115 protein-coding genes and 1 riboswitch (1 of these 116 only partly in view) are annotated in these 115,343 nt (G+C 47.3%); of the genes, 59 read left to right on the top strand and 56 right to left on the bottom strand.

What is annotated here, in order from left to right; all coding sequences use genetic code 11:
* Positions 1-40: 40 nt before the first annotated feature.
* From dtd to TOL_RS14225, 6 genes are all read left to right on the top strand, one after another.
* Positions 41-475 carry a D-aminoacyl-tRNA deacylase gene (gene dtd / locus TOL_RS14250; protein WP_015488060.1) on the top strand — a complete coding sequence of 145 codons (435 nt, stop codon included), beginning with the start codon at positions 41-43 and terminating at the stop codon, positions 473-475.
* An 89-nt stretch (positions 476-564) separates the two neighbouring features.
* Positions 565-939: a SirB2 family protein gene (locus tag TOL_RS14245; RefSeq protein ID WP_025264761.1), complete on the top strand. Its 375-nt coding sequence runs from the start codon at positions 565-567 to the stop codon at positions 937-939.
* Between the two features lie 62 nt (positions 940-1,001).
* A complete protein-coding gene (locus TOL_RS14240) occupies positions 1,002-1,397 on the top strand; it encodes a hypothetical protein (protein WP_015488058.1) in 396 nt (131 codons plus the stop codon).
* Positions 1,398-1,611: 214 nt separating this feature from the next.
* Complete coding sequence (locus TOL_RS14235) at positions 1,612-2,832, top strand: TolC family protein (RefSeq protein WP_158505928.1); 1,221 nt, start codon at positions 1,612-1,614, stop codon at positions 2,830-2,832.
* A complete protein-coding gene (locus TOL_RS14230) occupies positions 2,825-4,165 on the top strand; it encodes a heavy metal-binding domain-containing protein (RefSeq protein WP_015488056.1) in 1,341 nt (446 codons plus the stop codon). The genes TOL_RS14235 and TOL_RS14230 overlap by 8 nt, the downstream gene beginning before the upstream one ends.
* Positions 4,158-7,274, top strand: a complete 3,117-nt coding sequence (locus tag TOL_RS14225; protein WP_015488055.1) for an efflux RND transporter permease subunit — start codon at positions 4,158-4,160, stop codon at positions 7,272-7,274. Before TOL_RS14230 ends, TOL_RS14225 begins: the two co-directional genes overlap by 8 nt.
* A 3-nt stretch (positions 7,275-7,277) precedes the next feature.
* Here TOL_RS14225 and TOL_RS14220 read toward each other — a convergent pair whose 3' ends face one another.
* From TOL_RS14220 to TOL_RS14210, 3 genes are all read right to left on the bottom strand, one after another.
* Entirely contained in the window at positions 7,278-8,906 is a 1,629-nt protein-coding gene (locus TOL_RS14220) for a methyl-accepting chemotaxis protein (protein ID WP_015488054.1), read from the bottom strand.
* A gap of 102 nt (positions 8,907-9,008) precedes the next feature.
* Positions 9,009-9,662 carry a 2OG-Fe(II) oxygenase gene (locus TOL_RS14215; RefSeq protein ID WP_015488053.1) on the bottom strand — a complete coding sequence of 218 codons (654 nt, stop codon included), beginning with the start codon at positions 9,660-9,662 and terminating at the stop codon, positions 9,009-9,011.
* Between the two features lie 124 nt (positions 9,663-9,786).
* The gene (locus tag TOL_RS14210) at positions 9,787-10,395 is read right to left on the bottom strand and encodes a TMEM165/GDT1 family protein (protein WP_015488052.1); all 609 of its coding nucleotides are present in this window, start codon (positions 10,393-10,395) and stop codon (positions 9,787-9,789) included.
* A gap of 3 nt (positions 10,396-10,398) precedes the next feature.
* Positions 10,399-10,578: riboswitch (yybP-ykoY riboswitch) on the bottom strand.
* A gap of 146 nt (positions 10,579-10,724) precedes the next feature.
* Between TOL_RS14210 and TOL_RS14205 the strand changes: the two genes are divergently transcribed.
* The 4 genes from TOL_RS14205 (at position 10,725) to TOL_RS14190 (ending at position 13,750) form a co-directional block, all read left to right on the top strand.
* On the top strand, positions 10,725-10,904 hold the full coding sequence (locus tag TOL_RS14205) for a hypothetical protein (RefSeq protein WP_025264769.1): 180 nt from the start codon (positions 10,725-10,727) through the stop codon (positions 10,902-10,904).
* Positions 10,905-10,936: 32 nt separating this feature from the next.
* Entirely contained in the window at positions 10,937-12,004 is a 1,068-nt protein-coding gene (locus TOL_RS14200) for a hypothetical protein (RefSeq protein WP_015488051.1), read from the top strand.
* 72 nt (positions 12,005-12,076) lie between these two features.
* Positions 12,077-12,472 carry a hypothetical protein gene (locus TOL_RS14195; protein WP_015488050.1) on the top strand — a complete coding sequence of 132 codons (396 nt, stop codon included), beginning with the start codon at positions 12,077-12,079 and terminating at the stop codon, positions 12,470-12,472.
* 135 nt (positions 12,473-12,607) lie between these two features.
* Positions 12,608-13,750, top strand: a complete 1,143-nt coding sequence (locus TOL_RS14190; protein ID WP_015488049.1) for an ABC transporter substrate-binding protein — start codon at positions 12,608-12,610, stop codon at positions 13,748-13,750.
* 26 nt (positions 13,751-13,776) lie between these two features.
* Here the strand turns inward: TOL_RS14190 and TOL_RS14185 are convergent, their stop codons facing one another.
* The 6 genes from TOL_RS14185 to TOL_RS14160 form a co-directional block, all read right to left on the bottom strand.
* Positions 13,777-14,106, bottom strand: coding sequence for a peptidylprolyl isomerase (locus tag TOL_RS14185; RefSeq protein ID WP_015488048.1), 330 nt, complete (start codon positions 14,104-14,106; stop codon positions 13,777-13,779).
* A gap of 77 nt (positions 14,107-14,183) precedes the next feature.
* Entirely contained in the window at positions 14,184-14,708 is a 525-nt protein-coding gene (locus TOL_RS14180; protein ID WP_015488047.1) for a paraquat-inducible protein A, read from the bottom strand.
* Positions 14,705-14,965 (bottom strand): cell division topological specificity factor MinE, encoded by a 261-nt coding sequence (minE, locus tag TOL_RS14175; RefSeq protein ID WP_015488046.1) that lies wholly within the window; start codon positions 14,963-14,965, stop codon positions 14,705-14,707. Before minE ends, TOL_RS14180 begins: the two co-directional genes overlap by 4 nt.
* Position 14,966: 1 nt before the next feature.
* Positions 14,967-15,773: a septum site-determining protein MinD gene (gene minD, locus TOL_RS14170; protein WP_015488045.1), complete on the bottom strand. Its 807-nt coding sequence runs from the start codon at positions 15,771-15,773 to the stop codon at positions 14,967-14,969.
* 38 nt (positions 15,774-15,811) lie between these two features.
* Positions 15,812-16,594 carry a septum site-determining protein MinC gene (gene minC / locus TOL_RS14165; RefSeq protein ID WP_015488044.1) on the bottom strand — a complete coding sequence of 261 codons (783 nt, stop codon included), beginning with the start codon at positions 16,592-16,594 and terminating at the stop codon, positions 15,812-15,814.
* Positions 16,591-16,944, bottom strand: coding sequence for a HopJ type III effector protein (locus tag TOL_RS14160; protein ID WP_015488043.1), 354 nt, complete (start codon positions 16,942-16,944; stop codon positions 16,591-16,593). The genes minC and TOL_RS14160 overlap by 4 nt, the downstream gene beginning before the upstream one ends.
* 192 nt (positions 16,945-17,136) lie before the next feature.
* Here TOL_RS14160 and dinB point away from each other — a divergent pair, with 192 nt between their 5' ends.
* A complete protein-coding gene (dinB, locus tag TOL_RS14155; protein ID WP_015488042.1) occupies positions 17,137-18,216 on the top strand; it encodes a DNA polymerase IV in 1,080 nt (359 codons plus the stop codon).
* Positions 18,217-18,261: 45 nt separating this feature from the next.
* Here dinB and TOL_RS14150 read toward each other — a convergent pair whose 3' ends face one another.
* The 4 genes from TOL_RS14150 to TOL_RS14135 form a co-directional block, all read right to left on the bottom strand.
* On the bottom strand, positions 18,262-18,843 hold the full coding sequence (locus tag TOL_RS14150) for a phosphatase PAP2 family protein (RefSeq protein ID WP_015488041.1): 582 nt from the start codon (positions 18,841-18,843) through the stop codon (positions 18,262-18,264).
* Positions 18,794-19,996, bottom strand: a complete 1,203-nt coding sequence (locus TOL_RS14145; protein WP_015488040.1) for a glycosyltransferase family 4 protein — start codon at positions 19,994-19,996, stop codon at positions 18,794-18,796. Before TOL_RS14145 ends, TOL_RS14150 begins: the two co-directional genes overlap by 50 nt.
* A gap of 159 nt (positions 19,997-20,155) precedes the next feature.
* Complete coding sequence (locus tag TOL_RS14140) at positions 20,156-21,181, bottom strand: AraC family transcriptional regulator (RefSeq protein WP_015488039.1); 1,026 nt, start codon at positions 21,179-21,181, stop codon at positions 20,156-20,158.
* A gap of 157 nt (positions 21,182-21,338) precedes the next feature.
* Positions 21,339-22,205, bottom strand: a complete 867-nt coding sequence (locus TOL_RS14135; protein ID WP_015488038.1) for a hypothetical protein — start codon at positions 22,203-22,205, stop codon at positions 21,339-21,341.
* A 93-nt stretch (positions 22,206-22,298) separates the two neighbouring features.
* Here TOL_RS14135 and TOL_RS14130 point away from each other — a divergent pair, with 93 nt between their 5' ends.
* Complete coding sequence (locus TOL_RS14130; RefSeq protein ID WP_015488037.1) at positions 22,299-22,643, top strand: hypothetical protein; 345 nt, start codon at positions 22,299-22,301, stop codon at positions 22,641-22,643.
* A gap of 49 nt (positions 22,644-22,692) precedes the next feature.
* A complete protein-coding gene (locus tag TOL_RS14125; RefSeq protein ID WP_015488036.1) occupies positions 22,693-23,148 on the top strand; it encodes a flavodoxin domain-containing protein in 456 nt (151 codons plus the stop codon).
* A 25-nt stretch (positions 23,149-23,173) separates the two neighbouring features.
* On the opposite strand, the gene TOL_RS14120 is transcribed toward TOL_RS14125, so the two are convergent.
* Both TOL_RS14120 and TOL_RS14115 read right to left on the bottom strand, forming a co-directional pair.
* Positions 23,174-23,917 carry a DUF481 domain-containing protein gene (locus TOL_RS14120; RefSeq protein WP_015488035.1) on the bottom strand — a complete coding sequence of 248 codons (744 nt, stop codon included), beginning with the start codon at positions 23,915-23,917 and terminating at the stop codon, positions 23,174-23,176.
* A 28-nt stretch (positions 23,918-23,945) separates the two neighbouring features.
* Positions 23,946-24,464: a hypothetical protein gene (locus TOL_RS14115; RefSeq protein ID WP_041588517.1), complete on the bottom strand. Its 519-nt coding sequence runs from the start codon at positions 24,462-24,464 to the stop codon at positions 23,946-23,948.
* Positions 24,465-24,642: 178 nt separating this feature from the next.
* Here TOL_RS14115 and TOL_RS14110 point away from each other — a divergent pair, with 178 nt between their 5' ends.
* On the top strand, positions 24,643-25,353 hold the full coding sequence (locus TOL_RS14110; protein WP_015488033.1) for a TetR/AcrR family transcriptional regulator: 711 nt from the start codon (positions 24,643-24,645) through the stop codon (positions 25,351-25,353).
* 67 nt (positions 25,354-25,420) lie between these two features.
* Here the strand turns inward: TOL_RS14110 and TOL_RS14105 are convergent, their stop codons facing one another.
* The 3 genes from TOL_RS14105 to TOL_RS14095 form a co-directional block, all read right to left on the bottom strand.
* Complete coding sequence (locus TOL_RS14105; RefSeq protein WP_015488032.1) at positions 25,421-25,666, bottom strand: GAF domain-containing protein; 246 nt, start codon at positions 25,664-25,666, stop codon at positions 25,421-25,423.
* Between the two features lie 262 nt (positions 25,667-25,928).
* Positions 25,929-27,056, bottom strand: a complete 1,128-nt coding sequence (locus TOL_RS14100) for an NAD(P)/FAD-dependent oxidoreductase (RefSeq protein WP_015488031.1) — start codon at positions 27,054-27,056, stop codon at positions 25,929-25,931.
* Positions 27,057-27,202: 146 nt separating this feature from the next.
* Complete coding sequence (locus TOL_RS14095) at positions 27,203-28,204, bottom strand: putative solute-binding protein (RefSeq protein WP_015488030.1); 1,002 nt, start codon at positions 28,202-28,204, stop codon at positions 27,203-27,205.
* Positions 28,205-28,420: 216 nt separating this feature from the next.
* Here TOL_RS14095 and TOL_RS14090 point away from each other — a divergent pair, with 216 nt between their 5' ends.
* From TOL_RS14090 to ccoM, 8 genes are all read left to right on the top strand, one after another.
* Positions 28,421-28,621 (top strand): DUF2788 domain-containing protein, encoded by a 201-nt coding sequence (locus TOL_RS14090; protein WP_015488029.1) that lies wholly within the window; start codon positions 28,421-28,423, stop codon positions 28,619-28,621.
* Positions 28,622-28,787: 166 nt separating this feature from the next.
* Positions 28,788-29,303 carry a hypothetical protein gene (locus tag TOL_RS14085; protein WP_015488027.1) on the top strand — a complete coding sequence of 172 codons (516 nt, stop codon included), beginning with the start codon at positions 28,788-28,790 and terminating at the stop codon, positions 29,301-29,303.
* 93 nt (positions 29,304-29,396) lie between these two features.
* Positions 29,397-29,648, top strand: a complete 252-nt coding sequence (locus tag TOL_RS14080) for a DUF4404 family protein (protein ID WP_015488026.1) — start codon at positions 29,397-29,399, stop codon at positions 29,646-29,648.
* A gap of 34 nt (positions 29,649-29,682) precedes the next feature.
* Positions 29,683-30,117: a CBS domain-containing protein gene (locus tag TOL_RS14075; RefSeq protein ID WP_015488025.1), complete on the top strand. Its 435-nt coding sequence runs from the start codon at positions 29,683-29,685 to the stop codon at positions 30,115-30,117.
* A gap of 303 nt (positions 30,118-30,420) precedes the next feature.
* A complete protein-coding gene (locus tag TOL_RS14070) occupies positions 30,421-31,119 on the top strand; it encodes a GAF domain-containing protein (RefSeq protein ID WP_015488024.1) in 699 nt (232 codons plus the stop codon).
* Positions 31,120-31,189: 70 nt separating this feature from the next.
* Positions 31,190-32,350 (top strand): glycosyltransferase family 4 protein, encoded by a 1,161-nt coding sequence (locus TOL_RS14065; RefSeq protein WP_015488023.1) that lies wholly within the window; start codon positions 31,190-31,192, stop codon positions 32,348-32,350.
* 43 nt (positions 32,351-32,393) lie between these two features.
* Positions 32,394-32,693, top strand: coding sequence for a hypothetical protein (locus TOL_RS14060; protein ID WP_015488022.1), 300 nt, complete (start codon positions 32,394-32,396; stop codon positions 32,691-32,693).
* A gap of 193 nt (positions 32,694-32,886) precedes the next feature.
* Entirely contained in the window at positions 32,887-33,057 is a 171-nt protein-coding gene (gene ccoM / locus TOL_RS19055) for a cytochrome c oxidase subunit CcoM (protein ID WP_015488021.1), read from the top strand.
* Between the two features lie 94 nt (positions 33,058-33,151).
* On the opposite strand, the gene TOL_RS14055 is transcribed toward ccoM, so the two are convergent.
* Genes TOL_RS14055 through TOL_RS14020 form a run of 8 tightly spaced genes read right to left on the bottom strand, consistent with a single transcriptional unit; the run spans position 33,152 to position 40,614 of the window.
* The gene (locus TOL_RS14055) at positions 33,152-33,892 is read right to left on the bottom strand and encodes a septal ring lytic transglycosylase RlpA family protein (RefSeq protein WP_051052424.1); all 741 of its coding nucleotides are present in this window, start codon (positions 33,890-33,892) and stop codon (positions 33,152-33,154) included.
* A gap of 26 nt (positions 33,893-33,918) precedes the next feature.
* A complete protein-coding gene (mltB, locus tag TOL_RS14050) occupies positions 33,919-34,881 on the bottom strand; it encodes a lytic murein transglycosylase B (RefSeq protein WP_015488019.1) in 963 nt (320 codons plus the stop codon).
* Positions 34,882-34,894: 13 nt separating this feature from the next.
* A complete protein-coding gene (rodA, locus tag TOL_RS14045; RefSeq protein WP_015488018.1) occupies positions 34,895-36,040 on the bottom strand; it encodes a rod shape-determining protein RodA in 1,146 nt (381 codons plus the stop codon).
* Entirely contained in the window at positions 36,040-37,893 is a 1,854-nt protein-coding gene (gene mrdA, locus TOL_RS14040; RefSeq protein WP_015488017.1) for a penicillin-binding protein 2, read from the bottom strand. Before mrdA ends, rodA begins: the two co-directional genes overlap by 1 nt.
* Before the next feature lie 9 nt (positions 37,894-37,902).
* The gene (gene rlmH, locus TOL_RS14035) at positions 37,903-38,370 is read right to left on the bottom strand and encodes a 23S rRNA (pseudouridine(1915)-N(3))-methyltransferase RlmH (protein WP_015488016.1); all 468 of its coding nucleotides are present in this window, start codon (positions 38,368-38,370) and stop codon (positions 37,903-37,905) included.
* Positions 38,367-38,723 carry a ribosome silencing factor gene (gene rsfS, locus TOL_RS14030; protein ID WP_015488015.1) on the bottom strand — a complete coding sequence of 119 codons (357 nt, stop codon included), beginning with the start codon at positions 38,721-38,723 and terminating at the stop codon, positions 38,367-38,369. The genes rlmH and rsfS overlap by 4 nt, the downstream gene beginning before the upstream one ends.
* A gap of 6 nt (positions 38,724-38,729) precedes the next feature.
* Positions 38,730-39,374, bottom strand: coding sequence for a nicotinate-nucleotide adenylyltransferase (gene nadD, locus TOL_RS14025; RefSeq protein ID WP_015488014.1), 645 nt, complete (start codon positions 39,372-39,374; stop codon positions 38,730-38,732).
* The gene (locus TOL_RS14020; protein ID WP_015488013.1) at positions 39,358-40,614 is read right to left on the bottom strand and encodes a glutamate-5-semialdehyde dehydrogenase; all 1,257 of its coding nucleotides are present in this window, start codon (positions 40,612-40,614) and stop codon (positions 39,358-39,360) included. Before TOL_RS14020 ends, nadD begins: the two co-directional genes overlap by 17 nt.
* A gap of 117 nt (positions 40,615-40,731) precedes the next feature.
* On the opposite strand from TOL_RS14020, the gene TOL_RS14015 reads away from it, so the two are divergent.
* Entirely contained in the window at positions 40,732-41,670 is a 939-nt protein-coding gene (locus TOL_RS14015; protein ID WP_015488012.1) for a GGDEF domain-containing protein, read from the top strand.
* Positions 41,660-42,646, top strand: a complete 987-nt coding sequence (locus TOL_RS14010) for a diguanylate cyclase domain-containing protein (protein ID WP_015488011.1) — start codon at positions 41,660-41,662, stop codon at positions 42,644-42,646. Before TOL_RS14015 ends, TOL_RS14010 begins: the two co-directional genes overlap by 11 nt.
* Before the next feature lie 51 nt (positions 42,647-42,697).
* Here TOL_RS14010 and TOL_RS14005 read toward each other — a convergent pair whose 3' ends face one another.
* On the bottom strand, positions 42,698-43,567 hold the full coding sequence (locus TOL_RS14005; protein ID WP_015488010.1) for a class I SAM-dependent methyltransferase: 870 nt from the start codon (positions 43,565-43,567) through the stop codon (positions 42,698-42,700).
* Between the two features lie 57 nt (positions 43,568-43,624).
* On the opposite strand from TOL_RS14005, the gene TOL_RS14000 reads away from it, so the two are divergent.
* Positions 43,625-44,251, top strand: a complete 627-nt coding sequence (locus TOL_RS14000) for a DedA family protein (protein WP_015488009.1) — start codon at positions 43,625-43,627, stop codon at positions 44,249-44,251.
* Here the strand turns inward: TOL_RS14000 and TOL_RS13995 are convergent.
* Both TOL_RS13995 and TOL_RS13990 read right to left on the bottom strand, forming a co-directional pair.
* Positions 44,232-44,486, bottom strand: a complete 255-nt coding sequence (locus TOL_RS13995) for a hypothetical protein (protein WP_015488008.1) — start codon at positions 44,484-44,486, stop codon at positions 44,232-44,234. The two genes, TOL_RS14000 and TOL_RS13995, sit on opposite strands and share 20 nt — an antisense overlap.
* Positions 44,477-44,818, bottom strand: coding sequence for a YqcC family protein (locus TOL_RS13990; protein ID WP_015488007.1), 342 nt, complete (start codon positions 44,816-44,818; stop codon positions 44,477-44,479). The genes TOL_RS13995 and TOL_RS13990 overlap by 10 nt, the downstream gene beginning before the upstream one ends.
* Before the next feature lie 119 nt (positions 44,819-44,937).
* On the opposite strand from TOL_RS13990, the gene TOL_RS13985 reads away from it, so the two are divergent.
* Together TOL_RS13985 and TOL_RS13980 are read left to right on the top strand one after the other, a co-directional pair.
* Positions 44,938-45,948, top strand: coding sequence for a DUF3549 family protein (locus TOL_RS13985; RefSeq protein ID WP_015488006.1), 1,011 nt, complete (start codon positions 44,938-44,940; stop codon positions 45,946-45,948).
* A complete protein-coding gene (locus TOL_RS13980; RefSeq protein ID WP_015488005.1) occupies positions 45,945-46,400 on the top strand; it encodes a YchJ family protein in 456 nt (151 codons plus the stop codon). Before TOL_RS13985 ends, TOL_RS13980 begins: the two co-directional genes overlap by 4 nt.
* 10 nt (positions 46,401-46,410) lie before the next feature.
* Here TOL_RS13980 and TOL_RS13975 read toward each other — a convergent pair whose 3' ends face one another.
* Positions 46,411-46,617 (bottom strand): hypothetical protein, encoded by a 207-nt coding sequence (locus tag TOL_RS13975; protein ID WP_051052423.1) that lies wholly within the window; start codon positions 46,615-46,617, stop codon positions 46,411-46,413.
* A 120-nt stretch (positions 46,618-46,737) separates the two neighbouring features.
* Between TOL_RS13975 and TOL_RS13970 the strand changes: the two genes are divergently transcribed.
* The 5 genes from TOL_RS13970 to lipA all read left to right on the top strand — a co-directional run bounded on the left by TOL_RS13970 (position 46,738) and on the right by lipA (position 51,331).
* The gene (locus tag TOL_RS13970) at positions 46,738-47,934 is read left to right on the top strand and encodes a hypothetical protein (RefSeq protein WP_041588514.1); all 1,197 of its coding nucleotides are present in this window, start codon (positions 46,738-46,740) and stop codon (positions 47,932-47,934) included.
* Between the two features lie 206 nt (positions 47,935-48,140).
* Positions 48,141-49,280, top strand: a complete 1,140-nt coding sequence (locus tag TOL_RS13965) for a D-alanyl-D-alanine carboxypeptidase family protein (RefSeq protein WP_015488002.1) — start codon at positions 48,141-48,143, stop codon at positions 49,278-49,280.
* A gap of 145 nt (positions 49,281-49,425) precedes the next feature.
* Positions 49,426-49,698, top strand: a complete 273-nt coding sequence (locus TOL_RS13960; RefSeq protein WP_015488001.1) for a YbeD family protein — start codon at positions 49,426-49,428, stop codon at positions 49,696-49,698.
* A complete protein-coding gene (gene lipB / locus TOL_RS13955) occupies positions 49,699-50,376 on the top strand; it encodes a lipoyl(octanoyl) transferase LipB (RefSeq protein WP_015488000.1) in 678 nt (225 codons plus the stop codon).
* The gene (gene lipA / locus TOL_RS13950; RefSeq protein ID WP_015487999.1) at positions 50,366-51,331 is read left to right on the top strand and encodes a lipoyl synthase; all 966 of its coding nucleotides are present in this window, start codon (positions 50,366-50,368) and stop codon (positions 51,329-51,331) included. The genes lipB and lipA overlap by 11 nt, the downstream gene beginning before the upstream one ends.
* A 68-nt stretch (positions 51,332-51,399) precedes the next feature.
* Here the strand turns inward: lipA and TOL_RS13945 are convergent, their stop codons facing one another.
* On the bottom strand, positions 51,400-51,642 hold the full coding sequence (locus TOL_RS13945) for an HP1242/YdcH family protein (RefSeq protein WP_015487998.1): 243 nt from the start codon (positions 51,640-51,642) through the stop codon (positions 51,400-51,402).
* Positions 51,643-51,885: 243 nt separating this feature from the next.
* Here TOL_RS13945 and TOL_RS13940 point away from each other — a divergent pair, with 243 nt between their 5' ends.
* Positions 51,886-53,010 (top strand): response regulator, encoded by a 1,125-nt coding sequence (locus TOL_RS13940; protein ID WP_041588513.1) that lies wholly within the window; start codon positions 51,886-51,888, stop codon positions 53,008-53,010.
* Here the strand turns inward: TOL_RS13940 and trxC are convergent.
* From trxC to TOL_RS13925, 3 genes are all read right to left on the bottom strand, one after another.
* Positions 53,007-53,450: a thioredoxin TrxC gene (gene trxC, locus TOL_RS13935; protein ID WP_015487996.1), complete on the bottom strand. Its 444-nt coding sequence runs from the start codon at positions 53,448-53,450 to the stop codon at positions 53,007-53,009. The two genes, TOL_RS13940 and trxC, sit on opposite strands and share 4 nt — an antisense overlap.
* A 95-nt stretch (positions 53,451-53,545) precedes the next feature.
* Positions 53,546-55,372 (bottom strand): protein-disulfide reductase DsbD, encoded by a 1,827-nt coding sequence (dsbD, locus tag TOL_RS13930; protein ID WP_015487995.1) that lies wholly within the window; start codon positions 55,370-55,372, stop codon positions 53,546-53,548.
* 43 nt (positions 55,373-55,415) lie between these two features.
* A complete protein-coding gene (locus TOL_RS13925; protein WP_015487994.1) occupies positions 55,416-56,384 on the bottom strand; it encodes a polyprenyl synthetase family protein in 969 nt (322 codons plus the stop codon).
* A 210-nt stretch (positions 56,385-56,594) separates the two neighbouring features.
* On the opposite strand from TOL_RS13925, the gene rplU reads away from it, so the two are divergent.
* The 12 genes from rplU (at position 56,595) to ispH (ending at position 68,677) form a co-directional block, all read left to right on the top strand.
* Positions 56,595-56,906, top strand: a complete 312-nt coding sequence (rplU, locus tag TOL_RS13920; protein ID WP_015487993.1) for a 50S ribosomal protein L21 — start codon at positions 56,595-56,597, stop codon at positions 56,904-56,906.
* A gap of 90 nt (positions 56,907-56,996) precedes the next feature.
* Complete coding sequence (gene rpmA, locus TOL_RS13915; protein WP_015487992.1) at positions 56,997-57,257, top strand: 50S ribosomal protein L27; 261 nt, start codon at positions 56,997-56,999, stop codon at positions 57,255-57,257.
* A 77-nt stretch (positions 57,258-57,334) separates the two neighbouring features.
* Positions 57,335-58,537 carry an Obg family GTPase CgtA gene (gene cgtA / locus TOL_RS13910; RefSeq protein WP_015487991.1) on the top strand — a complete coding sequence of 401 codons (1,203 nt, stop codon included), beginning with the start codon at positions 57,335-57,337 and terminating at the stop codon, positions 58,535-58,537.
* A 64-nt stretch (positions 58,538-58,601) separates the two neighbouring features.
* Entirely contained in the window at positions 58,602-59,741 is a 1,140-nt protein-coding gene (gene proB / locus TOL_RS13905) for a glutamate 5-kinase (RefSeq protein ID WP_015487990.1), read from the top strand.
* A 57-nt stretch (positions 59,742-59,798) separates the two neighbouring features.
* Positions 59,799-60,638 (top strand): 3-deoxy-8-phosphooctulonate synthase, encoded by an 840-nt coding sequence (gene kdsA, locus TOL_RS13900; RefSeq protein WP_015487989.1) that lies wholly within the window; start codon positions 59,799-59,801, stop codon positions 60,636-60,638.
* A gap of 122 nt (positions 60,639-60,760) precedes the next feature.
* Positions 60,761-61,027, top strand: a complete 267-nt coding sequence (gene rpsT / locus TOL_RS13895) for a 30S ribosomal protein S20 (RefSeq protein ID WP_015487988.1) — start codon at positions 60,761-60,763, stop codon at positions 61,025-61,027.
* A gap of 92 nt (positions 61,028-61,119) precedes the next feature.
* Positions 61,120-62,694 carry a murein biosynthesis integral membrane protein MurJ gene (gene murJ, locus TOL_RS13890; protein ID WP_015487987.1) on the top strand — a complete coding sequence of 525 codons (1,575 nt, stop codon included), beginning with the start codon at positions 61,120-61,122 and terminating at the stop codon, positions 62,692-62,694.
* 166 nt (positions 62,695-62,860) lie between these two features.
* Complete coding sequence (gene ribF / locus TOL_RS13885; protein WP_015487986.1) at positions 62,861-63,814, top strand: bifunctional riboflavin kinase/FAD synthetase; 954 nt, start codon at positions 62,861-62,863, stop codon at positions 63,812-63,814.
* A gap of 23 nt (positions 63,815-63,837) precedes the next feature.
* Positions 63,838-66,732: an isoleucine--tRNA ligase gene (gene ileS, locus TOL_RS13880; protein WP_015487985.1), complete on the top strand. Its 2,895-nt coding sequence runs from the start codon at positions 63,838-63,840 to the stop codon at positions 66,730-66,732.
* On the top strand, positions 66,732-67,244 hold the full coding sequence (gene lspA, locus TOL_RS13875) for a signal peptidase II (RefSeq protein WP_015487984.1): 513 nt from the start codon (positions 66,732-66,734) through the stop codon (positions 67,242-67,244). The genes ileS and lspA overlap by 1 nt, the downstream gene beginning before the upstream one ends.
* Before the next feature lie 52 nt (positions 67,245-67,296).
* The gene (locus TOL_RS13870; RefSeq protein WP_015487983.1) at positions 67,297-67,740 is read left to right on the top strand and encodes an FKBP-type peptidyl-prolyl cis-trans isomerase; all 444 of its coding nucleotides are present in this window, start codon (positions 67,297-67,299) and stop codon (positions 67,738-67,740) included.
* Entirely contained in the window at positions 67,730-68,677 is a 948-nt protein-coding gene (gene ispH, locus TOL_RS13865) for a 4-hydroxy-3-methylbut-2-enyl diphosphate reductase (RefSeq protein WP_015487982.1), read from the top strand. Before TOL_RS13870 ends, ispH begins: the two co-directional genes overlap by 11 nt.
* A gap of 110 nt (positions 68,678-68,787) precedes the next feature.
* Here the strand turns inward: ispH and TOL_RS13860 are convergent, their stop codons facing one another.
* The 9 genes from TOL_RS13860 to TOL_RS13820 all read right to left on the bottom strand — a co-directional run bounded on the left by TOL_RS13860 (position 68,788) and on the right by TOL_RS13820 (position 78,917).
* Entirely contained in the window at positions 68,788-69,228 is a 441-nt protein-coding gene (locus TOL_RS13860) for a type IV pilin protein (protein ID WP_015487981.1), read from the bottom strand.
* A 27-nt stretch (positions 69,229-69,255) separates the two neighbouring features.
* Positions 69,256-70,113, bottom strand: a complete 858-nt coding sequence (locus tag TOL_RS13855) for a PilW family protein (protein WP_041588512.1) — start codon at positions 70,111-70,113, stop codon at positions 69,256-69,258.
* Complete coding sequence (pilV, locus tag TOL_RS18500) at positions 70,110-70,685, bottom strand: type IV pilus modification protein PilV (RefSeq protein ID WP_051052422.1); 576 nt, start codon at positions 70,683-70,685, stop codon at positions 70,110-70,112. Before pilV ends, TOL_RS13855 begins: the two co-directional genes overlap by 4 nt.
* The gene (locus TOL_RS13845) at positions 70,673-71,161 is read right to left on the bottom strand and encodes a GspH/FimT family pseudopilin (RefSeq protein WP_041588511.1); all 489 of its coding nucleotides are present in this window, start codon (positions 71,159-71,161) and stop codon (positions 70,673-70,675) included. Before TOL_RS13845 ends, pilV begins: the two co-directional genes overlap by 13 nt.
* Positions 71,162-71,177: 16 nt before the next feature.
* Positions 71,178-74,588, bottom strand: coding sequence for a PilC/PilY family type IV pilus protein (locus tag TOL_RS13840; protein WP_015487977.1), 3,411 nt, complete (start codon positions 74,586-74,588; stop codon positions 71,178-71,180).
* On the bottom strand, positions 74,585-75,106 hold the full coding sequence (locus TOL_RS13835; RefSeq protein ID WP_041588510.1) for a pilus assembly PilX family protein: 522 nt from the start codon (positions 75,104-75,106) through the stop codon (positions 74,585-74,587). Before TOL_RS13835 ends, TOL_RS13840 begins: the two co-directional genes overlap by 4 nt.
* Positions 75,107-75,218: 112 nt before the next feature.
* Positions 75,219-75,776, bottom strand: coding sequence for a GspH/FimT family pseudopilin (locus tag TOL_RS13830; RefSeq protein WP_015487975.1), 558 nt, complete (start codon positions 75,774-75,776; stop codon positions 75,219-75,221).
* 103 nt (positions 75,777-75,879) lie between these two features.
* Complete coding sequence (locus TOL_RS13825) at positions 75,880-77,241, bottom strand: sigma-54-dependent transcriptional regulator (protein ID WP_015487974.1); 1,362 nt, start codon at positions 77,239-77,241, stop codon at positions 75,880-75,882.
* 158 nt (positions 77,242-77,399) lie between these two features.
* Positions 77,400-78,917, bottom strand: a complete 1,518-nt coding sequence (locus TOL_RS13820; protein ID WP_051052421.1) for a sensor histidine kinase — start codon at positions 78,915-78,917, stop codon at positions 77,400-77,402.
* 85 nt (positions 78,918-79,002) lie between these two features.
* On the opposite strand from TOL_RS13820, the gene TOL_RS13815 reads away from it, so the two are divergent.
* Entirely contained in the window at positions 79,003-80,625 is a 1,623-nt protein-coding gene (locus TOL_RS13815; protein WP_015487972.1) for an NAD+ synthase, read from the top strand.
* Between the two features lie 267 nt (positions 80,626-80,892).
* On the opposite strand, the gene TOL_RS13810 is transcribed toward TOL_RS13815, so the two are convergent.
* Complete coding sequence (locus TOL_RS13810) at positions 80,893-81,714, bottom strand: outer membrane protein assembly factor BamD (RefSeq protein ID WP_015487970.1); 822 nt, start codon at positions 81,712-81,714, stop codon at positions 80,893-80,895.
* Between the two features lie 134 nt (positions 81,715-81,848).
* Here TOL_RS13810 and rluD point away from each other — a divergent pair, with 134 nt between their 5' ends.
* The 4 genes from rluD (at position 81,849) to ilvN (ending at position 86,099) form a co-directional block, all read left to right on the top strand.
* Positions 81,849-82,811: a 23S rRNA pseudouridine(1911/1915/1917) synthase RluD gene (gene rluD / locus TOL_RS13805; protein ID WP_015487969.1), complete on the top strand. Its 963-nt coding sequence runs from the start codon at positions 81,849-81,851 to the stop codon at positions 82,809-82,811.
* Positions 82,811-83,542 (top strand): peptidoglycan editing factor PgeF, encoded by a 732-nt coding sequence (gene pgeF, locus TOL_RS13800; protein ID WP_015487968.1) that lies wholly within the window; start codon positions 82,811-82,813, stop codon positions 83,540-83,542. The genes rluD and pgeF overlap by 1 nt, the downstream gene beginning before the upstream one ends.
* A 338-nt stretch (positions 83,543-83,880) precedes the next feature.
* Positions 83,881-85,605, top strand: a complete 1,725-nt coding sequence (locus TOL_RS13795) for an acetolactate synthase 3 large subunit (protein ID WP_015487967.1) — start codon at positions 83,881-83,883, stop codon at positions 85,603-85,605.
* Positions 85,606-85,607: 2 nt separating this feature from the next.
* Entirely contained in the window at positions 85,608-86,099 is a 492-nt protein-coding gene (gene ilvN / locus TOL_RS13790) for an acetolactate synthase small subunit (RefSeq protein ID WP_015487966.1), read from the top strand.
* A 322-nt stretch (positions 86,100-86,421) separates the two neighbouring features.
* On the opposite strand, the gene coq7 is transcribed toward ilvN, so the two are convergent.
* Positions 86,422-87,072, bottom strand: a complete 651-nt coding sequence (gene coq7 / locus TOL_RS13785; protein ID WP_015487965.1) for a 2-polyprenyl-3-methyl-6-methoxy-1,4-benzoquinone monooxygenase — start codon at positions 87,070-87,072, stop codon at positions 86,422-86,424.
* Between the two features lie 123 nt (positions 87,073-87,195).
* Here coq7 and TOL_RS13780 point away from each other — a divergent pair, with 123 nt between their 5' ends.
* Positions 87,196-88,689 carry an AAA family ATPase gene (locus tag TOL_RS13780; RefSeq protein WP_015487964.1) on the top strand — a complete coding sequence of 498 codons (1,494 nt, stop codon included), beginning with the start codon at positions 87,196-87,198 and terminating at the stop codon, positions 88,687-88,689.
* 1 nt (position 88,690) lies between these two features.
* Here TOL_RS13780 and TOL_RS13775 read toward each other — a convergent pair whose 3' ends face one another.
* The 8 genes from TOL_RS13775 to aroQ all read right to left on the bottom strand — a co-directional run bounded on the left by TOL_RS13775 (position 88,691) and on the right by aroQ (position 99,245).
* A complete protein-coding gene (locus TOL_RS13775; protein WP_015487963.1) occupies positions 88,691-91,075 on the bottom strand; it encodes a 7TM-DISM domain-containing protein in 2,385 nt (794 codons plus the stop codon).
* Between the two features lie 29 nt (positions 91,076-91,104).
* Complete coding sequence (gene purD / locus TOL_RS13770; RefSeq protein ID WP_015487962.1) at positions 91,105-92,394, bottom strand: phosphoribosylamine--glycine ligase; 1,290 nt, start codon at positions 92,392-92,394, stop codon at positions 91,105-91,107.
* A 24-nt stretch (positions 92,395-92,418) separates the two neighbouring features.
* Positions 92,419-94,020: a bifunctional phosphoribosylaminoimidazolecarboxamide formyltransferase/IMP cyclohydrolase gene (gene purH, locus TOL_RS13765; RefSeq protein ID WP_015487961.1), complete on the bottom strand. Its 1,602-nt coding sequence runs from the start codon at positions 94,018-94,020 to the stop codon at positions 92,419-92,421.
* A gap of 70 nt (positions 94,021-94,090) precedes the next feature.
* Complete coding sequence (fis, locus tag TOL_RS13760; protein ID WP_015487960.1) at positions 94,091-94,408, bottom strand: DNA-binding transcriptional regulator Fis; 318 nt, start codon at positions 94,406-94,408, stop codon at positions 94,091-94,093.
* Positions 94,405-95,370, bottom strand: a complete 966-nt coding sequence (gene dusB, locus TOL_RS13755; protein ID WP_462476491.1) for a tRNA dihydrouridine synthase DusB — start codon at positions 95,368-95,370, stop codon at positions 94,405-94,407. Before dusB ends, fis begins: the two co-directional genes overlap by 4 nt.
* A 173-nt stretch (positions 95,371-95,543) precedes the next feature.
* Positions 95,544-97,886, bottom strand: coding sequence for a DUF3426 domain-containing protein (locus tag TOL_RS19050; protein ID WP_051052420.1), 2,343 nt, complete (start codon positions 97,884-97,886; stop codon positions 95,544-95,546).
* 8 nt (positions 97,887-97,894) lie between these two features.
* Entirely contained in the window at positions 97,895-98,785 is an 891-nt protein-coding gene (prmA, locus tag TOL_RS13745; RefSeq protein WP_015487957.1) for a 50S ribosomal protein L11 methyltransferase, read from the bottom strand.
* A gap of 4 nt (positions 98,786-98,789) precedes the next feature.
* Positions 98,790-99,245 carry a type II 3-dehydroquinate dehydratase gene (gene aroQ / locus TOL_RS13740; RefSeq protein WP_015487956.1) on the bottom strand — a complete coding sequence of 152 codons (456 nt, stop codon included), beginning with the start codon at positions 99,243-99,245 and terminating at the stop codon, positions 98,790-98,792.
* Between the two features lie 204 nt (positions 99,246-99,449).
* Here aroQ and TOL_RS13735 point away from each other — a divergent pair, with 204 nt between their 5' ends.
* The 5 genes from TOL_RS13735 (at position 99,450) to TOL_RS13715 (ending at position 107,257) form a co-directional block, all read left to right on the top strand.
* Complete coding sequence (locus tag TOL_RS13735) at positions 99,450-100,130, top strand: transglutaminase-like cysteine peptidase (RefSeq protein ID WP_025264823.1); 681 nt, start codon at positions 99,450-99,452, stop codon at positions 100,128-100,130.
* Positions 100,131-100,142: 12 nt separating this feature from the next.
* Positions 100,143-102,125 carry a bifunctional diguanylate cyclase/phosphodiesterase gene (locus TOL_RS13730; protein WP_015487954.1) on the top strand — a complete coding sequence of 661 codons (1,983 nt, stop codon included), beginning with the start codon at positions 100,143-100,145 and terminating at the stop codon, positions 102,123-102,125.
* 108 nt (positions 102,126-102,233) lie between these two features.
* The gene (locus TOL_RS13725) at positions 102,234-102,674 is read left to right on the top strand and encodes a copper chaperone PCu(A)C (RefSeq protein ID WP_015487953.1); all 441 of its coding nucleotides are present in this window, start codon (positions 102,234-102,236) and stop codon (positions 102,672-102,674) included.
* A gap of 171 nt (positions 102,675-102,845) precedes the next feature.
* On the top strand, positions 102,846-103,511 hold the full coding sequence (locus tag TOL_RS13720) for a c-type cytochrome (RefSeq protein ID WP_015487952.1): 666 nt from the start codon (positions 102,846-102,848) through the stop codon (positions 103,509-103,511).
* Positions 103,512-103,624: 113 nt separating this feature from the next.
* Positions 103,625-107,257 (top strand): hydantoinase B/oxoprolinase family protein, encoded by a 3,633-nt coding sequence (locus TOL_RS13715; RefSeq protein ID WP_015487951.1) that lies wholly within the window; start codon positions 103,625-103,627, stop codon positions 107,255-107,257.
* Positions 107,258-107,286: 29 nt separating this feature from the next.
* Here TOL_RS13715 and TOL_RS13710 read toward each other — a convergent pair whose 3' ends face one another.
* Positions 107,287-108,147, bottom strand: a complete 861-nt coding sequence (locus tag TOL_RS13710; RefSeq protein ID WP_015487950.1) for an SHOCT domain-containing protein — start codon at positions 108,145-108,147, stop codon at positions 107,287-107,289.
* A 428-nt stretch (positions 108,148-108,575) separates the two neighbouring features.
* Between TOL_RS13710 and TOL_RS13705 the strand changes: the two genes are divergently transcribed.
* Positions 108,576-110,162, top strand: coding sequence for an ABC-F family ATPase (locus TOL_RS13705; protein WP_075272927.1), 1,587 nt, complete (start codon positions 108,576-108,578; stop codon positions 110,160-110,162).
* Between the two features lie 298 nt (positions 110,163-110,460).
* A complete protein-coding gene (locus TOL_RS13700) occupies positions 110,461-112,221 on the top strand; it encodes a GGDEF domain-containing protein (protein WP_041588509.1) in 1,761 nt (586 codons plus the stop codon).
* 20 nt (positions 112,222-112,241) lie between these two features.
* On the opposite strand, the gene TOL_RS13695 is transcribed toward TOL_RS13700, so the two are convergent.
* Positions 112,242-113,513, bottom strand: a complete 1,272-nt coding sequence (locus tag TOL_RS13695; RefSeq protein ID WP_041589034.1) for an NADH:flavin oxidoreductase/NADH oxidase family protein — start codon at positions 113,511-113,513, stop codon at positions 112,242-112,244.
* A 118-nt stretch (positions 113,514-113,631) separates the two neighbouring features.
* Here TOL_RS13695 and TOL_RS13690 point away from each other — a divergent pair, with 118 nt between their 5' ends.
* On the top strand, positions 113,632-113,976 hold the full coding sequence (locus TOL_RS13690; RefSeq protein WP_015487945.1) for an ArsR/SmtB family transcription factor: 345 nt from the start codon (positions 113,632-113,634) through the stop codon (positions 113,974-113,976).
* 47 nt (positions 113,977-114,023) lie between these two features.
* On the opposite strand, the gene TOL_RS13685 is transcribed toward TOL_RS13690, so the two are convergent.
* Positions 114,024-115,343, bottom strand: the 3' portion of a protein-coding gene (locus tag TOL_RS13685) for a DUF6359 domain-containing protein (protein ID WP_015487944.1). It continues 582 nt past the right edge of the window; 1,320 of the gene's 1,902 nt are visible here — the last part of the coding sequence; its start codon lies beyond the right edge, outside the window; it ends in the stop codon at positions 114,024-114,026.

The raw sequence follows: 115,343 nt of genomic DNA, 5'->3' as shown, positions 1-115,343 counted from the left end.
TCCGTCGGCAAATAGTCAGATACCTCAAGATAGCAGAATAATGATCGGATTAGTGCAACGTGTTCGCCACGCTCGTGTCGATGTGGATGATAAAACCATTGGTGAAATTGGTGCTGGTATTGTCTTATTGTTGGGCGTTCAAAAGCATGATGACGAAGTTACCCTACAGCGTTTGCTGCAGAAATTACTGAATTATCGTATTTTTGCCGATGATCAAGGGCGAATGAATTTAAGTCTTTTAGACGTTCAAGGGCAGCTGTTGGTGGTTTCGCAATTTACCTTGGCGGCCGATACCCAAAAAGGTACGCGCCCAGGCTTCTCTCGTGCTGCTGCGCCCGAGCATGCGCGTGAGTTATATGAATTATTTTGTCAGAAGGCTGGCGAGCAGGTCATGGTGCAAACCGGTGAGTTTGGTGCCGATATGCAGGTGAGCTTGCAAAATGATGGTCCGGTGACATTTTGGTTAGAAGTCTAGGACGACAACTCGCGTTACTTGGTATGCTTGCACATGGTTAATTAACATCGAGCTAAGCTCGGTCTCTATTTATTGATTAAGGAAGTTTTGTGGATTACTCAGCATTGAAACACTCCCATGTGGGATTGGCTTACCTTTCGATCCTATTTTTCATTGTTCGATTTGCTATGTTCCGAATGAGCCCAGCATTGAAAGCAAATAAGTTATTTAAGATTCTTCCCCATGTGATTGATACCTTATTACTCGTATTTGCCATTTTATTGTGTATTGAAATTTCTCAATATCCACTAACAGATCATTGGTTAACGGCGAAAGTAGCCGGTTTGATTGCTTATATCGGCTTCGGTACGGTGGCAATTAAACGCGGTAATACTACGGCCTTTATATTGGCGCTGGTCAGTTTTGGATATATCTTTGGCGCGGCGAAGGCTCACAGTGTGATGTCTTGGTTGGCGTTAATGTAAGCACTCTGATAGGGTTCTTCTATTCTATAGTTAGCCCTACGGTTTTGTTTACCGAGTTTCTTATGAGTAAGCGCACACTATCATCGTTACTACTGCTACTTTTGGTGTTCACCACCTTGAGTGCTAGTGTGCGTGCGGCTCAACCATGTGCTGCCATGATGGTGGTGACGCAAGCAGGTTCACATACCATGATGGTCGATATGGATAGCGAACATCCATGCCATCACCAAGAAATGTCCCGTCACCACATGACAGACAACTCTACCGATACTTCTGATGACATCTCAGGCGATTGCGCGGCAAACTGTTTGTGCTGTGCTTCGGCCATTGGAGCGTCTCTGCTACCGCCAGTTTTGCCTTTTGTGCAGGCTGATCGGCAGCGCTCTTCTTACCTCTCTTGGGTTGCCACTCCAATTTTGCGCTATTCGGCGCCGCTGCAACGTCCTCTTATCGCCTAATTAATTCTGCTTCTTTGGCTACAGCTGCGAATACGCTATGTCGTTTCGCATAGGTGGCGAATGTACGATTATTTAGGACGATCTTATGAAAACGTTAGTGATATATCAGCACTCATATATGTGTGCTGTGCGAATAGCTATTCGCATTTTTCTATCTGCGACGCTCTGTATTGCATGCTTGCCCAGCGCGAGCGCGCAACCCGCGGAGTTAACTGTGGCGCCACAGGCATCTTTATCGCTTGCTCAAGTGCAAGGCTTGGTACTGGATAATGACCAGCAACTTTCTAGCTATCAGTTACGTCAGCAAGGTTTACGCGCGCAGCAGCAAAGCCAAGGGTATTGGTCGGCACCGCGCTTAGGTGTCGGCATGTTGAATGTGCCTTTGGATAGTTTCTCGTTATCCCAAGAACCGATGACGCAAATGCAGGTGACACTTTCGCAAGCTTTACCGCGCGGCAATAGCGTCCATTTACAACAACAAAAAAGTGCTCAGCAAGCCAGTGCACAAGGAGAATCGCTGGCGTTACGTCGCGCCGAATTGCGTCGCGATAGTGCTTTGTTGTGGCTCGATATTGCACGTGCGACCGAAGCTGAGACATTAGTACAGCGCCATGAAGCGCATTTTCGTCAACTGCGCAGTGTGGTCTTGAGTCGCTACGGTAATGCCACCAATACCCGCGCGCAGGATTTATTACGCTTAGATTTGGAGTTAGAGCGTTTGAGTGAGCGGTTACTAACGCTAAAGCAGACGCGCCTTGAAGCCCGCGCTCGCCTCAATGAATGGTTGCCTGTCGATGTGCAACAACTGCCTCTGCAATTAGCGGATGCACCTGAGGTATTTAGCCTCAATCCACAAGATTTTACTGCCCACATCGAACAGCATCCCGCCATTTTGTTACGTCAAACACTGGAGCAGGCGGCAGATACTGCAGTAGCGTTAGCGCGAGAAGACGAAGCACCGCAATGGCAATTAAATGCGGCTTATGGATATCGCGGCGACGATATGAATGGCGATGATCGAGCGGATTTTGTATCGCTTGGTGTCAGTGTTGATTTGCCATGGGCGATTCAAGGCGGTACTCGCCATGCAACTAAAGCAAAAATATTAGAGCGTGAAGCCCTTGCCGCAGAGCGCGAACAGATATTACGCCATCTATTAAGTCAGGCCGACAGTATCTCGCAGCGTTCACAGTTACAGCGCCAACGGTTGGACTTTTACGATCAACGTTTACTGCCGCAATTAGAACAGCAACGACAAGCGGTACAAACCAGCTATGCCAATGATGATAGCGATTTCACTGAAGTCATACGCGCAGAAATGGATGAATTAAACGGCAATATAGAACGCTTAAATGTGCTGCGCGATTGGCATCAAAGCCAAGTTTGGTTGGGCTTTTATTTAGCGGCAGACTTAAAGGAAATTTCTCATGAATAAATTAATGTTAGTGGTTGCCGCAACGTTCGGCATTATCGGCGTTGTCGTGGGAACGCAATTAGAGAGTTCGCAAAGCGAAATTAATTTAGCCAGCAGTTCAGCAACACACGAGCAGAGTAAAGAGCCCTTATATTGGGTTGCGCCGATGGATCCTAATTACCGGCGTAGTGAACCGGGTTTATCACCTATGGGTATGGATTTAGTACCTGTGTATGACGAAGCCCCCGAAGATCAGGCGGCAGGCACGGTAACGTTAAATGCGGGATTACAAAATCAACTTAGCGTTACTACGGCACAAGCCCAAGTGCGTGTTTGGCAAGATCAACTTATATTACCCGCTATCGTCCGCTTTAACCCTGAGCAGTCACAGGTTGTGCAAGTGCGTGCTGAAGGTTGGGTGCGTCAACAGTTTGTATTTTCTGTTGGCGAACAAGTGACGCGCGGACAGCCATTATTTACTTGGTATAGCCCGCGTTTAATTAGCGCCCAAGAAGAGTTTTTAAGCGCGCTGCGCAGCGGCCAAAAAGGATTAATTGCAGCAGCGGAATCTCGTTTGTTGGCTTTAGATATGTCCTCTGAATGGCTACAGACATTGCGCCGTGAGCGTAAATTACAGGAGGAAATTACCGTGTTAGCGCCACAAAATGGCGTGATCCAAGAGCTGACCTTGCGCCCTGGTGCGCAAATTATGCCGACACAAAAATTACTGACCTTAGTGAATTCGAATGCCTTGTGGGTTGAAATACACATTCCGCCCGGTTTAGAACAGCGCATTGAGATTAAGGACGTGGTTATTTTAACAGATACCCAAGGACACAGCGTGACTGCTGAGATCGCGGTTTTATATCCATTACAAGAAGGAAAACTACGCAGCCAAGTAGCACGCGTTGAGATGACGAATGATCAGCTTAACTGGCTGGATGGGCAATATGTTCGGGCCGATATTCGTGGTGCCGAGGATGAGTCATTACAGATTCCAGCCTCTGCATTAATTGATGATGGGCATCAACAGCGAGTTGTACTAGCCGATGGTCAAGGTCATTTCCGTTCTATTGCGGTGACCACACGTAAGCGTAATGCTCAGTGGGTAGAAATTTGTTCAGGGTTAGAAGTTGGTGATCTCGTTGTTACCAATGCGCAGTTTTTAATTGATTCAGAATCGTCAGTGGCGAGTGATCTACAGCGCTACGAAAAGGCGACGGCCGTGGATGAAATGAATAGTGAAGAAGTGGATCATTTTCAGATGAATCATGAGGGGATGAACCACGAAGAGATGAACCACGAAGAAATGGATCACTCGCAGATGAATCATGAGGGGATGAATCATGATTAGTCACATTATCGCTTGGTCAGTTAGAAACCGCATTATGGTATTAATTTTAACCGCCATGCTGATAGCGATTGGGCAGTATTCATTACAGCGCACGCCGGTAGATGCCATTCCTGATTTATCCGATGTACAGGTCATAATTAAAACGCGCTTTCCTGGGCAAGCACCGGAAGTCGTGCAGGAACAGGTCACCTATCCTTTAACTTCCGCGCTTATGTCGGTACCGGGCGCACATGCCGTGCGCGGTTTTTCGTTTTACGGCGATTCATACGTTTATGTTTTATTCGATGACTCTACCGATTTGTATTGGGCGCGCAGCCGCGTCTTAGAATATTTAAGTCAGTTGAGTGGTGTTCTACCAGCGGGTGTACAGCCACAGTTAGGCCCAGACGCAACGGGTGTCGGTTGGGTTTATATTTATGCGTTAACGGATCCTACAGGCCAGCATTCGTCAGCCGATTTACGCAGTTTACAAGACAATTTTCTGCGCTATGAATTGCAAGCAGTGCAGGGTGTGTCCGAAGTTGCGTCGTTGGGTGGCATGGTGCGGCAATACCAAGTGTTCGTCGATCCTATTGCGCTAGCCGCAGAGCAAATACCAATCAGTCATTTAGTGACTGCGATTCAGCGTTCTAATCGTGAAATTGGTGCATCAGTCATTGAGCAGGCCGAAGCCGAATACATGATTCGCGCAACCGGATTGATTCGCTCAGAAGCTGATCTACTGGAGGTGCCTTTAGGTGTACGAGTGGATGGTTCACCACGATTCCTTAAAGATGTCGCTCGTGTACAGCAAGGGCCAGCGCCTCGCCGTGGCATTGCCGAGCTGGATGGTCTTGGTGAGGTCGCTGCCGGAATTGTCGTTATGCGTTTTGGTGAAAATGCGCAGGCCACTATTGAAGCGATCAAACAACGATTAACCGCAATTAAACCCTCGTTACCTGCTGGCGTTGAAATTGTACCGGTTTACGATCGTACGCGGCTAATTGGCAAAGCGGTGGATAATTTATGGCAAAAACTAGGAGAGGAATTTGTCGTCGTTGCCTTGGTCTGCGCTTTATTTTTATTTCATTTGCGTTCTGTCATGGTGGTTGTGCTGAGTTTGCCTGTGGCTATTTTGGCGGCATTTATCGTCATGAAATGGCAGGGAATCAATGCCAATATTATGTCTCTAGGGGGTATTGCGATTGCCATTGGTGCTATGGTCGATGGTGCTATTGTGATGATCGAAAACCTACATAAACATTTAGAGAAAAGTGATGATAAGGCGGATCGCTGGCAGATTGTTGTGCAGTCGGCGCAAGAAGTAGGACCGCCGTTATTCTTTAGCTTATTAATTATCACTCTGAGTTTTATACCGGTTTTTGCTTTAGAAGCCCAAGAAGGGCGCATGTTCGCTCCATTGGCGTTTACTAAAACATACGCCATGGGTGCTGCCGCAATTCTTGCGATTACGCTAGTGCCAGTGTTGCTGGGGTATTTTGTTCGTGGCCATATTCGCTCAGAACAAGAAAATCCAATAAATCGAGGGTTAGTCGCAATTTATCAACCGTTACTACGCTGGGTTTTACGTTTTCCTCGCCGTATCGTTTTCGGTTGTGTGTTGCTAGCAGCAACGGCATGGTGGCCATTAACTCAGTTAGGTACAGAATTTATACCGCCCTTGGATGAAGGCGATCTTATGTATATGCCAACCACCTATCCGGGGATTTCGGTAGGTGAGGCGCGGGAAATATTGCAAAAAACCGATCAATTGATTCGTACCTTGCCGGAAGTCGAAACGGTATTGGGAAAGATAGGTCGCGCGGAAACGGCTACTGATCCAGCACCCTTGACTATGGTTGAAAGTTTTATTCAATTAAAACCACGGGATCAATGGCGAGAGGGAATGACGCCTGAATCATTGCGCCGCGAATTAGAGCAATTAATTCAATTTCCGGGTTTAAGTAATGCTTGGGTACAGCCGATTCGTACGCGTATTGATATGCTCGCAACGGGGATTAAAACCCCAGTGGGTGTGCGTATATCGGGGCCGAGCCTCAATGAGATTCAAAAAATAGGGGCGCAGCTTGAAGAGGTACTCGGTGGCGTTGAAGGAACGGCATCGGTCTATGCTGAGCGTCCTTCATCGGGGCGTTACTTAACCGTGGATATTCGTCGCGGTGATGCGGCACGTTATGGAATGACAGTCGCCGATGTGCAAGATGTTATTGCGACAACCGTTGGTGGGCGCTCCATTAGTGAAACCATTATGGGTGTTGAACGTTATAGTATTAATGTGCGTTTCCCGCAGGCATTTCGTGATTCGCCACAGGCGCTACGCGACTTGTATTTTGTCGCTCCGACGGGTCAGTTAGTCACATTAGGGGCATTGGCTGATATCGAAATTGATGCAGGACCGGCGGTGATTAAAAGCGAGAATGCTCAGGTGATTGGTTGGGTGTTTATTGATCTCGACGGCGTCGATGTCGGTAGCTACGTTGCTAGTGCGCAAACACGAGTGCGACAAGCGCTTGCTGATGGTGGCGTGATATTACCCGCGGGCTATTCGTTAAAATGGGCAGGACAGTATGAATATATGCAGCGTGCGCAAGAAAAACTCAGCTATGTTGTGCCATTGACCATTTCGATTATCGCCATCTTATTATTTATGGCATTTGGTAGCTTAACCGAAGTTGCGCTTATTTTATTAACTTTGCCGTTGGCATTAACCGGTAGCCTTTGGTTGCTGTGGGCATTGGATTTTAATTTGTCGGTAGCGGTGGGGGTTGGCTTTATCGCCTTAGCTGGGGTAGCGGTGGAGATCGGCGTTATTATGCTGATGTATTTAAATCAAGCATGGGATGCACTAAAGACCAATGACGAACCAATAACAGAAACGCAATTGCGACAGGCGGTACTGACCGGGGCAGGGCAGCGTCTACGACCGGTGGCGATGACTGTACTGACAATTGCGATTGGTTTATTACCCGTGATGTTGGGTAGCGGAACAGGATCAGAAGTGATGAGCCGAATCGCCGCTCCTATGGTTGGAGGAACGGCGAGTGCTTTGATTTTAACTTTGGTATTGCTGCCCGCACTGTATTTCTTGTGGCGACGTCGGCAAATTTAATCGTTAAAAGGTGTAGTTACTAATTTGCGAGTTGATATCTTCAGCTCGTTTATTAAGTATGCCAACTGACACGGTAATTTTTTCAGCACTGGCTTGGCCTGTTTTACTCAGATCGCGAGCGTTGGATAAATTACCGTTAATCTCGTTGATGACGGAGGTTTGTTCTTCGATAGCAGAAGCCACACGCAGAATACGATCAGTGATGCGAATCAATGAGGCTGATATTTGCTTCACTTGCTCTTCCGATTCGCGTGCGCTGGTTACTGTACCTTCTGCTTTTTCTTCGCCACCTTTCATTGAGTTCACCGCGCGATCAACCCCAGACTGCAATTTATCAATCATGGTATTAATATCACCGGTGGATTTTTGCGTTTTCCCAGCGAGTGTGCGCACTTCATCGGCAACCACCGCAAATCCGCGGCCTTGTTCACCGGCGCGAGCGGCCTCAATGGCCGCATTCAGTGCTAGCAAGTTGGTTTGTTCGGCAATACCTTTAATTACATCTAATACTGATGCAATATTTACGGTTTCTTTTTCTAAATCTTTGATGACGATCGATGCGTCGTTTACGCTTCCAGCAAGCGCCATGATATCGGTTACTGCACTGCGAAATTGATTCGCTACGGCTTTGGCGGTTGTATCGGAATCTTTAGCTTCTTCGGAAACTTCTACTGTGGTGCGAGCAACCTCTTCAATGGCTTCGGCCATTTCGCGGTTAGCATTGGCAACCATATCCATCGATTCTGCATATTGCTTGCTCAGCGCCTGACTTTCATCTGCACCTGATTTTAACTCAGCACTGGATGCCCGCACGTCTTCGACGATAAGCTGGATATTACGTACAAGCGTCTGCATACGATCTAAAAAGCGATTAAAGCTTTTTGCCATACGGCCAACTTCATCATCACCAGTAGTAGGAAGTCGGGCAGTCAAGTCGCCACGACCGTCGGCAAGGCTCTCTAATACTCGGGTAAGATTATTGATTGGGCGGATGATTAATTTAGGTACGACGACGGCAATAAATAAGGTTACACCTATAGCAATTACGACCAAGGTTAAAATAACGGATAAACTGCTGTCTTTCACCGCCATATTATCTGCATGCAAAGATTCAGCGGCAGCGGCAATCATTTCGCCGAGGGCATCCAGCTGATCACGCATGCTTTCAAATTCTTTATCTAAAGCATTAGTGCTCATTTCAGTTGCATCACTCTGGCTAAGTTGGCCATTCGTTGTTTGCGCTACTAGCTTTTCTGATTTTGGTCGCCACGCACTGTAAGCCGCTAAAAATTTGTCCGCTTGTTGTTGGATCTCTACTGGGATATCCAAACCTCGTACTTTATTAATGCGATCTTGGACTTGATTGAGGTTGGCGCTGTGCATATCTATGAAATTTTTTGTGTGAATGCCTAGTGCGATAGAGCGTTCGGCAATCTGCGCCTGATATAAATCGCGGTCGGCATTCAGAGTGAGGTTGATCGCTGGAATGTAGGTGTTTTCGATGTGATCAGAATCAGTACTGATAGTGTTCAGAGCCGATATTTGTACGATCGAAAGCGCTAATAAAATAAAACCTACTAGGGCGATTGGTAGGCGCAGTTTGTGCGCCAAGCTTAAGTTCGACCAATTCATTGTGAGACTCCGGTATTTCAGATGTCTCTTTAGCATAGACGACATTTCAATAGCGACAAGCAGGCCAGTCTCTTGCTACTTGGAGCTATGGTCTGCTTTCGTTTAGCGTGGAGGATCGACTTTATCGTTGTTGCTGGTGTTGACCCTGAACCATCCCGCAATACTGTAGCGATCGCGTTGGGCAGGTTTTACTTCATGGGGAAATTCTTCACTCAAAAACACCACTAAACGCCCATAAGCGGGAATGACGGTTTCGATAAGTTGATTGTCTTCGTTGTATATCAGCAATTCCCCACCATCGCTGGCTTGCCAGTGATTGTTGAGGTACAGAACTGTACTCAATACGCGATTTGCTTGGCCACGAAAAGCATCTAAGTGTTTCTTGTAGAAGGCGCCAGGTCGGTAGTGAGCGAAATGGCTTTCATAAGAAAATAGTCCGAGAAATAGTCGACGATTGAGATAAGCTCGCAATTCACTCATGTAATCGAGCCACGCCTTCTCAGCTTCGTCTGCCTGCTCTAACCAGCGGATTTTATCTTGGCGTACAAAACGGTTCTGGGCGTGTTGATCCCCTCTTCCTATGCCAGCTGCTTGCAGACTGTCGTCGTCTTGACGAATCAGTTGCAGTAAGCGTTGCGCCAGCTGCAAGGTCATATTGTCGGGGAGCGCGCAGTCAATAACAGCATAGCCACGATGCGACAGATCTTCCGCGATCCGTTCAAATGGCGGCTCGAAAAATGAATCAAATGAATGCACGGGTACTCCTGAAATCAAACTGAAAATCGCCCTTCCGATTTTGCGGAAGGGAGCGGACTTTCAGGGAAACCCCGTGCTAGGTACAGCAAAAAAAATTGATGGTTATCAGTGCACTTATTTATGGTCAGATAGCAGAAAGAAGACTCCAAAGTGCCAGTGCTAGGAATACGGCACTGGTAATGTAGCGAGCGGCATTAAGAGGCATTCGCTGCATCAAGTGATTTCCCCATATGACGACGGGTACGTTGGCAATCAACATGCCCAATGTTGTTCCTGCGGTTACCCACCACATAGATTGAAATTCTGCCGCGAGCAGTACGGTAGCAATTTGTGTTTTATCACCAATTTCAGCGATAAAAAATAACACTGTGGTTGCGGCAAATGCGCCCCAGCGTGATAGGTCGTCTTCATCGTCGTCGGCTTTATCAGGGATCAGCACCCAGATAGCCATTAGTAGAAAGCTGATGCCAAGAATGAGTTCGCCAGTGCCATTGCTAAGCCAATCATTAATTCGGCTACCGAGCCAGTCTCCGCCCCAAGCCGATAGGCCATGATTGATCACTGTGGCGAGTAAGATACCAGCGATAATAGCCCAACGGTTGCGAAAGCGGGTAATCAGTAATAATGAGAGGAGTTGTGTTTTGTCACCTATTTCAGCGACAGCAACGGCCAGTGTAGAGGTTAAAAACGGCGAAGCAGAGTGCTCGGCTAGGGTGTTGATTAGATCTGACATTGGGATACCTCGGGCGACTTTAAACCAAAGACAAACAGCTCGATGTCGCCCTGAAATCGAGTATTTGTCTTAGGTCTCATCAATTCTTTTACAGAACGTCTACACCATGAGCATGAGGCTCAATTATGTTGATGCAAACACCGCGAATAAGGTAGCGGCAGATTACTCCCCCAAGAGAGGACGCCATTGTACTCAAGTTTGATGTGGATGCGAGTATGTAGATACAATTTTTTTGATCTACAAGATAAGATTTTTTCGATTTACCGCAGAAATCAGCAATGAAACTATGCGCGCGTTTCAATTAGTGGGAAAGCCCGTGGGGGTGTACGATGACTCTGCCTGTAGAACATGATGAATACGAAGATGAAGCGCCTTCGCGTAAACCTTCAGGTAAAAGTGCTGATTACGATAAAAAGCGTCGTCGCGCTGAACGCATACTTGAGCAAGCCCGCATTCGCGAGTTTTTAGGTATGGATATAGATTATTTCGATGAGCCGGAGGCACGCTAAATCTCCGCTCTTTTTGGTAGTAGGAGATTGTAGTGCTAGGTAACGCTTTCCAAGACATTCTTAAAAGCTTAGTGCGTAGCCCGTCGGTGGTTGGCGCAGAGCATTCTTTTTTCCGCGTATTGCAGCGTGAGCTGGAAGAACGTGGAGCTAATGTTACCTGGTACGAAGGGGTACTCGTTGCTCAAGGCAACGACCCTTTTTCAATGATGTTTTCAGCGCACATCGACCGTCATGGGTTGGTCTGTACCGGCCCTAATGAATTTCAGTACGCAGCGTTTGTTTCAGGTGGTCGTTCTGACTTGCTCGGAAATTCGGTATCAGAAGAACTGATTAAGATGATTGTTGACCGCTTCGGCGATGTTGACGTCTTCGCCTATGAGCCTTGGTCTGGTGCTTATCGCGGTAGCGGCAAAATTTCAGGTACTTACGTTTGTCCATATCGTAATAACTTGATCTTCGAACTTACAGGCATGAGTCACTTAGTGGCGGGAACACCGGTTGCCTTTCGCGATCAATTGCGCAACGACGGCGATAGCTTAACGGGGCAGCTCGATAACGTCTTAACTGCTGCTATGTTGGTTTATTTATTTGAGTTGGGCTTTCAGGGCACTGCTTTCTTCACCGCCCAAGAAGAGGCCGGTCGTAGCTGGCGTTACTTGTTGGAGTGGTTCCGTCGTTTTGGTGGTTCTACTAACCAGCTGGTGGTGGTGGATACTAGCCCATTCCCGGATACAATCGCGGCACGGGCACAAACGCTGGTGCTTCGTCATCAAGATGCTAACGCTAAGTTCAGTGAGTCGATGACCAGCCAGTTAGCAGCAACCTGTGATCTATTGGGTGTTAGTTATCAATACAAAGACGAGTACATCATTAATCAAAATCAGCAGCTCAGCCAGCAAGGCTTAGCACCTAAGTCACTGGGCAGTACCGAAATGGGGCGTATTATTGCCGCCTCTGGTGGGCTGGTGGATGGCACTACCTTACAAATTCCAACGACGGGGTATCACACCATGAATGAGAGTGCTTCGTTGTTCGCTTGTGAGGCGTTCTTAGCCGTTCTTTGTCGTCTAGGTGGCGTCACTATGCCGAGCCGCTTATAGTCGGGCTTATTTATTTTTCCGATACGTGCGACCTAGTCTAGTAGATTAGACCGCACTTCTAACGAGATCGTTATGCTCAAGCTTTTATCTGACTTTCCCGTTGTCGATGATTCGCCGCACGCCAGTAGTTGTATTCTGTTTGGCCATGGGGATAGCGTGTCTCCGCATTACTTTGTGTATGAAGTTGCGCGCGACTTCTTATCCGCTCCTCGAACCTTCGTTGTTGTCGAAATATTAAGTGATCTCAGTCCTTGGATGTCGCAACGCGAAGAGGTCGATGATGTGGGCGTTTTCTTGGTTTCTGACTCCGATATTGAGTTGGATGCTGATGAAGAACACCTACTTTTTTGTACCAAGTTGCATCAAGTAGAAATTATTAGTCGAAAGGCGACAATTGTTGACCGAGTTTACGGATTTAGTGAGGCCACAAAGGCCTTAATTCAGGTATTGTCCAAGGACAACCGATAAACCATTAAATTGATATGCTCATCAATTATCATTATTCTATCGGGTTATAAATAAATCGATTTCTTAGAACTTTGGTCTTTGTCGCCAATTCTGTGTATCTCATACCTATAACTACTATTTTTAAAGGAAATCAAAGTGTTACAACAATTTAGGATGCTTTTTCAGTGTCTGTGCTTAGGCTGTGTGCTATTGGCGTCATTCGCTAACGCTGAGCCGGATTTCATTTCACGAACCCCTTTGGTTGACCGCATCGACACGCCGGTTATGCCGGTTAAAACTACGGGTCCGATTAAAGTCCCTATGATCACTTGGGGCGGCGATATGATTACGCTGTTGGCTAATGGTTTATCGACGCGTACCCAAGCCAAAAGTATATTTGCTAAGCAAGGTTTAGATGTTGAACTGGTGCTGCAGGATAACTTTGATCGCCAGATTGAAGATTATTTAGCCGGAGAGTCACCGTATTTGCGCTGTACCGTCGGCATGTGCAATCAAGCGATTGATTTATTGAATAAAGATGAGCGCACGAAACCGATCGTTATCTATCAACTGACTTGGTCTCGCGGTGGTGACACGCTGGTCAGTAAAGACGGCATTATGACGGTTGGTCAGTTAAAGGGTAAAACCATCGCCATTCAAGCTTATGGCCCGCACGTTGATTTTATGACGACCCTGCTCGGGCAGGCTGGGTTGTCGATGAAGGATGTGAATGTACGTTGGCTTCCTGATTTAACGGCCAGTGAGAACTCGCCCGTTGCGGCGTTATCGCTGCCTGATGTTGATGCCTCGTTTATGATTATTTCGGATGCTTACGGTATTACGTCAGGACGTCGTGTTGGCACTGGTGATCGAGGTTCCGTGGAAGGAGCGCGTATGATCATCTCTACTATGTTTGCACGTCGAGTGATTGCCGATGTGTATGTTGTCCGTTCGGATTACTACGCTAGTCATAAAGCTGATGTTGAGCGTTTTGTTAATGCAATGGCTTCTGCCAATGATGAACTACAAGTTTTGATGAAAGATCTACAAAACCCGCGCAAACTGAGCTTGTTGGAAGTAGCAGCAGATGTATTGCTTGGTGATAAAGCGGCAACGCCTGATATTGAAAACCTGTATTACGACGCGCAATTTACTGGTCGTGATGATAACCATCGTTTTTTACAGGATGATTTGTATCCGCATCGTTTAAGTGTTCTTAATGAGCGCGATCAAGATGCCTTTTTGGAATTAGGGCTAATTCATGCTCGCGGTGAAATGAAAGCCGCTAGCTGGGATTAAACGTAATACCTATCTTTGCACCGCTGCTATTCGGCAGCGGTTGCGTCTGGATCATCTACGCGAGTGCGGCCACTTAACGGCGGTACTGGCGCTTTTACAATGTGATAGCCATAGCGTGTAGCGATAGGGCCAAGGTAGGTTTGGCTGCCATCTGCTGCGGTTAACGCTTGATATAAGGCTTCGGGTAATTGATCGACTTCGTGTTGCCCAGCAAACCCTTTACGATTTTTTGAAGGACATGCCGAGTGATTGCTGGCGAGGTCTTCAAAAGACGCGCCAATGGCCAATTCGTTAATAATGTCTTGGGCCAGTAACGGGCTTTTAAGCAAAATATGATGCAGTGCGACGGTCGTCATAGCGGCTTCCAGAAAAGTCTAAGCTGATTAAGCATAGACCAATGCTGGATAACCTGCGTATGACAGGATCGAGAAGACTAGCGCGAACTAACGCTTTGCAGTTTACTCAATGCCAGTAGTTGGCCAGAAACAATCGATAGTAAGCAAAAACCTGCAAACCAATAAAAGCCGTGCAGCAGCTCGGCTGTTACTTGCGCCGTAGATTGCGCAGTGAAAAAGGCGACTAAAATCGCAACCACAAAAACATCCGCCATCGACCACTTGCTAATCGCCGCAACAAAACGCCAGCGACGTTCAGTTGGATACATCCAAGTGAACAAAATGGTTAGTCCTTTGGTGACAGGAATGACAATACTAAAACTAACGATTAATACTGCAACACCGGTATAGCCGAGTTTATGTAAGGTCTCGACGGTTTCCCAAATGGAGCGAGTTTCATGGAACAGCTGCGCCTTCATGCCGAACAAGCTGGCGGTCGCGGTAATCGTCATGATGGGTTCGGTAACACCTGGATACAAAATACCGTAGCTAATAACTGCGAGTAATAATCCGAGGCGCTGAGGCCAGCTAGACTGGCCCCAACTACTAAGCAAACGACTCATTTGCTGTCGGGTAGGGTGATGTTCAATTCGAGCACTGAGGTCGTTCCTTGTTGCTCTAATTGCACATTAACGTCGTCTTCACCAATGGCAGCGTATTTACGAATCACTGCTAAAATTTCTTGCTGCAATTGCGGCAAGTAATCTGGGCCATTACCACGAGCGCGGTCGTGGGCAACCAAAATTTGCAAACGCTCTTTGGCGACGCTAGCGGTGGTGTCTTTCTTTTTTTCCTTGCGGAAATAATCCATTAAATTCATATCATCCTCCGAAAACGCGTTTCAAGAAGCCTTTCTTTTGCTTCTCTAAGAAACGGTGAGGACGGTCTTCGCCCAAGTAACGTGATACAGCGTCATCGTATGCCTGACCTGCATCACTCTCGATATCGTGAATCACTGGTACACCTTGGTTAGAGGCTTTTAATACGGCTTCTGATTCTGGAATAACGCCTAGCAATGGAATCGCTAAGATTTCTTCTACATCTTGCACGGAGAGCATTTCGCCGCGGGCAACACGCTCAGGATTGTAGCGAGTGAGCAATAGGTGCTCTTTTACGCTCTTACCTTGTTCGGCTAAGCGCGATTTGCTTTGCAAAATACCAATGATACGGTCTGAGTCGCGTACAGACGAGACTTCTGGATTGGTAACAATAATGGCTTCTTCGGCGAAGTAGAGCGCCATATGCGCGCCGTGTTCGATACCTGCCGGTGAATCACAGACTATGTATTCAAAGTCTTTGCTTAGCTCGTTTAAAACCGCTTCGACACCTTCGATGGTGAGGGCATCTTTGTCGCGCGTTTGCGAAGCTGGTAGTACATAAAGATTTTCGAGCTTTTTGTCTTTAATCAAGGCTTGGCGCAGAGTCGCTTCTTTTTGTACGACGTTAACGAAGTCATACACGACGCGACGCTCACAGCCCATGATGAGATCAAGGTTACGCAGGCCCACATCAAAGTCGATGACCACAGTTTTGTGTCCTTTCATCGCCAAAGCAGTAGAAAACGCTGCGCTGGAGGTGGTTTTTCCGACACCGCCTTTTCCGGAGGTGACAACAATGATTTTCGCCAAGGCCGTAATTCCTTTAAAAATAATGGTTCGAGTATTTCTTAAACACTGGTGATGTTCAAGTTATCGTCTTTTAACTGCACCGCGACGGCTTGGCCGCGGTGCGGATGATCGTCTTCAAACAAGCGATATTGCCCAGCGACAGCGACTAACTCAGCATCAAATTGCTGACAGGCGATTACTGCTGTTAGGTCGCCTTTAACTCCAGCTAAAGCACGACCGCGCAGTGCACCGTAAATGTGTACATCACCAGTGGCTAGAACTTCTGCTCCGGCACTGACCATGCCCAGCACCACGAGATCGCCATCGGTATATACTTGCTGCCCTGAACGTACGTTGCCGGAATGAACTTTAACGCTGCGTTGTGGCAGCTCTTGTTCGGATACTTTGGGTTCTGATGATACAGGCTCCGACGTCGATTCCGCTTGCGGCTGAGTTTGAGCACTTTCTGTTGCGGGTGTATTCGTATCGACGCTGGCGGCTGCTTCAACGGTGGCCGTACCGCGATTACTCTTGCTACTGCCTTTGCCAAAATCGGCGAGGGATATCTTATTAACTTGATCAGCCCAGTCAGAAGAAACGTTGCGCACCCCAACCGGCAGTAGGCCATGTTCGCGGCATAGGCCGACCAAGCTTTCAAGGGTCAGCATTGCGGCTTCAAGACCGGTAAGGTCGAGCACGCATGGCATGTTTCGAAAGAGTGCAGGAGCTTCGGCTTGACGCTGGCTCAGTACTGAGCGAATGGCGTCTATATCGCTGCTATCAAACGTGAGGGTGGTTAATGGCACCATCCCCGCTTTCATGGTGATGACGCCTTGGCTCATGCCTTAACAACCAAAGGAAAACTGGCGAAGGTAATATTGCCCGTTCCTTCCGCCAAAACGCGACGTAGGTTGTGATGATTATCGACGTCTGGCGTTGCCAATACATCGCGATAATGCTCGCCAAAACACTGCAGCGTTTGTTCTTTCGTGAGCTCTAACAGTTGCGACAGTGCGAACACTTTGCAGCTGCCCTGATTTTGATCGACCGCATTGGCTACAGAGCCATTTTGAAAGGCGCTAGGGGTGAAATCGTACCATTGCTCGATAAAGGCCAAGGTGTTGGCGAAAACGTGGTCGTCTTGTTCTAGCTGCTGTAGAAACTCAGTTTGAGCTTGTTGAAAATCAGTCACGCGTTGTTCCTTTTTCTGTGTGTGCTAAGGCTAACATTATGGCCGCCTGAACACTACGATTGTGCAGGCTTTCGTGAGTTGCAATTGATAAGAAAAAATTGCTTAGGCGTTGACCTTTGCTGTTGTGCAGAGTAACTTTTAACTGTTTATTTATACAGTTATTTGCTGGTGCTATGGCACTAGGAGAAAACCATGACGGAAAGCGCCAGCGCGATACTCGACCAACGCCAAGATTCTGGGGTGCGCAAGGTCTTGCATATTGATTGCGATTGTTTTTTTGCCGCAGTAGAAATGCGTGAGCGTCCGGAGTTGCGAGAGCGACCTATTGCGATTGGTGGCAGCTCGGATCGTCGTGGGGTTATTGCTACCTGTAATTATCCTGCCCGTAAGTTTGGCGTGCGTTCGGCGATGGCAACGGCAACGGCCCTGAGATTATGCCCAGACTTGGTTTTAGTGCCGGGTAATATGGCTTTGTACCGCGAAGTCTCGCAGCAATTAATGGCGATTTTGAGTGAGTATTCCACTCAGTTAGAACAAGTTTCGGTGGATGAAGCGTTTTTAGAATTAGGCAGCGACGAACACGCAGCGGCGGTAGCTGAAAGTATTCGTCAACGGGTGCGTACCGAGCTTGGCATCACGGTTTCTATTGGCGTGGCGACGAATAAATTTTTAGCCAAGGTGGCCAGCGATTGGAATAAGCCCGATGGTCAATTTGTTGTTCGTCCCAACGAAATTGCAGATTTTATGACAACGCTGCCTGTAGGGCGCATTCCGGGAGTCGGTCCAGCGTTGCAAAAACGTTTAGAATTAGCCGGAATTGTTACCTGTGGTGATGCACAAGCTTGGTCGCTAACGGAGCTAGTTAGACGCTTTGGTCGCTCAGGAGCCTCACTCTATCAACGAGCGCGTGGTCATGATTCACGTCCAATTCATACCGAGAGGGTGCGTAAGTCATTAAGTATCGAGCATACATTCGCCCACGATTTACCTGATCCCAATGCTTGTTTAGCGCAAGTGAGTGAATTATATGAGCGTTGGTTAACTCGGGTTGGTCGTACCCCCTGGAAAGCGGAATCGCTAGCCCCCTTCGTTAAAGTGAAGTTTGCTGATTTCACCCAAACAACCGTTGCTGATATTGGCGAGAGTGCGTCGGAAGAGGGATTTAAGAGATTATTACAACAAGCGTTAACGCGTGCGGATAAACCGGTGCGTTTGTTGGGAATCGGCGGTAAGTTTCCACAAATTAGTGAACAGCAACTGAGCCTCTTTTAGAGAGTGAATGTCTAGCTCAGCGCTGTTCTGTTTATTTCTGCGTATTTATATCAGTCCGGCAAACATACCCATTGGGAATATGGTCAACGAGGTGTAGGCAATGATGACCCCAAGTGCTGCACCAACGATAACGTCGGTTGGGTAATGCATGCCTAAAATCACACGAGATAGCGCAACCAATACGGCAAAGGGTACTACCAACCAAGCCAATGGTGGGTAAAACAGAGTAAATAGCACCGCAAAATTTACTGCATTCATGGTATGCCCAGATGGAAAGCTGTACTTATCCAGTGGAGCGGTATGCGCCTGAATATCAGGAAACGATATAAAAGGGCGCTGACGTACTAAGCGATTTTTTAACTGACTGTATAGCGCTAAGCAGACTAATCCTGTCACGGCGATATGACCGGTTGCCGCGAGCCCTTCTATGCCGTCCAGTAGTGGTAAGGCTAAAGCCAGTGTGTACCAAAACACACCGTCACCTAAGCGACTAATACCTTTAAAAAACAACCGAATCCGGCGCGAGTAGCCCATGCGATTGAGACGCTGACACAGGCTAATTTCGAAGTGGTCGGCCTTATGAAACAGTAATGCGGCTTTTGGCTGTATTCGTTTCGCGAGTTCCATTAGCTATCTCCTCTGGTCGAGCTGCAGCTAAATGCTGCAAAAATTCATCAACAATGGTGTGCCAAGAAATACGTTCGGCGGTATGACGTGCGGCATAGCGTATGTTGCGCAAGCGGTTGGGACTATCGAGCAGTAATCCGGCGCGCTGCACGAAAATAGCTTCGTCGCCAAAGGGTGCGAGCATGGCGTTGACGCCATCTTGGGTATGCTCGTGAGCGGCTGCGTAGTCAAAACTAACTAGGGCTAAACCACTGGCTAAAGCTTCGGTGACAACGTTGCCAAAGGTATCGGTCAGACTGGGGAATAAAAACACATCGCCACTGGCGAAGTGCTGAGCTAATGCCTCACCTCGCTGTGTACCACAACAAATAATATCGGGGTAACGCTCGCGTAAGTGTGCGAGCTCTGGGCCGTCGCCAACCAGCACTAAGCGCACGCGGTCGTCTGCGGCTTTGAGCTGTTGGTAGGTCGTGATGGCCAGTTTAATGTTTTTCTCGGCGGCGATACGGCCGACATAAAGCAATACGAGGTCGTTGTCGTTAACGCCCCATTTTCGCCGTAATTCGGTACTGCGCTTTGCGGGATGAAACATCTGGCTATCGACACCACGAGACATAACACTGACGTTATGAAACCCGTGTGTTTCCAACTCGTCACGCTGAGTCTGTGTTGGAACCAGAGTACCGGCAGTTAAATTATGGAAGTAACGCAAATAGCGGTAGCCAAGATTTTCTAATAATCCGAGGTGGTAATGCTTACCGTACTGATGAAAGTTAGTGTGAAAACCGCTCATGACTGGAATTTTGCAGGCGCTTGCGGCTTTGACGCTAGCCCAACCCATAGGGCCTTCGGTGGCAATGTATAAGGCTTGCGGTTTAAAACGCTGTAAGGCGCTGAGAATTCTACTTTTGAGTGGTAAGCCGAACTTCAGTTCTTTATATCCCGGTAGGGGAAGGCCTGGCAAAGTGACGGTTTCTTCTTCGACTTCAATACTGTCGACGTCGTGTCGGTTTTGACGCGGACGAATAATTTGTACGGCAATACCACGCAAGCGCATTCCCTTAACGAGGTGCGCTAAAGTATTCGCCACACCATTAACTTCTGGTGTGTAGGTTTCGGTAACGATAGAAACTCGAGTTAACTGAACAGTCATGACCACGCGCTGTTTATTGGGCTATGCCAGTTACTTTGCGTTTGAAATATGACAAATATGTTGCGGAGTGGTGAAGGTCTGGTGACCTAGGTGTGTATCGGTATGAAAGTCAGCGGCGTTTTGTGCCACTGGGCCAGTTTGGCCCAGTGGCAGGAGCCATTATCGTTCTTCGCGATAATACGAAGGCGCGTTTTGCGTCCAACGTCGAAAGGCTTTGCGGAAATTAGATGGGTCACTGTAGCCGACCAGAGCCGCAATTTCTTCGATAGGAAGGTTTGAATTGCGCAGGTATTCAATGGCCATCTCTTTACGAACTTCGTCAAGAATGCGCTGATAGGAGGTTCCCACATCCTGCAAGCTTCGACTTAAAGTACGGGTTGATGTGGCTAAATGACTTGCAACCACATCGACTGGAGGGAAATGCCCTGGGTTGCTCAGCAATATGCGGCGAACCTTGGCGATGATGCCTTCCTTTGGTCCCATACGGGTAAGGATTTCTTCACATTGGTTTTCAGCCATCGCAGCCGTTGCTTGATCTGCCATTACCAAGGGCAAGCTGAGAACTTCGTGGGAAATGATGAATTCTGTCCGCGGCTGGTCGAACAAGATAGGGCAGTCGAAAAATTCTTTGTAGCGTGCGGAATACGGCGGCTCAGGATGATTTAGATGGACTTCAACTGGTTGAGCTTCGTATTGACCAGTTAAAAAGCGCGCCAGCGTAGAAAAGGTAGCCACAAACACGTCGCAAATCATGCGATAAATATGGTCAAAAGGAATATGGCTGGTCAGTCGTACCGCAGAATATTCACCGGTGTCGATCACTTCAAAGGTAAACGCAGGATCAACTAGGGTGTGATATTTCATGCCCAAATCAAGGGCGCTACGGAGGTTGGCACAACTGAGTACGGCGTAGCCAAGCATACCAAATTGATTGATATTGATGGCAGCGCCCAAATCTAGACCAGCGCTTTCATCTGAATAGTTGCGGATAAGGTTTTCTGCCAGCAATAGCAGTTGCTGGTAGGTCAATCGTGCAGAGGGGTCGGCAAGTAACTGTGGATCAATCCCTGTATTTTTTAACAGGACTGAGCGGTCGATGCCGTTTTCTTCGCCGACACGCAACATCGTTGCCGGAATATTAACCGGTACGAGTGGTTCAGTCAGACTCCAAGTGCCTCGGATCATGATATTACCGTTATTGTTATGCTGATCGTTAGAATGACAGGCTTTTTGCGTAAATCAAGCGTCCTAGTGACGCCTACCGTGTGCGATTAAGCCATTGGCGCACCTTACTACAAATATGGCAAAAAGCGCCAGAGTCCTAGACGCCTGTATATTAAATTTATTGATTTCGGAATGCATAGTGGTGCCTGCTCAAGAAGCGTCCAAACTCGACAACTTCTTGTGACGACCTATTTTGTATCAAGGTCAGAAGTATGCGATTGAGGCGCGGGTTGTGTTTAGGCGCTATCAAAAATGCTAGATCATCGCGCCGCGACTCAAAACTGGTTACGGCCACAGGTAGGTGGGCTGCATTCAGCAAAGCATGGATAGCGTCGGCTTGTTCTCGAGCCAGTAATAACCACCAAAATTGTTGACGAATACGTTCTAGCGTCGCCTCGTGCACACTCTCTACGTGGATCTCGGCCTTTACTCGCGCTTCTCGCTGTTTCTCAGTAGCGAACTTAGCGACAGCCGCCACGACGACTGGCTCTTCGCGGTTAATCCAATAGTAACGACCGTCCCATTCTCGATAGATTACCTTAATTGGTGTACTACCTTTGCCGAAATGTTGATTGAGTAAGGTATCAAATTCATCGGCAGTTGAGCATGGTGGTAAGTTAGGTTGAGCAATGGCCCAATGCGCCAAAGAAGCATAGTCTTTGTCATCCTGACTGCTGATCTCCACACCGGTTATGGTTGTAAGATTGAGTAGGCGATCGAATTTTTTACTAACGAGTAATTTTTGCAGCAGCGGGTGTAGTGGGGCAAAAATTGGGTGTTTTTCTGGCAGCCCTTGCTCGCAGGCACTAATGATGGAAGCAAGGCTCATCCAACGATGGGCGAGATAGCTGGATGGATTGAGAGTGCCCATGTTGCTCAATGCTATTTGTCGTACGGCTTGATTTGCATACCAAGCAGGCGCGAGCCTCTGCACCCACCGATTTAGGAAAGCTTCTAGGTCGAATAGTTCGTTACTTACTTTCATTCGTCCTACCGTAAAAGGGCCGCATTTCTGTTAGGCCGGTCTATGCTGAAAATAGTTCTCTTAATAAGTAAAGCACGTAGAAGGTGATTGCGTATGCAAACTGACACTCCGATGCCTTCGCCACTGCAAATCATGGCGCAGGTTGATAACGCGTTAAGGCTTTCCGGTTTGGCGACACACTATGTCGAAAGAAATCCATTGCCGCTATTTCGCCAGCTGCTAAACGAATGGGCAGCGTTTCACGATGTGCCTGTGGAAATTGAATTGCAGGAGCAGCTGCTGCAACTGCGTCAGCGCTTGAGTGAGCGCACCGTATCTGGAGCGTTGCGGCGAGTATATGAAGAAACGACGCAGCTGTGTCGGGCTCATGGCAGTTTGACGGTGGTGCGCCAGCGCGAATTGGACGCATGTTACCGAGCATTGTTGCAAATGCGTTAGGACACCTTCAGCCCAGATCGATATAATTGGCCTTTTTTGGGAGGGCATAATGGCCAATATTTATCTTCCTGTAGGGTCTGTAACGGGCACTGCAACAGCCGTTGCAAATGTGTTGGCGGAGACATTGAATGCCGCCGGACATAACGCATTAGTGGATGCTAATGCGTCGGTTGCTGCCTTGAATGCTCAATCTTGGGACGCTGTGCTTGTCGTCACCTCGACGACAGGTCAGGGCGATATACCTGCAAATTTACGGCCGTTTTATGTTCAGCTAGACGAACAGTTTCCATTACAAAATGGACGCCCATTTGGTGTGGTTAGTTTGGGGGATAGCTCTTATGATCGTACTTTTTGCAATGCCGGTGCTTTACTAGAAGAACGCTTCTTTGAGCTACAAGGTAAGGCTCCGATCCCGCGCGTCACGATTGATGCAACCGAGACATCCACACCTGATGATGATGCTCTTTTTTGGTTAAAAGAATGGATGGAGGTTGCGCTGGCCTAAGCCAGCGCGGTATCTCGGTTATCCATTAAAAGCGCACAGATAATTTTAACTGTGTCTGATGGTTGTGATATTCCGATCCTTCCGGTGGCATAGTGTCCCAGCGACTTTGCCACTGCCACTTGAAGTCGACTTGTTGGCTAACTGGCATGGTCAAGGTAGCGCGCACTAAAGAACGAACATCATCGACATCGTCTACTGACGGTTGCACGTACACGGTCGTCTGAAAGTGGCTATGGCTAAATGCCCATTCAAAATGCGTGTATAGATTGACGCGGGTGAGTTCATGGGTAGCCGTGCCGTCAGTGCCGGTTTCTTCCACTTGCTCGTGAAATAACCCTAGCCCCTGATTGATCAATCCCTTGTCATTAAACTTATGCTGAAAACGTACACCGCCACCGGCTAAATAGCGGTGTTGGAGGGATGCAAACGGGTCACGTTCGTACTGTAGAAAGGCTTCTTGTGCCCAGCGCTCGCGAAAGTTGCGAACCATACGAGCGTGCGCGAAGGTGTTGTCATCGGTGCGGTCGCCATTAAATGATTCATAGTCGCGGCTGGCCCAGCTGAAAAACCGGTACTCTTGACCCTGCCAACTGCTGTTCAATGCGACACTGCCTGCGCGTTTTTCGTTATTGCCAGATTCCATATCGAATCCCGCTTCGATCTTGTTTTGCCAGCCCTGGCTTTCTCCATTACGACGTTTTTCTTCGATATCTGTTATAGCGTGTGCGGTAGGGATCGCAAGGATCAAGGCCGCTAGGGCATAGCGCATGCAAGTTCTCCAAAAAATTATGAAGATGCTAGCTTACCATTTTTGCGACGGGACGTGCGGATGCGAGGTTGCTAAATAGAGTGTGGAGTTGACTAACTTGCTTACGTTGCGAATAGCTCGCGCCCAGTTCATCAAATTTAGTTTTTGCTTGGTCAATGATGCCGAGTGCATCAATTGTGTCATCTTCAGCAAGGCCTTCGCGGGCAGTATTTACCAGCGCGAGGGCGTTGAGTGCCTGATCACTGAGTAATCCATATTGCTGCAAGCGCGCTTGAAACCCACCGACTTCGTTTACCGGTAGCGCTTGAATATTAAATTCACTGGCTACTGCACTCACAAGTACAGCGCGATTAGATGGAACATAGGCGGCCGGTGAGGCGTTGTCTTCCGTTGCTTTAGTATCGGTGCTAGCGACGGCATCGACTTTTACTGCATCGGTGTCAGCGTTTGCGGCAGTACTGGCATGTTGGTGTTGTAAATAGTTACTTAAGGCACTGAGTAGCATGGCGGCCTCCTGCTGTTGATTACTGGCTACTGCAGAAGCCATGCCAGACTTCTAACGCCCGTAATTTCTAGCTTTCTGCCTTTTCTTTGGTTACTAGCGGCGATGAATTGCCGGTTTTATCGGCAAGCGGATAAAGATTTCACTGTTTTGGCACGCAAGTACATACATTAAAGAATCAACTCGCTCCACAATGGTATTCCACTAAGGCTAGGAGACTGCCATGGAACCTGTGCGTGAGGTCACGGTTAACGAATTACAATATCAAGGAAGAAAAGCCAGTCGTGCGAAGAGTGAGCAACGTCGCCGTTTGATTCTCGAAGCAACTATGCGAATCATCGTTCGTGATGGTGTTCGCGGTGTCCGTCATCGTGCCATAGCTTCCGAAGCCAGCGTCCCATTAGCCGCAACGACCTATTACTTTAAAGATATTCGAGAGCTGATAGCTGACGCCTTTACGCTCTATACCGAATGGGCACTGGCCTACGTCAGTCGGTTTACTGAAGAATTTGAGTCGATATTGCCGCAACTACATCAAATGGATTTAAGTGTTGCCGGTGAGCAAGAGCGCGCTGTGCAGTTTTTGGCCGATGAACTTAGTCGCTATTGCGAAGGTAAGCTGGCAACCGATCTTACTATGCTTATTAGTGAGCAAGCTTTCCGCTATGAAGCTTGCATTGACGAAAGAGTAAAGCAGCTTGCGCAAATGCACCGCGAAGCGCTGTTTGATATTGTTTCTCAATTTTTAACCGCTTTAGGTTCAGATGCGGCTGCGGAAGATACCGATATCGTTATGGCGTTATTGCAATCACTTGAGTATCAGATGCTATTGGATGGCGATAATGCAGAAGGGGTGGTGAGAATCCAACGCGTATTGGTGCGTTTCGTGCGGCTGTTGATGCCGCGATTGAAGCCTTCGAATACTGTGTTGTGAAAATTGCGACGGGACTTGTTGGGGCTAATAACGATTAGCCCCTCGTATAGTCGGTATCGGTGAGTGACTAGCCGGCGAAATGAAAACCAATTTGAGCTAATACGGCCCGCAAGGTCTGCTGCTCTATCGCTGAAAAAGGGCGAACATCGTAACAATGTTCACACATAATAGTACCGCCTTCTTTCAGCGTTTGAATGCTGATATCCGTTTCTTTATTGCAACGGTCGCAGCTGATTGGAATCAAAACTCTGGCGGATAAGATGGTACTTACATCCGTTTCTGATTCTTCGCTTACTCGCAGTGCTTGAGTCATAATTTACCCTTATTGGTCAATCTGCTTCACTTCGTATGCTTTTAGCGTAGCAGCTGATCGTCTGGTACTTGTGTCTTAAATAAGTCTTATAGTGAACAATTGTAAATCGTTGTTCTGAATCACTTGCTACATTGGGTTACAGTGTAGTTCCTTTGTAACCTATCTGCATCATTACGGCTTAGAACAATGCGTTATGACGATGCGTGCTAAATAAGGTTCCCTGATGAATTGGCTGATTTTCCAATAACTTGGCCCGAAAGGCTCAGTTTTTAGGCAGTAACAATTCAGTTACATACTGACCAATTGCTAGTGAAGAAGTGAGCCCAGGGCTTTCAATTCCGACTAAATGCAGCAATGGCGGCGTGTTTTTACGATCGTGGCGCGCGATATGAAAGTCAGCTGCTATTTCACTGGCTAGGTGCAATTTGGGACGAATTCCGGCGTAAGCTGGATTGAGTTGCTCAACTTGTAACTTGGGAAAATAGCCTTGAATGGCCTTGGCAAAGTGAAGTTTTAAGTGCGATGGGATTTCGTAGCTAAGGTGCGCTGGATTGGTTGTACTCAAATACTCCGTGTCCGGTCCAAAGCGAACTTGGCCGCCGAGGTCGATGGTGGCATGTATTCCCAACCCTGTGAGATTCGCTTCAGGTAGTGGATAAATAAGATGATTAAATGGGTTTGTGCCTTGGTAGCTAAAGTAGCGGCCGCGACAAAAACTCAATAATGGTAGATCATTCAAGGAAGTCCCGCAGCGAAGGGCAACGTCATGCGCATGCAGCCCAGCAGCATTAATGAGCGTCGTGCAGTTCAGCGAATAGGGACCATCGCTGGTCGTTAGCTCAACCTGCCAGCCCGAGTCGTTAACACTGGCCTTATCGAATTTGGTGTATTTCGTTAATGTAGCGCCTAAGCGTTCTGCTTCTTGGGCGAGGCGGAGCATATAAATATGACTATCTATGATACCTGAGCGCGGCGAGAACAGGGCTTCGCAGGCGCTGACATTGGGTTCATGTTCGTGCAAAGCGTGTTGGTCTAACCGTTCTATTGGAATGTCTAGCATCAGTGCTTTTTGGAAGAGAGCTTCTAGTCTTGGACTGTCTTGGTCGGGTGCGACGATTAACTTGCCAATCATTTGATGCGGAACATCATGCTGTTGGCAAAAGGTATAAAGGGCTTCTCGGCCTGCCAAGCAGAGTGACTCTTTCAACGAGTTTGGTGTGTAATACAACCCGGCATGAATAACTTCACTGTTACGACTACTGGTTTCAGTACCGAAAGCGTCGTGCTGCTCAACCAGCAGTACGCTGCTGCTTTTTGCTAAATTTGCGGCTATGGCCAAACCGATTACGCCACCGCCAATCACGCAAATATCAAAGTCTACGGATGACATGCTGGCACCAGTTTCTCTCGTTGCCTGAATTGCTAGACGATAGCGTAAAGGCGGAGTGTAGTCACAAGTATATAGCGCTAGATAGTGCGGGGGGAGATTAGCCAAGCGCTTGCTTGGCTAATCTATTTTCTATTGCATCGAGCTAATTACAGCAGTAAATCCGTGGCGCATTCGTGATGCGCTGGATTGGAGCGGCAACGTAATTTCTGCATCAATTTCATCATGCGTTGATCGTAAACGCCTTCTTCCGCCAACTCTTGACGAATGCTGGAGAACATTTCCATATATTCAATTTCTTGTTCGTCAGGAAGGTCAATCCAGTAATCTTCTGAAATAGTATCTTCTGCTGCGCGCACATGAGCCATCGCCTTATCAAAATTTTGATAAGCAAATTCACGGCTGTTCTGTCCGAACTTAGGAGGAAAACGATCGCGATGTAAAATCATTTGAAAATTCATTTGTGCTAGCGAGAAGCGATAGATACCGCCTTTAGTGCCTAAACCTTTGTACATTTCGAACGGTTCATAAGCAACGGCAGGAGCATAAGCGATATCAACATCACCGTTATTGAAACGTTGGGCGAAGGTTGCAACCGTTGCAGGCACCATAGTGGCGCCAATGTGTTGTACTACTTTTACCGACGCTAAATCATAATCTAGCGTAGCAACGCGACGTCCGGCAGCGGCTTCTACCGAGTTGATCGCACGATCACGAACGAATACATAAACAGAACCGCCTGGCATGATGGCGCCGATTTCATAATTGCCGTCCACCATGTATTTGGCCGCCTGTGGTCGTGCCAGCATGCCAATGAGTTCACGCACTTGTTCGTAGCTAACCAAGCCACCCAGAGCCTCAATACTTCCGGCGAACAAATTGTATGGACGTACTCGAGTGCCCGTTACGTTGACCGCATCGCAAGAGCCAGCTTGAAAATCAGCTAGCGCAACGGCTTCGTTGGTGTAGGCTTTTAATTCTAATGCAACCCCCCACTTTAATGCGGCCGTTTCATAATCACGCATAGCGCTGAAAATAGGGCCATTTGCACCGATAGGGTCAAAGATACATAAGATACGTTTTGGGGCTTCCATAGCGTTGGCGGAGAACGCAATACTGATCAGTGTCAGCGCGATTGCAATCATGCGCATCGGTAAATCCTCGATTTTATTATTGTCTGAGAGCGATTGTGCTACGGCGCATCATAGCTTTAAACGGCAGAAGATAAAAATCGGCCATGAGCAAAGAGTTCAATATATTTTAAATGCTGTATCGTTTTTGTCCTCTACGGAGAATAAAACGAAGGTTGTCGGCAACTAGTCCGATTGAGTACCATAGCGCACCTTATCAATAAGCAGAGATCTTCGATGAATGCAGCCGCCGTAGAACAAATCACTATGATTGTCGGAATTACCGGTTTGATAGGTCTTATGTTTTTCATTATTTACGATCTTGGAAAGCGTGCTAAGGCAGGAAAATTTGGGCTTTTTATTCTATTTTTAGGCCTAGGCGTTGGCGTTCTTGGTTACGTTATTAAGGTTGTATTGACGGCCGTATTAGATATCTAGCTCGACTATACGCTCAGGCTAAAAACGACATATTTTCAGGTGGTAATAAGTATTGTTAATGCTTTTTCCTGAAAGTTGCTTCTATTGCGCCATGGATTCTGGCAAATGGTCTTTACGTTGACTATACCTTCAACAGTGTGTCAGCCGACGTGAGCAAGGAGCATGGATGAGTACAATTGCTGTTAAAGAAGTGCAGACTCCTCGTAGAGGGGGAGGCCATAGAATTCCTTCCTCATTAACGGAACGCCCAGATTCACGCGTCTACTTAGCGAATTTACCGAATCATTCTGCTACTGCAGGGCTAGTTGGGTATACCCCTCAATTGCAAGAACTGATCAGTGATGCGCTGCCGATCACTTGGCATCTTATTGATAAGCAAGGATTGGGGAGTGACCGTGTGGTGCATTTGTTTTATGCCAATCCCAAAGAGTCGTTGCAGGTAAATAGTGAGCGCTTGCTCGAATTGCTTGAGGGACTTTCTATGACAGATCATATTTGGGTGCCGGTTTCTACCAGTCACAGCATGATCTTGCATGCATTTCGTAATATTCTGCCAGAGCTTAAATATCTACATTTAGCGTCAGTGCCAATGCTGTATGTGGGTGACAATGCCAATCGTCGTTCCCTAAAGGCGATGGCCGATATGTGTAAAATGCCTTTCTACTTTCATGCCCTCTACTAATTAAATCCTCCTGTTGCTTGATTCAGATTATGGTAATCCTATTGGCTAGGGTTAGACTCATAGTCGGTATTTGTAAAAAATTAGGAGAGTGCCATGACCGATAACCCGCTAAAGCAGCAGTTACAACAACTTCACCAGCAACTTCAGCAGTCGCCAGCACTGGATCCAGACACATTAGGCCTGCTGGAGCAGATTGCTGTGGATATTGAATCTCTCGGTGACAAAGACAGCGCTGATCTTAGCGACCGCATTCAGCAGCAAGCAGTGGAATTTGAACAAGAACATCCGACGTTATCGGGTATTTTGCATGAAATCGTTAATGTTCTTGGTCGTATCGGTGTTTAACTTTAAGTAATTTGCAACACTGGGAGATATTTGTATGCGTCATATGCCTACAGTGACTGAAATGATGACTGCTTTTCCTGTTCATGTAGAAGAGGCAATTAGCTTGGATGACGCATTGCATTTGATGAAAGAGCATCGATGCCACCATCTCCCAGTATTGAATCACCACGATGTGGTCGGGTTGTTGACTCTTGCCGATATCGAACTGGCGCGCCAACCCGGGCATTCTGCACGAGATATCAAGGAGCTAACGGTTGGCGACATGTGTCAGCGATCCGTGCCGCAAGTGGATTTGCATATTCGTTTAGATGTTGTATTGGATATGATGGCTGATGAAGGATTAGACGCTGTGCTGATCATGCGACATGATCGCTTAGCAGGCATTTTGACTGCTCAGGATGCTTGTCGTGGATTTGCACACTGGTTGAAAAAAGAATACCTGCCTGACAATGATCCGAGTGTTGCATAAAAGTTTTCTTACAAAGTGCACCATCTCGGTTCTACTAAAATTCCCGCTGCTTTCTTATGGCGCACATTTCTTTCGATCCAGCGTCAGTCTTGACTCTGACGCTGGTTAGATATTCCGATTGCAATTGTCACAAATCTGAAAAAATTACTTAATTATCTGTGGGTTAGTCTGATTGCTAAGCAATTTATTGGTTCGTTTTGAGCATTTTTAGGACGATTCGGATCAATTTTGGCACTTGATAACAAGCCTTAAAAAGCTGGTACGGGTTTTGCCATATATAAATTAGATCAGGAGGAGCTGCTTATGTTAAAAATTGCCGATATCCAAGACTACCGTCACAACCTAGTGCCCGTGACCCATTCTTTCGATTGGTTAACGAGTTTGACTCACATCCTTGAAAGTCGTTATCACGACGAGGAAAGTATTCAGCAGTTGCTATCGTTAGCAACTGAATTAACGGGGCTGAATAATATTTCTATCGCATTACCCGATTCACCAAGTCGATTTAAAGCCCAATACTGCTCAACCGGTGTAACGAACGGCATCTATAGTTTTGCTGTTCAGCATGCGCTGTGTCGTCAGTTTGAATCGCGTGAATGGTTGGTGATCTATGAAAATAGTGAACGCCCTGAACGCTTTGATCCGGTCTTAGATACCTTGTCAGGCTCGGTGCGTTGTTTGTTAGTGCCTTTAATGTTGCGTCAATCTGTACTGGCAGTCATGGTAATGGATTTGCGCGGTAATCATCCTGAGTTACTGGATTTAAGTATCACGAGCTTCCTTGGAGCTCAGATTGCTAACATCCTAGCAACCCAAGTTGTTCCTAATTTTAAGACACTTTATGCTCGTCCATATCAACGCGTTCATGATGATGAACTCGGAGATATTAACGCGGCGATTGATAAGTGTAATGGCAATAAAACTATGGCTGCAAAAGTCTTAGGTTTAACCCCTCGCCAATTACGCTACCGGTTGTCGAAGCTGACTGAAGTTGAAGCCTAAGTGGTATTCATAAAATTGTCATAGGTGTACTGGCACACTGATACCTTTATATCAGAGTGCCGGCATCATCATGGCTCAGATCCGTATTAGTGTTGTGACTGAAACGTATGTTCCCGATGTAAATGGTGTTGCGATTTCTTTGCAGCATCTTATTTCTTCATTGGATCCTGAACGTTTTTTGGTACAGATCGTTAGGACTCGTCCACGGTCAGAATATACATCAGTTCATGAGGAGGTAGGGTGCCGCGGTATTACTATCCCGATGTACCCCGATTTGCAGCTAGGCTTGCCAGCGCCACGTACGTTGAGAAAAGCGTGGAATGCATTTCAACCAGACTTGGTTTATATCGCAACCGAAGGGCCACTCGGCAATTCGGCATTAAGTCTCGCCAGAAAATGGGATCTTCCCGTACTCAGTGCCTTTCATACCAATTTTCACCGATACAGCAGTTATTATGGTTTAAGTTGGATTCGCAATGCGACCTTGGCTTGGCTGCGACGCTTTCACAATCGTACGTTAATGACTTTAGTTCCTACTACAGAAGTGCAGACAATGTTAAAACAGCAGTATTTTAATAACGTCGAATTACTCCCACATGGAGTTGATTGCCAACATTTCCATCCGGAGTATCGCAATCCAGCATTGCGCCATTCTTGGGGGGTAACGGCAGGTGAACGCGTGCTTTTGTATGTCGGTCGCATCGCTGCGGAAAAAAATATTCCGCTCGCAATAAAAGCATGGCAGCAGGCGCGTCAGCAGTTTCCCGATATTCGCTTAGTCATGGTCGGTGATGGTCCTATGCGTCAGGAGATGCAACTTAAACATCCTGAAGTCATTTTTGCAGGTGTAAAAACGGGAACAGAGCTAGCGGAATATTACGCGTCTGCTGATCTCTTTGTATTTCCAAGCATGACCGAAACCTTTGGCTTAGTGACTCTAGAAGCGATGGCTAGTGCATTACCGGTTGTTGCTTATAATATGGCGGCAGCGGCTACCCATGTTCGCCAAGGAATTGATGGATTTTTAGCCGAAGAAAATGACGAGGCTGGATTTATTCAAGCGTTGGGTGATGCTTTGGCTATGGATTTAACCTTAGCGGGAATTGATGCTCGGGCCCAGGCCGAAGATGCAAGCTGGCAGGCTGTTGCTGAACGTTTTTCCGGACTTGCGGAAGTGGTCATTCGGGGTAAATCTGAATATCCTCAGGTAGAACTTCAGTCTGTGGTATGAGGCTTGCACAGCCACCAATAGAATTTCTTTTTGGAGGCTGCTTGTGGAATTTAATCGCCATAGTATTGCGTTGTTACGGCAAATTAAGCGCCTTGCCAAAGATGAGCAAGGTTGCGACATTCACTTCGATTCCGTCTCTCTTGAGCATGATTTACGCGAATTAGTGCGAAGTGGCGTCAGTATTGAGCTTTTACGCTTAGTTGAGGACTTTTTACCGACCCAAGAGCCGCCGGAACATATACCATCGGTGCGTGTTTATCGAGGTAGTCAGCGTTTGCTTGATGATGTTGAGCGCACGCAGAAATCTCAGCGTATTTATCGCGGTCAGGTCGTCAGTGCCTGACCTGCCTACATACTTGGCATCTGATGCTGTCGATGTCCTGTATTGGCGCATAGTCTTCACTATTTACTAACTACGAGCTTAGGTTTGTATTGTTGTAAAAATTGATTTGCATCAATTGAGCTACCTGTCGTCCTTCTTCGTTCAGGCGGCCTTTGATATAGATCAATAGAAGCATAGTCGGACTTGCTAAAGTATGAACATAAAGACGACCAACGTCGTTGAAGTTCAGAGTGAGGTGATGACTATGTTTATGGATGAAGTCGTATTTGCTGGGTTGGCAATTGTTGGTTTAACGTGTCTATTTTTTGTTGGCTTTTACATGGCCATCAAGAAAGATATTTCGAAGCATGGTACCGGCGAGTAATCGTCTGTAACTAAAGCTAAGAGCAGTATCTTTAAAGATCTTATATTTGGGCCAGTCGTTCTGACGTTGGCCCTTTTTCATTTGCACTCTGTCTTTAAAGTTGATGGCGAGCCAACAGCAGTGGGCTTCGGATATTCGCCGTCTTTAACGCATCCAATACCTTGTTTAAATCTTCACCTTCAGTAACTGGACCAATACGTACGCGATGCACCAAACGATTACCGCTTTCTCTTGAGGTAACGGTCACGGGCCAGCGTTTATCGACTAGATTCTCTAATTCTTGACGTTGCTTTTCAGCCGCCTTGGCATCGCTTAACGCGCTAACTTGTATCCAGCGCACGCTGCCATTGAGTGGCGCTTGCACGACTTCAATACGCACCTTTGCCGTGCCTTGTTTGTGCATACCGAGTTTAACGGCGGCGGCATAAGATAAGTCGATAATACGATCCTCATGAAAAGGACCACGGTCGTTCACGCGCACAACAACTGATTTACCATTATCTTCGCGGGTTACTTTTACATAACAGGGAAGCGGTAAAGTTTTATGGGCGGCAGAAAACTTATAGACATCGAAAATCTCGCCATTTGAGGTTCGATGTCCATGGAATTTCATGCCATACCACGAAGCGATACCGCTATGCTGGTAATTGGTGGCATCCGCCATCACGCTGTATTCTTTACCACGCACTTTGTATTTGGCTGGGTTACCCATAGTACTGCGTGGCTCGGCAACCGGTATTGGTTCTGGTAGTGCTTCAATATCAGTAATCGGTTGAGGGGTAAAATCATCCTTATGCTGATAGCGCGAAGTCGCACAACCGCTTAAGTAACTCACCGCACACAAGAGTATGAGCAGTCGTATCACTTAAAGTTCTCACTTAATTGATAAACGGCCATGGCGTACATGCGGCTGTGGTTGTAACGCGTAATAACGTAAAAGTTGAATTCACCAAGCCAGTATTCTGGACCTTCTTTTCCAAGTAGATGTACTAAAGTTGCTGGTTTGTCATCAGCGATTTTAATCGACGGGGTGACGCCTAATGCCCTGATATCGCCGACGGTCATTTCTGGTTTGCGCGTAGCATTCACAATGGGTTCGTAAGCCGCACCGGTAACGGTCACTCGTTGTGTTACGGGTTCGCCACTGATCCAACCATGACGACTAAAATAGTTAGCTACGCTGAATATAGCGTCGGCAGGGTTTGCCCATAAGTCGCGCTTACCGTCATTGTCGCCATCGACGGCATATTCTAAATAGCTAGTGGGAATGAACTGCCCGTAACCCATGGCGCCAGCGTAGGATCCTTTGATTGCCTCAGGATCGAGCTTTTCTTTTTCCGACAGTGCAAAGAAGGCTTTAAGTTCGCGCCAAAAAAGAGGGCGGTCAGGATAGTCGAAGGCAAGTGTCGATAGCGAATCGAGTACTCGATAAGTACCTTGTCTTGTACCGTAAAATGTTTCAACACCGATAATTGCAGTGATGATTTCTTTCGGAACGCCGTATTCTTTTTCTGCTTTTTCTAACAATGCTTTATGGGTTTCCATAAATACCTTGCCAGATTCAATACGTTTTTTGGTTAAGAAAATATCTTGATATTTATCCCACTCTAAAACTTTTTCTGCTGGACGCTGAATGGCATCCAGAACCGACTGCATTTTTTCTGCATTTTTTAGCCAAGCACGTGTTTCTGCTTCAGGAATTTTATATTCAGCTTGCAGCTCGGCTGCAAATTCGGCGAAACGAGGATGAGTGTCATAGCCAGCGGTTGCAGCGCTAGCCAAACCTAATAGCGACAATGTAAGGGCAATTCGGTGAATCCGCATAAAATACATCCTATTAATCTTGGCGATGGGTATACATCGACATAATGAGACCAAACGCGAGCAATAAGCTTACTACCGAGGTGCCACCATAACTAACTAACGGCAGAGGTACACCCACGATCGGTAAAATACCGCTCACCATGCCGATATTTACAAAAACGTAAATGAAAAATGTCACGGCAATACTACCAGACAGCAAACGCCCGAAAAGGGTTTCACACTGGGTGGATAAATATAAGCAACGCATAATGATTAGGAAGTAGAGCGTGAGCAAGAGCATGACGCCAACAAGGCCTAATTCTTCTGCGAGTACGGCAATAATAAAGTCGGTATGGCTTTCGGGTAAAAACTCTAATTGTGACTGAGTTCCGAGTAAATAGCCTTTGCCGTGTATACCACCAGAGCCAATGGCTGTTTTCGATTGAATAATATTCCAACCGGTGCCAAGAGGATCGCTTTCTGGATTAAGGAAGGTGAGTACGCGTTGTTTTTGGTAATCATGCATAACGAAAAACCACATCGCCGGTGCGCTGGCTGCTACCAAGGTGATCATGCTAATAATTAATTTCCACGACATGCCGGCAAAAAACAGCACCAGCAGGCCTGAGGCGCTGATTAAAATCGAAGTACCTAAGTCGGGCTGTCGTAAAATCAGAATCGTTGGCACCATGACGATGATCAAGGCAGAAAATAAATCGATAAATCGTGGTGGTACAGGGCGTTTCGCCATAAACCAAGCAACCGTGAGGGGCAGTGCCAGCTTGACCAGTTCGGATGGTTGAAAGCGCGGCAGTCCCGGCAGCTCCAACCAACGTTGTGCACCCTTTGCACCAACCCCCATAACCAGTACCCCGATTAATGCGAATACACCGGCAGCGTAGGCCCAGGGTGCTAACAATTGGTAGACTCGTGGAGGTATCTGCGCGGTAAATAGCATTAAACCGATGCCAATACTGAAGTGCAGTGCTTGGCGTTTCACCATCCCCATATCCTGACCACTGCCACTGTACAGTATCAGCAAACCGACGCCACATAGCGCGATGATAAGTAAGAATAGAATCAAATCTATGTGTAGGCGTTTATAAAAAACACCACTGCTATCGAAGGTATGGTGATGCGCAGGGGTGGATACCGTGCGGCTAAAATCAACACTTGGCATTAGCCTTCCGCGCCTCCGAGATACTCGTTAATAATACTTTGCGCAATTGGCCCCGCCGTTTTACCAGCGGATTCGCCGTTTTCGACAATAACGGCAATGGCGATCTGCGGATTATCTACCGGAGCAAAGGCAATAAACAGCGCATGATCGCGTAAACGTTCACGTAACGCTTCGGAATCGTACTCTTCGTCTTGCTTAATCCCCACCACTTGGGCCGTCCCTGTTTTAGCGGCCATCGGGAATTGCATATTGCTGAGCAAGCGTCGCGCAGTGCCATGCTGTCCAGAGATAACGTTGGCCATCGCATTAAACATGCGATTCCAGTTATCTGGGTTACGTAATTGAATATCGGGGATATCACCGTGCTCGATCACGTCTTCGACTTCATTGTGCGCATAAATTAGCCGTGGTATTTGCCATTTTCCGCGGTTTGCCAGTACCGCAGTGGCAGTCGCTAGTTGCAACGGTGTTGTTAACATGAAGCCTTGACCAATACCTAAGTTAACGGTGTCGCCAGCATACCAAGAGCCTCGTCGATGGGCTTTCTTCCAATCTCGATCTGGCAGTAAGCCAGGTAGAGCAGAAATAACGTCTAGGGTCATATCGCGGCCAAAACCAAATTGAGCAAGAAAGGGTGTGATCCCATCGATTCCAGTACGTACTGCCACGTCATAGAAGTAGGTATCACATGATTCCACTACGGCTCTTTCAAGATCGACTCGTCCGTGGCCACCTCTTTTCCAGTCGCGATATAAACGTTCATCATTATCGAGTTTGTACCAACCTTGGTCACGAATGCTATCGTTCCAATTCGTTGTTCCTGCATTTAATGCGGCTAAACCGATGAAGGGTTTGAGTGTCGAGGCTGGTGGGTATTGCCCTCGGGTTGCTCGATCAAATAGCGGTTGATCAGGGTCATCGCGCAAATCAGAGTAGTCTTTGTGAGAGATACCGGTGACGAAGGAATTGGGGTCGAATGTCGGGTTGCTATAAAGCGCGACGATGCCTCCGGTTGCCACTTCGATTGCAACAACGGCACCACGCCGGCCAGTCATTTCTTTTTCGGCTAGCGTTTGCAAACGGGCATCAAGATGCAGTGTTAGGTCTTTACCTGGAATCGGATCTTGCTGTTCGATAACACTGAGGATACGCCCCCGTGCATTGGTTTCGACTTTTTGATAGCCCACTTCGCCATGCAGATCTTCTTCGTAGCGGCGTTCAACACCGGTTTTACCAATGTACTGAGTTGCACTGTAGCGACGCTTAACATCGGGATCGGTATCGAGCAGCGCTTGGTCCTTTTCATTGATGCGGCCGACGTAGCCAAGTACGTGGGCAAAGGCATTACCATTGGGATAGTGACGCACGAGTTGTGCTTCTACATCGACGCCCGGTAGATAAAAACGATTCACCAATACTTTGGCAATTTCTTCTTCACTCAGACGATAACGCAAAACCACAGGCTCAAACGGACGACGGCGAAACTTTAGACGCTTGTCGAACTGTTCACGGTCACGTTCGGATATTTCAATGAGATCGTTGAGAAAGGTTAAGGTTTGATCGAGATCTCTTACGCGTTCGGCGACAATGGTGAGGCTGTAAGAAGGGATATTTTCTGCTAACAACACGCCGTTGCGGTCGTAAATAAGGCCTCGATTGGGGGCGAGCGGCCGTAATTGAACGCGGTTGTTTTCAGAGAGGTTTTTGTATTTTTCGTGCAGTTCAATCTGCAGGTACGACATGCGCCAAGCTAAGCCGCACAGCATGATGAAAATAAACAGACCTAAAGTGATAGCGCGCGCGCGAAACAGACGTCGTTCTGCTGTCTTATCCCTGAACGAGTGCTCCCACATATCCGAACCTCACTTATGGTACGGATGACCCTGCAATATGGTCCATGCTCGATACAACTGTTCGGCAAGCAGAACCCGCACCAAAGGATGCGGCAGGGTAAGATTGGAGAGTGACCAGCGCTGTTTTGCTAAGCGCATGATCTCATCAGTCATGCCATCAGGGCCGCCAATTAACAAAGCGACGTCGCCGCCTTGCATGCGCCAGTTTTCTAATTCGGACGCGAGTTGAGGCGTTGTCCAAGGTTTCCCTTCAACAGCGAGCGCAACCACATGATCCGATGGGCGAATGGCCTTGATAAGTGCTTCAGCTTCTTGCTGCATGGCTTTTTCTTTGCTGGTGTTCTTAGCGCGATGGCCGGGGGCTATCTCCACTAATTCCAATGCACAGTCAGCCGGTAGGCGTTTAGCGTATTCTGCATAGCCTTGTTCTACCCAGGCCGGCATCTTAGTGCCGACCGCGAGCAGACGTAGCTTCATGCGTCGCGTTTTCCTGCTTCAGCGTCGGCTTTAGGTTCGCCCCAAAGGCGCTCCAAATCGTAGAAGTGGCGTGCTTGTTCTGTCATTACGTGAACAACCACATCGATTAGGTCGATAAGAACCCAATCTGCCGCGGCGCGACCTTCCATACCATTTGGGCGTAAACCCGCATGCTTAGCTTTTTCTTCTACATTCGAGGCAACAGCCCCAACGTGACGGTTGGACGTACCATTGGCGATGATCATCCAATCAGTGACTGAGGTGCGTCCGCGGACGTCCAGCACGGTGATATTTTGCGCTTTCATGTCTTCCAGCGCTTCGATCACCAACGATTTTATTTGCTCAATTTGCATGCATTTCTATCGATAGAGTTTATGTTGATTTATGTATTCCAATACCGCGTCCGGCGTTAGAAAGGTGACATTGTCGCCCTGCTTGATAGCCTGACGCAAGTCGGATGCAGATATATCGAGTTCTGGCCATGCCTGAAAGGCAATAGCGCCGTGGTGAGAGTCACGTAAACCGCGGCTCTCAGCCCGTCGAAGCACGGCTTGCTGATGTTGCCAGCCCATGGCTTTTATTTTGTCTCCCGGGCGGCTAATGACCAATACATTGGCGCATTCCAGTATCACTTCTGGTTTTTGCCATTGATCAAAGCTGTTCCAAGCATCCGTTCCCATCACCCAAGTGATAGCACAATCAGCGTATTGTTGGCGTAACAGATTGAGGGTGTCGGCACTGTAACTTGGAGCATCACGCAGCAATTCAAGATCGCAGACCTCAATGCCATCCAGCGACTGAGTAGCCAGTCTCAGCATCGCCAACCGCTGTTCTGCCGTCGCTTGTGGCTGCGGTCGGTGTGGCGGTGTGGCATTTGGCATAAGCCATACTGCTGCAAAGCCGAGTTGGCGTAACTGTAAGGCAATACGCAGATGTCCGATATGAACGGGATCAAATGTCCCGCCCAGTATCGCTAGCGACTTAGGATTACTGACGGATTTCACCGTTACCCAGCACTACGTATTTTTGCGACGTTAAACCTTCAAGCCCAACAGGGCCGCGGGCGTGAATTTTATCCGTCGAAATGCCGATTTCAGCACCTAAACCATATTCAAAACCGTCGGCGAATCGCGTTGAAGCATTAATCATCACAGAACTAGAATCGACCTCATTGATAAAACGACGCGATAAGGTGTAGTTCTCACTAATGATGCTGTCAGTATGGTGTGATCCATGGCGATTGATGTGCTCAATAGCGTCATCCAGAGTATCGACGATACGAATCGCCAAGATTGGCGCTAGGTATTCGGTATCCCAATCTTCCGCAGTCGCTTCATTGATATCGACCAATAGTTCACGGGTGCGTTCGCAGCCGCGCAGTTCAACGCCGATATTAGTGTAAGCTTCCGCTAGCTCGGGCAGTATATCTGCTGCGCGCGAGGTATGAACCAATAAGGTTTCCATCGTGTTGCAAGTGCCGTAACGATGAGTCTTAGAATTGATCGCGATGTTTATCGCCTTAGTTTTATCGGCGAATTCATCAATGTACACATGGCAAATACCGTCTAGGTGCTTAATAACGGCAACTTTAGCGTCACGACTAATGCGTTCGATTAAGCTCTTACCTCCGCGAGGTACGATCACATCGACAAACTCTGGCATAGTAATGAGTGCGCCAACGGCTTCACGGTCAGTGGTTTCGACCACTTGTACTGTCTCAGCGGGTAAACCTGCGGCCGCTAGGCCTGTACGGATACAGGCGGCTAATGCTTGGTTTGACTCAATGGCTTCAGAGCCTCCACGCAAAATGGCAGCGTTACCTGATTTTAAACATAGACTGGCCGCTTCAATCGTCACGTTTGGACGACTTTCATAAATAATGCCGATGACGCCTAATGGCACGCGCATTTTGCCGACTTGAATACCACTAGGGCGATATTTAAGGTCGGTTATTTCACCGACAGGGTCGGCTAAAGTAGCCACTTGTTGTAGGCCTTCTAACATGCCATCAATGCGACCGTCGGTGAGTTCGAGGCGATCAAGCAGAGCGGCATCTAGGCCGTTTTCTTGGCCTCGCGCCATATCGAGTGCATTGGCTGCTTTTAGCGTATCACGCTGTTCGCTGATGGCGGCGGCAATGGCCACTAAGGCGGCATTTTTATCTTGGGTGCTCGCACGGGCGATGGCTCGTGAAGCTACGCGTGCTTGGTTACCCAGTGTTTGCATGTAATCGAGAACGTTCATTGTGTGAATACCTGAAGCGTCGGCCTGTCATAAAGTGCGCTAGTATACACGAACTACTACACTGTTAAGCGATGGTCGTATTGAATGACCGCTGAAATGCTCTGGATTCCCTGATTTATGGAAAAAGCACAATTTCATACCTTAGTCGTTCTGCAGGTTAAGGTTCTGTACTGCTTATTTGCGGCGCTCGGTTTGAGCGTTATTGCCGTACTGGATTTGATCGAGTCGACTAACGTGTATGCCGCGGTCGCCGCAGGCTTCTCAGTGTTGCTTTTGCTCTACGCTGTGTACCTACTGATGCGTGGGCACAAGCGTGCTTCACCTTACCCTGAGTGGGCCTTGGTATTTTTGTTATGTCTATTCACCTTGTTTGGAATGCAGCAAGCTGACCAAGCCACTCATTGGATCTATTTTGTGCCGGGGTACGTTTATTTCCTATTCCCCTTTCATGTCGCTACATATGTCGCTTTAGTGTATAGCACCGCTTTGTTCTTACTGATCGTGCAGGAATACGATAGCTACTTGCGACTGCAAATCTTGTTTACCTATGCTGCCTGCTATCTGTTCGCGGTGATGTACGCCATGTTGAACGAGCGCAACAATCGCGGTTTGATCGAAATTATCAACACCGACCCAGTGACTCAGGTTTACAACGAATATCAGTTGCAGTTGGATTTGAACAAAGAAATGACACGTGCTGATCGTCAAAGTAGTGAATTGATCTTGGTTGGCGTCGCCATTCCGCCGCGCTGGCATACATTAAAAGCTGAGGATTACGAACAGCGGTTAAGTTTTTTCGGTAAAAAATTGAAGCGCTGTCTGCGCAAATACGATACTTGTTATCGGTTAAATTCGGATAACTTTATTATTCTTATGCCGCATAGTTCGAGTGACGATGCTGAGCGTTTACAGGAAGATTTACTGGATGATTTGGCGGGTAGTGAGCGCTTTGAGGGCTTAACTCAGGTGAAAGTCGTGCAGGACGTCTATCTGCCTGAGGATGACATACCTAGTATGATCAAACGAATACAGGAGGTGTTGTCGAATGTTCAGTGAATTATCGCAAGAACAGTTGCTGCCCCGATTACAGGTTCTAGTTTATTCGCTAGCGGCTATCGCAATCTCTATTCTTATTTATGATCAATATCGTCAGGGCTTGTATCCACTCGTTCTGTCGAATGTTATCGCTATACCGGCTCTATTTTTTAGTGCGATTTTTATTTATATCAATCGTGATCGAGATGCGTACGCTTGGATCAACTACCCGCTGATTTGTTTGTTGGCAGCGCTTGGTCTGTATCAGTTACCAGATTATCCGGTACTGATGACTCACTATTTATATGCTTTACCCTTGTTTAGTTATTTTTGTTTGCCCATCAATCATGGTACTTGGTTTAACGTTGCGGTTGCACTGGTACTGACGGTACTTGTCTGGGTTGATGAAGGCACATTAAACGCGATTCGTAGTGGTACAAATTATTCGTTATTGGTTGGCTCTGCGTGGTGTTACGCCTACCTCACACAACTGAAAGGTTGGTCGCTACTGCGCTTGGCACTGACGGATCAAATTTCGGGAGCGTACAATCGTAGCCATTTTCATCATGTATTAGAGCGGGAAATTGCTCGTGGTGAGAGTGCTCGTCAAAATGTGAGCTTGATCGGTTTGGTGTTGGAGGAATATAGCCAGTTGGCTGACTTGCACGGTAATCGCTCAGTGCTGCAATTTTTGCCGCGATTTGTGACTACCACTCAGCAGCAGGTGCGGGCCGAAGATGAAATGTTTCGTTTGAGCGACGACTTGTTTGTACTGGTATTACCGAATTGTGCCGAAGAAGGTGCCATCGTATTGATGGAACGAATTAAACGTAAGTTAGAAGACCAGACTTGGCGACCATTTGCAGAGCTATCTTTGGGCGCCGCTGCGGTAACTCGTCAACCGAATGAAACGGGTGAAGCATTAGAGCGACGCTTAATGGGGCGGCTGAAAAAGCAGAAGCGTACCAGTTTACAGTTGGCCGCATTTAGTGAATAGAACCGAAAAAAAAGGCCTGCTTCGCAGGCCTTTTTTTATCGGTTGCTGCGCTTATTCGCCCGATACTTTGCAACGTATGATACGCACCAAGGTTTTAATCTTCACTTCAGGCAAGTTCAACTGCCCATAGAATGAGGCGGGATCCAGTACGTCGACTTGATCGAACCCGTCTTCACCAAAGCCATTGCGAATAGCGTTATCGTTCGAATAATGCAGAGGCCATTGTCCACGAGTGAACAAACCGACCAGCTTTTGTGCCATCTTAACGTAGCGATACGAAGGGTGGTCGGCAAAATCTGGGTACAAATCCGTAATGTAATAACCTTGGGGAAACCGTTTCAAACCTTGGGCCATCCGTGCCCATACGGAACGAATAACCGGTAAGTCAAAGTAGTTAACAAGGCCTTCGGTAATAATCAGCGTGGGCTTGCTGGTATCAAGACTGGCAAGTACTGCGGCAATGGAGGTTGGGCCATCTTCTTGCAAAATATTGCACTCAACTACATCGTGGCCAGCCGCTAAACCGACGCGTCCTAGTAGTTCGCGCTTACGAGCTGCCATTCCGGGCAGATCGCCTTCGATATAACGAATATGCGGATATTGCTGCTTGATGCGATAGCCTCGTGGCGACAAGCCCGATGCTAACTCGACGATTTGTTCGATCCCATGCTGTTCGATAAGGTCACGAACTTGATGGTCGATTACCGAGTGACGTTGTAATAAAAAGATATCAATATCGGCACCGGCAACTAAGCGTAAAAATGCATTAATTGGTGCAAGTGCGGCATTGGCAAAGCGTCCGGTTCCGGTTGCAAATCCTGCAGCTGAAAGTCCATGCTTGTACCAAATATAGCCCGTATAGTGGGCGCTAACGCTGATCCGTGACGTATCCAGATCGGGAGATTGAGTGGCTGACTTCATTCGATTTTTCTTGATTATTAGTGGTCAGGATTTTTTTGAGGATACAGGGAATAAACGATGCCTGCCATGCTTGAACCGTATTTATCTGAGTTAAATTTTATTGCGGGCGATATAACCAGTAGCGCCGGAGGATTGATACTACTTTTGTTATTGACGGCTTTTGCCGAGTCATTGGCCGTTGTCGGTTTGTTGGTGCCCGGAATCGCGATTTTGATTGGACTAACGGTACTCGCGCCGGAACTGGGCATTTCACCTTGGACTTGGTGGCTGGTTGGAACTATCGGTGCTTTCTTAGGCGATGGTACGAGCTTTTGGTTAGGGCGTCGTGCTCAGGGGCGATTGCATCACTGGCACTTTTTCCAAAGACACCCCGATTGGTTGGCGCATAGCCATGAGTTTTTCACACGTTACGGAGTTTGGAGTATAGCGTTCGGGCGCTTTATTGGCCCTTTGCGTCCGCTGGTCCCTGTCGTGGCCGGGGCCAGCGCTATGCCGACATCGTCTTTCTTGCTGGCAAATACACTGTCTTCACCGGCTTGGGCTGCTGCTTATTTACTGCCTATTTATTGGCTTGGTGAGCGGGCAGCACTGCATTTTAGCCGCGCCAGCGTCGTGCTGTTGGTTATGGGCGGCTTTGTCTTGGCGGTGTTATTTATGTTGTGGCTTAAACGCCGCCGTTTTTAGCTTGTTCGCGGGCGAAGTTTAAATCCTTCTGTGCGCTATTAAACTGGTACTGTAAATCAGCAACCTTTTGTTTTAACTCGCGATTTTCATCTTGGGTGGCTTTGTATTGCTCCGCCATTTCAGTTAGGTCACGCTTTGCATCAGCAATGATTTGTTGCCAGCGCGAAATCAAAACGTAGGCGGTGATACCTGCGCCCAGTATTACGCTAGCCAGTACAGCAAAAATTAAGGCCATGGTGCCTCCAGTAAAGAATCGATAGCGCGAATAAGGTCAACTACCTCGTTAGCGCGAATATTGCGTTGATTGAATGCAATGTCAGCCATACCCGCCATACCGTTATCGGCAGGAATAATGGGTAAGTCGGCGCCTGTTGCAACGAGTGCAGAAAAGCGAGGAATCAAGATGTATTGCAGCCATTGCTCGATGGTCAGGGTATCAACACAGAAGGGTTGCAGGCTAGACAGTTGCAGCGCACTGGGTGAATCGGTCGACCATAACTCGTGTTGCTGTAGAGCAGATTCAAGTTTTAGCAGGTAGCTGGCAAGCAAACTGTGTTGAGTCGACATGGTTAGCCTCCGATTGCAGCATGAGCGCAATGAATGATAACGGAATTCGTTATAGGACTGAATCACCCAACGCAAACTGTTAAACTCCGGTTTTTTAGTGTGTTTGTTGGAGAAGCAATATGACCATCAGTCAATTAGTGCAACGCAGCGGCGCGCAAATGCGTGTGTTTGATTTGGGACGTCGTATTGGTGAAATTTCAACAACGGATTTTGAAGCCATTGAACTATTGGCCAAGCCCTATCCTGCACCGTATTTGAAGCACGCTTGGTTGGGGATTTTTAGTTGGAATCCAGATAAGCCAGGGCAGCACAATATTTGGTTTTTAAAGCTTCCTTTGGATGAACAGAACGTCCTGTTGCCTGGACCGCGTGACGCGTTTTTAGAGCATTGGTTACGAGTTGTTCAAGCACCGACCAAACAACATGGCGATGCACCCTGCAGTTACAAGCCAGATGGTAATCGCATGGCGTACTTTCATGCCTTAGCCTTACGCACGTTAGAACAACCTGCAACTCAATACTACGCAACAGCCCGTGCGTATTTATCCGGTGATAATGGTTGGCAAAACTGGCAGCAGTTAGGCTTGCAGGGTTTAGCTGAAGTCGTTGCCCGGATAGATGAAGACAATAACGATGTTTTGTTGTGCCAGGCGATGCCGAAGATGGCAGCAGTGCCTCGTAATGTTCTACTCGGCTTTTTAGAAAATGCGACACCGGGCCTGAATTTGACGCTAGCGATTAGCGATTCTTTGGCTCAGGTGGTTGCAGATAACGCCAGTGCTGCTGACTTAGCAGCCTTTGCTCGCGGTCTATCCGGCAGCTCTAGCGTGCCACAGCGACAACAACTGCTGGGGGCGATTCTGGCTCACCCCGAAGCGCGTTCAATTGAAGTATTAAGCGCCATTGGCAGTCGTTGCTGGTTGGATCTTAGTGATGAACGTTTGCAAATATATCTCGAACACTTAGCGGCCGTTGGTCAAGATTCGTTTATTACTCTTATCGCCGATTTGATGACGTTGCCGAGTATGCGTGAGCGGATATTGGCAGCGTTTCGCAATCCTGAGCGTAGCGATACATTGTCGGCAGCGATTGGCAAACTAATGAACTTAGCGCGCGAGAATATGCAATGACAGGTATCTGTTCCGAGCAGCCTTGCCCATGTCAGAGTGGACTTGCCTACGAGCAGTGTTGCAAGCCTTGTCATGAGGGCATTGCTCCTAGCGCAGAGGCCTTGATGCGCTCTCGCTATAGCGCCTTCGTTAACCAAGATGCTGCCTATCTCCTACGTACGTGGCATACAGACACTCGACCACCATCCTTGCCAATGGATGGTAAAACGCAGTGGTTTGGTTTGACCATTCTTAGCAGTGAAGAGCAAGAAGATGATGGCGTTGTGAGCTTTCGTGCTCGTTTTTGTGAAGATGGCGAGTGGTGCGAACTGGACGAGCGCTCGATATTCAAACGTCTTGATGGCCAGTGGTATTACGTCGATGGCAATGCGTCGTTCACGCCAATGAAACTGGGCAGGAATGACCCATGCCCTTGTGGGAGTGGCAGTAAATGGAAAAAGTGCTGCGGATAATAATCCGTTATTATGATTTGGCCTGTTGCGCCATACCTTTGATCAGCATACCGATCGACATAGCCAATGCGCCGAGAACCGAAAGTAACATCATGCCGTTGACTAGGCCGCTATGGCGCAAGTAATAACTTGTTTGCGGGATAGCCTCGGTGCCGCATTCTGCGGTGTCGAAGTTGTAGATGCCGCCGAGTTGAGTGCAATCGGATACTGCTGACATTTCCACTCCATAAAGCACTAGCAAAATAAGCGCAGGTAGGGCAAAAAGAAGGGAACCAAGTCGCAATAACATCAAAGAGAACTCCGGATAATTAATATGGAACTTGACATCGGGGGCTGAATGTCTTCATCTTACCCGTCAATGCCTAGCCATCACAATGATAACAAAGTTAATTCCTACATGAATAAAATTGCGCTATTCGTTACTACGTTCTTTATCGGTTTGCAGGTAAATGCTGCAACTCCAGAGCAACTTGATTCACTCTTAAATGAGATTGATCAAGATATTGCTGCCCAGCGTTTGAGTGCGCCTGTGGGTAATAATGCATTGGAAAAAATTGAGGCCTTCCGTGGCGACGCTCCGTTTGATTTTCGCGTTGTGCCGCTTACGTATCGCTGGGGTGAGTCGTATGTTGAGTTAGCTAACCGCGCTATTGCCGGAGGTCAATTCGACAAAGCCCAAGGCTATTTGGATAAGGTTTGGCCAGTGGCATCGTTAACGCCTGGTTTGGAAGAAGCACAGCGCGTGATTGATGATGCTATCGCCAGTGGCATGGCTAAGCCTGTTGCGGTTGCGGCTGTATCAGCACCTACCAAAGCGGAGCTAGAGCATCAGCGCCAGTTAGCAGAGGCTGCAGAAAAAGAAAAACAACGCTTACAAGCGGATTACCAACGCAAGAAACAAGAAGAACAGAAAGCAGCTGAAGAAAAAGCTCGTAAAGAATTGGCTGAGCAACAGCGTCAGCAGCAATTAGAACGAGAGCGCCGTGCGGCTAACGAACAAAAATTGAAAGAGCAGCGCTTGGCTCAACAGACGGCCAAAGCGAAAGCAGCGAGTGCACCGGCTAAGGTTGTCGTCGATGATATTGAAGATGAATTACTTAATACAAAACCTAAATCGGCCCCCGTTAAAGCTGTCGCAAAAGTTGCACCTGTGGTTGCTCCGAAAGCTGCGGCAAAACCAACCGTTACGACGCTTGCCAGTGCTGCGAGCGTTGCAGCGGCATGGGCAGACGCCAAAGAGGACAGTGAGCCAATCGCTCGCTACGATATTCCTACCGAAGATTTAGCGAATCGATCGCGTGATATTGCTGACAATATGAATGGTGCCTGTCAGGCGATGGTTGATAACGATGCATCTGTGGTTATCCATGCTGCAGACAAGTCTGATTATCGTTGGTTAGCGGTGCGTTTAACCTTGTGTACTCGTCGTATTGACCGCTCTTATCGTTTACGTCATAGCCATGAAGTTTTATCTGGAGGTGCACCGTTCCTGACATTGCACCCAGCGCGCGACACGGCGTTGATTCGTCAGTAATCGTGTAAGCACAGGTTGGATGACAGCCTGTGCTATTCGTTAAGGGATATTCTGCAGTATTCTCTTGTCAGTATATTTTATAAAATTAAGCCGCTGCAGATAGCTGCTAGCCATTTAATTTTTATCTAGTCGCAGTTATCACTGCAAAAATTGGTTGGCATGTTACAATGCTGCCCCGAATTTCCCATCCGGCGTTCAGGAATATCATGCGTTTTTTACAGCTTTGCCTCTTTGTTGTTTTTTCTTCTTCCGCTACCGCAGCGGTAATTATTCCCAAACCACCTGTTCTCGATGCGTCTGCATACATCTTGATGGATGCTGATAGTGGTCGAATTATCGTCGAGCACAATGCTGATCAGCAATTGCCCCCTGCCAGTATGACCAAAATGATGACCAGTTATATTGCTGTGCATGAGTTGGTTGAGGGTAAGGTGCAGGAAGATACCCAAGTACCTATCAGTGTTAATGCCTGGAAAAAAGGCGGCTCTAAGATGTGGGTGCGCGAAGGCACTGACGTTGCGTTAATGGATCTGCTACGCGGCATTATCGTGCAATCAGGGAATGATGCATCGATCGCTGTAGCTGAGTACCTAGCCGGTTCTGAAGACGCGTTCGCTGGTTGGATGAACCAGTATGCTAAAACCTTTGGTATGACCAATACGCAGTTTTTGAATGCCACTGGCTGGCCTGCCGAAGGACACCATTCGACGGCTCGTGATATGGCAACGTTAGCGCTGCATATCATCAATGACCACCCGACTTATTACGAGTTGTACGCTGAGAAATACTATGAGTACAACGACATTCGTCAGCCTAACCGCAACAAATTATTATGGCGTGATCCTAGTGTTGATGGTTTGAAAACAGGCCATACAGAAGAAGCGGGTTATTGTTTGACGGCTTCGGCTAAGCGTGAAGATACTCGACTGATTGCGGTAGTAATGGGAACTCGTAGCGAAGAAGCTCGTGCCCGTGAAACACAAAAATTATTTGGTTACGGTTTCCGTTATTTCGAAACTCATAAGCTTTATAGCGCGGGTGATACCCTGCAAACTCAAGCGGTGTGGCTGGGTATGCAAGACAGCGTTAATCTAACTCTTGAAAATGATCTGTATTTAACGCTACCGCGCGGCAGTAAAGGCGAGCTTCAAGTTGAAATGTCGACTAACGATTATCCTGAAGCCCCCATTGCTGCCGGTGCTCAACTTGGCAAGTTAACTATCCGCATGGAAGACGAAGTAGTGGCGGAGTTACCTCTGATAGCCGCTGCTAATGTTGACGAGGCTAGCTTCTTTGGCCGTTTTATTGGTCGAATTAAGCTCTTTTTCACGCGTTTGCTCGGCTAGTAATAAACTAGACGGATCAAAGGGCAATTGGCGCAGCGCTTCTTGTCCTTTAATTTGAGTTCTGTTGAGTGTGAATGTTCTACTTGAATTGTTTGTACTTAGACACCATATAAAGCCCTCGATTATCGCACTCTGAGGTATCCCCGTGAGCCAGCCAGACGCTCCTAAAATAGAATTCCCTTGCCCAAACTATCCGATTAAGGTCGTAGGCAAAGGGATCGACGGCTACGAGCAGATTGTTGCCGATATTATTCGAGTGCATGCGCCCGATCTTGATTTAGAGATCATTAAAGTGAAAGAAAGTAGCAATGGACGTTTTCGTTCAATTACTGTCTATATTACGGCAACTGGCGTGCAGCAGCTTGAGAACATTCACCGCGATTTGTCCTCGTGCGAACATGTTCATATGGTGATGTAATTGCGGATTCGTCAGTTAGGTTTGTGTGATTATCAAAGCGTATACGACGATATGGTCGCAACGACAGAGTCACGCGACGCAAATAGCGCCGACGAACTATGGTTTTTACAGCACTTTCCCGTGTTTACTCAAGGTCAGGCCGGAAAGGCAGAACACGTTCTTATGGCGGGTGATATTCCCGTTATTCAAACCGATCGCGGTGGCCAAGTTACGTACCACGGTCCTGGCCAGTTGGTTGTTTATCTGTTAATTGATATCAAACGTAAGGTCTGGGGTCCACGGCAGCTGGTCGCCGCGATTGAACGCGCACTGGTCGCCTGTTTGGCTGATTTGGGTATTGAGTCGGCTCCGCGTGAGGACGCGCCAGGTGTTTACGTTGGGGTTAAAAAAATAGCCTCACTCGGTTTAAGAATTCGCAATGGCCGCTCTTTTCATGGGCTATCTTTGAACATCAATATGGATTTACAGCCATTTCAGCGTATTAACCCATGCGGTTATGCTGGCATGGAAATGACTCAAATCGTTGATGAAATTGCTGCATCCTCCAGTGGTAGCGATGACATTGATTTTGATACTGTATCTGAAAATTTACAGCGTCATTTGCTGCGTGAACTAACATCGTCTAACGGTATTGCCGTAACTAGTGCAGAAGAGCCCGGAGAAGAAAATGAGCGATAAGCCAAAAGTAGTGCAGGGCGAAAAGCTGCGGGGTGCTGATAAAGTTGCGCGCATACCAATTAAGGTTATCCCTACTGATGATATGCCACGCAAACCTGATTGGATTCGGGTACGTATTCCGGCAACACCAAAAATTAATGAGATAAAACAAAAGCTGCGCAAGCATAAGCTGCATACGGTATGCGAAGAAGCCAGCTGTCCTAATCTTGGTGAGTGTTTTGGTGGTGGTACTGCAACCTTTATGATTATGGGCGATATCTGTACTCGTCGTTGCCCGTTTTGCGATGTGGGGCACGGTCGACCGAATCCATTGGATGTCGATGAACCTTTAAATTTGGCCACTGCGATTGCCGATATGGCATTGCGTTATGTGGTGATTACTTCAGTGGATCGCGACGATTTACGCGATGGTGGTGCTCAGCATTTTGCCGATTGTATTCGTTTGACTCGTGAGCATAGCCCGAGCATTCAGATCGAAACATTAGTTCCGGATTTTCGTGGTCGTATGGACGTTGCCTTGGATATTCTTAGTGCTACGCCGCCAGATGTTTTTAACCACAATTTAGAAACCGTGCCACGCTTATACAAAGAATGTCGTCCGGGTTCGGATTATCAGTGGTCATTGGATTTGCTTAAGCAGTACAAGCAACGTCAACCGAATGTTGTTACTAAGTCGGGCTTGATGTTGGGGTTGGGTGAAACCAACGAAGAGGTGATTGAAGTGATGCACGATATGCGCGCGCACGATATAGATCACATTACTTTAGGCCAATATTTGCAGCCGAGTCGAAATCACTCGCCAGTGAAGCGTTTTGCAACACCAGAAGAGTTTCGTGAGCTAGGTGAAATTGCCAAGAGTTTAGGCTTTGTGCGTGTGAATAGCGGCCCTATGGTGCGGTCTTCTTACCATGCTGACTTGCAGGCTCAGGGTGAGAACGTCGGCGGCTTAGACTAGTACCGTTGAGTAGTACGCATTAAAAAGGAGGCCGATGCCTCCTTTTTTTTTGCTGTTTGCTTCAGGTGCTAAGCCTGCTTGAGCATAGTGTACAGGTCGTCTTTTAAATGTACCCGACGCATCTTCAACTGCTCTAGATGTTCATCCGAGGTTGGTTCAACATCCTCTTCGATTTTGCGTACTTCTCGATCAAGCTCATGATATTCATCAAATAAACGAGCAAAATGACGATCCTTCATTTTGAGGCTGCGAATTTGCTCGCTCATTTCAGGGAAGTCGTGGTGTAAGTCATGGTGTTCAATAGTAGTCATATAGCATCTCCTTGTTATCTGTCTCCAGCTTACGCCCATGCGCGTTAAGTGAATTGATGCACGTCAGCTTTCCGTTAGTCGCTAAGATCTCACCGAAAAATATTAAGTTGCTAATTAAGTTACAAAGAGCGGAATGCGGTCAAAGTTATGAATGATCGAGCGTTAATCGTAAATTTTGTGCTATCCCTATATAACTAGTATTAATCGTATTCGATGTCGGGGAATGCAATGGGGCTTGGATAGGTGGCGGTGCTCGATGATGAGCCCGGAGCAGTATTTTTAGTAAAGCGTACATTGAGTGAGTTCGATGTGTCCGGTTTTACAACATCGGATGAGTTTTTGAATGCGCTGGATACTGGGTTTGATTGTATTTTGCTTGACGTTCAGCTCGATGAAATGAGCGGCTATGAAATTTGTCGGCAGCTACGTGCTCAGCGGCAAACTGAAAATATTCCGGTTATTTTTATATCCGGTGATACCACCTTATCTGGGCGTATTGCTGGATACGAAGCAGGTGGTGACGATTTTATAACAAAGCCTTTTGATATCAATGAATTACAGGCGAAGGTGCGGCGAATTTTGGCACAGCAAGGTTATCGCCGTGAATTAATATCTACCGTTGAAGAATCGCGCCAAGCAGCGTTTGAAGCGATGACGCACTCTGCCGAGCAGGGCGAAATTGTGCGTTTTATGGAACAGATTTCTTTTTGTAACTCGCAAGCGAGTCTGGCAGACGCTTTATTAACTTTACTGTCGGGTTTTGGCTTAAAAGCGGTGGTTGCCTTTTGGCCGAATACGGAAGATGTCAGCGATAAAGCCGCGTACTTTGCTTTGAATTCTGCAGTGAGTGAATTAGAGATCGAGTTGTTACTGTCGGCGCAACATGAGCGGCGCATTATGGAATTTGGTCGACGAATGATTGTTAATTATCCCAATGCCTCTTTGTTGATCAAAAATATTCCCGATCAAGATGTGTCGCGGTATGGACGCATTAAAGATCATTTATGCGTGTTGTTAAGTGCCACTGAAGCGCGTGTGCGCATGATGAAAACAGAAGCTAAGGTCAAGCTTCAGCAAGTTTTATTGCTCACTGTAACGGATGTGCGAGCTGCGTTAGCGCATATTCGTGATAGCCAAGCCGAACAAATTCGCAGTGCAGCGGATATGCGTCAAGATATGGTGATTGATCTTCAAGACCAGCTCTTACTGCTTAACCTGAATGCCAGTCAAGAAGGGGGCTTGTTTGAATTGATTGAGCGTTATGTCGCTCAGATTGATGATAGCTATCGTGAAGCGTTGCGTTGGTCTGATGCCTTGCAGCCAATTGTTAAAACCTTAGAGGACATCGTGCAACGCCGCATGAGTTAGTGGTTTTGCTGAGCTTTCACCAGTGCCTGTTGAATCCACTGAGTTAGCTGTGGGGCTGGTAACGCTCCAGCTAACCGGTCTATCTCTTTTCCACTTTGAAACATAATCAGTGTTGGAATGCTGCGAATGCCAAGTTGCGCGCTAGTAGCCTGGGCTTGTTCTGTATTCACCTTAGCAAAACGCAGTTGATGCTGCATTTGACCACATACTTGTTTGAATATCGGCCCCATCATCTGACATGGTCCGCACCAACTAGCCCAAAAGTCGACAACGATAGGGAGATCGTTTTTGGCCAAGAAGCGATTAAAATTAGTGTCGCTCAATTCGACTGGCTTGCCGTCGAATAATAACTTTTTGCAGCGGCCGCATTGCGCCTCTTGTGCTGCTTTATCGGCAGGTAAGCGGTTAATAGCGGCACAGTAAGGACAGGTGTAATGCATGGAAAGCTCCGGAGAATGGCGAACAGTCACTATATGCGGTATCGGTTATGTTATTTCAAGTGCCGGTAAACATGGTTGTCAGCTATGTCGATAATTTACTGACTTTTGGGGAGGTGCATTAGCACATGTTGAGTAAACTCGGATTTAGTCGCCTCTCCGATTAGACGCGCATTGCTTTGCTCACTACCGGCGCTGAAAAACAGCATAGAGGGCGGACCAAAGACAGCATGCTGTTGCATAAACGCAATGTGCTCGGCGGTTTGATCGGTGACATCCAATTGTACCCAGCGTATATGAGACAGAGCCTGAATGACGTCTGCTTGTTCGAATACTTCCTTCTCCATTACTTTGCAGCTAATACACCAGTCGGCATAAAAATCGACCATAACCGGTCGGGCCTCACTGGCGATGATGCGTTCAAGCTCGGTAACAGATGTGAGTCGAGTAAAGGGGGCATGAGTCGCCGCTTGTTCGGCCACGGATTGTGCCGACTTATATTGCGACGCTAGTGGCTGCAGGGGGTCGTCGTTACCCTGTAAGGCGCCTATTAGAGCGCAGGCACCGTACAAAACTAAAACTAAAGCAAAGCCTTTGATAACCCGTTGGCTACCATTGTTCGCTTGCTCAAGAGCCCCTAGGCTTATGCCATACACCAAGGCTAGTAAGCCCCACAGCAATAGCACCCAGGTCGCGGGTAAAATTCGGCCCAGCAGCCAGATGGCCACGCCGAGTAAGAGGATGCCGAACAGTGCTTTGATTTGATTCATCCAAGCGCCCGCTTTCGGCAGCACAGAAGCGCCTGTTGTGCCCAAGACAATCAATGGAGCGCCCATGCCCAATCCCAGCGCCAATAAAGCGCTACCACCTAGCAAGGCGTCACCCGTCGTGCTCAAGTAGACTAGGGCACCCGCCAGTGGTGCAGAAACACAAGGTGAAACCACGAGCGCTGATAAAATCCCCATGACGAAGACACTTAACCAGCGCCCGCCTTGCTGGCCTTGGTTTAGGTTGTTTAAGCGATTGCGAATCCCAGATGGTAATTGCAACTCGTAGACACCGAACATCGCTAATGCGAGCAAGCTAAACAAACCGGCAAAAACGATCAGTACCCAAGGTGTTTGCATCCAAGCTTGAACATTGGCGCCAGCACCTAACAGCCCAACGGTTAAACCTGCAGCGGCGTAGGTGAGTGCCATCCCCAATACATAAGTACTTGAAAGCAGAAAGCCGCGCTTACCTGACGTATTGCCTTGGCCGAGTACGACGCTGGTTAGAATCGGCACCATAGGTAATACACAGGGTGTAAAGGTCAGTCCTAGGCCTAGGATGAAAAATATACCAACCACCGCCCCCCATGAGCGGCCACTAAACCAGCTATCTGTGTTGGGTTCAGTAGGCATTGCTGGTTGGATCGTACTGGTGGTGATTGCTTGCTGAGCTACACTTTGGGGCGCAATAACTTCAACATTTTCACGCTGTGGCGGATAGCACAGACCGGCATCGGCACAGCCTTGATAGTGCAGAATTGCGGTTCCGGCGTTTAGAGATTGGGTGTCGAATGTGACTTCTAGATCATGATAAAACGCGATTACTTCGCCGAAGGCTTCATCCTGTTTGGCTTTACCTGCTTGCGAATAACTATCAGGTTCAAGCTTGATATCACCTTGCTGTAAATAAATACGATGCTTATATAGGTAATAGCCATCGGCATTGCGCCATTCGGCAGTGACTTTACCGTTACTACTGCTGCTGGATAGTGGAAAGGCTTGCCCGACAGGAAGAAATTCTGCATCGGCGTTTTTGTCGGTAAATGCATCGAGTAATCCCGCATGGCCGAGCGAGCTTGTCATTGCCAAGCAAAGCACCGCCAGTAGATGCCATCCCCAACGTTTGATTCTTGAACTACCTGACTTTAACTTCATTATCGCGTCCTATTTACATCGGGATGACTGAGTTTTTTTGGAATTAAGTGTTGCGTTGCACGGCAATCATTGCCAAAGCATTAAGCGCTTGTTTGGCTTCGGAGTCAGCTAGAAGTTCCAAATGTTGCTGTGCACGATCTGCGCATTCGTAGGCTTTTTGGCGAGTATAGTCGAGTGATTTTGTCTTTTGGATGATGGCGAAAACAGATTGCATATCGTCTAAACCACCTTTACGAATCGCTTGGCGAATAAGGCGAGACTCGTCCTCTGTTGCATTGGCCATGGCGTGAATCAGTGGCAGGGTAACTTTACCTTCAGCTAAATCGTCGCCGACGTTTTTTCCCATAGCGACTGCATCGCCTTCGTAATCAAGTAGGTCATCGACCAATTGAAACGCCATGCCGAGCTCTTTGCCATATTCTTGCAGCGCTTTGGCTTGCGCAGCAGAACAATTGAGTAGGGCGGCGGCGGAATGCGTCGATGCTTCAAATAACATGGCCGTTTTGCCATGGATAACGTCCATGTACTGCGCTTCGGTGAGGTCTGGGTTTTTTACGTTGGTGAGCTGTAGGACTTCACCTTCGGCGATAATGCAGGTGGCGCTGGATAAAATATTCATCACCGGCAACGAGCCTAGTTCAACCATCATTTGAAACGCACGGCTGTATAAAAAGTCGCCAACTAACACACTTGGTGCATTGCCCCACTTTGCATTGGCGGTTGGATTGCCGCGACGCATATCTGAGGTATCAACGACATCATCGTGCAATAGTGTCGCGGTGTGCAAAAACTCAATAACCGTGGCTAGTTTAACGGCCTGAGCGTCGCAATTTCCTAATGCTTTGGCGCTCATTAGCACCAAAAGCGGACGAATGCGTTTGCCACCGCTAGAGACGATGTAGTCGGCAATTTTCTCAACCAAAGGGACGCGAGAAGCGAGTTGTTCGTTGATCAATTGGTCTACCGATTTGAACTCGTCATTGACGACGGCCAGCACATCTTTTATCTGCATGTTGGAGAGCCTGAGTAATAATGTCGCAAATGCTAGGGAGAGGCGTCGCCGGTGTCAAGAAAGTATCTTAGTTAGGGTTGCAAGGAATTGTAGGCTGCGGTATAGTCTCGCGCCCCGAAATTCTGCTCCCTGCCATATGGAAACCAGAGCGTTACCAGTAGAAGCAGGCCGTTAAAGTAGCAGCCAAGTAATGAAGCGGAGATACGTACAATGTACGCAGTCGTAGTAACTGGCGGTAAGCAATACCGTGTAGAAGAAGGTCAAACACTGAAAGTTGAAAAACTGGAAGTTGCAACTGGTGAAAGCATTGAGCTAGAAAAAGTTCTGCTGATCGGTAACGGCGATGACGTTAAGATCGGTGCTCCGGTTGTTGAAGGTGCGAAAGTAGTTGCTGAGATCATCAACCATGGTCGTCACAAAAAAGTGAAGATCTTGAAGTTCAAGCGTCGTAAGCACCACATGAAGCAAATGGGCCACCGTCAGTGGTTCACAGAGTTGAAAATCACCAGCATCGCTGGCTAATATCATTTAATTTGAATTCCGGGGCCCGTGTTGGTTGGCCAAACCGCCGCAATCGCAGTGTTGCAGTGACCCCACAGAAGGAGAAAGATTATGGCTCACAAGAAGGCTGGTGGTAGTACCCGTAACGGTCGTGATTCCGAAAGTAAACGCTTAGGTGTCAAACTGTTTGGTGGTCAAGCTGCTAAAGCAGGTAGCATTATCGTTCGTCAACGTGGCACTCGTTTCCACGCTGGAGAGAACGTGAAAATCGGTCGTGACCACACTTTATTCGCTACCGCCGCTGGCGCAGTGAAATTCGAAGTGAAAGGTGCGAACGGACGTAAGACAGTAAGCATCGTTCCAGCAGCGTAAGTTGTAAGAACCTTGTTCAAACGCCCTGACTGCGCGCAGTTGGGGCGTTTTTGTTTGCATTTTAAGAGAGGAAAGGCATGAAATTCGTCGATGAGGCACGTATTACCGTTGAAGCGGGTGATGGCGGCAATGGCTGTATGAGCTTCCGTCGTGAGAAATTCATCCCAAAGGGTGGACCAGACGGTGGTGATGGTGGCGATGGTGGCTCGGTATTTTTAGAAGCCGATGACAGCATGAACACTTTGATCGACTATCGCTATGCGCGTCGCCATCGTGCTCAAAACGGTAAAAATGGTTCAAGTCGTAACTGTACTGGTTTTAAAGGCGAAGATTTGATTTTGCCTGTGCCTGTCGGTACGACTGCGATTGACGAAGATACTGGTGAGACACTTGGGGATCTAACCGAAATTGGTCAGCGCCTAATGGTTGTTCGCGGCGGTTTCCATGGTTTGGGTAATACCCGTTATAAATCCAGTACCAACCAAGCACCACGCCAGACCAAGCCTGGGCAAACGGGTGAGTCACGTAACGTTAAGCTTGAGCTAAAAGTGCTCGCTGATGTTGGCTTGTTGGGCTTGCCGAATGCCGGTAAGTCGACCTTTATTCGTTCAGTCTCGGCGGCGACCCCAAAGGTTGCTGATTATCCGTTTACTACCTTGGTACCCAACTTAGGTGTGGTCTCTATCGAGCAACATCGCAGTTTTGTGATTGCCGATATTCCGGGATTAATTCCAGGTGCATCGGAAGGTGCAGGTCTGGGTACGCGTTTCTTGAAGCACTTAGTGCGTACTCACTTGCTGCTGCATATTGTTGATATGGCACCGTTTGATGATTCTGATCCGGCTGATAATGTCATGGCGATTTCCAATGAGTTGCAACAATTCTCACCGGGTTTAGCTCAACGCGATCGTTGGTTGGTATTGAATAAACTCGACATGGTGCCAGAAGAAGAGCGTGAAGCTCGCTGTCAGGCCGTGATTGATAAGTTGCAGTGGGAAGGTCCGGTATATCGCATTGCTGCGATTATCAAAGAGGGTACATTCCCGTTAAGCTGCGACATTATGGAATATATCGAAGCGCGCAAAGTGCGTGCTGAAGAAGATGAAGAATTCGCAGAAAGAATGCTGGCTGAGCGCGAACAGGTTGAAATTGAAGCGCGTGAACATATTGAAGCCTTGTATGAAAAGCATCGTCTTGAACGTGAAGCGCGTAAAGCGGCTAAACGCGATGATGACGACGATGATGATCATGATGTTGAAGTGGTGTGGATGACCGAATAACGCATTTGTTATCGGTCGCGAGAAAATACGTCTTTTTTACTCCATCAATGAGCAGATCACATAGATGAGCGCGGAGCAGTGGCAAGAATCCCGCAAGCGTCTTGCAGGCGCTAAACGCTGGGTTATTAAAATCGGCAGTGCCCTTTTGACAAATGATGGTCAGGGCCTGAATCGTTCCGGTATGCAAAGCTGGGTGGATCAAATTGCCGCCTTGCTGGCGCAAGGGCATGAAGTTGTGTTGGTATCATCGGGCTCTGTTGCCGAAGGTATGACGCGTCTAGGCTGGAAAAAACGCCCCGAGCAAATCCATCAATTGCAGGCTGCTGCAGCCGTTGGGCAGATGGGGTTAGTGCACGCCTATGAAACTGCATTTTCTGGCCATAAACGCCATACCGCGCAAATTCTTCTGACGCATGACGATCTCAGTGATCGCAAGCGCTATCTCAATGCCCGTTCTACCTTGCGTACCTTGTTGGATCTTGGCGTTGTGCCTGTGATCAATGAAAACGACACTGTTGTGACCGACGAAATTTGCTTTGGTGATAACGATACGCTGGGCGCACTCGTTGCAAATCTAATTGAAGCCGATTTGTTGGTTATTTTGACTGACCAGCAAGGCTTGTTTACCGCTGATCCACGTAGTAACCCAAATGCCGAGTTAATCGCCGAAGGTCAAGCCTCGAACCCGCAATTTGCTGCTATGGCTGGCGGTGGTGGTGCGTTGGGGCGTGGTGGCATGGTGACTAAAGTACGAGCCGCTACACTGGCAGCGCGTTCGGGTGCCGATACCTTGATCGTAGGTGGTCGTATCGAGAATGTGCTCACACGGTTACGCGCCGGTGAAGTATTAGGCACCCTGTTGTTGGCGGACAAAGAACCTGTTGTTGCGCGTAAGCAGTGGATCGCTGGTCATTTGCAGACTCACGGCGAGCTGGTGCTTGATGATGGCGCGATCAAAGCGCTGCGTGATGGTGGCCGCAGTTTGCTACCGATCGGCGTTGTCGCGGCTAACGGGCGTTTTAGTCGTGGGCAGGTTGTCGCATGTCGTAATCAACAAGGCGAACTTGTAGCCAAGGGTCTGGTAAACTACAGCCGTGACGAGGCGCTGAAAATTTTACGCACGCCGACGTCTGGTTTAGAGCAAGCGTTAGGTTTTGTCGCAGAACCGGAAATGATTCACCGCGACAATTTGGTGGTTCTGTAATCAATTTTTTACTGCTTGGTGTGACCAAGCCTATAGGATAAAGGGAGCTAGTTTCTCATGATCGAAACAGTTAACGTTGGCGGAATTGAAGTCGGTAACGACGCGCCATTCGTATTATTTGGCGGAATGAACGTTTTAGAAAGCCGCGATTTGGCGATGAGTATTTGCGAACAATACGTCAAAATCACCGAGAAATTAGGCATTCCGTACGTATTCAAAGCCTCGTTTGATAAGGCGAATCGCTCGTCGATTAATTCATATCGTGGGCCGGGTATGGATGAAGGTTTGAAGATTTTTGAAGAAATCAAAAAGACCTTTAATGTGCCGATTATTACTGACGTGCATGAACCGTATCAGGCAGCTCCGGTTGCAGAGATCGTTGATGTTATTCAGTTGCCAGCGTTTTTAGCGCGTCAAACGGATCTTGTGGTTGCAATGGCGAAAACTGGCGCTGCGATCAATGTGAAAAAACCACAATTTTTAGCGCCGCATGAAATGCGTCATATCATCACAAAATTTGCCGAAGCCGGTAATCAGCGTGTGATGTTATGTGAGCGTGGCTCGTCGTTCGGCTACAACAACTTAGTTGTTGATATGCTGGGTATGAATGATATGAAAGCCATGGCTCCGGTTATCTTCGATGCAACGCATGCGTTGCAGCGTCCGGGTGGTCGTGCCGATTCTGCTGATGGTCGTCGCCAGCAAGCGTTTGAATTAGCGCGTTCTGGTATGGCGTTAGGTATTGGTGGCTTGTTCCTTGAAGCTCATCCAAACCCCGCAGAAGCGAAATGTGACGGACCTTGTGCATTGCCACTTGATAAATTAGAGCCTTACTTAGCTCAAATGAAAGCAGTGGATGATCTAGTGAAGTCATTTGAAAAAGTCATTATTGACTAATAAACACGTGGGCTTGAGCTATTCGTCATTCGATGTGGTAACTGCTGTTGACAGTTGCGCCGTATGTCTGGATAATCTCGGCCCTCTGAGATTTAACATCAACCCAATTTGAGGAGCCGACTGTGGCAAATTCCGCTGGTTCTCGTAAACGCGCCCGTCAGGCTATCAAGCGTCGCGCTCGTACCGTAGCATTACGTTCAATGGTTCGTACTTACATCAAGAAAGTACATTCAGCTGTTGCAACTTCTGATTACGATCAAGCACAAGCTTCGTTTACTAAAGCACAACCTTACATCGACAAGATGGTGAACAAAGGTATTCTTCATAAGAACACCGCTGGTCGCATCAAAAGCCGTTTGAATGCTAAGGTTTTCGCACTGAAAGGTTAATTCTTTTCGGTTCGAAGCAAAAACCCGCCAATGGCGGGTTTTTTTGTTTGCGTGCTAAGGCGCTGGGGTGGCGTGTTGTAACGGAGATTGGCATGACAGAGAAGAATTCGGAAAAAAACACGGATAAGGCCGCGGGTCGAAGCTTGTTACGCTCTTCGTCTATCGTCAGTGTAATGACTTTGTTAAGTCGAGTTTTGGGCTTGATTCGCGATGTGGTGGTCGCCCAGTATTTTGGTGCGCGCGCGGATGCTTTTTTTGTCGCCTTTAAAATCCCCAATTTCTTTCGTCGTTTATTCGCCGAGGGCGCCTTTTCAGTCGCTTTTGTACCGGTACTCAGTGAGTACCGTAAGCAGCGCACGCTTGATGAAGTACGTTTGCTAATTGCCCAAGTGTCCGGTGTTTTAGGTTTAGCTCTACTGGGTGTGACTGTCGCAGCTCTGGCGTTGTCGGATTATCTGCCTTGGGTTTTTGCTCCCGGTTTTCGCTCAGATCCGGAAAAGTTCGCCTTAACGGCCGATTTGCTGCGTATTACTTTCCCATACTTACTGTTTATCTCGCTGACGGCGTTCGCCAGTAGTGTATTGAATGCTTACGGGCGCTTTGCTATTCCTGCGTTTACACCAGTGCTACTCAATCTTTGTTTGATTTTTTCGACTTTAGTCATGACGGATTGGTTTACCGAGCCGCTTTATGCGTTGGCGTGGGGCGTGTTTATCGCAGGCCTTGTGCAGTTGGTATTTCAATTACCGTTCGTTGCGCGTTTAGGGTTATTAGTGGCGCCGCGTTACGAGCCCAAGGCCGAAGGGGTCGGGCGGATTGTTACTTTAATGATTCCGGCCTTGTTTGGTGTATCGGTAAGTCAGATCAACTTGCTGCTCGATACCTTGCTGGCGTCCTTTTTGGAAGACGGTAGCGTGAGCTGGTTGTACTACTCCGACCGCTTAAATAATTTGCCCTTAGGGATTTTTGCCATCGCCATTGGTGTGGTGATTTTACCCGCGTTGTCAGGGCGTCACGCCGACAATAATCAGCAAGCCTTTTCTCGTACCTTAGATTGGGCGGTACGCATGGTCTTTTTGCTAGCTACTCCTGCGGCTTTAGCGCTTGTTGTGCTCGCCATGCCATTGATGTCGACCATTTTTTATCATGGCGAGGTGACTGCCTACGACGTCGGTAAGATGACCTTGAGCTTGCAAGCTTATGGTGTTGGCTTGCTCGCTTTTATGATGATTAAGATTTTAGCCCCCGGCTACTACGCCCGTCAGGATACTAAGACTCCAGTTAAAATCGGTATTCAGGCGATGGTGGTGAATATGGTTCTCAACCTTGCCTTAGTTGGCCCCTTTCAGCACGCCGGTTTGGCGTTGGCGACGTCTTTGTCGGCGTATTACAACGTCTACATGCTCTATCGCGGATTGCGTAAGCAGGGGGCATATACCTTGCAGCCGGGTTGGATGAAGTTCATTGCCTTGCTGGTCGCTTCGAATGGCTTAATGATAGCAACTGTTTGGTGGATGATGGGCGATGCTGAACAGTGGCTAGTATGGGGCACATGGCAGCGTATTGGTTGGATGTCGGCGGTGGTTGGAGCTGGTGTGGCGGTTTATTTCGCTGTATTGATTGGTGCCGGCATGCGTATGCGTCATCTTCGTGGGCAGTTGTTCTAAGTTCACCTGTGTTCAAGGGCGTCATTTTTGTGTGTGGCCTAAGATGCCCTTCGGATGCGATTTTGCGCTATGTCGAAAGGTCGAAACGGCTGTCCCCAGCCGCTTAGGTTGGCTATAATTCGGCCCTTTGTTTTAACCCGTAATTTTCACTGGTCTGGGAGCGCCGATGCGCCTTTTACGTGGCCTACACAACATACCTTCAGACTTTGGTGGCTGCGTTGCCACCATTGGCAATTTCGATGGTTTGCATCTTGGCCACCAAAATATTTTGCAGTCGTTACGCGATGTCGCCGATCGGTTGCAGATGCCCACACTGGTGATGTTATTTGAACCGCAACCTCGGGAGTTTTTTGCACCTGAATCGGCGCCTGCTAGGTTGGCGAATTTACGTGAAAAACTGCAAGACTTAGCGGCGCATGGCGTTGATTACGTTTTGTGTCTGCCATTTAACCAAGCACTACGCTCAATGTCGGCTGATGCCTTTATCAATGATATTTTGCTCGCGGCATTGGATATTCGTCATCTTATTGTTGGTGATGATTTCCGTTTTGGTTGTGATCGCAGTGGTGATTATTCTGCACTCGTCGCTGCGGGTGAGCTGCATGGTTTTGGTGTGCAAGATACACCAACGTTCGAATACGATGAGGAGCGTGTGAGTAGCACTCGGGTTCGCCGTGAATTAGTAGCGAACAATCTTCCTCGTGTTGCCCAATTGTTGGGTCGAGATTATCGCATGAGTGGCCGCGTAGCGTGGGGCCGCCAGTTAGGCCGAACGATAGGGACGCCGACGGCCAATGTGATGATTCACCGCGAGCAGTTACCTCTGCACGGTGTGTATGCGGTACACGTCACCCATGAAGAAAGCGGTGAGCATTATTTAGCGGTGGCTAATGTGGGTGTTAAACCGACCGTCGCGGGAGTACCAGAGCCGTCATTGGAAGTCCATTTACTGGGCTTTTCTGGCAATTTATACCAACAGCATTTGACGGTCGAATTTCAACACAAAATTCGTGACGAACAAAAATTTGCCGACTTAACCGCATTAAAAAATGCGATTGAAAACGATAAAAATGCAGCGCGCCATTTTTTTGCAGCGCGCTCGAATTCATTCCGATTTTAGAATTTCAGATTAAGTGACCAATTATGAACGATAAAGTGGAAAGCCAATACAAAGCGACGCTGAATCTACCAGATACCGAGTTTCCTATGCGCGGTAACTTGGCACAACGCGAGCCGGAGATGCTGGCTCGCTGGGAAGCGATGGGCTTGTATCACAAAATTCGTCAGGCACGAGCAGGTCGTGATCAGTTTATTCTGCACGATGGTCCTCCATATGCGAATGGCAACATTCATATTGGTCACGCGGTTAATAAAATTCTGAAAGATATTATCGTTAAGTCACAAACCTTGAGCGGTAAGGATGCCCCTTATGTTCCTGGCTGGGACTGTCACGGTTTGCCGATTGAATTAAAGGTGGAAGAAAAAGTTGGCAAGGTGGGCGTTAACGTTACCGCTAGCGAATTCCGTAAGCATTGCCGCGAATATGCCGCCGAACAAGTCGATGGTCAGCGCCGCGATTTTAAACGTTTAATGGTGTTAGGTGATTGGGAAAATCCATATCTGACCATGAATTTTAATTTCGAAGCCGACATCATCCGTACGCTTGGCAAAATCATTAATAACGGTCATCTGCACAAAGGCTTTAAGCCGGTTAACTGGTGTAGTGATTGTGGTTCGGCTTTGGCTGAAGCTGAAGTGGAATACCAAGATAAAAAATCCATCGCCATTGATGTGAAATTCGCATTTAAAGATACTGCTGCTTTAGTTGCGGCATTTGGTGCAGACGCTGCTGTTGCAGAAAAAACTATCAGCATAGTGATCTGGACAACCACACCTTGGACGTTACCGGCAAACGAAGCTGTCTCGGTACATCCGAATTTAGAATATTCGTTAGTGCTGTTGAAAGAAGCCGACGAAGTATTGCTGTTAGCAACCGACTTAGTCGATGACGCTGTGCAACGTTATGGCCTAAGTGTTGATGGTATCGAAGTACTTGCGACTGCTCGCGGTGCGGCGTTCGGTCAATTGCCGGAACAAGCCAGTGCGCCGTTTGTGGTTAAACACCCATTTATGTCAAACGCCGAAGGTAGTGATAAATTTGTCCCCGTCATTACCGGTGAGCACGTTACCGCTGATTCAGGTACGGGCGCTGTGCACACTGCGCCAATGCACGGTGTAGACGACTACGTGGTGTCTGCGGTTTACGGTGTTAAATCCGATGAAATGCTGGTTGATGGCAGTGGTCACTTTATTGCTAATGCCGCACTTGAAGCATTGGAATTAACCGGTTTAAGTACTGCTGATAAAGGTAATTTCCGTGTTTTAGGTTTATTGGCCGAACGCGGTGCTTTAGTTAAAAAGGCCAACATTACTCACAGTTATCCGCATTGCTGGCGTCATAAAACACCGATTATTTTCCGTGCGACGCCGCAGTGGTTTGTCAGTATGAACCAAGCCGGCTTGCTCGATCAGGCAATGAATGAAGTTGAGAATACCGTTGAGTGGCGTCCAAGTTGGGGTAAGGCGCGCATTGAAGGCATGATGAAAGATCGCCCAGATTGGTGTATCTCACGTCAGCGTACTTGGGGTGTGCCAATCGCATTATTTGTGCATAAAGACACCAGTGAGTTACACCCACGTACACCTGAATTAATTGAATTAGTTGCCAATAAAGTTGAGCAAGCGGGTATTGAAGCTTGGTTCGAATTAGAGGCCAGCGAGCTTTTGGGTGACGAAGCTGCCGACTACGTTAAAGTGGTGGATACTCTCGATGTTTGGTTCGACTCAGGTGTTACCCATACCGCGGTGTTGATGCAGCGTGCTGAATTGCAAATGCCTGCTGATTTGTATTTAGAAGGTTCCGATCAGCATCGTGGTTGGTTCCAAAGCTCGTTGTTAACCAGCGTTGCAGCTTATGGTAAAGCCCCCTATAAGACGGCGTTAACCCATGGCTTTACCGTGGATGGCGACGGCAAGAAAATGTCGAAATCGATTGGTAATACTGTCGATCCACAAACTGTAATGAATAAACTCGGCGGTGATATCTTACGTTGGTGGGTTGCAGACACTGACTATAGTGGAGAGATGTCGGTTTCTGACGTTATCTTAAATCGCAATGCCGATGCCTATCGCCGCGTGCGTAACACCTGTCGTTTCTTGTTGGCGAATATCAATGGCTTTAATCCAGCAACTGACATGGTGTCTGGCGAAGACTTATTGCCACTTGATGCTTGGATGGTGGATTACACTCAGCGCCTGCAAGATAAAATTGTTGCTCTGTATCAACGCTATGATTTGAAAACTCTGACGAAAACCCTGATGAATTTCTGTGTGACAGAATTAGGCGGTTTTTATCTTGATGTGATTAAAGATCGTCAGTACACCTGTAAGAGTGATGGTATCGCACGTCGCAGTGCGCAAACCGCCCTCTATCATGTGGTAGAAGCCATGGCACGTTGGATTGCCCCTATTTTATCATTTACCGCGGAAGAAATTTGGCAGGTATTACCGGGCGAACGTGAAGAATCTGCACAATTGGCCGAGTGGTATACCGGTTTTCCAACGATAGCGGCGAACGAATTTAATGACGCTTATTGGCGTAACCTGATGGACGTTAAAGACGCCGTTAATGGTGTGTTGGAAAAAGCACGTACCGAGAAAGTTATTGGTGCGAGCTTAGGTGCTGAGGTCACATTATTTGCAAACGACCAGCAGACCACTGCACTGAATAAACTGGGCAACGAATTACGTTTTGTTTTATTAACCTCTAAAGTGACGCTGGCGCCACTAGCTGCTGAAGGCGGTGAAAAAACAGAATTGGATGGTATTCGAGTGGGTGTATTGGCTTCTGCCGACGAGAAGTGTGAACGCTGCTGGCATCATAGTGCTGATGTTGGTGCAAATACGCAGCATCCAAGCCTGTGTGGTCGTTGTATCGAAAACGTTGAGGGTGACGGCGAAATCCGTCACTTCGCATAATGACTACGAATAGTGCGCCGGAAGCCATGCCGTTAAAAAATGCATTGGTGTGGCTGTTGTTATCTGTATTGGTGATTGTGGTTGACATGATCACCAAGCAAACGGCAGAAGCGCTACTTGAATATGCTAATCCAGTATTTGTATTGCCCGTATTGGATTTTACCTTGCTGTATAACAAGGGTGCGGCTTTTAGCTTTTTGGCCGATGAGTCTGGTTGGCAGCGCTGGTTTTTCACCACGGTATCTATAGGTGTATCAGCCATGCTAATCATTTGGTTGAAGCGTTTACCGCGTACTGCCGTGTTATTACCTTTGGCACTCACTTTAATATTAGGCGGGGCTGTTGGTAATTTAATTGATCGAATATTATTTGGTCATGTTATTGATTTTATTTCAGTACATTGGGAAAACGCCTATTTTCCGGCATTTAATGTTGCTGATTCGGCCATTACGTTAGGCGCTATTTTAATGGGCGTCGATGTTATTCGTGACATGTTTAAAAGCGATAAATAATCAAGGGCTGAGTGTCTATCCCTTAACCTTTAAGTAGTAGGAGAGCGTTGTTATGTCACTGGGTACTATTGCAGCAGGTAGCCGCATTAAATTGCATTTTGCATTGAAGTTCAGTGATGAACAAACCGTCGATTCAACGTTTGAGCGTGAAGCGCCAACGCTTACTATTGGTGATGGTAATTTATTGCCGGGTTTTGAAGCCTACTTAATCGGCCTAACGACGGGTGATCACAAAGTATTTACGGTTCCGCCGGAAGAAGCTTTTGGGCAGCAAAATCCGCAGAATATCCAAGAAATGAAACGTTCTACATTTCCTGCTGATATGCCTGTAGCACCCGGCCTGATGGTATCGTTTGCGGATGCGCAAGGTGCTGAGTTGCCCGGCTTGATCAGTGAAGTGAACGGCGATTGGGTGTCGGTTGATTTTAATCACCCATTAGCGGGTAAAACTCTGCTGTTTGAAGTACAGATTTTGGAGGTTCATAATGCAGATTAAATTGGCAAATCCTCGCGGATTTTGTGCTGGCGTTGATCGTGCGATTGATATTGTTAATCGTGCATTAGAATTGTTCGAACCACCTATCTATGTTCGTCATGAAGTTGTTCATAATAAATTTGTAGTCAACGACTTAAGTGATCGCGGCGCTATTTTTGTTGATGAGCTTGATGAAGTTCCAGACAACAGTATTGTGATTTTCTCTGCACATGGCGTATCTCAAGCCGTGCGTCAGAATGCCGAGCAGCGTGGATTAAAAGTTTTTGATGCGACCTGTCCTTTGGTAACTAAGGTTCATCTTGAGGTGAGTCGTTATAGTGCAGAAGGACGTGAGTGTATTCTTATCGGCCACAAGGGGCATCCTGAAGTCGAAGGGACCATGGGGCAGTACGATTACGCTAATGGTGGTCATATCTACCTTGTAGAAGATGAAGAAGACGTTGCCGCACTGGTAGTGAATAACCCTGACAAGTTATCCTATGTCACGCAAACTACCTTATCGATGGACGATACTGCACGTGTCATCGACGCACTACGTGAAAAGTTTCCTGAGATTACTGGCCCGCGTAAAAATGACATTTGCTACGCTACGCAAAATCGTCAAGATGCCGTCAAAACGTTAGCCGAAAGCTGCGATTTAATGTTGGTCGTTGGCTCACCAAACAGCTCTAATTCTAATCGCCTGCGCGAACTGGGTGAGCGTATGGGAGCTGCGGCTTATCTTATTGATAATGCTTCTGAAATTAAACCTGAATGGTTAGAAGGTAAGCAATCAGTGGGTATCACTGCCGGTGCGTCAGCTCCTGAAGTGTTAGTAAAAGAAGTAGTCGATAAGCTAATAGCGCTAGGCGGAAGCTCTCCACAAGAGCTGCAAGGGCAGGAGGAAAATGTCGTATTTTCTCTGCCTAAAGAGCTGAAGATGGTCAGCCTTGATTAATTTTTAGAGACTTTCTGTCGATACGTAAAAGGACGCCTAGGCGTCCTTTTTTATTACTTGGCTATGTTGTAGAAAGGCTGTAAGCCTTTCTGTATACAGCGTTTAGTTTATTACCAGTCAGTGAGGCTTCCATCCGGTAGCCTTCTGTCCTGTCGTCCATATGAGTTAATCACAAGATTTCCATCACTAGCCTGGTTGTTTTGAGCCGTGGCGATGAGTTCTACACATTGTGTTAAAGGGAAGGCTAGTGGGGTATCGTTGTCCTCACTATCACTACAGACGCGGGCGGAAATAACGTAAAACGCTTTTGGTGTTGTAAATGTCGAATCTGTATATCCAAGATCTTTCAGATCATTGGTGTAAGAAACATTATCACCATAATAACGTTCTTGGGCTGCCATGATAGCGTGCATAGATGCTATAGCATCAGAGCGACCTCCCCGCTGGACATATCGAGAATAGTTTGGCATCGCAACGGTGGCAATGATAGCAATGATGGCTAGCGTAATCATCAGTTCCATTAGAGTGAAGCCGGCTATTTTTTGATTCATTCTGATGTTGTCCGTTAAATATGAATACTAATTATTTGGCAAAGCTGTCGTGGACAATTGAATGTAACGAGAAATTCTATCGTCATAACTGTAAGGATTAGCATCAAGTAAAATATAACTGCGTTTTTCTTCGGAAAGGCCAGAATCACTAAAGGCCCGCGTCAACAGAGCTATTCTCACCGCCTGCACGCTGCCCCAGACATCATCATCATCGATGTTGGCATCAGGGTCGACTTGGCTGGCGTTAACATATCTCGATACATTGGTTTCATCCGTTGCAGTGGCCACGGTAGAAACACCGTATAAAACCTGCATTCCGATAATACCAGCCGCGATAGATTGAGAATTATTCAATGCTATCCCTGTGTCTGCGTTGTAGGTTACGCAGTTTAAGGTGTCGTCATATCCACTATTAGCCCCACCGGTTACTATCCAGTAAACATCAACAAGTAACGTTTCGGTTGCTAATACTATGGCAGCTCCGGTGCAATCTTGTTGATCTCTAGCCGTTGTTGATGAGGGATTATAAACCCATTGAATGGCGAGCCTATCATTATCGCCTATACCCACCGTCGATTCGTACGTGCAGTTTCCTCCATCGGCGGGAGGAATAGCGGCACCCGCAATACATCTATCTGCAAATGGGTTTATTTGTTCAGTTGATCCAGGTATTGAAGAGTATCCCGCTCTTCGGCTTTCAGCTTGAAGCCAGCTCATAATAAAACGGCCGCCTTCTTGTGATTGACCTGCAGTATTTGAGTTCAAAGCAATAGAGTTACTGTTCACCATGATATTAACCACGAAAAAAGTAATTATGATTCCTAGTAAACCGGCAATCATTAATTCTATTAAAGTCATACCAGCTTGGTGTCGGAGTATCATCATGGGTTGTACACCATTGTTAGGCTAGTGCGCGAATTCGCTAGGCTATCTGTGTTGGCATAAACCAATTCGCCGTCCGCATTAACACCGGAGGTTCGAGTGTCCCAGCTAATTGTCACAGTAATTTCTCCGCCATTGAGTTGAGTACTCAAGAGGGGAGCAGCAATAAAATCGACCGCGCTACTCTTTGTTATATAAGTATCAACATCGGGATTAAAACCACAGGCGACTTCCCACAAGTCGGATTGGGCCTGTTCGGTGTTGCTGCAAGATAGATCTGCTTCCACTCGTGCACTGCCATCGTGGTAGGCGCTGCAAATTTTTGGAGCATTATCACAGCTGATGGTATCTCCATCAGTATTATAATCGGCAAGAGCAATACGGTTTGCTTTCATACGATTTGATAGATCTTCAAGCATCCAAATTACTTGAGAGCGATTACCAGAATCGCCAACGGATTTTGTTACTTGCAATTGTAGAGAGGCAAGTCCGACTAAACCAATAATTGTAATGGCGACGGTTACGAGAATCTCTATCAGGCTAAAACCTGCCATATTCTTTGTTAATTGAGGCATGCACCCTCCACGACAACAATTTGGCCTATTTGGTTTATGCTGATAGTGTATTCACGAGACCCTGAACAATTAACTACATCAATTGTAAAATCGCCTGTTGCTGTTGCTCTACCCCGGCGGTCAAAACCAACAGGTGTTGCGTTATTAAAATCATTAGAAGCAATATAACCAACTTCGGTTATTGGATTTGCGTCGCTACCTCGTTGGCGTAGCAAGGTTGCGCCATCAAATACTTGCCATCCATTACTCCATTTATTCGAAATAGGAGTTACTACCATGGGCCTCGACAATGAAATTGCCTGATTGCGAGCAAACATTAGATCAAGTCTCAACTCGCCTAACAGTCTTTCTGCAACACTATTAGCTGTCATACTTTTCAGCGCAGGGCTTATCGCTATCGCAGTGATAGCGATAATTGATATAACAATCATCAATTCAATGAGGGTGAAGCCTCGGTGATTAATTAGTTTAGGCATTGAAAAACCCTTGCCGTCATAATTCGCTCCAATAACTCTTTGAAACAGAGCCGCAAGAATCAGATTTAATTACTTCACTACCAACTAGAATCGCCATATTTGCACAATCGTCACCACTACCACCATCTTCTCCTCCCGTTCCGTTCTCATCTGCGGGAGGGAATACGATTTTAGGTTCAGCAGGGATACCAGACTGTTTTAATTCGGTTACTTCGATACTTAAATCTTCAAGGGGTTTATTTGGATTGTATTCTCCAAGATTAATTTCATAAAGCCTTGCATTCCCTGTTACTGCCTTGCAAGAGTCGAGATCACTAGTGTTAGAGGTCGAATTTGGGAAGTAAGTAGAAAAATAGATTCTATTATTCGCTACGATACTATCAGACAGTGATTTTTCGCCTGTTTCCGTTAGTTTGTAGTAAAAGCCAGTATTTTTCGCATCATCACTAGCACTCGCAATATTACTATAGTTGGCAAGATCAGATGTTTTCTTTGTTTTATAAGTTGATAATGCATTTTTAGTACTGGTTTCATCGGTGCTGGTTATTTGATCAAATAGCACGAAGAATCGATCTTGGTTGTTGGTTACTAATGGATGTGCTCTATATCCTGATCCAAGCGTAATCACATATCGTCCTTTGTTTTCATTGCCTTGGTAAGCAACAACAGGAGTTGTATAAAAACGAGTGTTATTCGTTACTGAGTTGCCTGTATTTAAGTCGGCCAAGAGCGTGCCTTTTTGCGTACCATCAGAAAATAGATCAATGCGCCATAGCCGCCCACCAATATCAGAAGCATATAAAATGTCTACGTTACCATCACCATTATTGTCGACTGGCGTGATATCAGAAGCAATGCTATTTGTCATCTGACTGATCGTAAGATCCGCAGCGAGTGTAGACGATGCCTTCCAAAGTAATGCGCCTGTCATTGCATCGACGATAAAAATTGCATTGCCAGTACTTTGACCTAGACGCACGGATTCACTAGTAAGGTCTTCTTCTGGGTCATAGCCGCCACCAAATACTAGGACAGGTATTGATTTTTTAGTGCTATCAACGCCAATGGCTTTCGGGTTAATGAACACAGGTGTCATGCCTGACCACGTTTGTCCTAATTCCTCGAACCCTGAGCTCGCCGTTGAAATTTGCCACAAGTATTTTGGAGTATCGCGATCAGTAACATCGATAGCATAATTAATATTGCCGCCGCGCCTCATTGTTAAATATAAGTATGCTTTATCGGTTGAACCCACTATGAAACGTCTTTTTGGAGTACCGGCATCAACATCTGTTTGATTAAAAATAAGCGAAGAAACAGGGCCATCGAGACCATACGTTTTACCGATTTCATTTTTCTTACTGTAGTACATATTTATATTTGGTAATAACTCGTAAGGAACGTAGGCAAAACGCTCTTTTGGATTTTTGCTTGGATCTCTGTATGTATCAATTGCATGCAGATAGCCGGAGTTAGTACCGAAGAATAGAGTGCTATTATAGTTGGTAGAGGTACCATAATTTAGAATGATAGGCTGACTGTGCAACGGATCTTCTATTTCTTGGCGTGCAACCTCTACTCCATCAATGGTTGTTATACCCGACGCCCACTTAAGCATGTTTAAAAAGTCGGTGCCAGACAGTTCCGTATCAAATATATCTGGTGTCATTCCCGTTGCCGCTACAATAACTCCGGAAAGGTTAACGTCTACTAAAGAGTCGTCAATAGTCTTTGATGCACCACCCAAATAGGTGTATACCTTGCGGTCGAGGGTTAGATGACTAGCCGCTCCCCCTTTAGTGACTATATTACCATCGACTTCTGATGACCATATGCTGGTAGCCTCTTTGGCAAAGTAGCCTGTATTTGCATCAACTGCTGACTTATCATTTTTGTCGAGAATTTCACCATCGCTGCCGAGTTTGTAGCGCTTTAGGTTACCAGACCAACCGGTTACAACTTTAGGTTCAAATGTTGTGTAATAAAGCTCTTCTGAACTTTCTAAGCGATTTAAAGCGTTAACCGCTACAACGGGCGCCGAGCTTCCTCCGGTTGCATCAGCTGAAACACGCTCAAATAGATTTTGTAATGTTAATTTAAGTTTTTCTGAGTCCGAGGCTTCTGAATATATGCCGTCAGAGTAGTCGGCTGCTCTTTCCAATATTGGTTTCACGCTCTTTGAGTCAGTATTCAAAAAACCACCGATAGTATGTGTCGTGATCGATTGTTGCGACTCGGTACTTGGATCTGAGTCAGCTAGGAGTAATGAATCGGCTATGTTATCCCCTTCATAAGCGGCAAGTGCTAGCTCTTCCATGCAACTGTTTGTGATGTCGCCTTCATAGTTGTCGCCATAGGTCTTACAGTTTGTACTGATACCGTCTTTATTAGTATAAATCGAGGAATCTAATTTCGTTAGCAATGATTTAATATCGTCATCCGCTTCGTTATCAGACTGAGAAACACCATCGGTAAATAGAAATATATGATTTTTTTGGCAGCTATTTGTTATTGGTGAAATATATTTTCCAGTATCTTTATTATATGAATCTGGATGGCTCATGTAGAAGTATTGTGCGGTGCTAGTTTCAGCATAGCCTGCTGTTTTTTCTTCCTCGTAGAACTCTCCTGGGATTGTATTTGTTCCAGTAACAACCCATTTATAGCTATTGTTGTAAGTGTCGCTGCAGTAGCTATCATTAACGGTAGTAATTTGTCCGAAAAAACATGCCCCTAGGAAGCCCCATCCCGTCCATTGACTACATTTTCGACATTCTTTGATATCCTCGGTACGCGAAGGACCTTGGACGAGAACAGTTCCACCTTCTACATATTCAGTTTTACCGTACTTTTTGCCAAATTTGACATCGTCTCCGCGCATGTAACGAATAGCTTCGGAGTATGTTTCTACAAGGGGAGTAGTACCACCGGCTTCAAGCCCGGAGATCGCTGATAAGATCGAATTGCGATGTTTACTGTCATTGATGTCAGATATGGGAGATAAAACATATCCGCCACCGTCTTTATAATTCTGGTTGTTATTATTTTGGACGGAGCTTTTATAGTACTTGACACCAGATATAGGAGAAGCTCCGGATTCTACGCTGTCAAATCTCATAATACCTATATTTAGGTTAGCTAGTGTTGGATCACCTATCACATCAATAGCAGCTTGTTTCACGATGTCCATTCGTGATTTTTTATTGCCTTGTGCTTTGTCATTGGAATCCGGAAGAAAACCCATACTTCCGGATGTATCGAAAACGAAAATAACGTTAGGCTGCACTCCCTGAGTTGCGTCGGTTCTATATATTTCTGTATCGTCGGCGATTGAAAAAAGAGGGGCCGAAATAAGTACTATAAAAGATGCAATATGTCTCATATTTAGCAAGGTATTTATTACTTTTTTCATATTTAAATATTTCATAGTGATGGCCCTGTAATGCTAAATACAACTTGTTGTGTAGAAGCTACTCGCCCTGAAGGGTCAGTGCCGGTTGCCGAAAAGTCAAAGTAATACGTGCTCTGCGTGCCTGTCGAGTTACCACCATTGCCTTTCAGATATGTTTCCGATACGAAAGCATCAGAAGAAAGTTGGTTTAACTTAATCTGATCTGAAATGGAGGAAACGGCGGCAGGCATGTTTGGCGTCACCCAAGCGGTATTGCTAGCGAGAGACACAAAGTTGCTCGGTGCATCTTCGTTCTGAAGAATAACGCCCAGCGTGTTGCGGGTTTCATTGAGATTTTTCCCCATGTAAGTCACCCCTAAATTGAGATAGTCATATGTTGCACTAAACACTTGTTGACTGTGTTGCATGCTATTGACCATGCGCAGCTGCAGAGTTGAATTTTGCATCGACACGATTACGCCTAAGGTAATGGATGTCAGGATAATCAAACTGAATATCAGTGCTGACCCTTGTTGTCGATGAATTGACTGCATATATGCTCCGTAGCTCAGTAGCTGATGACTTTTTTCTCATACTACAGATTATACGGGTGCGGGAAATACTCTATGGCTTTCTGATAAGTGGCTGCAATCATTGATTGGACGGTTAGGAGCATGGAATGTTTCGACCATTTGGCGTTTCGGGTAGCCCGTCATTGTTTGCGTCGAGTCCTGTTCTAACACGACCTATTCTTGAAATAGTGAAACAAACGCCATATGTTTGCTGACCAGTGTGACAGTAGCTTAGAGACCCTGCATCAAAGCCTGCAAATCCTTTTTCATTGAAGTTGATCCGACTATTGTTGTAGGTACGGTGGCCGTTACTATTTTCGTTTTTTGGCAGTATGAATAGTATGTTTTCACCGTCCTCAAGAATGCTGTTACTGTTTCTATCTTGAAACACGGTTAGTTCATCATTCCAATTATTACCGCATTTTTGCTCAATAGTGAGGGGGCATAATGTCGTTGGAGTATGATAAATTATCGCTTGATTGCGAGTGTAGTTCAGTATTTGCCGCAGTTGGGTAATTTGATTTTGTGCAACTGATCGTTGGTAGACTTGGGTTGTTTTGGGTATCGCTATGCCCATCAGTAGTGAGCTGATGGCCAACACAGTTAACAACTCTAGTAAGGTGAATCCGTTACGCACAGCTCCTTTGCACATTGCCACTCTCCTTTTTGGCATTAGAGATCATCCTTAATCTCTAGAGTATTCTACAGCTTGCTTGTGTTAATTCACTCAGGAGCACATCGTATCTTTCTTTGCTTTAATCTATGCCTAATTTCTTACAACGATAGCGCAGCGCTCGGAAGCTAATACCAAGCTTTTCTGCCGCTGCCGTTTTATTCCAGCGAGTGGCTAGGAGAGCTTCTTCTATCGCGCGTTTTTCAATGTTTTCGAGGTAACCTTCAAGGTTGTTGGTCGCAATGGGAGCGTGCTCTTTAGGTGTGTCGTCAGTAACAGAATCCAGTTCGGCGGCGATATTTGCGGGAAAATACAAATCATCTAAGCGAATAATATCGCCTTCCATCATGGTGAAGGCGCGCTGCAAGATGTTTTCTAGTTCACGCACGTTGCCGGGAAACGAATATTCCAACAATGCGGCCAGCGCTTCTTCGCTCAACTTCGTACTGGGCATGCTCCACTCGTTGGCGTACTTGGTAATAAAGTGGTGGGTTAATTCTTCAATATCGTCTTTACGCTCGGATAGGCGGGGGACGTCTAGTTGAATAACATTAAGGCGAAAATATAAGTCTTGGCGAAATTGATGGTCATTTACCATCGCCGCTAGATCTTCATGGCTCGCGGTTACAATACGAACATCAATGTGCTCTTCGACTTCGGCGCCAACGCTACGTACCGATTTCTCTTGCACTACGCGCAGGAGTTTTACTTGCAAATCGAGCGGCAATTCGGCTACTTCGTCTAGAAATAAGGTGCCGCCATTTGCGGCTTTGAAAAAGCCATTTTTATTATTTAGCGCTCCTGTAAAACTTCCTTTTATATGACCAAAAAATTCGCTTTCCATTAACTCGGCCGGAATAGCTCCGCAATTGACAGCAATGAAAGGCTTGTCTGCGCGTGCGCTTTGGCTGTGTATGAGTTGTGCGACCAGTTCTTTTCCCGTGCCCGATTCCCCGTAGACAAAAACGGGTGCTTGGGTGCGCGCGACTTTGCGGATTTTATCTTTTAGCTCAATCATACAGGGAGTCGCGCCCAGTAGTTCACTGTAAGATATGGGGCGAATGGTCTGAATACGTGTTAGTTGCAGTGCGGCCTTAACAAGTTGACGCAGACGTTCGGTATCAATTGGCTTAGCGACAAAGTCGAATGCGCCTGATTTGAGGGCGTTGACGGCGAGATCCATATTGCCGTAGGCCGTAATCATAGCAATGGGCATGTCGGGATATTTGCGATTGCACAGCTGGGTAAGCTCCAGACCATCACCATCGGGGAGTTTCATATCGGTTATGCAGAAGTGATATTGCCGCTCCTCTAGCGAGGTTAGCGCTTCGCTTACGTTTTCTGCTTGATAGCAGACTAGGCCCATACGTTCGAGTGTGAGCGCAATTAAACGACGAATATCGGGTTCATCATCGACGATGAGTGCTGTGTGTACAGCTTGCATACCAGTATTTTCCTTAGAGTTTCGTCTTTTGCGTGATGTTTTTTGATACTAATAAACGCGCACGCAGTGTATGGATTATAACGAAAGTCATCAATGGCAAGTGTGAACTAGCACTAATTTGAATCGTTTTTGTAATAGTCTGGTTTTGAAGCAGATTATTAGGCTTTGCGCATCGTTATGCGAAAGCAGGCCCCTTGCGATTGCTGAATATATTCAATGCGACTTTGATTGGCTTGGCACAATTCGCGACACAAATAGAGGCCTAGACCCGTTCCGTTGTGTTCTCCGGTATTAAATGGCTCGAATAAATTCTTGCGAATGCTTTCTGCAACACCAAAGCCATTGTCGAGGACATCAAGAAATACTCGAGTCTGATTAGTCGTTACTCGCAATTGCAATTGAGCGTCACCATGGTTGGCTTTGCGTGCATAGCGCAGCCCATTAGCGGCTAAGTTATGCAGAATTTGTTGCAAGTGATCGGCGTCGAAAGGCACCAGAATATCATCGCTACATTCAATTGTTAGTGAGTAGTCTTGCGCCGGTTCCAGATGTTCAAACTGATTGTGAAAATGCACCAGCCAAGGTTTGAGTCTTAACACTTCGATACAAGCCTGGTGACCCCGAGAGAGCTGTAATATGTCTTCAATTGTGCGGTTTATACGCATGCAATGCTGCTCAATGATATGCGTTAAGCGCTGTTCTTCTGATTCTAAGTAGGGCGTTTCGGCTAGTAACTGCGACGCCTGACGCAAGGCGCTAAGAGGATTGCGAATTTCATGTGCAATACTTGCGGTTAGGCGTCCGAGGGATGCGAGTTTTATCTGTTGGGCTTCTGCTTCAATACGTGCGGAATCTTCGATGAATAGCAGATAATCTTGTTGGCTTTCGGGAATATCGACGCGAGTAACCAATAGCTGTTCGCCGTTCATCTCGACCCGTTTACTATCTTTAATGTCGATAAGGTAAGAGGGCAGCAGTATATTATCGACGATGCCAAACCATGCAGTTGCTTGAGGGTTATGAAAAAGAATCCGGCCAGATGGATCACACGCAATAATGCCCCCAGGCATATTCATGAGCGCTCGCTGGCTGAAGCGTTGTAAGCGCCGAATATGCTTGGCGTGATCGGAGGCCAAACTCAATGCACTTTGCAGGCGCTTTGATAAGGCCTGGGTTAACCATGCGAGTGCAAAACAGAGCGCACCAAATAACCCAGTGTTTACTACTTCCTGGGGCGCAAAATTGTTTGGCCATATATGTTGGGAATAAAAGACAGCAATACTTGCCCAAGCCGCGACGCCATATCCTAATACGCCGGGCGCCAGTAAGTTAGATATGATCAGTGGTACGAGTAACAGGCTGGAGAACCCTGTATCTAATCCGCCTGACGCATACATCATGCCGGCCAATATGGCGACCTCAAGAAACACATAGCTGGTGGCGGCTTGAGGGTCGGGATTACGACTGGCTATTGCGGCGAAAATGCTAGCCGCAAAAATATAGATAGATGCGAGTACTAAGAATAAATAGGGAGCTTGCTGACCGAGAATGACATCTTTCTTATCAAGACCATCAACAATCATCATAAGTAGCGCTAAAAATAAGGAGTAGTAGCTGTACATGCGCAACAGGCGATTGCCGCGTACAATGAATTCACTCGACTTTATAATCCACATCGTTCCACCAAATATGCTTCTGCGTTTGCTTCTAAGCCCGTATTTTTCGACAATACGCGCAAATAACCGAGGGTAACCTGAACACATGACTCAGTCACTTAACATTGCGCTGGCCCAATGCAACTTTTTAGTGGGCGATATACCAGGGAATACAACCCTTATATGCCAGCAAGCGGCAGAAGCCGCTGTCGCGGGTGCAGATCTAATTGTGTTCAGTGAGCTGGCTCTTACCGGTTATCCACCAGAAGATTTGTTGTTGCGTCCCAGTTTGCAACGACGCATTGATACGGCACTTGAGCAGATAGCGGCGGCAAGCAGTGAGATCGCGATTGCGATTGGTTATCCGTGGATGGACAACGATGTCCTATATAATTGTGCCGCTGTCTGGTATCGGGGGGAGGAGCTCGGGCGCTATGCCAAGCAATACCTGCCGAATTATCAGGTGTTTGATGAAAAGCGCTATTTCACAGAAGGTATCGATTCTTGTGTGATTCCATTCCGAGGTCATCAGCTGGGTTTAACGGTTTGCGAGGATGTCTGGTTTGATGGGCCGGTGGATGATGCGGTTAATGCGGGTGCGACCCTAATACTCAACCTCAATGCCTCACCATTTCATATGGGGAAATTAGAAGAGCGGGTTGAGTTAATGCAACGACACGCGACTCGTTGCAAAGTACCGCTGCTGTATGTCAATCAAGTAGGGGGACAGGATGAGCTCGTGTTTGATGGCAGTTCGTTCGCAATTTCTGCCGAGGCGCACTGTGTATTACAGATGCCATCTTGGCAATCGGCATTGGGTTACGTGCAACTTCAAGATCAACAATTAAGTGCTATTTCTGCTTCTCAGCTAGCACGTGAAGACGATCTGGCGAGCCTCTATCAAGCGTTAGTTTTGGGTGTTCGCGACTATGTGAATAAAAATCGTTTTCCGGGGGTTGTTCTCGGACTATCGGGTGGTATTGATTCCGCTTTAACTCTAGCTATTGCTGCAGATGCGCTCGGGCCTGAACGTGTCCGTGCGGTCATGATGCCGTTCACCTATACATCCGACATGAGTAAAAGCGACGCTAGCTTGCAGGCAGAAGCGATGGGAGTTCGTTATGAATCGATTTCCATCGAGCCTATGTATCGTGAATTTATGGCTGGACTGAGCGATAACTTTGCCGGATTAGCGGTGGATACCACGGAAGAAAATCTACAATCGCGCTGTCGCGGTGTATTGTTGATGGCACTGTCGAATAAGACCGGCTACATGGTGCTGACCACCGGTAATAAGAGTGAAATGGCCGTCGGCTACGCCACACTTTATGGCGACATGGCAGGTGGTTATGGGGCGTTGAAAGATGTTTATAAAACGAAAGTCTTCGCCCTTGCCGATTATCGCAATAGCATTTCCCCAATTATTCCCCAACGCGTGATTGATCGCCCACCATCGGCAGAATTAGCACCAGATCAAAAAGACGAAGACAGCCTACCGCCATATCCAGTGTTGGATTCAATACTTGAACGCTACATTGAGCATGATGATAGTGCCGATAGCATTATTGCGGCAGGGTATGAACGCGAAGATGTGATGCGTGTAATACGGCTGGTGGATGTCACTGAATACAAACGTCGCCAAGCACCAATTGGGGTGCGAGTGACACGCCGTGGATTTGGACGGGATCGTCGTTATCCGGTGACCAATGGCTGGAAGGCGGGCGTGTAGCAGTGTTTTTTAGCCGCTGACGCTGTTTTTGCGGCTAACGCCGCGGTTTTTTCTTTTCCCGGGGGCTTCCTCTAGCCCCCCTTTCTTGTGCTTTAAATCGGATGAATTTGGAGGTTTTGTAGGAGCGGATCTCATCCGCGAAAGCCTTCAACGTTAATTCAGCTTTTCAATTTGCACCGCTTTCGCGAAAAAGTTTCGCTCCTACGGAAATACATAGCTTTCATTTAAATTCGGTGTTGCGGATATCGTTAGCCGCCAAACCCCCCTTTAATCCAACAACCCAAACGTAATCACATTCAACAACGAGCGGCGATCAACCATAGCTAAGCCACTGCTTTTGAACTTGCCGTTTTTCAGTTGTGGATGGTCTGGATAATTCTGCTTTAACAACGCTAACGCTTGTTCTGATTCTGAGGTCATTTTCAGTTCGTCGTAGGCTTCAACCATAATGGCCAGTCCATCAGCTACGGCGGCTGTTCTTTGATGGTGTAGCAGAATATCTTCGCAGCGGTTGGCAGCGGCTAAAAAGGCATGACGTTTCATGTAGTAGCGCGCAACGCCCACTTCGTATGCGGCTAGTCGCTCACGAATAAACATCATACGTTTACGCGCATCGTCGACATAGCGGCTGTTGGGATAACGATCGAGCAGTTCGGCGAAGTGGTTGAAGGCATCTTCTAACGGTTGAGTATCGCGTTTTGGAAGGTCATCACTCAAATAGCGTTCTACAAAGGCAAAACCCATTTCATAGGTCGCTAAGCCACGCATGTAATAGGCGTAATCTACCTGGTCGTGCAGTGGATGCAGACGAATGAAGCGCTCGGAGGTCGCTAGTACTGAGTCTAGATCTGACATCTTATAGTTGATATAGATGAGCTCAAGTTGGGCTTGTTCGGCGTAGCGCCCGAACGGGTAGTGCGATTCTAATTTCTGCAAACGATCAGCCGCGACGACTAAACTGCCATCATCCAAAGCCTCGCGTGCTTGTTCATAATATTCGCGCTCAGTCAGTTCGCGGTCTTTATCTGGATTGGACGAGCAAGCAGACAGAAAAAGGGTAAAAATCACCAACAGCCAGCTGGACTTCATGGAGTGCGTTCCTAAATGTCGATATACTGTAACAAAGCGCCGTATTAGAACATACCTGAGCCGGTTCGCTCCATTAATTCGGGTCAGATCCTAGCAACAAGTTACGGATTTCCCCGTCAGGTATTAGAGAACCTATGTCCAATCAGATATCACAATCCGCAGAAGTTCCATACGAAGACGGAAATAAGCGTCTCGATCAGGTCGCTGCTAAGCTATTTCCTGATTACTCTCGTTCACGTTTGCAAGAGTGGATTAAGGGTGGTCAGCTTACCGTAGATGGCAACACTTGGCGTGGCCGCGACAAACTAACCGGTGGTGAAATGCTGGCGTTAGATGCCGAGTTAGAAGCTGAAGGTACTTGGCTGCCAGAAGAAATTGATTTGGATATTGTCTACGAAGATGACGATATTTTGGTGATCAATAAGCAAGCGGGGTTGGTTGTCCATCCTGCTGCTGGGAATTACCAAGGGACATTATTGAATGGCCTGTTATTCCATTGCCCTAATCTTATTCAAATTCCGCGCGCTGGCATTGTGCATCGCCTAGATAAAGACACGACCGGTTTGATGGTTGTGGCTAAAACCCTACAAGCACAGACCAGCTTAGTGGCACAGTTGCAAGATCGCAGTATGGGTCGTGAATATGAAGCCGTCGTGCAGGGCGTAATGACCGGAGGTGGTAAGGTTGATGAACCTATTGGTCGCCACGGCACACAGCGCACGCGCATGGCGGTTAATCCTATGGGTAAAGAAGCCGTCACTCATTATCGCGTGCTGCATAAATTCGCTACGCATACCTACATTCGCTGCAAGCTAGAGACGGGTCGTACCCACCAAATTCGCGTCCATCTATCTCATATTGGGTATCCACTGGTCGGTGATGCGGTATACGCAGCACGCCAGCGTTTAACTAAAGGTATTGGCCCAGTATTGCGCGATATGCTGCAAAATTTTGGACGCCAAGCTTTGCACGCGAAAAAGCTGACATTAATGCATCCTCGCACTCATGAAATTATGGAGTGGGAAGTTGAATTACCGGATGATTTTGTCCATTTGTTGAATACTTTGGCTGACGATAGCGAAGGTGACGACGAGTAATGGCTAGCACCGCGGGAATTATTACTCCTGAGTGGGAGCTTCCTGCGGGTGTGCAAGCTCGATTAACGACGCGTGCTGGAGGTATCTCGCAAGCGCCGTACGATGGTTTCAATCTGGCTACGCATGTAGGTGACAATAGAACCTCCGTCTTGGCTAATCGACGTTCCTTGCTTCGACAGCTAGTAGGTGTTCGCTCGGTGCAGTGGTTAACCCAAGTGCATAGCAATTGGGTTGTTCAAGCTTATGGTGGTGCTGTTGTGCCTGTTGCGGACGCATCATCTACTGAGCAATCTGGGTTGGCCTGTGCGGTACTAACCGCCGACTGTTTACCTGTGTTGTTTTGTCGTGATGATGGTCGCCAAGTGGCCGCCGCTCATGCGGGATGGCGCGGCTTGGCAGATGGTATTTTGTTACACACATTAAAGCAGTTTCCAGATCCCAAACGTGTATTGGTGTACCTAGCACCGTGTATTGGGCCAAGCGCATTTGAAGTGGGCCCCGAGGTAAAAGCCGCTTTTGGCTGGGCAAGTAGTGATTGCTTTATCGCCGGTGCTGGAGATCGTTGGTTGGGTAATCTGCAACGCTTAGCAGCAGAGCAATTGCTAGCCGCTGGCGTGCGCTCAATTTCAGCCAATACCGACTGCACAGTGATGAATTCAGAGCGCTATTTTTCTTATCGTCGTGATGGCGATAGTGGTCGTCAGGCCAGTCTTATCTGGATTGAATCTTAATAAAACAGAGTTTCTCTAATTTATTCACTTTTAAGCATGACAGGATAGTCCATCAGTCTGGACAATCCCTGCGGTAATGCTAGAATTAGCGCCGCTTTTGTCAGAGCTGCACGTGCCTCCACCCAGTGCCTTGCCCTCTGACAATTACAGCCTCTGGTGCGGCTATCCTCCGCCCAGTCCAGACTCGGCGTCCTCGACCAGGCAAAGAGATCTGATGATGAACTAAAAGTGATTCATCCAGCCTGAGATAGCCTACCTGTAAAGTGTTTATGGTGTCGGCTCGTATCGCACACAATAGTTATTAAGCTCAATTAGAGCATGTCTAAGAGGATAGTACGGTGGAATTACTTTCCGGCGGAGAAATGTTGGTTCGTGCACTGCACGAAGCAGGCGTTGAATATATTTATGGTTATCCGGGCGGCTCTTTGCTGCACGTATACGATGCCGTCTACAAACAAAGTGCCGTGAAACACGTATTGGTTCGTCATGAGCAGGCAGCTGCCCATATGGCCGACGGTTATGCGCGCGCGACCGGTAAGCCCGGCGTGGTTATGGTGACTTCTGGTCCAGGTGCGACCAATACCATTACGGGTATTGCTACAGCGTTCACTGACTCCATTCCTATGGTCGTCATTGCTGGACAGGTAATGAGCCATTTGGTGGGCGACGATGCTTTCCAAGAAACCGACATGCTAGGTGTGTCACGTCCGATCGTGAAACACAGCTTCAGTGTTCGTCGTCCGGAAGACATCCCAGAGCTTGTTGCTAAGGCATTTTACATTGCCAGCACAGGTCGTCCGGGTCCGGTTGTGATCGATATCCCGAAAGATATGACCATGCCGAACGAGCGTTATGAATACTCGTATCCGAAGAAAATTAAGCTGCGTTCATACACGCCGCCGCAACGTGGTCACTCAGGACAGATCAAAAAAGCTGTTGAGCTGCTGTTAAAGGCTAAGCGTCCGGTAATTTATGCGGGTGGTGGTGTCATCATCGATGGCAGTTCTGACAAGTTACGTGCTTTGGTTGATCGTTTAGATTTTCCTTGTACCAATACCTTGATGGGGCTTGGTGCTTATCCTGGTACTGGCGCACGTTTTCTGGGCATGCTGGGTATGCACGGCACCTATGAAGCGAACACGGCAATGCACAACGCTGACGTAATTTTAGCGGTTGGCGCACGTTTTGATGATCGCGTCACCAATGCGACGTCTAAGTTTTGCCCAGACGCTAAGATCATTCACATTGATATTGATCCATCGTCTATTTCCAAAACCATTATTGCTGATGTGCCAATCGTTGGCCCAGTAGGTAACGTATTGGATGAAATGATGGCACTGCTCGACGAAGCCAACGAAGTACCAGATGCCGATGCGATTGCTTCTTGGTGGAAGCAGATCAACGAATGGCGCGAGCGTCATGCGGGTCGTTACGATAAGAACGAATCGCAGTTGATGAAGCCACAAGAAGTGATTGAAGCGATTTGGGCTAAGACCAACGGCGATGCGTATATCACTTCTGATGTCGGTCAGCACCAGATGTTTGCTGCGCAGTACTACAAGTTCGATAAACCTAATCGTTGGATCAACTCTGGCGGTTTAGGCACCATGGGCTTTGGTTTCCCTGCGGCTATGGGCATTAAGATGAACTTCCCAGACGACATGGTGGTATGTGTTACGGGTGAAGGTTCTATCCAGATGAACATCCAGGAACTATCGACCTGCTTGCAGTACGGTATTCCGGTGAAAATCTTGTGTCTGAACAACGGCTCATTGGGCATGGTTCGCCAGTGGCAAGACATGAACTATGAAGGCCGTCACTCTCACTCATACATGGAGTCATTACCTGACTTCGTTAAGCTAGTAGAAGCGTACGGACACGTTGGTATTAAGGTTGAAGGTCGCGATGAGTTACCACAAGCCTTGGAAGATACCTTTGGCAAGTACAATGACCGTCTGGTCTTCCTCGACGTTGCAGTTGACCCAGAGGAACATGTTTATCCAATGCAAGTACCACTCGGTACGATGCGCGATATGTGGCTGAGCAAGACGGAGCGTACCTGATCATGAGACACATTATTTCTATCCTGTTAGAAAACGAACCGGGTGCACTGTCTCGTGTTGTTGGCTTGTTCGCGCAGCGCGGCTACAACATCGAAACCTTAACGGTTGCCCCAACTGAAGACGAGACACTGTCGCGTCTGACCATGACGACCCATGGCGATGAGCGCAAAATTGAACAGATCACTAAGCATCTGAACAAGCTGATCGAAGTGGTTAAGCTGGTCGACCTATCAGAAGGTGCTCATATCGAGCGCGAACTGATGTTGATTAAAGTGAAAGCGGTTGGTGCTCAGCGTGCGGAAATTAAACGCACAGCCGACATCTTCCGTGGTCAGATTGTGGATGTAACCGCTAGCGTTTACACCATTCAGTTGACTGGCACGAGTGACAAGCTAGAAGGCTTTATCGAAGCCATCGGCCCTGGTTGTGTATTGGAAACGGTACGTACCGGCGTGTCGGGGATTTCTCGCGGCGAGAAAATCCTGAGCTTGTAATAAACTTTGCTTGTTTGAAAAGACCCGTTTAGGTTTGGCCTAAACGGGTCTTTTTGTTTAGGGTTTTCGGTTTTTGTAGCTGCTGGCGCCGCGGGTTTTCTTTTCCCAGGGGCACGAGACGATATGCTTTAAATCGGATGGATTCGAAGGATGTTGTAGGAGGGAGTCAACGAACGTTTTTTGTTCGTACTCCCGATTGTGGCTTTGCATCGTAATTCGGCACTGCTCGCTGACGCTCCCTGAGTACCTCCTACAGAAAGACCTGCCTTTCGTTTTAATGCAGCGTTGCAAAAAGAACCCGCGGCGTCAGCCGCATAAACCATCAAACCCGATATGTACTCTTGGTCATCACCTTCGCCATACCCGCCATCAAAAACTTAACCGGCGCAGGAAACTTATAGCCCCCAGCGTTGATTGCGGTAGTGGCATGACGCGCTTCGTCTTCCAGCATTTGCAGTAGTACGGCTTTACTTTTTTCGTCTTGAATCGGCAATTCTGTCATGTGATGGGTCAGGTGCTTGCAGACTTGTTCTTCGGTCGCGGCGACAAACCCAAGGCTGACTTTATCGCTAACTTTACCTGCCAGTGCGCCAATGCCAAATGAAAGCCCATAGAAGAGCGGGTTCAAACGGCTGGTGTGGCTGCCTAAATCGTGGATGCGTTGCTCGCACCAAACAAGATGATCGACCTCTTCACGAGCGGCTTCTTCCATCGCGTCGCGCACTTGCGGCAACTTGGCTGTCAGTGCTTGGCCTTGATATAAAGCTTGGGCGCAGACTTCACCGGTATGATTGATACGCATAAGGCCCGCAGCGTGTTGGCGTTCGCTGTCACTCAGTTCGGCCGCTCCGCGTTGACTAGCGGGCGTTGAGCGCTCTGCCGTAGCGGCGCCCGGAACTAAGGTGCGTAATGCCTGATCCGCATTGGTGATGAGTTTATCAAACAGCGAGTAGTGTCGTGGATGTGCAGCCATAAATCCTCCGAAGTTTGAGCCATTTTACGTGATTTACAGCGCAAACGCATGATACAAATCAGGGCATAATAGAAAGCTAATCGAAAGTGCGCCTTGAGAGCATATGAGAGATAAGGAAATTAAATGCAGGATTTACACGATCTAAAGCTGATTCTAGAACGCAAAGAGCCGCTTGTAGTGATCGAAACGTATGAAGAATCGCGTGCCTTAGAACTACTAACACGTCTTGCAATTGAGCGTGGCGATGCGTTGCAGCAATGGACAGTGAGCGATGGCTTACGGCGCTTGGGCTTTGGCGAAGATGTTGCTGTGACCGAGACCGAATCGCCGGATAAAGCGCTGCGCGCGGTCAAGTTACGCGAAGAGAGCGGTTTGTTTGTATTCTGCGATTTGCACCCGTTTTTAGATCAAGCTTTGATTGTGCGTTTAATTAAAGACATCGTCTTTCAGCATGAAGGCTTTGGTAAGACTATTGTGTTGCTGAGTCATCAGGTTGCTTTGCCTGAAGATCTGCAGCGTTATGCGGTGCGTTTTCGTTTAACCTTGCCTGGTGAGGAACAGTTGTTATCACTGGTGCGGGAAGAAGCGCGTCATTTCTCCCGCACAACAGGGCAGAAGGTAAAAACCGACAATACGACGTTGCAACAAATCGTACGTAATTTGCGCGGCGTTACCTATGCAGATGCGCGCCGTTTGATTCGTGGTGCGATTGTTGATGATGGTGCTATCACTCAAGATGATTTGGGGCCCGTAACTAAGGCCAAAATGGCACTGTTAGATCGTGATGGGGCTATTCACTTCGAATATGACACCGCACGGTTCGTGGATGTCGCTGGCCTTGATGTGATGAAGCAGTGGTTAGATAAACGTCGTGATGCTTTTTTCGGCGATGATCCCAGAATGCGTCCGCGCGGTGTTATGTTATTTGGCGTACAAGGTAGTGGTAAAAGTTTGGCCGCTAAAGCGGTTGCCGGTTCATGGGGCGTCCCGCTGTTGCGCTTGGATATGGGGAATATGTACAACAAGTACATTGGCGAAACCGAACGCAATTTGCGCGAGGCGTTGGAGATGGCCGAAACCATGTCGCCGTGCGTGGTGTGGATGGACGAGATCGAAAAAGGCTTGGGTCAGGATGGTAGCGACTCAGGAGTCAGTCAGCGCTTACTGGGCACGTTATTAACTTGGTTGGCTGAGCATAAATCCTCTGTTTTCACCGTAATGACTGCGAACAACATTCATGCTTTACCACCTGAGTTGGTGCGTAAAGGTCGTTTGGATGAGCTATTTTTTGTTGATTTGCCGCGCGTTGATGTGCGTGAAGCCATCATACGTTTGCACTTAGCCAAGCGTCAGATTGCGGATGACACCATTGATGTCGCAGCGGTTGCAACGGCTAGTGATGGCTTTAGTGGCGCAGAACTGGAGCAGGTGATTGTATCAGCGTGTCACCGTCGCGGACGTTCAATGCAGGCTGCTGAAACGCGCTTAGTAACGACAGACGATCTGATTGATGAAGTCCAAAGAACTTGCCCGCTCTCGGTTACTATGGCTGAGGCAGTTCAAGATCTTCGTGACTGGGCTGTGGGCCGAGCTGTTTTAGCTGACTCGGCACATTAAACTAAGACGTAGCGCGTGTGTCGGTTGATTGGCCGCTTACGTTTCTCCGACTCTTAATTTCGAGCAGAGCGTTGCGCAGTCGATCTCCACTGGCCGGTTTGGCAACCAGATGACGAATCCCTACGGCGAGGGCGTCGGCGCGCACACTACTAATGCTTAATCCTGTTAGCATTAGGCTGGCCGGTTTGACTGTAATGTCTTTATCGGCATTCATGCGCTCAGCCAATTGCAAACCATTCATGATCGGCATGTCGTGATCAATAATGATGAAATCAAACGGTTGGCCAAGGTTGCATTGGTTGCGCATCATGGCGAGGGCTTCTTTACCACTGTAGGTACTACTTGCTTTCATGCCCCAGCGCTTTACTTGCTTTTCGATCACGTTACGCAATGAAGCAACATCATCAACAATCAAAATCCGCATACCGATCAAACTATCGTCGAGTATGTCGCGATGGCTATCAACTTCGGCTTCAACCGGCATTGGTAAATACAATGTTAGAGAAGCCCCTTGGCTTGTCATGCTTTCAACTTCTAAAGACGCATGCATGCGCTGTAATAACTGGCGCATGACCAGTAAATTCCAATGCTTAGTATTGCCTGGTTCAACCTGAGGATGATGATACTGCAGCAAACGGAACAGCATCTTTAGCTCATCCTGTTTCACGATATTGCCGCTTAGTTGCAATTGCAGACGCACCCCTTGAGATTGTGCGCTATCGAAGTAAGACGCATGCAGTGTGAGCTCACCGTAGTCGGTATAGGCCAAGGTGCGAGCGATTAAGTTGTGCAGCAGCGTTTGCAAGCGATTGCGGTCGCCGACTAAGCGGGCGGGTAAATCATCAGCAATATCGACCACTAACTCGACCTGCTTACGAATGGCCTCTTGTTGAAAATGTGCCATGGTCTGACTGAGCATACTGCTAATCGTAAATGGACGACGTTCAAGCTCGAGCTGGCCTTGCTGAATACGAGCAAGATCGGAAATTTCGTTAGCGACAAAGAGCAAATCACGCCCGGCCAGCCCAATGGTGTCGATGTAATCGCGTTGGTTTGCGCTTAAGGCGGTATCGGTTAATAACTCATTCATACCGATAACGCCGTTAATCGGTGTACGTAGCTCGTGGCTGATTTGTGACAATAAGCCTGACGACAGGGTAAGGTCTGAAGTTTGACGGGAAATACTAGGGGCCGCTTTGCCGGATAGTTGCATACAGGCCATTACCAAGCTGGATATCACTGCCATCGGTAACACAATAACCGACCACGTATGGATAAAATCTAGCGCAAGTACGTTCATACTGGTCAGTACGGATAGCACAATCCCGACAGTAACGAAGGCACAACCGAACAAGAGCAAATGTTGAGCTTTCTTTTGTTCGCTGCGAGCAAATATTAATAAAAACAGCATGAATATTTCGTTAACGGCGATGCCTAAACTAATCGACACTTCGTTTAGCGCACTAGAAAGCCAAAATTCACCGCTGCCAATAACGACTTGCAGAGCAATAAAAGCCCACAGAGTCAGTTGTACCCAACGCTGACGCCAGCCAAGAAAAAGAACGACTAACGTGTGTGCAATGGCAGAGAAGTTGATCGAAAGTGATTCTAAACAGCCGTCGAGTTCATTTGTTAAGGCAAAGCCAGAATGGAGTAGCCCCATCCAAGATGGAATAAAAATACTTATAACGGCGCAGTAAGCTGCGGCAGCTAATGCCAACGGAATGCGGTAGCGGCGATAACAAACCAAGAAGTAAATAAAGGCCGCAAAGGTAATACCAATGCTAACGCCGACGATGAATTGTTGATGCTGTTCATTGATGACGAAGCGATCAACACTCTTTAAATGTAATTCCGTATTAAGCAGTGCATCAGTGTGAACTCGAATTAGATAGCTCTGCGTTGTTTGTGCATTAATGCGTAGGAAAAAAGGCTGGGCTTGTGGGAAACCACCACGTAATCCATTGCTATCTCGTCCCCCACTGCCTAGCACACTAGGTTCATCGGGATCAGATATATCAAACAAACGAATATCGTCGATATGCGTATTGGATAAAGTCAGAACGACATCGCGATCTCGGTTGTAGGGATTAGATAAACTAACTCGTAACCAATAGGCTGAGCTTGTAATGCCGAATTTGAGGCGATTGCTATGACTTGGAGTAAAGCGCAGTTGTTTGTCTTGGCCGATCATGTCGTCGAGGCTTAAGCGCGCTGACGGGTCTTCATAGATGGCAACATAAGGTGTAATCGGATAGTCGAAATTATCGCCGGGAAGTAACACAGGACCACTTGCGATAGCGGTCCGTGACAGGCTTAACCCTGACAGTAACAGCAGCACCAACATACAAGCCGTAGTTAAAGAACGAAACTGCTGTACTGTCATTGTTGCTGTTCCCTCAGCGCTTAGGTTAATTAAGACTGTTGCTCGCGCTCGACTGCACGATAACCGATATCGGAACGGCAGAACATGCCATTCCAACTAACACCTTTAATTAACTCATAGGCTTGCACTTGTGCGTCGCTAACATTATTGCCGAGTGCTGTTGCGCATAACACACGTCCCCCCGCAGTAACCACTTCGCCTTCAGCATTAAGTGCCGTGCCTGCATGGAATACTTTACGATCCTGACCTTCGTCCGCAGGTAAGCTGATGACATCACCTTTAGGGTAATCGGCAGGGTAACCGGCAGCCGCCAAGACAACACCTAGAGAAGGACGCGGGTCCCACTGAGTGGTTTCTTGATCAAGCTTGCCTTCTAGCGCGGCTAAGCAATGAGCGACGATATCGGATTGCATACGCATCATGATCGGCTGAGTTTCTGGATCACCAAAACGACAGTTGTACTCGATGACTCGCGGCGCACCGGATGCGTCGATCATTAAACCAGCGTATAAGAAACCGGTGTAATCGTTGCCTTCGGCTGCCATACCGTTAACGGTTGGGTAAATCACTTCTTGCATGATGCGATCATGGATCTCAGGCGTTACCACTGGTGCTGGAGAGTATGCACCCATGCCGCCAGTGTTCGGGCCAGTATCTTTGTCGCCGACGCGTTTATGGTCTTGGCTAGTCGCCATCGCCAACACGTTTTTGCCATCGACCATTACAATAAAAGACGCTTCTTCACCCGCTAAAAACTCTTCGATCACCACACGACAGCCAGCATCACCAAAGGCGTTGCCCGATAGCATGTCGGTAACGGCTTCTTCGGCTTGCGCTAAGGTTTCGGCAACGATGACGCCTTTTCCTGCGGCAAGACCGTCCGCTTTAACAACGATAGGCGCGCCTTTTTCACGTAGGTAAGCCAGCGCTGGCTCTACTTCAGTGAAGTTTTGGTATGAACCGGTCGGAATATTCTGACGCGCTAAGAAGTCTTTAGTGAAGGCTTTCGAACCTTCTAACTGCGCAGCGCCAGCGCTAGGCCCAAAAATCTTCAAACCCGCGGCTTGGAATTGATCAACGATCCCACCCACCAGAGGTGCCTCAGGGCCAACAATGGTCAGACCAATATTGTTGTCTTGTGCGAAGGCTTGCAGTGCATCGAATGCCATGACATCAATGCCGATGTTCTCGATACCGGGTTCAATCGCTGTGCCCGCATTCCCCGGAGCAACGAATACTTTATCGACCAGCGGAGATTGCAGGGCTTTCCAAGCTAGAGCGTGTTCGCGACCGCCTGAGCCAATGATTAAAACTTGCATAAATAACTCTACCTGTATCGGATTTTAGTGGCGGAAGTGACGCATGCTGGTAAACACCATCGCAATACCGGCTTCGTCGGCTGCTGCAATCACTTCTTCATCGCGAATCGAACCGCCCGGCTGGATAATGGCTTTAATGCCATTCGCCGCTGCGTTGTCGATACCATCGCGGAATGGGAAGAAGGCATCGGATGCCATTACTGCACCTTCAACCACTAAGCCTGCATGTTCTGCTTTAATGGCGGCAATGCGTGCGGAGTTGACGCGGCTCATTTGGCCAGCGCCGACACCAACAGTTTGACGGTTTTTAGCATATACAATGGCGTTAGATTTAACGTACTTGGCAACTTTCCACGCAAAGATTAAATCGTGCATTTCGGCTTCTGTTGGTTCACGTTTTGTCACCACTTTTAGTTCGTCTGCTTTGATCATACCGTTGTCGCGATCTTGTACCAGTAAGCCACCGTTCACGCGCTTGTAGTCGAAACCAGCTGCACGCTCGCTTGGTAATTCACCACAGGTTAATAGACGCACGTTTTTCTTAGCTTCTACCACCGCAATGGCTGCTGCCGTAACGGATGGCGCAATAATTACTTCAACAAACTGACGATCAACAATCGCTTGCGCAGTATCAGCATCGAGTTCACGGTTGAAAGCAATGATGCCGCCAAAAGCCGATTCGCTGTCGGTAGCGTAGGCTAGGTCGTATGCTTTACGGATGCCACCTTCGTCATCAGGAACCACGGCAACACCACATGGGTTGGCGTGTTTAACGATGACACAGGCTGGTTTAACGAACGATTTAACACACTCAAGCGCAGCATCGGTATCGGCTACGTTGTTGTATGAAAGCTCTTTACCTTGAATCTGTTTGGCGGTCGCGATTGAGGCTTCTAACGGATTCGCTTCAACATAGAAGGCCGCTTTTTGATGCGGGTTTTCGCCATAACGCATATCTTGCGCTTTGATGAATTGACTGTTGAAGGTACGCGGGAAATCATCGCGGTTATCTGTGCTTAGTACTTCGGCGCTTTGGTCGATCGTGCCAAGGTAGTTAGCAATCATACCGTCGTAAGCGGCAGTGTGTTCGAAGGCTTTTAAGGCTAGATCGAAGCGTGTTTTGCTGGTTAAGCCTTTCAGCTCATCCAGTTCTGCCAACACTTTCGCATAATCACTGGCGTTAACCACAATACCGACATGCGCGTTATTTTTAGCGGCAGAGCGGACCATGGTTGGGCCACCGATATCAATGTTTTCGATGGCTAGTGCTAAATCACAATCTGGGCGTGCAACGGTTGCTGCGAATGGGTACAGGTTAACAACCACTAAGTCGATTGGGTTGATACCATGCTCAGCCATGATCGCATCATCTTGGCCACGACGACCTAAAACACCACCGTGAATTTTTGGATGCAGCGTTTTTACACGACCGTCCATCATTTCTGGGAAACCTGTGTAGTCAGAGACTTCTACAGCAGGAATATCATTTTCAACGAGCAGTTTATAAGTGCCGCCAGTGGAGAGAATTTCTACGCCAACGGCGCTAAGAGCGCGGGCGAAGTCAACGATACCAGTTTTATCAGAAACGCTAATCAGCGCACGACGGATAGGAGTGATGTCAGTCATAGCAACCTGTCATATTTAAAAACAAAAAAGCGGCGGCCGGTTGGGCGCACCGCTTGGAAAGAGATTTAGTTCAAAGCATGCCGAACTGTTTTAATTTTTTACGCAGGGTTCCGCGATTTAAGCCCAACACAACAGACGCTTTGGTCTGGTTGTCGCGGGTGTACTTCATGACGGTTTCTAGTAGAGGTGCTTCTACTTCAGACAAAACCATGTCGTAGATATCAACGACAGGCTGACCATCTAAATGATCAAAGTAGTTTTGCAGGGCTTTCTCTACGCTATCACGTAGGGTATGGCTCGGCTCCAATGGAGCTCTTAGATGTTTCTGCAGATCTGCGGAATCAGTCACGGTGTCTTCAACCTTATTTAACATTGCTTCTGTGTTCATGCTGCCAGTTCCTTTTCTTTCATTCTGTCCCTAAAAAACTGTTCAACCGCTTGTTGTTGAGTGACAGGGCACTCCAGTTGATTGAACTGCTTTCGGAAATCACCACCTTGTTGGTATTGCAGATACCAGCCAACGTGCTTACGTGCGATGCGTACGCCTGCAAATTCGCCATAAAACTCATATAAGGCATGCAGGTGACGAATCAGTATGTTCTGTACTTCGTCTAAAGCTGGCTCATCTAGGCATTCTCCGGTATTGAGGTAGTGTGTTACCTCGCGGAATATCCAAGGACGCCCCTGAGCCGCACGGCCTATTAATACGCCATCAGCGCCGGTGTACTGCATCACTTCAACGGCTTTGCGCGCATCGGTGATATCACCATTGGCAAATACCGGAATGGAGACGCTTTGCTTGATGTCTCTAATAGTGTCGTATTCCACTGTGTTCTTGTAACCACAAGCGCGTGTTCGCCCGTGCACCGCTAATGACACTATGCCCGCAGCTTGGGCGATTTCGGCGATGCGTACACCATTGCGATTGTCGGGATCCCAGCCGGTACGAATTTTAAGCGAGACCGGTACATCTACGGATTCGACGACCGCCTGTAAAATATCTTTCACTAAGGCTTCATCTTTTAGTAACGCCGAGCCTGCAGCTTTGTTGCAGACCTTTTTTGCTGGGCAACCCATATTGATATCAATGATTTGGGCGCCATTTTCGACGTTAAAGCGAGCTCCGGCCGCCATGATCAAAGGATCACCGCCGACGATTTGCACCGCAATGGGCTCTGGTTCACCGGTGTGATCGAGCCGCAATTGCGATTTGCGAGTTTTACGTAGATCTGGATTACCAGATACCATTTCGCTTACTACGAGGCCCGCACCGAGTTCTCGACATAGTTGTCGAAAGGGGCGGTCGGTGACCCCTGCCATTGGAGCTAGAATCACCGGATTCGGAAGCATGTAAGGACCAATTGCAGGCATCAGGAGTTTGGGCTTCTGGTTAAAAAGTGTGCTATCGAAAGTCGCGGTATGATACTCATAACCCCCTTGTGAATAAAGGGGGAATGTCATGCTTTTGCGTGTTAAATTGGCTTTTTTTCGATCAATCGAACGATGGCCAATTTGTCAATAGTTTACTGGTTCGCGAGGATGCGAATTTGGTAACTGACGGCTTCAGCACCTGGGTGCACTATCTCGAAGCCAATATGTATTGGAATACCGGCTGGCATTAGCGCTTCTCCCGCCAGTTCACCTGCTAGGTATTCGCTTGGTTGAAAGCGTCTGCTTGCCAGTACCGCATCATTTAAGTCTTTGAATTCCAAAACCAAATCAGGAAATGGCTGTTGCTGACTGGCATTATTAATTAAGAGCGTATCGACCACTAAGGCATTTTGCAGATCTGGGTGAGGCCTTACAACTAAGTGTTGGGTTGCCATATTGCGCACGTTTTGCAGGCTCGGAAGTTGGCACTTAAGCCAGACACATGCTTGCGCGTACATAGGGCGGAACGTAGCAGAGCGAGCGCCCGTATCAAAACGGAAATAAGCCACTTGAGCAGCAATGGCAACGGCCAGAACAAGTGCTCCCAATGCCCATAAGCCGTTACGCCGAACCTTCTGGCTATTACTAGGTACGTTAAGATTCGCTAACGATGGTGGCGGTAGATCGAATTCTAGACTTTGGCTAGCGAGATCAATGTCGCCACCTAATTGGAAGTTATCGTTATCTTTGTAGTCTATTTCTTCGATGTTGTCGTATTGGTCGAGATCATCGTCGATCCCTTGGGTGTGGTATTCATCAACATGCGGCTCTTCGGACTGGAGCGCTTGTTGATGGCGATTGAATGGCGCATCAAGATCGTCAAAAACACTCTCGTCGGGGCCGTCAATGTCGTCCATGTAGCTTTTGCGTTTGGTCGATGATTTAGGTTCGTCATCCTGCAAAAGGTTAAGCGCCCAAGAATCGGCATCGTCGGTTGCCGATTCTGCGTTATTGTAACGATTAATCGGTTGTAAAATATCTTCAGCAGCGTCATCAAGTGTGTGGTCATCAAAGTCGATCATGGCATGCGCTGGGGAGGAACCGCTTTCTTCAAAGAACATGCCGCCATCTTCTGAGTTGTCGGCAGCTTCTTGGGCTATTTCATCCAGCAGAAAGTCGAAATCGTTTTCTGAATCATTGCTCGACTTGTTGCTGGTTTCAGTACCTGACAACTCCGCAGCGTTACCTAAGAGCTGATCTAATTCATCATCCGTTTGGGCTGCGTTAAAGTCGTCAAAGCGCTCGGGTTCCGAGAAGGAAACGCCTTCACTCGGATTCCCGTTGCTTCGTTGGTCGTCTGGCACAAGGCCCATGCCCATGTCATCGAACTCATCACTCGATAGTTCAATATTGAGTGTTTCATGATTAGTGCTGTTGTTCGTCGCTGGCGTTTCAGCGAAGGACGGCTCTAATGTTAGTGTCGCACCATCGTCGTACTCAACATTAATATTGTCATCGACCGGCGCAAACAGAGAATTGGCCTCGAGGCTGTTTGTCGTGGTTTGCTGAGGTTTGTTTTCTATCGATTCGTCTTGTGTTGCAAGCCAATCGTCGCTTTCTTCCGGAATGTCGACAAGCTCTAGCGTCTCTTCAACCTCTATCACCTCTTCAGGCACGACGGTTTCTTCAGGCTCGAATACAGGTGAATTTTCATAAGATAGTACTTCATCTTCCTCGATTAAATCATCGAGTTCACGGGTGTCGGCTAGGTCTGCATTCAGAATGTCGTTGTCATCGGCTTCATCGTCGATCAGTAGATCATCCAGATCCATGTCGTCGTGAATTAAAATATCGCCTTCGCGTATCACTTTATTTACGCGTGGATCGACCACCGGCGGCAAAGGCCCCTTAGCAGCCATTGGTATCTCGGCTTCTGCGTCGTCATCGCCAAAAGGATCATCCATATCGTCACTGATGGCAGAAAAAACGTCGTCATCAACATTATTAGCAATAGGATCGGCGTCATCAAAAGACGGATCATGAGCAGAAAAAACGCCGTCTTCTAGGCTTTCCGCTGTAGATTCAAGCTCTGCTTCAGGCGTTACTTCAAACTTGGGCTCATCTTCCACATCCGCAAGATCGAACGAAGCAGCATCCTCTGCGTTAGAAGAACTCGAGAGTACTTTGTCGAGATCGTCGTCCTCGTCATCGGGGGGTAAGGTAAATTGTAAAACCTTATTAGCGGCTTTTCTTGGCGTTGCATCTGTTGTGGCCTCTACCAATGGGGTATTGGTGGAGGGGGAACTGATTTCGGCTGAACGAGGTACACTTGAAGCCGCGTTAGCGTGTTCTTCATTGGTAATGAAATGCTCGGCAGCCTTGAATACTTGCAAGCATGAGCCGCAGCGTACGGCGCCACCGGCAACATTGAGTTGCTCAGCGCGAACACGAAAACTGGTCCGGCAATGTGGACAGCGCGTAACCTGCATGCTCATGATAACCCTTAGTGTTTAATCCCTGTCAGTACAACCCAATCGCCCAGCTGTTTGGCAGGGTTCATGGTAAACCATTGGCTATAACAAGCGGATATCTCTTCGGCTTGCTCTGCCAGTAGGCCTGATAGTGCGAGTTTACCACCACTACGGGTCAGACTAGCGATATGTTCAGCAAGATCCGCTAATGGTCCGGCTAAAATATTCGCAACTGTGATGTCGGCCTGTATGGCTGGGGTATCTTCCGGCAGGTAGATTTCGTAGCGGCTATCGTCGATGTTGTTACGGCCAGCATTGTCACGGGTGGCGGTTAGTGCTTGTGGATCAATATCGACACCGATCATGTGACGTGCGCCTAACAGCAACGCAGCAATGCCTAAAATACCGCTACCACAGCCGTAATCGACCACTAATTCGTCGCCAGCAACGGCACCATCGAGATAGGTTAGGCAAAGTGCAGTGGTTGGGTGTGTACCAGTACCAAAGGCTAGGCCTGGATCTAGCATTAGATTGACGGCATCCGCATGGGGAGGCTCGCGCCAGCTTGGACATACCCAAAGGCGTTCACCAAAAGGCATAGGGTGGTAATCGTCCATCCAAGCGCGAACCCAGTCTTTATCTTCAACAATTTCGATTTTAAACGGTGGAAGGACATCGCCACCTTCCACCTTAAACATAATGGCCAGCTGATCGCTCAGTTCTTGTGCATCGGTATCCGCTGCAAACAAACCAATCACTTGGGTTTCATCCCACATAGGTGTGGTGCCAAGTTCAGGCTCTAAGATGGGCTGGTCGGCATCGTCTTGTAAGGTAACTGAGAGCGCACCACAGCCGAGTAGGGCATTTTCTAATGCTTCCACATCGTTCTGAGTGGCGTGTAACCGGATTTGAATCCAAGACATGCTGTTAAACCTTACTTAATTGTTTGCTTAATTGTGCGATGGCGCCTTGCAGTGCCAGTTCATAACCTTGTACGCCTAAACCGCAAATGACGCCGACTGCGATATCAGATAGGTAAGAATGTTGGCGGAAAGCTTCACGCGCATGCACATTCGAAATATGAATTTCAATAAATGGAATAGCCACGCCCGCGAGTGCATCACGCAGTGCCACACTGGTATGGGTGAAGGCGGCGGGGTTAATAATAATGAATTCGGTGCCATCTGTGCGCGCCGCATGAATGCGATCGAGCAGAACATGCTCGGCATTGCTTTGCAGGTGTGACAACTCATGCCCAGCGGCCTGCGCTTGCTGCGACAGTGTGGTTTCTATGTCGCTTAACGTGGTTGAACCATAGATATGTGGTTCGCGGGTCCCCAATAGATTTAGATTGGGGCCGTTTAAGACCAGAATGCGTGCCATGATGAATTCCCAGATGGTATAGAAGGCATAACTCCCGCGAGTTTGCCGAAAAAGCCCTTAACCGTCCAGCGCAGAGCTAAGAAACAGGCACTATTGGCCAGTTGAATGGTGCGATGAAACAAGCGGATTGGCCACAAGCGTCTATATTAAAGTCAACCCGATGACTTGCATCTAAGAAACTATGGTTGGTGTATTCGAATCTGCATGAAGCTTATGTCTCTAACTCACCTTTGGCTTCGTTGGCCTGCGCTGATGTTGCTGGCTAGTGCTTCGCTGTTTCTCAGCGCAGACAAGGAGCAGTGGGTGCCCGATAGTTTATCGCAAAAAGCGCGGCGTGATTACGACGATAGAGCAGCTGATCGCATAGATGCTTGGCGCGACATGATGCATCGAACGGCGAATGAATCAGAACAAGAAAAACTTGCAGAAGTGAATCGGTTTTTTAATAAGTACATACGCTTTCAATCAGACGAGCAGCACTGGGGTAAAGTGGATTATTGGGCTAGCCCCTACGAGTCGCTTGCTTCGGATGGCGGCGATTGCGAAGACTACGTTATTGCTAAATATTACTCACTACGTCAGCTTGGCGTTGATACACAAAAACTGCGTATTACTTACGTAAAGGCTATTCGCCTAAATCAAGCGCATATGGTACTAACGTATTTTCCACAGCCAGATTCGATACCACTGGTGCTTGATAATCTCACGCGGGCTATTCGTCCTGCGGATGAGCGCACTGACCTTGATCCTGTTTACAGTTTTAATGGTGAAGGCATGTGGTTAGAAAAGATGAAAGGACAAGGCATACTGCTGGGTAACCCCAATAAGCTCGACCTTTGGACGGATTTACGGATTCGTATGCATGAACTCGGCATGGATTTATAAGGAAGGCGTAACATGACACTAAGACAACAATTCTCACTACTCACCAGTTTGCTGGTCGTAGTACTGCTGGTGGGCAATCTGCTGGTCACAGTGTTCAATGGACGTGATTACTTCCAACAGCAATTGAATGCTCGAGCTTATGATGCCGCAACTTCGCTGGCCTTATCTATGTCGCAAGTGGATAGCAGCGATGAAGTGCAACTGACCCGTTTGATGGATGTTTTATTTGATCGCGGTTTCTTTGCTGAGATTTCATTTTTACGTACCGATGGCACTGCTATTCATCGTCGTGCTCGTCAAGCGTTGGATGTTGATTCTGCTCCTAACTGGTTTAAAAACTGGGTTGCTCTTGATTTGGTCGCGGCAGAGGCGGATGTCACGCGTCAATGGCGTCGCTTAGGCTCGGTTCAGGTTATCAGTCATAGTGATTTTGCTTACCGTGATATGTGGGCCATGGTAAGAGCTGAACTTATTTGGTTTGCATGGGTATTGTTGGTATCGCTGATTTTATTGCAGCTGTTGTTACGCTGGTTGTTTAGCCCGTTAATTCGTGTTGAAAAACAAGCCTTGGCTATTTGTGAGCGTGACTGGCAAATACAGACAGAAATTCCTCGTGCTAGAGAATTACGTCGTGTTGTTTTAGCCATGAATAAAATGGTGTTAAAGCTACAAAGTATTTTTAGCGAGCAGTCGGCGATGACCGAAAAACTACGCGAAGAGTCCTACTTGGATGTCAGTACCGGTTTATTAAATCGTCGCGGCTTTGACCAGCGTTTTGAGCATATTTTGAAACGCGACGATGAACACAGCGGCGTATTAATTTTATTGCAACTGCATGACTTTGCTGATTTCAACCAGCGCGAAGGCCGCCAAGCGGGCGATGACGTATTAACCCTGTTAGGGCAGGTGCTTAGCCAGTGGCGTATGGAGTACCCAAATACTATTTGTGGACGTCGCTCTGGTGCCGACATTGCACTCTACATTCCTTGTGCAGATGGTGCTCAAGCTGACGATTTAATGCAGCAGTCTTTTAGTCAGCTCAGTATGACTACCTTATCGCAACGCAATGAATTGGTTTTTCATATGGGAGCTGTGTTCTTGCAAGGCCAGCAAGATGACCCGGCTGCCGCTTTTAGCAGAGCGGATGCCGCCTTAAGACAAGCACAACGGCAACCGACATCGCGCAGCGTTATGTATCGCGACGAAGTGGTTCAACAGCAGGAGTGGACGGCTGGTGAATGGCGCCAGCTATTGCATCAAGTATTGGAGCGTGGATCCCTTAGCCTGCAATTTTTACCGGTTATTGGTAATCGCGATCAGCACTTATTGCAGTTCGAAGTATTTAGCCGCATTGAGTGGCAAGGACAAATGCTTTCGGCGGCGCGCTTTTGGCCAATGGTTGAACAGCATCAACTGGCCGCTCGCTACGATGCTTGCGTTATCGAGCGAGTGTTAGAAAGCATGATCGGCGAAGATGTCGCCAGTCGTGGACTGCGCTTCTGTATTAACTTGTCCCCAGCGTCAGTGATTGATGAGCAATTCCATTATCAACTACAGACGCTATTCCAAAAATATCCTAAGCAAGCGGCGCATATAGCTTTAGAAGTGCCAGAGTTTTGCTTGCAAGCAGCTGAACATGCGTTAGCTCGTTTAGCCTTACTATTACAGCCGTTAGGCGTAGTGGTTGGTATTGATCAGGTGGGTACAGGTACGATGGCGTTTGCATACTTGCAGCGCTTGCAACTGGATTATGTGCGCATTGATGGTAGTTTTAACCGGGGTGTTCACCTTGCTCAAGATCATCGGTTCTTTATTCAGTCGATGGTGCAGATTGCCCATAACTTAGATTTATTAGTGTTGGCCGAAGGCCTAGAAGATGAGCAGGATGTTACTGCTATTCGCCATACGGGTGTCGACGGCTTAGGTGGGTATTACTTTAGTCGCCCAATTAACTCGCTTGAAGATGCGTTAAATTGGGTTCATCCAGCCGGATAATTTCTTGCACCACGATCAATTATATTCACCGCGACAGAATGTCGCGGTGTTACCTCAGCCGCTACTTGGTATAGTTCATAGCTATTCTTATTGTTATTGGGAAAGGTTATGAAGAACGCGGTACGTATCATTTTGATCAGTCTATTCACGGTTATCTCCGTCTGCAGCTTGGCGCAAGCACCTGCTTCGGCGGTTGTGGCTAATGATGCGTGGGTAAAAGCGCCTATTCCGGGTCGTTATATGACCGCCGGTTTTGTGACCTTGCAAAATCCAAGTCAGCAAGATCGTCAACTGGTATCGGTGTCCGCTCCGTGGGCAGGACTGATTGAAATTCACACCCACTTACATGAAGACGGTGTGATGAAAATGCGGCAGTTAATGCAGCTACCTATCCCCGCGGGTGAAACCGTTACGCTGTCACCCGGTGGCTTACATTTGATGATCTTTAAATTAAATCTTCCTTTAGCTGAGCCTTTGCCACTGACTCTCTGTTTCGATGATGGCACTTGCACCAACATTGACGCCAACTTGCGTCAGAAAGACTTTTAATTTCAATTCGATTGGTCAGTGACCGAGTCGCTGGCCAATACGCTCTATCACTTCTTTGATACAGATCAGGATTACACGGATAAACGACCAATTGTTTATCTTTCACCTTGGCGTTACGCCATCTGCGACGTATTGTTTCGCTCCTTTCATTCATTGGATAGGTGGTACGGGATGAAATTTTGGCGTCAGTGTTTTTGGGTATTGTTGTCGTCCGCATTCGTATGTTTTGTTCAGGCCGAATCTTCTGATGGCGCTACTGCGGGTGATTCGAGTGTTAATGCCATGCTGCTGAAAATGCAGGGCATCGAACAATCCCCACTTGAAAAACAAGCAGCGCTTGAACAAGGTAAAGACCGAGCATTACTGTGTTTTCGCTGCCATGGCGAAGACGGCAATAGCTTGCGCGATTACATTCCTAATTTGGCTAGTCAAAACGCGGCTTATTTATTTACTCAATTCGAAAAATTCGCCAATGGTCAACGCGAGAATTACGTCATGAGTAAGATAGCGCCGTCGTTAACAACCGACGAGCGTATTGCAATTGCAGTGTATTTTGCTGATAAACCGGTTTTGTCTCGTGCGCAAGGCGTTATGCCAGACGCTAAGGGCAAGAAGGTATATGACTCACTTTGTTATGCTTGCCATGGTACCGCAGGGCATGGGGATCAGCAGTATCCACGCATTGCGGGACAACCTTATGTCTTTTTAGAAAAAACCTTATTGAGTTTTAAAAATAACGATCCGCAACGTCGAAATTCGCCAATGACAGGTGTGATTCAAAATTTGACGGAAGAGGATTTAAGGGCCGTGGCGTCTTGGGTATCGAATTTACCTTAATATTTGATTTCTGGGTGTCATCTTGCAAGGTTCATCGCTTGCTTTAGTCATGCATTAAATTTGCTACTATGCGCAGCACATGTGAGTGCGCATAGAGACTAATAGGGGCGAACATGAGTCAGGACACAACACCATCAACGCAAGACCAATGGCAGTTTTGGGTGGATCGTGGCGGTACATTTACCGACATCGTGGCTCTACGTCCCGACGGTTACTTACTAACGCATAAATTACTATCAGAAAACCCTCAGCATTATGACGACGCTGCGATTGAGGGGATTCGTCAGTTGCAAGCTACTCATTCTCAGTTTTCCGCGCAAATAGCCAATGTAAAGATGGGCACTACCGTTGCCACTAACGCCCTGTTAGAACGTAAGGGCGATGAGGTGGTGTTGCTTATTAGCAAAGGTCTTGGCGATCAATTGGCCATTGGTTATCAAACGCGCCCTGATATTTTTGCAACTCATATTCAACGTTCGCAGCCGCTTTATTGTCATCAATATGAAGTAGCTGAACGTGTTCTTGCTGACGGCTCAGTTGATTTAGCGTTAGATATCGAAACAACGTTAGTGCAATTAGAAGAAGCCTACACGCTTGGCTTTCGCTCGGTTGCCGTTGTATTAATGCATAGCTATCAGTATCCGCAGCATGAACTTGTTATTGCCGACATTGCACGCCATGTTGGCTTTAGCCAAATCTCCTTGAGTCATCAAATTAGTCCATTGATTAAGCTGGTTCCGCGCGGTGACACCACAGTTGCAGATGCTTATTTATCGCCGGTTTTGCAGCGTTATGTTGAGCAAGTGAGTCGTGCTTTACCTCCAACAAATTTGCAATTTATGCAATCGAATGGTGGTCTCGCGCAGGCGTCTGATTTTAGCGGTAAAGACGCTATTTTATCCGGCCCCGCTGGCGGTGTCGTGGGTATGGTACGCAGTGCCGAGGCGGATGGATTTAATCGTATCGTCGGCTTTGACATGGGCGGTACTTCAACCGATGTGAGTCATTACGCCGGTGAGTTAGAGCGGCAGACCGAAACTCAAATAGGCGGCGTGCGTTTACGTGTGCCTATGATGAATATTCATACGGTGGCTGCTGGCGGTGGTTCTATCGTACGTTTTGCCGACGGTCGTTTACTAGTGGGTCCTGAATCGGCGGGTGCCTTTCCGGGGCCAGCCTGTTATCGCAATGGTGGACCGTTAACGATTACCGACTGCAATGTATTTTTAGGCAAGATTCAGCCGTCGTACTTTCCTCATGTGTTTGGGCCTGAGCAAAACCAGCCGTTGGATCGCGATATCGTAGTAAAGGAATTAACGGTATTGGCAGAAGAGGTCAGTGCAACAACTGGGCGACATTATACCGCCGCACAATTGGCCGAAGGATTTATCGCTATTGCGGTTGATAGCATGGCGGCAGCCGTAAAAAAAATATCGGTACAGCGTGGTTATGATATTCAGTCTTACGTGCTGAGTGCGTTTGGCGGAGCGGGCGGTCAACACGCCTGTTTAGTCGCCGAGGCTTTAGGTATGAGCCGTGTATATCTGCACCCTTTAGCCGGGGTGTTGTCGGCTTATGGTATCGGTTTGGCGGATCAACGCTGGTTGGGGGAGCAAGCGGTTGCGTTTGATTTAACCGATAAGGGCGCATTTGAGCAGGAATTTCAGACGCTGTTTCAGCAATCGCCATTAGCGAGTAACGCTGCGGTTGAGCAACAACGCCGTGTGTACTTACGCTATCAAGGATCGGACACACCCTTATTAGTGACATTCGATAGTGCAGAGTTAATGTCTGCTAGTTTTTTGCAGCAACATCGGCAGTTATTCGGTTTTATCAAAGAAAATACCGCCATTATTGCCGATGCCATTCAATTGGAGTGCCAGGTTGCAGGTGTGACACTTGAATCGTCAGTTACTGCAAAAAATACCGCAATAAAGTCGAAGCCAATTATTAACCATTTTGCCGATATCCTGGTCGGTGGCGAGTTGGCGCGGGTGCCTATTGTAGCGACTAGCGATTTACCAAACGGATATGAAGCATCGGGCCCCATGTTATTAACCGATGCCAATAGCACTATCATGGTTGAGCAGGGCTGGCAGCTGAGGGTGTTAAATAGCGGTGCGTTGCTAATCGAAAAGAATGAAGAAATAACACGGGTAAACGATGTTGATCATTCCGCGACTATTCAGCGCGATCCGGTACGTTTAGAAATATTTAATAATCTGTTTATGTCCGTTGCGGAGCAGATGGGATTTGTTCTCGAAAAAACGGCCAGTAGCGTTAATATTAAAGAACGATTGGATTTTTCCTGCGCTTTGTTTGATCGCCATGGTGAGCTGGTGGCAAATGCGCCGCATATCCCTGTGCATTTAGGCTCAATGAGCGAAAGCATTAAAGTGGTGATTGATGGCCATCCCAATATGCAAAAGGGTGACGCCTTTGTGCTCAATACCCCCTACAACGGTGGCACCCATTTACCCGATGTGACTGTGGTTAAGCCGGTATTTATTGGCACCAATAACGCTGCTGATTTTTATGTCGCCGCGCGGGGACATCATGCCGATATTGGCGGTATTACGCCGGGATCTATGCCCGCTTATAGCCGCCATATTGAAGAAGAAGGCGTGATTCTCGATAACCTTGTACTGATGCGTGCAGGGCATTTTCAAACCGATGAAATACTCGCGGTACTTAACAGTGCTAAATATCCTGCAAGAAATCCTCAGCAAAATATTGCCGATTTAATGGCTCAACTCGCGGCCTGTGAGAAAGGGGCCAGTGAGTTACAGCGCTTATGTAACGATTACGGCAGCGCCACTGTGCACGCCTATATGCAATATGTACAAGACAATGCCGATGAAACACTGCGCGCGTGTCTAGCATCTCTGCCTAGCGGACGGTTTAGTTACGCAATGGATGACGACACCCAGTTTATGGTGAATATTGATGTTAACCAACGTGCTCGAACGGCATGTATCGATTTCACCGGAACTGGCTATCGCCCAGAGCAATTAATGCATCCGGGTAATTTCAATGCTCCAACCTCCGTGGTTCGAGCAGCCGTTTTATATAGCTTTCGTTTATTGGTGGCAAAACCAATTCCGTTAAATGCGGGGTTCTTTCGCGCTTTAGATATTATTGTCCCAGAGCAATCCATTATTGCGCCTGTGTATCCTGCCGCTGTCGTCTCCGGTAACGTCGAAACCGCCCAATACTTAGTGGATTGCTTAATGGGCGCACTGGGGATTATGGCGGGTAGCCAAGGCACCAATAATAACTTCACCTTTGGTGATGCTAAACATCAGTACTATGAGACTTTGTGTGGTGGTGCGGGGGCTTCGGCGCTGGGGGGAGGTGCGAGTGCGGTACACAGCCATATGACTAATTCGCGTTTAACCGATCCTGAAGTGCTAGAGCAGCGCTTCCCTGTGGTACTCGATCATTTTCATATTCGCCGTGGTTCTGGCGGAACAGGAGTGTTTGCGGGTGGCGACGGTGTTGAGCGTCATATACGGTTTTTACAGCCTATGCGCGCCAATATTATCAGTGGTCATCGGCACGTGCCAACATTTGGCTTAAGCGGTGGTGGGACGGGGGCGACAGGGCAGAATTTTGTTTTGCGTCAGCCCAAATCGTCAGCCCCAACCATTGAATGGCTGGACAGTTGTGCGGATGTCGAAATGAATCCCGGCGATGTATTTTGTATACATACACCGGGTGGTGGAGGGTTTGGCGAAAAAGCCTAACGCTCCCGTTAACTATTTACTCAGGCGGATTAAATCCGGCTTAATAAACTTTGTTTCTTGGCATTAAACTCATCGTCGGTTAATACACCGGCGCTGCGCAATTGCCCTAACTTCTCGAGTAGTGCAATTACATCACCGCTGGCCGCGTTGCTGCTATTCGAATTATTGTTTGAAGCATTATTGGCGGCTTCTTCTTGTGCAAAATTCGGTGCGAAATTTGGCGTTGGGCTATTCATCGGCTGATTAAATGATGAGTTTCCTTGTGACTGGCTTTGTGAACCATTATTCATCTGTTGGTTATTTGATGATGGCTGCGCAAAGTTGGTTTGCACCGGTTTTGGTAAACCTGCTCCATGAATAATCGGCAAGCTAGATACTGCAACCGTTCCATATTGGCTGCTAAACGTCAGTGAGGTATCACCACCTTGCTGCTGGCTAACGCCACCGATATTGTGATCCAAGGTGTCGTATACCGTTACTTGGCCATTCAATTCAACCGCTAAGCGTTGTGGAAATACCGCATAACGTATGTTGTTTTGCGAACCACTGCTGAAAGGACTGCCCAAATCCATTGGCCACCATTGGCTGCTACCCGGTGTACCTGCAGGAATGACTGGGAATACTTGGTTGTTGGCCAATATATTCGCGAGTTCATTGCACAAGTTATCAACGGTGTTTTTTAAACCGTTGTTGAACATGTCGCCAACCATGGTCATGCCGCCACGCATCCATTGACCGCCACCACCTAGCTCAGGGCAATTAAACTGAGCCATGCTGCCACCACCGTTATTCACGGCGACTAACATATGGACAACAGCATCCACGCTGAGATTGTAACGACGCGCGACATCGTTAACGAGATTTTGGCCGGTTTGAGTGAGCTTTTGCATAACGCTGCCTCCTATTGGGGGCTTGGGGGAATTAGAGTCGAATATAGCGGTCGAGTCATGACTAAAGAGTAAAAACCTACGATGACCGTAGCAGGTTACAAATAAACTAGGATGACAAACGAAACGGAGAATAAACGCTGATTAAGTGATGGCTCGACGTAAGAATAATCGGTTGACCTGATCACAATTTAGCCATGTTACCACATCAGATGATTGAACGTAGGTTCCTTTTAACCACAATGGCACTGTTTTTCATACGCGCACCAATCCGACGCTTTGACGGGTTTTGACAGTAAAGGTGCTTAATAAATGATCAGTGTGCATCGACTTTCGGGTAGCAACTCTATATAGTCGCGCCTCTTTGAGAACCACCTAAATATTTGGGTGTGAAGCATCTTCTTCCTCTTTGTACGCCTTAGGATTGACCCTTGATCTCCACCGCAAACATCACCATGCAGTTTGGCTCTGAGCCTCTATTCGAAAATATTTCAGCTAAGTTTGGTAACGGCAATCGTTACGGCCTTATTGGTGCCAATGGCTGCGGCAAATCGACCTTTATGAAGATTCTGAGTGGTGCGCTTGCGCCAACGTCAGGCAACGTGTCGATTACCCCAGGGCAAAAAGTCGGTACCTTGAGTCAAGATCAGTTCGCTTTTGAAGATTACAGCGTGGTTGATGCCGTGATCATGGGGGATGTTGAACTGTGGAAAGTGAAGCAAGAGCGTGATCGCATCTATTCACTGCCTGAAATGTCAGAAGAAGATGGCATGAAGGTGGCGAATCTTGAGGTTGAGTTTGCCGAGATGGACGGTTACAGCGCTGAAAGCCGTGCGGGTGATATTTTGCTAGAGGCCGGTATTCCAGAAGAATATCACTTTGGCTCCATGAAGCAGGTTGCACCGGGTAAAAAAGTCCGTGTGCTATTGGCACAAGCCTTATTTGCTAACCCAGATATCTTATTGTTGGACGAACCGACCAACAACTTGGATTTGTATACGATTAATTGGTTGGCCGAAGTACTGAACCAGCGTAAATCGACCATGATCATCATTTCGCACGATCGTCATTTCTTGAACTCAGTTTGTACTCACATGGCGGATATTGATTACGGTGAGCTACGTATTTATCCGGGTAACTACGAATACTTCCTTGAAGCATCGTCGTTGATTCGTGAGCAGTTACTTACTGAGAATGCTAAGAAAAGTGCGGAAATAGATGAGCTTCAGGCCTTCGTTAACCGTTTCTCTGCCAACGCCTCAAAAGCTAAGTTGGCTAGCTCTCGTGCTAAAAAGATGGATAAGATTCAGCTAGATGAAGTTAAGTCATCCAGCCGCGTGTCGCCATCCATCAGCTTGAAACAGCACAAAAAGCTGCATCGCCAAGCACTTATCCTTGAGGAGTTAGCTCACGGCTATGACGGCGAAACCTTGTTCACTAACGGCAATATGATTCTAGAAGCTGGAGCTAAACTGGCGGTTATCGGTGAGAACGGCGCAGGCAAAACCACCTTTTTAAAGTGCTTGATCAATGAGTTAGCACCAAACAGTGGAGTGGTTAAATGGTCTGAAAACGCATCTATCGGCTATTGCCCACAAGATAGCACCGATGATTTTGACAGTGATCTCAATCTGTTCGACTGGATGTCGCAGTGGCGCAGCGCTAAACATGATGATTTGATGGTGCGCGCTATGCTTGGTCGTTTACTGTTTACCGCTGACGATGCCAATAAAAAAGCGCGCGTTTGTTCTGGTGGCGAAAAGAATCGTCTGCTGTTTGGCAAGCTCATGATGAAGGATATCAATGTCTTAATCATGGATGAGCCTACGAACCACTTAGATATGGAAGCAATTGAGGAACTGAACAAAGCACTGAAAGCATTTGATGGTACTTTGATCTTTGTGAGTCACGATCGTGAGTTCGTATCTTCCCTCGCTACCCGAGTCGTAGAGATCAAAGACAACAAGATCATCGACTTCCAAGGCACGTATGATGAGTACTTAGCGCATCAACGTTGAGTAACAACGAAGGAGGCTATAGAGCCTCCTTTTTTTGTCGTTATGATATAACCAGTTTTTTGATATTTCTAAAAATATATATCTGTCATCAAATCATCCAGTAAGCCTAATATATATAGTTGCAACCATTGTTATATATGCACATTGGATTATCACTTTCCTTGATTCTTCACTATCCTTATAGTCATTACTAAATTTATTGTCAAAGTCTGTTTACACAGTCTATGACATGGCGGTTAGAATTTTTTTAGCGGCCAATTAAACGATGAGTTTTCATATGCCCACTGGTATACGGTGCGTGCGTGATGTAGTTTTGCTCACGCTACTCATATTATTATCACAATTATCAATAGCTGCTAATGATGAGTTAGACATTAAAACACTCGAATCTGGGTGGTCTTATCATTGGGGAGATGTTTCGTATAACAACGGCTGGGAAATGCAAACCGCAGAATGGAAAGATTTGGCGGTTTTCGATGATGTTCCTGGGCGTTCTAACGATGCTTCCATTTTGTGGTTAAAGCTGTCGTTGCCAGCAGGGCATTGGCGTGACCCTTACATCTTTGTTGATAGTATTGATTTAACCGTTCAAGTTTTTGAAAATCAAAAAATGACCTATGAGTTCGGTCACATTAGCTTGGCTGGATTGAGTCAGTTTCAGGGTTGGCCTTGGCATTTAATCCCTGTCATGAATGCCGATAAACCAACGGAGCTCTACTTTCGTATTTATTCAAATTATCCATTTATCGGTCTGTCTGGCGAAGTGGTAATAGGCGAGAAGAGTGATTTGCTGCAACGCGTATATAAACGCGGCATGACGGGCATGGTCTTTATCGTCATCTTATTTGTCGCCGGAATTTTGGTCACTACCTTAGGCATTATTAAACGCGAACGTCGTATTGCGTTGTCGACAGGGTTGTTATCCTTTGATCTAGTATTAATGATGTTTGCAGAGAATGAACTTAGCCAAGTAATTTTGAATGAACCTTTAATATGGCGTTACCTAGCGGCTTTTAGTTATTTTCTGGTGCCCTTCTTTTTGGGATTAGTGGTGCGCGAATGGTTTTCTGGCGTTGTTAGACGCATTGCCTTGCTGGTATGTATTGTTACCTGCACATTTGTTGCGGGAGTCATCTTCGCATCGGTCAGTTTGGATGTCAGTTTTATTCATGCTTACGGCATATTTGACGGCTTATTTATATTGCTAGTACTTGCCTTGTTGATCGGTTGTTTTTTGCGACGCGAGCCTCTTAGCTTTCAAGATGGCTTGGTGATTTTTGGCATATTGGCGCTCTTTTTATCCCTCTTGATGGATATGTTTTCGGCCTATAATTTTCTATTCTGGATTGCTCATGCGGGTCAGTGGGGCTTAGTATTTTTTACCTTAGCGATGTTGACTGTGTATCTAGCCAAAGATCGCGATCAACAAGTGAGCCTGAATTTACTGATGCATAGTTTAGAAAAACAGGTGGCTGAACGCACATTTGAGCTGACAGAGAGTAAAAAGCAGTTAGAGCAACTCGCTCAAGAAGACTTCTTAACAGGCTTGCTGAATCGTCGTTCCTTTGTTGATCAAGGTAAACGTGAACTCGCGAATGCATTACGTCATCATCAGCCGTTTGCTCTGGTTTTATTTGATATTGACCACTTCAAAAATATCAATGATAACTATGGTCATGGAGTCGGAGATAAGGTGCTCGAAAAGCTCGCTGACGTAGCAAAACGTACTTCCAGAGAGGGGGACTTAGTCTGCCGCTATGGTGGTGAAGAGTTTGTTATATTGCTGCCACAAAGTAATACCAACGATGCTCGAAGTTTTGTTAAGCGCTTGCACGAAGCCTTAAATAATATCAGCTTGATGGTAAATAATGGTGAGCGGATTTGTATTACCGCCAGTATTGGTATCGTTATTTTCGAACAGTTTATTGCTCATGGTGAGGATAACCATATTTATCCTGAGGTCGATAAACTACTGGAGTTTATGTTGTCGCAAGCGGATGAGGCAATGTATGAAGTAAAAGATAGTGGGCGTAACGGAATTAAAGAACGTGCTTTTTAATTCCGTTACCTAGTTTCAGACTAGGCTCTTAAACGCTGTACGCGATTTAAAATGCTGCGCGATATCATTACCGCCAGCACGTCTAGTAGCGACCAAAACCCCTGATCTTGGCGACGCGGTGCTTTACCTTTGCCCATACGATGTAATTGGCGTTCGTACCAAGAGACTTCCATTAATGCCATTTTGTCGATCATTTTTACACCGGTCTTAATAGGCCGTACCACGCTAGTAAAGTCTTCGCCCGTAAGGATGCGGTTGACTAAATCGGGCTCAACGCATAATGAGCGCCCTAGTCCTACTAGATCACATGCACCGGATTCCAGCGCTTTGCTCATCCCTTCACTAGTACGGAAACCACCGGTAACCATAAGTGGTACATCAACCGCTTTACGCAGTGTTTCAGCAAATTCTAAAAAGTAAGCTTCACGCGCAATCGTTGATGCTTTTGGCTGTTCGGCGGAGCTACCTTTGCCAGCATCTTTGCCTTGTGCCATCGCTGGTGATTCGTAAGTGCCACCGGATACTTCAATGAGATCAATACCGAGTTCAGCTAAGCGACTAGCAACAATAACAGCATCATCTTCGCCAAAACCGCCACGTTGGAAATCGGCAGAATTCATCTTGATGCCAATGTTGAAATCATTGCCGCATGCCGCGCGCATCGCTTTGTACACTTCGACTACAAAGCGCATACGATTTTCCGCAGAGCCACCCCACTGATCAGTGCGCTGGTTGTGGTGCGGAGACAAAAACTGGCTAACAAGATATCCATGTGCGCCATGAATTTGTACGCCATCGAAACCTGCGTCTTTGGCAATCTTTGCACTCGTTGCAAAGCGCTGAATAATGTCTTGAATTTCATCTTCGCGGAGCGCGCGTGGAGTAGCAAAAAATGCCTGCATTTCCTTTCTAAAGGGGATGGCACTCGGCGATACAGGATCCGGCGACAGGCCCTTGGGTGTTTGTTTGCCTGGGTGATTAAGCTGCATCCAGATTTGTCCGCCTTGAGACTTAGCCGCCGCTGCCCAACGTTTAAGCATTGGCATATCGCGCTCGTCTTCTACCACGACGTTGTTTGGTTCGCCGATATTATTGCGGTCGATCATAACGTTGCCAGTGAAGCTAAGACCTACACCGCCTTCTGCCCAACGCTGATACAAGCGCGGCAAGGCCTCGGTGACGCGCAAATCAACACTGCCAAGGGTTTCGCTTAGTGCTGATTTGGCGAAGCGATTTTTAATCACAGTACCATTCTTTAAGGTAAACGCGTCACCAAGCTTGGGGCTGGACATAGACATAACTCCAAAATTAAAACAGTGATATACTTCGATGGTCATCAAAGTAACTGATAGTTCGATCATCGTCAAACTATCTGTTTGCTGAAACTTAGTGTCCCAATACAGGATGATAATGACTACTTCTATTAACACGCAGTCCGACGGCGCCAATTCACTCACGACTGAGGCCTTATGCAATGCCTTTAAAGCGTTGTCGAATGCCAATCGTCTGCAGATGTATCGAGAAATTGTACGGATGCAGCGTCATGATGTTGGCCCTGACGACGATGCAGGATGTGTGCTTTATGATTTTATCAACTCACTGAATATCGGCGCGCCGACGATTTCACATCATGTGAAAGAGCTGGTGAACGCTAATTTAATTCGTGTAGAGCGTAATGGTAAGTTTTTGACTTGCTATCTGAACGAGCCAATGCGGCAAGCATTAACCGGTTTTTTTAGTGATATATCTGAATAGCTTTAAATAAGTTGGGCGCACAACACAAAGGCAGTGCGCCCAGTTTCTTAGTTTACAATCCCCATGTCATCTACATAGCGGATTCCTGCTGCGCTCATATAGGAATCGCGTTTACCGCTAACATAAATTTGTTCACCAACAATGCTTGGATTTAATTGTGGATTGAACTGATTGCGATATTGGCTTTCAAGTTTTACGTTAATGTTTTTACTGCCATTATTTAAGTCTTGTAACTGCAAACCATAAATACCGTTTATTTCTTGCGTGACATAGCCAGTAACCACAATTGCTGTTCCTGTTACGGTGTTTAACGCATCGTTTACCGACATATAATTGTTATTCGATACTGGATCAGGCGTCGGAGCTACCGTAATGCTAATGTCGGTTACACTGCGCACACCAGGAGATGACATATAGTCATTTTTGGTACCTGTAATGAGTAGGGTTTCACCGATAATTGCTGGATTTAATTGCGGATTAAATTGATCGCGCTGAGAGCTTTCTAACTTAACGTATAGGTATTGGTTAGGAGCGCTAAGATCAGTAAGCTTTAAACCGTAAATTCCGTTAACGGCTTCAGTCACGGTACCTATCACTTGCACAGCCGTTCCGTTATTTAGTGCTAACACTTCGGTTACGCTCAGAGCATTACCGGTTGTAGGCGGAGTAGGGTCTGTTGGCGGTGTGCTGGTGCCATTTAAGGATAGCGGAGCACCGAATGAGCCATTGGCAAAGGTTGCTGTATCCCAAGGATTGTAACCGTTAGATGGAGTGCTCCATGGATTACCATTGTCAGGATCATCCATTTCAGTTGCAGCTTTTGGTGTCGGTGTTGCCTCACCTGAAACATGGCCATTGTTGTTATCAAAAGCGGTGTAGCTTTCGGGAGTCGCTAACCAGTTGACGATATTAATACTCAAGGTTGAGGCATGGCCTGGATCAGTCCAGCCCGGATACGTTTTTTTAGTTGATCCGCTGTCTTGGCGACGATACTTCGGACTGGCATCTTCGACCGGTGAAGAATCACCAATAAAAGCCGCTTTACCTGCACCGGACTTTGCGATGGCGACATAGGGTCCTTCATCACGGCCACCAAAATATAGACCCGCATCGACGGCATTTGACCAACGACTGACGCTGTCTTGAGTTGAGAAGTAGACTAGCCCTTTGGCTTTAGTAGGGTCGGTAATAGCGAGTGTAGCGCCACCGGCCATAAGAATAGGATCAACATTTTGCGTGATTCCCTCGGCATTGACAGCAGCAGTAATATCACTAACACCCGTTTTGCAATCCGCAGCGTTAAAGCGGAAGCGAATACCAAACTGTTGCGCTAACCAACCATGAGCATTGCCAGGGTTGCGTAAGTC

Source organism: Thalassolituus oleivorans MIL-1 (assembly GCF_000355675.1).
Lineage (GTDB): Bacteria > Pseudomonadota > Gammaproteobacteria > Pseudomonadales > Oceanobacteraceae > Thalassolituus > Thalassolituus oleivorans.
The sequence above is the reverse complement of the archived record's forward strand: the minus strand, read 5'-3'. Positions and strand labels throughout refer to the sequence as shown.

What these genes read in the sequence shown, in the direction of transcription:
- TOL_RS13810 (WP_015487970.1), bottom strand. Translation starts at nt 81,714, where the DNA reads ATGAAGTCCAGCTGGCTGTTGGTGATTTTTACCCTTTTTCTGTCTGCT.
- TOL_RS14210 (WP_015488052.1), bottom strand. Translation starts at nt 10,395, where the DNA reads ATGTCAGATCTAATCAACACCCTAGCCGAGCACTCTGCTTCGCCGTTT.
- TOL_RS13825 (WP_015487974.1), bottom strand. Translation starts at nt 77,241, where the DNA reads ATGCAAGCTGTACACACAGCACTCATCGTCGATGATGAACCCGATATT.
- rluD (WP_015487969.1), top strand. Translation starts at nt 81,849, where the DNA reads ATGTCCAATCAGATATCACAATCCGCAGAAGTTCCATACGAAGACGGA.
- ribF (WP_015487986.1), top strand. Translation starts at nt 62,861, where the DNA reads ATGCGCCTTTTACGTGGCCTACACAACATACCTTCAGACTTTGGTGGC.
- TOL_RS13965 (WP_015488002.1), top strand. Translation starts at nt 48,141, where the DNA reads ATGCGTTTTTTACAGCTTTGCCTCTTTGTTGTTTTTTCTTCTTCCGCT.
- dsbD (WP_015487995.1), bottom strand. Translation starts at nt 55,372, where the DNA reads ATGAAGTTAAAGTCAGGTAGTTCAAGAATCAAACGTTGGGGATGGCAT.
- TOL_RS14185 (WP_015488048.1), bottom strand. Translation starts at nt 14,106, where the DNA reads ATGACGACCGTCGCACTGCATCATATTTTGCTTAAAAGCCCGTTACTG.
- TOL_RS13925 (WP_015487994.1), bottom strand. Translation starts at nt 56,384, where the DNA reads ATGCAGATAAAAGATGTGCTGGCCGTCGTCAATGACGAGTTCAAATCG.
- TOL_RS19050 (WP_051052420.1), bottom strand. Translation starts at nt 97,886, where the DNA reads ATGAGCATGCAGGTTACGCGCTGTCCACATTGCCGGACCAGTTTTCGT.
- TOL_RS14140 (WP_015488039.1), bottom strand. Translation starts at nt 21,181, where the DNA reads ATGATCCGAGGCACTTGGAGTCTGACTGAACCACTCGTACCGGTTAAT.
- TOL_RS14015 (WP_015488012.1), top strand. Translation starts at nt 40,732, where the DNA reads ATGGAAAAAGCACAATTTCATACCTTAGTCGTTCTGCAGGTTAAGGTT.
- TOL_RS13995 (WP_015488008.1), bottom strand. Translation starts at nt 44,486, where the DNA reads ATGGCCTTAATTTTTGCTGTACTGGCTAGCGTAATACTGGGCGCAGGT.
- TOL_RS14010 (WP_015488011.1), top strand. Translation starts at nt 41,660, where the DNA reads ATGTTCAGTGAATTATCGCAAGAACAGTTGCTGCCCCGATTACAGGTT.
- mltB (WP_015488019.1), bottom strand. Translation starts at nt 34,881, where the DNA reads ATGCGGATTCACCGAATTGCCCTTACATTGTCGCTATTAGGTTTGGCT.
- coq7 (WP_015487965.1), bottom strand. Translation starts at nt 87,072, where the DNA reads ATGGCTGCACATCCACGACACTACTCGCTGTTTGATAAACTCATCACC.
- minC (WP_015488044.1), bottom strand. Translation starts at nt 16,594, where the DNA reads ATGAGCCAAGGCGTCATCACCATGAAAGCGGGGATGGTGCCATTAACC.
- dinB (WP_015488042.1), top strand. Translation starts at nt 17,137, where the DNA reads ATGACGGAAAGCGCCAGCGCGATACTCGACCAACGCCAAGATTCTGGG.
- TOL_RS14225 (WP_015488055.1), top strand. Translation starts at nt 4,158, where the DNA reads ATGATTAGTCACATTATCGCTTGGTCAGTTAGAAACCGCATTATGGTA.
- fis (WP_015487960.1), bottom strand. Translation starts at nt 94,408, where the DNA reads ATGAACACAGAAGCAATGTTAAATAAGGTTGAAGACACCGTGACTGAT.
- prmA (WP_015487957.1), bottom strand. Translation starts at nt 98,785, where the DNA reads ATGTCTTGGATTCAAATCCGGTTACACGCCACTCAGAACGATGTGGAA.
- TOL_RS13775 (WP_015487963.1), bottom strand. Translation starts at nt 91,075, where the DNA reads ATGACAGTACAGCAGTTTCGTTCTTTAACTACGGCTTGTATGTTGGTG.
- TOL_RS13830 (WP_015487975.1), bottom strand. Translation starts at nt 75,776, where the DNA reads ATGTGCAAAGGAGCTGTGCGTAACGGATTCACCTTACTAGAGTTGTTA.
- TOL_RS14150 (WP_015488041.1), bottom strand. Translation starts at nt 18,843, where the DNA reads ATGGAACTCGCGAAACGAATACAGCCAAAAGCCGCATTACTGTTTCAT.
- TOL_RS14075 (WP_015488025.1), top strand. Translation starts at nt 29,683, where the DNA reads ATGCGTCATATGCCTACAGTGACTGAAATGATGACTGCTTTTCCTGTT.
- rplU (WP_015487993.1), top strand. Translation starts at nt 56,595, where the DNA reads ATGTACGCAGTCGTAGTAACTGGCGGTAAGCAATACCGTGTAGAAGAA.
- TOL_RS13715 (WP_015487951.1), top strand. Translation starts at nt 103,625, where the DNA reads ATGAGTCAGGACACAACACCATCAACGCAAGACCAATGGCAGTTTTGG.
- rodA (WP_015488018.1), bottom strand. Translation starts at nt 36,040, where the DNA reads ATGCCAAGTGTTGATTTTAGCCGCACGGTATCCACCCCTGCGCATCAC.
- TOL_RS13720 (WP_015487952.1), top strand. Translation starts at nt 102,846, where the DNA reads ATGAAATTTTGGCGTCAGTGTTTTTGGGTATTGTTGTCGTCCGCATTC.
- pgeF (WP_015487968.1), top strand. Translation starts at nt 82,811, where the DNA reads ATGGCTAGCACCGCGGGAATTATTACTCCTGAGTGGGAGCTTCCTGCG.
- pilV (WP_051052422.1), bottom strand. Translation starts at nt 70,685, where the DNA reads ATGCCTCAATTAACAAAGAATATGGCAGGTTTTAGCCTGATAGAGATT.
- dusB (WP_462476491.1), bottom strand. Translation starts at nt 95,370, where the DNA reads ATGCTTCCGAATCCGGTGATTCTAGCTCCAATGGCAGGGGTCACCGAC.
- ispH (WP_015487982.1), top strand. Translation starts at nt 67,730, where the DNA reads ATGCAGATTAAATTGGCAAATCCTCGCGGATTTTGTGCTGGCGTTGAT.
- lspA (WP_015487984.1), top strand. Translation starts at nt 66,732, where the DNA reads ATGACTACGAATAGTGCGCCGGAAGCCATGCCGTTAAAAAATGCATTG.
- rsfS (WP_015488015.1), bottom strand. Translation starts at nt 38,723, where the DNA reads ATGCAAATTGAGCAAATAAAATCGTTGGTGATCGAAGCGCTGGAAGAC.
- TOL_RS13975 (WP_051052423.1), bottom strand. Translation starts at nt 46,617, where the DNA reads ATGTCAGCAGTATCCGATTGCACTCAACTCGGCGGCATCTACAACTTC.
- TOL_RS13835 (WP_041588510.1), bottom strand. Translation starts at nt 75,106, where the DNA reads ATGCAGTCAATTCATCGACAACAAGGGTCAGCACTGATATTCAGTTTG.
- TOL_RS14115 (WP_041588517.1), bottom strand. Translation starts at nt 24,464, where the DNA reads ATGGCTTCTGCAGTAGCCAGTAATCAACAGCAGGAGGCCGCCATGCTA.
- TOL_RS13820 (WP_051052421.1), bottom strand. Translation starts at nt 78,917, where the DNA reads ATGTGGATTATAAAGTCGAGTGAATTCATTGTACGCGGCAATCGCCTG.
- TOL_RS14220 (WP_015488054.1), bottom strand. Translation starts at nt 8,906, where the DNA reads ATGAATTGGTCGAACTTAAGCTTGGCGCACAAACTGCGCCTACCAATC.
- TOL_RS14230 (WP_015488056.1), top strand. Translation starts at nt 2,825, where the DNA reads ATGAATAAATTAATGTTAGTGGTTGCCGCAACGTTCGGCATTATCGGC.
- TOL_RS13980 (WP_015488005.1), top strand. Translation starts at nt 45,945, where the DNA reads ATGACAGGTATCTGTTCCGAGCAGCCTTGCCCATGTCAGAGTGGACTT.
- TOL_RS13815 (WP_015487972.1), top strand. Translation starts at nt 79,003, where the DNA reads ATGACTCAGTCACTTAACATTGCGCTGGCCCAATGCAACTTTTTAGTG.
- TOL_RS14180 (WP_015488047.1), bottom strand. Translation starts at nt 14,708, where the DNA reads ATGAGTCGTTTGCTTAGTAGTTGGGGCCAGTCTAGCTGGCCTCAGCGC.
- TOL_RS13690 (WP_015487945.1), top strand. Translation starts at nt 113,632, where the DNA reads ATGACTACTTCTATTAACACGCAGTCCGACGGCGCCAATTCACTCACG.
- mrdA (WP_015488017.1), bottom strand. Translation starts at nt 37,893, where the DNA reads ATGTGGGAGCACTCGTTCAGGGATAAGACAGCAGAACGACGTCTGTTT.
- TOL_RS13870 (WP_015487983.1), top strand. Translation starts at nt 67,297, where the DNA reads ATGTCACTGGGTACTATTGCAGCAGGTAGCCGCATTAAATTGCATTTT.
- proB (WP_015487990.1), top strand. Translation starts at nt 58,602, where the DNA reads ATGAGCGCGGAGCAGTGGCAAGAATCCCGCAAGCGTCTTGCAGGCGCT.
- TOL_RS13710 (WP_015487950.1), bottom strand. Translation starts at nt 108,147, where the DNA reads ATGCAAAAGCTCACTCAAACCGGCCAAAATCTCGTTAACGATGTCGCG.
- TOL_RS13990 (WP_015488007.1), bottom strand. Translation starts at nt 44,818, where the DNA reads ATGTCGACTCAACACAGTTTGCTTGCCAGCTACCTGCTAAAACTTGAA.
- TOL_RS13945 (WP_015487998.1), bottom strand. Translation starts at nt 51,642, where the DNA reads ATGACTACTATTGAACACCATGACTTACACCACGACTTCCCTGAAATG.
- murJ (WP_015487987.1), top strand. Translation starts at nt 61,120, where the DNA reads ATGACAGAGAAGAATTCGGAAAAAAACACGGATAAGGCCGCGGGTCGA.
- rlmH (WP_015488016.1), bottom strand. Translation starts at nt 38,370, where the DNA reads ATGAAGCTACGTCTGCTCGCGGTCGGCACTAAGATGCCGGCCTGGGTA.
- TOL_RS14195 (WP_015488050.1), top strand. Translation starts at nt 12,077, where the DNA reads ATGCTCAAGCTTTTATCTGACTTTCCCGTTGTCGATGATTCGCCGCAC.
- TOL_RS14120 (WP_015488035.1), bottom strand. Translation starts at nt 23,917, where the DNA reads ATGCGCTATGCCCTAGCGGCCTTGATCCTTGCGATCCCTACCGCACAC.
- TOL_RS13845 (WP_041588511.1), bottom strand. Translation starts at nt 71,161, where the DNA reads ATGCCTAAACTAATTAATCACCGAGGCTTCACCCTCATTGAATTGATG.
- TOL_RS14085 (WP_015488027.1), top strand. Translation starts at nt 28,788, where the DNA reads ATGAGTACAATTGCTGTTAAAGAAGTGCAGACTCCTCGTAGAGGGGGA.
- TOL_RS13840 (WP_015487977.1), bottom strand. Translation starts at nt 74,588, where the DNA reads ATGAAATATTTAAATATGAAAAAAGTAATAAATACCTTGCTAAATATG.
- TOL_RS14000 (WP_015488009.1), top strand. Translation starts at nt 43,625, where the DNA reads ATGCCTGCCATGCTTGAACCGTATTTATCTGAGTTAAATTTTATTGCG.
- TOL_RS14020 (WP_015488013.1), bottom strand. Translation starts at nt 40,614, where the DNA reads ATGAACGTTCTCGATTACATGCAAACACTGGGTAACCAAGCACGCGTA.
- kdsA (WP_015487989.1), top strand. Translation starts at nt 59,799, where the DNA reads ATGATCGAAACAGTTAACGTTGGCGGAATTGAAGTCGGTAACGACGCG.
- ilvN (WP_015487966.1), top strand. Translation starts at nt 85,608, where the DNA reads ATGAGACACATTATTTCTATCCTGTTAGAAAACGAACCGGGTGCACTG.
- TOL_RS13860 (WP_015487981.1), bottom strand. Translation starts at nt 69,228, where the DNA reads ATGAATCAAAAAATAGCCGGCTTCACTCTAATGGAACTGATGATTACG.
- rpmA (WP_015487992.1), top strand. Translation starts at nt 56,997, where the DNA reads ATGGCTCACAAGAAGGCTGGTGGTAGTACCCGTAACGGTCGTGATTCC.
- TOL_RS14090 (WP_015488029.1), top strand. Translation starts at nt 28,421, where the DNA reads ATGAATGCAGCCGCCGTAGAACAAATCACTATGATTGTCGGAATTACC.
- aroQ (WP_015487956.1), bottom strand. Translation starts at nt 99,245, where the DNA reads ATGGCACGCATTCTGGTCTTAAACGGCCCCAATCTAAATCTATTGGGG.
- TOL_RS14100 (WP_015488031.1), bottom strand. Translation starts at nt 27,056, where the DNA reads ATGTCATCCGTAGACTTTGATATTTGCGTGATTGGCGGTGGCGTAATC.
- TOL_RS13730 (WP_015487954.1), top strand. Translation starts at nt 100,143, where the DNA reads ATGACACTAAGACAACAATTCTCACTACTCACCAGTTTGCTGGTCGTA.
- TOL_RS13970 (WP_041588514.1), top strand. Translation starts at nt 46,738, where the DNA reads ATGTCTTCATCTTACCCGTCAATGCCTAGCCATCACAATGATAACAAA.
- TOL_RS13725 (WP_015487953.1), top strand. Translation starts at nt 102,234, where the DNA reads ATGAAGAACGCGGTACGTATCATTTTGATCAGTCTATTCACGGTTATC.
- TOL_RS14130 (WP_015488037.1), top strand. Translation starts at nt 22,299, where the DNA reads ATGCAAACTGACACTCCGATGCCTTCGCCACTGCAAATCATGGCGCAG.
- ileS (WP_015487985.1), top strand. Translation starts at nt 63,838, where the DNA reads ATGAACGATAAAGTGGAAAGCCAATACAAAGCGACGCTGAATCTACCA.
- purD (WP_015487962.1), bottom strand. Translation starts at nt 92,394, where the DNA reads ATGCAAGTTTTAATCATTGGCTCAGGCGGTCGCGAACACGCTCTAGCT.
- TOL_RS13780 (WP_015487964.1), top strand. Translation starts at nt 87,196, where the DNA reads ATGCAGGATTTACACGATCTAAAGCTGATTCTAGAACGCAAAGAGCCG.
- TOL_RS14070 (WP_015488024.1), top strand. Translation starts at nt 30,421, where the DNA reads ATGTTAAAAATTGCCGATATCCAAGACTACCGTCACAACCTAGTGCCC.
- TOL_RS13695 (WP_041589034.1), bottom strand. Translation starts at nt 113,513, where the DNA reads ATGTCCAGCCCCAAGCTTGGTGACGCGTTTACCTTAAAGAATGGTACT.
- TOL_RS14145 (WP_015488040.1), bottom strand. Translation starts at nt 19,996, where the DNA reads ATGACTGTTCAGTTAACTCGAGTTTCTATCGTTACCGAAACCTACACA.
- TOL_RS14095 (WP_015488030.1), bottom strand. Translation starts at nt 28,204, where the DNA reads ATGCGCATGATTGCAATCGCGCTGACACTGATCAGTATTGCGTTCTCC.
- TOL_RS14135 (WP_015488038.1), bottom strand. Translation starts at nt 22,205, where the DNA reads ATGAAAGTAAGTAACGAACTATTCGACCTAGAAGCTTTCCTAAATCGG.
- purH (WP_015487961.1), bottom strand. Translation starts at nt 94,020, where the DNA reads ATGACTGACATCACTCCTATCCGTCGTGCGCTGATTAGCGTTTCTGAT.
- TOL_RS14065 (WP_015488023.1), top strand. Translation starts at nt 31,190, where the DNA reads ATGGCTCAGATCCGTATTAGTGTTGTGACTGAAACGTATGTTCCCGAT.
- trxC (WP_015487996.1), bottom strand. Translation starts at nt 53,450, where the DNA reads ATGCATTACACCTGTCCTTACTGTGCCGCTATTAACCGCTTACCTGCC.
- minE (WP_015488046.1), bottom strand. Translation starts at nt 14,965, where the DNA reads ATGAATTTAATGGATTATTTCCGCAAGGAAAAAAAGAAAGACACCACC.
- lipA (WP_015487999.1), top strand. Translation starts at nt 50,366, where the DNA reads ATGAGCGATAAGCCAAAAGTAGTGCAGGGCGAAAAGCTGCGGGGTGCT.
- TOL_RS14105 (WP_015488032.1), bottom strand. Translation starts at nt 25,666, where the DNA reads ATGACTCAAGCACTGCGAGTAAGCGAAGAATCAGAAACGGATGTAAGT.
- TOL_RS13985 (WP_015488006.1), top strand. Translation starts at nt 44,938, where the DNA reads ATGACCATCAGTCAATTAGTGCAACGCAGCGGCGCGCAAATGCGTGTG.
- TOL_RS14205 (WP_025264769.1), top strand. Translation starts at nt 10,725, where the DNA reads ATGACTCTGCCTGTAGAACATGATGAATACGAAGATGAAGCGCCTTCG.
- TOL_RS14080 (WP_015488026.1), top strand. Translation starts at nt 29,397, where the DNA reads ATGACCGATAACCCGCTAAAGCAGCAGTTACAACAACTTCACCAGCAA.
- TOL_RS14240 (WP_015488058.1), top strand. Translation starts at nt 1,002, where the DNA reads ATGAGTAAGCGCACACTATCATCGTTACTACTGCTACTTTTGGTGTTC.
- cgtA (WP_015487991.1), top strand. Translation starts at nt 57,335, where the DNA reads ATGAAATTCGTCGATGAGGCACGTATTACCGTTGAAGCGGGTGATGGC.
- TOL_RS14005 (WP_015488010.1), bottom strand. Translation starts at nt 43,567, where the DNA reads ATGAAGTCAGCCACTCAATCTCCCGATCTGGATACGTCACGGATCAGC.
- TOL_RS13855 (WP_041588512.1), bottom strand. Translation starts at nt 70,113, where the DNA reads ATGATGATACTCCGACACCAAGCTGGTATGACTTTAATAGAATTAATG.
- TOL_RS14125 (WP_015488036.1), top strand. Translation starts at nt 22,693, where the DNA reads ATGGCCAATATTTATCTTCCTGTAGGGTCTGTAACGGGCACTGCAACA.
- ccoM (WP_015488021.1), top strand. Translation starts at nt 32,887, where the DNA reads ATGAACATAAAGACGACCAACGTCGTTGAAGTTCAGAGTGAGGTGATG.
- TOL_RS13735 (WP_025264823.1), top strand. Translation starts at nt 99,450, where the DNA reads ATGAAGCTTATGTCTCTAACTCACCTTTGGCTTCGTTGGCCTGCGCTG.
- dtd (WP_015488060.1), top strand. Translation starts at nt 41, where the DNA reads ATGATCGGATTAGTGCAACGTGTTCGCCACGCTCGTGTCGATGTGGAT.
- TOL_RS14110 (WP_015488033.1), top strand. Translation starts at nt 24,643, where the DNA reads ATGGAACCTGTGCGTGAGGTCACGGTTAACGAATTACAATATCAAGGA.